The organism is Streptomyces saintjeani, assembly GCF_055409605.1.
In genome coordinates, this window is record NZ_CP189624.1 from 7,886,986 (window position 1) to 8,002,328 (window position 115,343).

Consider the following 115,343-nt stretch of genomic DNA (forward strand, 5'->3'; position numbering starts at 1 on the left):
CGGGAGCCAGTCGACGCGGTAGACCTCGCCGGTCACAGGGCCCGCTCCACGGGCTTGGCGCCCTCCTCGACCAGACGCGCGAGGATACGGCGCGCGGCGAGGCCGCCGGTGTCGATGTTGATGCTCAGCTCCTGGTACCCGTCGCGCTCCGAACCCAGCGTGCGCTGAAGGAGGTTGAGGGCGTCGACGTCCTGCATGACGACCGTGTGGTTGTTGCCGCGCAGGAACTCGGTGACCTCCTCGTCGTCCGTCGCCCAGTCCCGCGACACCATCCAGAAGTCGTACACCTTCCCGTCGCCGGACGGGGTGATCGCGTACGTGATCTCCGTGTGGAAACCGTGCGGATCGCTGCCGTCCGCCTCGGGCGCCACCCCGACCGGGGCGATGCGGCTGTGCAGCAGGTACAGGCACGGCGCGTGGTACTCGATGTCCTGCCAGCGCGTGATGCGGCCCTCGATGCCGGTCGAACGGGCGTAGAACGGGGGGCACTCGGCGTCGTCCATGTGCCGGCTGACCCGGACGATCCCGGCGCCCTCGTCGACCTCGGTGGTGATCGGCGTCTCGGCGACCTCGGGGGTGCCGATGTAGCCGCCGTGCAGATACGTCTCGTGCGAGAGGTCGAGGAGGTTGTCCACCAGCAGGCCGTGGTCGGCGTCTATCGGCTCCATGCCGCGTACGGTCGTCCAGCCCGGGGCGTCGAGGTGGCGGGCGCGTGGGATCGCCGCCGGGTCGGCGAGCGCCGGGTCCCCGATCCAGACCCAGACCAGGGAGTCCTGTTCGACCACCGGGTACGCGGCGACGCGCGCGGTGCGCGGGACGCGTTTCTGGCCCGGCACGTACACGCACGTACCCGTCGTGTCGTACGTGAAGCCGTGGTAGCCGCACACGATCCGGTCGCCGTCGAGGCCGCTCGCCGAGAGCGGGTAACGCCGGTGCACACAGCGGTCGTGCAGCGCGACCGGGGTGCCGTCGGCCTCCGTGCGGTACACGACGATCGGCTCGCCCAGGACGGTGCGGCCGAGCAGCTCGCGGCCCACCTCGTGGCTGTAGGCCATGACGTACCACTGGTTCCTGGCGAAGGCGGTGATGTGCGGCATGGTTGCGGCTCCCGTCGTTGGGTGATGGCGACATCGTCCGGAAGGGCGTCACCGCGCCGCAACACCTCTTCCGCCTCACGGAAGCAGATCGGTAAAAGGCATGTTCAGGGTATGTAGTCCCTCGTGGGGCCGAGTCGGGATGGGCTCGGGCCAACACGCGGCACTGTATGTGCATCGCTGGGCTGCGTGTCCGCTTCAGGGTTGTCGGCTTACGAGGTTGATCGTCATCGGGGCTCTCGTGGTGATTAAGTTTCCGCAATTCGTTGGTGCGGCGGCAGAAGTTGCGGCACCGCTGATCAGGCGTGCGCGTCGCCGTGGAATGAGGCCGTGGGGTCGAATCCGGGTCGAATTCGCCGCTCTTTGGGCCCTGTAGCGCATAAGTGCAGGCCAAAGGGGTGGTGGACTTACGTAAAGCGACTGTTTGAACCTGCCGGGCCAGGAGTGGCCCGGCTCGGGCCGTGGCCGTTTGTGATGGAGTGTCAGGTGGCTCGCGACCTGTACGGCCAGTTGTGATGTCACTCTTGGTTACGGCCCGGACTCGACGTCTCACCCGATCGTGAGACCCCTCAGTCAGCATCGCCGAATCGGGCTCGGCTGCGATGACTTCGGCACCCAGCGCGACCAACAACCGTATTCGGAATCACTGTCACCCTTGGGCCGAGAACCTCAGTGGCGCCCCTCCTGCCGCGGCAGGAGGGGGCCGAGTGGGCCGAGGTCGAGGTTCAGGTCTTCGGGGCTCAAGTCGTATCGCGTGCGCAGTTCGGTCATGCGGTCGTCGAGGATCATGAGCGTCATGCCGATGCGCTCTTCCTGCTCCTCGGTCAGATTGTTCCTTTCGACTCGGCGGATGGCCTGCCGTTCCATGAGCTGGCGCAGCAACTCCACGACGGTGAGCACCAGTCGGACGAGGTCGCGTTCGACCGTGTCCTTGTCCAGTTCGAGGCGTCGGGGCGGGGACGGTTCGGAGTCCGGTGCCGGCGTCGCCCGAGCGCCGAGTGGTAGCGGGCGTTCCGTGTCGAGAGGTGGGGGCGATGTACGCGAAGCGGGTGGCCGGCCGAGTCCGGGTTCGTCGTGTGGTGTCACGTCAGGATTCCTTCCGTGGCTCCCTCGACCGAGGTGAGCAGGGCGCGCAGGGAGATGCGGACCAGCTCCACGTCGGCGATACAGAGACTGAGGTCTCCCGTGATGACGACACCGCCGGCCAGGAGCCGGTCGAGGAGATCGACCAGAGCGACCTCTGCATGGGGCGGGCCTCCGGCCGTCACGGCGTCGTCTGCGGGATCGCGGGCTCCGCCCTTTCGGCCTGTTCCTGCGGGGGAGAGGCGAAAGAGTACGGGGCCCACGGCCCGGTGATCTCGAGTCGGACGCCGGCAGTCCCGGCCGCGAGTGTCTCCACGCGGTCCTGGAAGCTCCGCGTGTGCTTTCGCGGGACGAGGTAGGCCGCGTTGACGATGTTCTCCCCCGGGTTCGCGGACAGTGCGGCCGACTGGGGACGATGGTGCCGTATGTCAGTGGCCAGGTTCGTTTCCGCGAGCGTACGGTCCACTCGTGCGCCGAGGTCGGCGGCGGCCTGACGGGCCACGTCATGGCCGTCTCGGCTCGTGCGGCGCGCGCGCAGGTAGTCACGCCCGGAGCGTGGCCGGTCCCCTGGGGACGCGGGCGTGATCGACGGATGGGCATAGATCTTGACGCCCCACTCGTCGTGGCCCTCCAGTCGGTTCAAGGTTGTGCGGAAGTGGCCGTCGTCGGCGTGCAGGCGTCGCAGCAGGCTGGCGTCGTCGAGGTAAACCGTGGCCAGCCGGAGGGGTAGTACGGCCGTTCGGGAAGCCAGTGCGGCGATCACCTGGTGATGGTCGCGGGCCAGGCGTTCCAGGTCGGTGATGTCGTCGAGTCGCTGTGCGACGGCCTCTTCGGTGAAGGCGTCGGCCGGTACGTCGCTGACGACTGCGACTGTGCCGGCGCCGCGCAGTATCCGTACGGGCAGCCCATCGACGCCGCGTAGTTCTCGGGCGGCCCGCTCGGCCGCCTCGTTCTGCAGCAGTACGGCGTACGCGTAGACCGCCTCGGTGAGGCCTGCCGGGCGCGGGGCTTCGGGCTCAGAGAGCATCGGGTTCCTTCAACCGGGCGTTGAGCGACTGGAGTTCGGCGAGAAGTCGGGCGTTCTCCGCGGCGAGTTCCTCCGCGCGGGCGAGGTCGGGTGACGGGGCGGGACGTACGGCACGAGAGGACAGCGTCGGGTCGTGCTCCCACCAGTCGATGCCCATCTCGCGCGCGGTGTCGACCGAGACGATGAGCAACCGCAGTTTGATGGTGAGGAGTTCGATGTCGAGCAGGTTGATCTTGATGTCTCCTGCGATCACGACCCCTTTGTCGAGGACGCGCTCCAGGATGTCGGCCAGATTGCCTGCGCCGCCCGGCTGGGGCGACGGAGCACCTGTTCGCCGCACGAGGGCGTCGGTCACGGGGAGCCTTCCTGTAGTGCCGAACCTTCGAAGTCGGCCAGATCCGCGCCGTTGCCGGAGACGATCTCTTCCAGACGGTCCAGGAGTTCGTCCTCCCGAAGGCCGAACTCCTCCTCGGTGATGCGGCCGGCCAGCAGATCAGCCTCCAGCTCGGCCAGTTCACTGTGGATGGGAGCCGGGTCGGCATACTGCCGCTCCGCCTCCTGCACCACCTGTTCCAGCACCCAGGCGACCCCGTGCAGCGGAGCCAGTGGCAGGCCGAGCAGGCTGCCCAGCAGACCCATACGGCGCTCTCCTTCCAGTCGGGAGGTGGCGGGGCGAAGTGCGGTGCGCGGTCGCGCGGTCAGACGAAGCTGTAGGGCGGAAGAGGGCCGGTCACCCGGAGTTCCAACCCGTGCCCGAGGCTCTCGGCAACCTGGCCCACGGACGCGGCGAACGCATCCGCCTGCCCGCGTTCGATCAACAGGCTCAGGTTCAGGAAGACCTCGCCCGTCGGATCACCCGCGGCGACGCGGTGGGCCAGCGGCTCCAGCCGGCGGGCGATGTCCCGGGCGTGCTGCTCCTGTAGCGCCTCGACCCCGGCGGCGACGACCGTGCCGAGGGACACCTGGTCGTCGTGCGTCCCAGCGCCGTCCCGGGTGAGGGCGCTCAGGCGTCGGGCTTCGGCACTGTCGCGCAGGACATCCCGCAGGGCGGTGTCCTCGTCCTGTAGGGCCTTGACGTTGAACTCGACGCGGTCCTCGACCGCTCGGAGCCGATCGGTGAACAACGACTCCTGATCCGCCAGCGCGCGGCGCACCGCGCCGTCGTCGGGAGCGAGTGTGCCGAAGCGCAGGGGCACCACGGCACCTGCGGCACCGAGCATCAGCAGCACATTCTGATGGGCGATCAGATCACGTCGTTTGGCGCGCAGTTGTGGCGGCGCCTCGCTGACGACGGCGGCCACCCGGGCGGTGCGTACCGCCCGCAAGGGCGCGGGCGACGCCCCGATTCCGGTGGCACCGTCGACCGGCAGCGGGTGGTCGGCGTCCGTGATCGCATAAAGGTAGAGCGGCATCCGTCAGGCCTTCCCGTCCTGCTGTCCCTTCGCCTTGCCACCCGGGGTCTTGTCGGGTGCGACGGTGGTGTCCTCCTCGGGGCGAGCCGCGGTCGAAGCCGGGGCGTCGACCACCTGCTGCACGGTGGCATCGGCGCTGTGCACCGCGGGATCCGCCACCGGGACCGCGGCACCGGCCGCCGGGGCGGCAGTACTCACCGCGGTCGCCGCTGTCGGGGCGACGGCTCCCACCACGGCGCCGGCCGTCTGGCCCGCAGCGCCGACCACTCCGCCGACGGTCGGCGCCACGCTGTGGACCAGCCCCCCGACGGTCGGCGCGACGCCTTGAACCAGTCCCCCGACGGTCGGGGTGATGGCGCCGACGACGCCACCGACGGTCTGCCCGACCGTCCCGACCGCCTGTCCGAGGTTCCCGCCAACCGGGACCGCGGCACCGGTACCGGGCTGCCAGGCGGCGACGGGCTGCCCCTGCATGACGACAGTGCCGGCAGCGGGAACTGCCGCGACGCCCGGCGAGACAGCCGCCGGTGCTCCGGATGCCACGGCAGTGGGCAGGGCCGGAGTGAACAGCGCGGGCGCCGGAGTCACCACGGGAGTACCGCGGTTCTCCAGATCGAGGCGATTGGTCGCCGCGGCGAAGCGCAGGTAGGTGTCGACGCTGGCGATGACAATGCGGATGTCGACGCGCAGGATCTCGATGCCGATCACCGACACTCGGATGAAGACATCGATCACGAGTCCGCGGTCAAGGATCAGGTCGAGGATGTCGTAAAGGCCCCCGTCGGTCTTCTGGGCGCGGGGTGCGGCGGTCTGGGCGAGCACGGTCATCGGAGAGGTCCCCTCTGAGGTGTGGGGCGAAGGCGTGCGGGGCGGTTGTCGGCGATGGGCTGTCGCGCGATCGACGTACGGCAACTGGACGGAGGGCCCGGACCGGTGCAACCGGGTCAGGGAGCGGGGGCGTCGCAGACGTGGCCGCTGCAACAGCAGGCGGAGCATTCATGCACAGGGGTCTGCGTCATGCGGAGGGAAGCGATGCACCGGCAACTCGGTCGCTGCGCGGGCTACCACGCACGCCCTCACTGTCGGTCGACCTGGCCTCGGGTGTAGCGGCGGCTGCGGGCATAGCCGAGAAGAAGGCCGTTGGCGTCCAGCCTCACCCGGTAGACGGCAAGGATGCTGGTGGAATCGGGGATGCGCTCCAGTTCTACAACCTCGATGTCGACTTGCCAGCCTGTTCCGTCGCGGGTGATGGCCGTGACCGACTCCGGTGTGCGGCCCAGAAGTTCGGCAAGCTGGGCGCGTGCGTTACGCATCGCGCTCACGGCGTCACCGGCCACAGGGGCCCCAGTGGCGGGTGGCGCCGAACCCGGCCCGGGGTCGGATAAGTCGCTCGTGCTCATAGTTCGTCCGGTCCGTCCAGCTGGAAGGTACGTCCGACAGGTCACGACGCGTCGGCATGCCTTTCGCGCGCCCTCCGAGCGCGACGGCCGGTATCCGCCGACTCGCCAAATGTCATGCACATGATCTGAACATATTTCGATCACGTGGTGCCCATAAGTTCTACATACTAATTACATGAATTTTCGCGGCCACGTCCACCCCACGCGACAACTGCACTCACCAGGAGCCCAGCGAAAGACGATCCGGCCACGTCCACGCGGCAGCGGGCAACAGCGTGCCGGCGAAGGGCATCTCTACGGCGATACCGAGGGGTGGCGGAAGCGGAGATCGTCACCGTCACGGGGTCGGTGCCCGATCGCCTGACCGTCACCGGGCCGCTGAGCCCCACGTGAAGCCGCCCGGGGCATGCCAGAGGTGGCCGCCCCGGGTGGCCGCGCCGGACGCGGGGTGTCGGCCGGGGTGCCCCGATGTCCGTCGCTGAAGCGGTGGACCGCATCGCGCACCGCGACCCGATTGCATTCCAGCGGGTCGGCAACCTGCGACACGATCAGGCCACTGCTCGGCAACCTATCCGCGACAGCGCGCTCCCGCACCGTCCCCTGGCCTCGCTTCACTGGGTGTTCGCGGTGCCGGAGGCGGTAGCGGAGACGGCGGAGGGCCTGGTGCGGTCCTGGCGTACGCCCACCGGCGAGTACGGCGCGGAGTGGGACCAGGCCCGCGAGGTGCGCACCGCGATCAACGCATTTCGGCAGTCGGTCCGCTAGATGTTGTCCCGTAACCGGTGGGGCTGTCGGGGCGTTGTCCGATCATGGGCGGGGTGATCTCAGCGGATGATCCGAAGTGGATCGAGCCGTTTGTCGGGAAGCCGCGGTGGCGTGGTCCGCATCCCCGACCTGCTGCGAGGGCGTCGCGTATCCCTGTGGTCCTTCGGGCACCGCCTTGGTCCACTCCTCGGCCAACCCGTTCCCGACAGTTGGGGCAGGAGTGGACTGATCCTGGGGCTCGTCGACCGCGGGACGGTGGCCCTCGCTCTGGTCGGCGGCCTGTTCCGCGGCGAACTGCTCGGGCGTGAGCTCGGCGGCCGGCGGCGGGGGAATGGACGCCGACTTCTTGGCCGTGCCGCCGAGGACACGGCCCTTGGGGCGGGCCGGGGGCTTCGGCTTCTCGTTCTTCTCGGTCATGCGGCGTTCAGCTCCTTCATCAGGCTGCCGTACTCGCTCAGCTCGGTGGGGATCTCGCCGAAGGCATCCATGTAGTGCACCCAGGCGTGGATGACGGTGTCGGCGAGTGGGAACGCCTCGTCGCGGCCCGGGCCGATGCCCTCGCCCTCGGCGGGCTGGAGCAGCTTGTCCTTGACGGTGTGGGGGAGGCTGGTGCGGTCGTCGGCCTTTACGAGGACGACGTGGGCGGTGACGTCGCGGGTGTTGCGGGCGGCGGCGCGCTCGGCCTCGTCGAAGGTGGCGATGAGCTTGCGGCGCTCGATTTTGGTGGGGGCGACCGGCACGATCAGCCGGTTCGCCTCGGTAACAGCCTCGTGGAACAGCTTCGCGGAGCCGCCGCCGGCGTCGACCACGATGGCGCCGAACTCGGCACGCTTGTCACGGATGTACTCGGCGATGTCGTCGAACGGGCACCGCTCGATCACCAGGTTCTCGGGAATCTCGAAGCCTTCGGCTTCGGCGACCTTGAACCAGTCGTAGGCGGACTGGCTGGTCGCGTCCGCGTCCAGGAGCGGCGTCGGCATCCGAGGACGATGGCGTAGCAGAGGGCGATGAACCAGGCGGAGGTGGTCTTGCCGGTGCTGCCCTTGAGTATGCCGACAACAATCACGAAGGCGTCGCAGACATGGGCCGTGGTTGTGGCCAGAGTCTTGTGACGGGTCAGTTCATTCACGTGAGTTCGATCTCCAGAAACTGGAAGGTGAGTTGTCTCGTGCGGGTTGGTGAGGCGGTGAACGGGAGGTTGGCCGTTGCAGGGGAGGTGCGCGTGCCGCGGACCTGAGTCCGCGATGGCGTCTACGCGGGACTCGACTGCCACCGCGGGCAGCACAGGCGAAGGCCCGGTCTGGGCCGGCAGGAGGAACCTCAAGTGCCGGGTCGGGGGTACTGAGTGGTCCGGAAGTGAGACGGTGAAGCAGGAGCACCGTGACCAGAGGCGATGCCTTGGCTGAGGTACCAGGTAGAGCCTTCGCTGCTGTGGCCGACCCGCAGCCGGCGCAGCCAGCCCTGCGGCTTGAGGGTCTTCTCGTAGACGGCCCGCAGGGTCGTGCGGGAGATGCCTGCTTCTTCGGCAGTCTGCCGTTCGCTGGCGTGATGCAGGAGGCCGCCCGCGATCTCGGCGAAGTGTCAGATGCGCCCGCAGGACCCGCAGGGTGGTGCGTCCCCGCTCTCCGCGCCAGGGTGTGGTCTCGATGCGGTCCCGCAGCGCGGCGAGCACCTCGTACGCGTCATGGCGGGACTCCAGCACTCTCGAACTGCCCACCGCATCCGCAGCGCTGGCCCACACGCGGCGGATGTAGTCCAGGCACGCGACTGCCCGGCACGCAGTGCGATGTTGCGGGCGTACCTGCCGTCCTCGTGCTCGGGGTGCAGTAGGAGCTGCGTCAGATGGTCGACGGTGCCGCCGATACGGGCCACATGACAGGCGATGGCCGCGGTGATCCGGTGCCCGTGCTCGGCCGCGCCCTGGTGACCCGTACGCAGGACCAGGCTTCGGCCGTCGGAGGCGAGCCTGCTGTAACTCCCGGTGGCGTAGCGGCCGGTGAGGTCCCCGAGGAGGACGAGATCGGCTGCCGCCGAAGGCAGGTGAGTGAGGCCCGATGGGTCGGACTGGTGAGAGTGCTGTTGCTGGAGGTTCGTCGGGTGGGTGCTGTGTGGCCCGGTGGGGTCGTCTCGTAAAGACGTGGACGCCACCCAGGCCCGCTAAAACCACGGGTGGTGTCCGGGACCGACCTCCAATCGGTGTCGGCCAAGGCATCCAGGGTTGCCGTCCTGGAGGCCCTTGCGTGCCTGGCCCCGAGCGGAGGCGGGCGTCCCCATCGCAGCTCGACCGGGAACGAGCCGGAGTCCCGCCGGAGTCGCCCACTCGTGATCCACGCCGTCCAACTCGGGTCCCTCGTCACAGCCTCATCGCCCCCACACAAACGCAGGTCAGAAAGGTGCGCTAGCTGTACCACTGGTTCCTGGCGAAGGCGGTGATGTGCGGCATGGGGTTCCCGTCTCTCGGTCCTGGCGCCATCGTCTTGAGGTGTGCCGGGGTGCCGCAACGGGGCTTCCGCCTCGCGGGAGGATCGCTGGTGCGGGGTGTGTGGGGGGGCGCGGAGAATTCCGGTTGGCCGAAAAGGGCGGACGCGGTCCGTCAATTCATGGGGAGAGGTAGGGGGTGAGGGTGCTTGTTCCGGGAGGTGTGAGCGGCTGGTGTGCGGTGAAGCGCTATTCGGGGGCTGGCCGAAAATACCGGCGGTGTGACACGTTCGGGTGAAGGTGTGCGAAGGGGTCGGGGGCCATACGGAGTACCTCGGATAGGCTTCTTTCGTCGCCACCGTGTGTGGTGTGAAACGAACTGGATGGGACAGGTGAGAAAGCCGGTCCGCATTCCCCGCCGTAGTCGCCGCCACATTCCACGATCGCCCACCCCGGAAAGGGAAACCGAGTCATGCCTCCCGTAGTTCCCCCGTTTCTGATCGGTCTCATCGCCGCGCCTTTGGCCAAGCGCATCGTCACGCCTTTGATGAAAGGGCTCGTGAAGACCTCGGTCGGGCTCGTCATGGAGGTGAAGCGCGCCGCCCACGAGGCGACCGAGGGGCTCCACGACCTCGCGGCCGAGGTGACCGCCGAGGTGATGGCCGCCCAGCTCGCGACGGGCGGGGCGCCGACCGCCGCCTCCGTGCCGACCGCCGCTGCGGCCCCGGTCGCGGCCGACACGGGCGCCGCGAAGACGGCTCCCCCCAAGGGGCGGCCCGCCGGCGGGGCCGGCAAGACGCACTGAGTAAACGCGCCCGGAATTCGTCACACGACAGCCGCCCAGCACGCGGTGTCGCAGAGAGCATGGGAACCAGCTGGACATGGCACTACTGGTGGGGGCGGCGGCCGTCGGACGGCCGATCCGGAGCGGCGTGAGAATGCGCTCGAACGTGCCGGGGCGGCAGCGGTGGAGTGTTCCGCAGGCGGTCGGCCGGCCGCGGTTGGCGGATTCCCTGGCGGATACGCTGCGGGGGGTCCGGGGAATCAAATCGGTGCGCGTGAATTCCGTGACCGGAAGCGTTCTCGTGCTGCATGGCCCGGGGCTCACGAATACGGATGTCGGGGAGCTGTTGCGGCGAGTTCTCGGACGGTTATCCGGGACTTCCGCGACGGAAATCGGTGCGCGTACGGAGAATGCGGCGCCCGAGCCCGTGCCGAAAGCCGTTGAGCCCGCGCCCGGCACCCTTCGCACCGCCCTCGCCGTCACCGGGGGCGTGGTGGGGGCTGCCGGGCTCGCGCTCGGGGGCGGGAAGCTGTTGCGCAGGCCGCTTGTCGCGTTGGGGGCGGTTGCCGGGGCGACGGTGGTCGTGGTGCGGCGGGCCATGGTTCGGGCGGGGGTGGTGGACGGGGGCGCCGTCGTCGGAGGTGCTGAGGCGGGGGCGGTCGGGGGTGCTGCGGCAGAGGGCGCAGGTGTGGTCGGGGGTGCTGGAGTCCTCGGCGGTGCTGGGGTTCTTGGCGGTGCTGGGGGTCGGCGTTCCTCTCTCCGTGCCCTTCTCGATCTCGTCGGCCCTCACCGGTCCCGGCTCGGGCTCGCCACCGGGCTCTCCGCCGTCTGTCAACTCGCCGAGGTCGCCTGCGGGTTGTTCCTCGGGTGGGTCGCGCTGGTCCTCATCAAGGGGTCCTGCCCGCCGCTCCTCGCCCTCGGAATCACCGGCGCCACCGCCCAGTTGTGGTTCCTCGCCGGCGCCGCCGCCCTCGCCTGCGCCGCCGTCGCCGTCCTTTCGTACGCCGCGAACACCCAGTGGCGCGGGCTCGGCCAAGACATCCAGCAGGACTGGCGCGACTCCACCTACGCCCACGTACAGCGCCTGGAACTGGGCCAGTTGGAGGGCGAGCGCACCACCCGGATCGCCGGGGTCCTCACCGACGAGGTCGCCCAGCTCGGCGGGTTCTTCGCGACCTGCGCCAACGACGTCGTCCAACTCGGCACGAGTTTCCTCGTGCTGGTGCCCGCGTTCCTCGTCTTCGCCCCGCAGATCGCGTGGATCGCGTTCCTGCCGATGCCCGTCGTCGCCTGGCTGTCGTTCCGTCACCAGGACCGCGTGGCCGACGACTACGCCGTCTCCAGCGAGCACCGGGCCGAACTGCACAGCCAGTTGGTCAACAGCCTCCAGGCGAGCGCCACCGTCAAGAGCTTCTGCACCGAGGAGTACGAGGCCGCCCGCCTCGACGCGCTCGGCGAGAAGTACCGGCTCGGCAACCGCCGTACCGACCGGCACACCGTCCGCCACGGCGAGACGATCCGCGCCACCACCACCGCGTCCATGGTCGGCATGCTCCTCCTCGGCGGCCGGTCCGTCCTCGAAGGCGACCTGCCCTTCGAGGTGTTCAGCCCTCTCATCGGCCTGCCCCAGCAGGTCCTGTTCCGCCTCACCCGGCTCGGCACGATCGTCGACCAGTACCAGCGCACCCTCACCGCCTACGACCGCGTCCAGCACCTGCGCGCCCTGCCGACCGAACCCGTCGGCAAGGAAGAGGAGTTGGACCGTACGACCGTCCAAGGGGCCATCTCCCTCAAGGACGTCACCTTCGCCTACCCCGGACGCCCGCCCGTCCTGGAGAACTTCTCCCTCGACATCGCACCCGGCGGCGTCACCGGCATCGTCGGCGCCACCGGCTCCGGCAAGACCACCGTCGCCCGGCTCCTCATGCGCTTCCAGGACGCGTCCGGGGGCCAAGTCCTGCTGGACGGGCGGGACATCCGCGACCTCGACCGCCACGACCTGCGCCGCGCCGTCGGGTTCGTCGCTCAGGACCCCTTCCTCTTCGACGGCACCGTCGCCGACAACATCCGCTACGGCAGCTTCGACGCGAGCGACGAGGACGTCGAGCGCGCCGCCCGCGCCGCCGAGGCCCACCCCTTCGTCGACGCCCTCCCCGACCGCTACGACACCCGCATCGGCGAGCGCGGCGCCGCCCTCTCCGGCGGGCAGCGCCAGCGCATCGCCCTCGCCCGCGCGATCCTCAAGGACTCGCCGGTCGTCATCCTCGACGAGGCGACGTCCGCGGTCGACAACGAGACCGAGGCGGCGATCCAGCGGGCGCTGCGGTCGTTCGCGCAGGGGCGGACGCTGATCGTCATCGCGCATCGGCTGTCCACGATCCGGGGGGCCGACCGGATCCATGTCCTCGACAAGGGCGGGGTGGTGGCGGAGGAGGGGACGCATGCGGAGCTGCTCGGTCGGGGTGGGTTGTATGCGTCGCTGTGGAGCTTGCAGTCGGGGGAACGGGCCGCGTAGGCAGGGGGGTGGGGGCGCCCGGGTGCAAGTCCGGGGTGGGGGAGTGGGGGGTGGGGTGGTGGGTGCCGGTGGTCTCGGTGGGTGCCGGTGAACTCCGCCGGATGCCCGGGGTGTTGCCGGCGGGGTCTCAGGCGGCTCGGTAGGCGCTCTCGGTGAGAGCCGGGTGGGGTCGGGTGGGGTCGGCCGGGTCAGGACTTCGGCTCCGGCTGCCCTGGCCTCCTGCCCTCTGGCCACTTGCCCCTTGACCTCGGATTCCCGACCTTGCTGTGGTTCCGAACCTGGCTGTGGTTCCGAACCCGGCTGTGGTTCCGGACCTGACCCCGACCCCGGTCTGTCTTCCACGCTTCGACTCCGCGCCGGTCCCGCCTCCGGTCCCGCCCCGCCCCGCCCCGGGTCTCTCCCTGTCTCGTCCCGCCCTGCTTCCGGTCCGTCCCTGCCCCAGGCTCCGGCAGTAACCGGAGCAACCGGTTTCACCCCACGTTTCTCCCCGCGCAGCCCTCTCTGATCTCCCCGCCCGGTCCCCCTTTCTCCCGCACCACCCCGGAGGTACTCCCATGTCTGCCCGCGACGGCGCCGCTCTTCCCGCGACCGCGGCCCAGCGCGAGATCTGGCTCGCCGAACAGCGCACGCCCGGCGTACTCCCGGTGTACCGCATCGGCGAATACCTGGAGATCGACGGCCCCGTCGACCCGGACCTGTTCGCGACGGCGCTGCGGCAGGCCGTGGCCGAGTACGACGGCCTGCGCGCCGTGTTCGGCGACGGCCCCGAAGGGCCCCGCCAGACCCTTCGGCAGACCCAGGGCCCGGACCTCGCCCGCCTCGACATCAACTCCCTTGAGGACGCCGTGCGGTGGATGCACGCGGACCGGCTGCGCCCCCTCGACCCGGCCCGCGACCCCCTCCACTCGCACGCCCTGATCCGCCTCGCCGACGACCACTGGCTCTGGTACCACGCCTACCACCACCTGGTCACCGACGGCGTCGGCCTCGTCCTCATGGCCGAGCGCGCAGCCACCGTCTACTCGGCCCTGGCCTGCGGCGACACGGCGGACCCGGCGCCGTTCCCGACCCTGCGCGAGGCCGTCGACGCGGACGCCGAGTACCGCGCCTCCGCCCGCTTCACGGCGGACCGCGCGCACTGGGCCGACCACCTCGCCGGCCTCCCCGACCCGGCGCACCTCGGCAGCCCGACGACCGACCCCACGGTCCGCCCCCGCGTCGTCCCGCTCCCCCTGGACGCCCTGGACGGAAACCCGCTGCAAGCGGTTGCACAACGCACCGGCGCCCGCGCCTCCCGCACGCTGATCGCGGCCACGGCCCTCCACGTGCACCGCCTCACCGGCGCCCGTGACCTCCTGGTCGGCCTCCCCGTCACCGGCCGTTCCCGTTCGAACCGTGTCCTCGCCGCCTTCCCGGGCCTCGTCTCCAACGTCGTCCCCCTGCGCCTCACGGTCCACCCCGGCATGACCTGGCAGGCACTCCTCGACGACGTGGACCGCGAGGTGTGGTCGGCGCTGCGGCACCAGCGCTACCGGGGCGAGGACATCCACCGCGACCTCGGCCTGACCGGAGCGCCGGGTTCGGCGTGGCCGGTGGTGGTCAACTACCGCCCCTTCACCCGGTCGTTGGACTTCGCCGGGCACCCGGCGACCGTCCGTGACCTCTCCGAGGGCGGGGCGACGGACCTCGCGGTGTGGGCGGTGGACCGGCAGGACGGGCGGGGACCGCAGGTCTCGTTGCAGACCGGCGCCGACAGGTGGGAGGAGACGGAACACGCCGCCCAGGCGGGGGCGCTGGCGGGGCTGCTGGGGAGTCTGGCGGGGACGGACGGGGAGCAACTCCTCGGGCGGGTGCCGTTCTTGAGGAAGAGCGTGCCTTCTCCGAAGGCTCCGGCTCCGCAAACCCCTGACCTGGCCGCTCTCTTCGAACGCCAAGCCGCCCGCACCCCGGACGCCGTCGCCGTCGTAGCCCCCGAAACCACCCTCACCTACGCCGAGTTGGACGCCCGCGCCAACCGCATCGCCCGCCTCCTTCTCACCCATGGCGCCGCCCCCGAACGCCTCGTCGCCCTGGCCCTGCCCCGCTCGGCGGACCTGGTCGCCGCGATCCTCGCGAGCCTCAAGACCGGCGCGGGATACGTCCCCCTGGACCCCGACCACCCCACGGCCCGCCTCGCCGAACTCCTCGACGACACACGCCCCGTGATGGTCCTCACCGACGCCGCGACCCGCGACCGTCTGCCCGCCGGAACGCCGACTGCCTTACTGAACACGGCGCTTGACGAGCTGTCACCAACGGCCCCCCGGCGCACGATCGACGCTCTCCACCCCGCGTACGTCATCCACACCTCGGGCTCCACCGGCCGCCCCAAGGGCGTACTCGCCACACGCGGCGCCCTGTCGAACCTGATCCACCACCAACGCACCACCCTGTACCCCGAGATCTCTGAGAACACCGAGAACTCTGAGGGTGCCCCCCTCCGTGTCCCCCTCACCACCTCGGTGACCTTCGACGCCTCCTGGGACCAGCTCGGCTGCCTCTTCGCCGGCCACACCCTGCACGTCCTGGACCGCGCCACCTGGGCCGACCCCACCGCCTTCGTCACCCACCTGCGCACCCACCGCCTCGGCCTGGTCAACGCCACCCCCACCTACCTGCGCGCCCTCCTCGACCACGGCCTCCTCGACCCGGCCCACCACCGCCCGTCCCTCGTCATCGCGGGCGGCGAGACCCTCCCGCCGGGCCTGTGGGACGAGTTGAGGAGTGTGGACGGCGTCCGCTGCCTCAACTTCTACGGCCCCACCGAGTGCACGGTCGACGCGCTCGCCGCCCCGATCGAGGCCCCCCGCCCCACCCTCGGCCTCCCCCTCCCCGGCCTGCGCGCCCACGTCCTGGACGCCGCCCTGCACCCCCTCCCCGACGGTCTCCCCGGCGAGCTGTACCTCTCCGGCGAAGCCCTCGCGCGCGGCTACCTCAACCAACCGGCGACAACGGCGGCCCACTTCGTGGCCGACCCCTTCGGCGCCCCCGGCACCCGTATGTACCGCACGGGCGACCTCGTACGCCGCTCCTCGGACGGCACCCTCACCTACCTCGGCCGCACCGACGTCCAGCTGAAGATCCGTGGCTTCCGTATCGAACCCGGCGAGATCGAAGTCAGGTTGACGGACCGTCAGGACATCGCGGAGGCCACCGTCGTCACCCGCGACGGCAGACTCGTCGCGTACGTCGTCCCCGCGCCCACCGCCGCCGCCGACCCGCAGGCCCTCCGCGACCACCTGCGCGCCTGTCTCCCCGACCACATGGTCCCGGCCGCGATCGTCGCCCTGGCCGCCCTCCCGCTGACCGCGAACGGCAAACTCGACCGCGCCGCCCTGCCCGCCCCCGGCACGGTGGCCACCTCAACCGGCCGCACCCCGCGCACAGCCCGCGAAGAACTCCTGTGCACGCTGGTCGCCGACGTCCTCGGCGTCCCCCAAGTCGCCCCGGACGACGACTTCTTCACCCTCGGCGGCCACTCCCTCCTCGCGATGCGCCTGCTGGCCCGCATCCGCTCCGCCTTCGACGTCGACCTGCGGCTCACCGACCTCTTCGACGCCCCCACCCCGGCCGGCCTCGCCCGCTCGGTCGACTCCGGCGAGCACCGCACCCGCCCCGCCCTCACCCCGTACGAGCGCCCCGGCGCGGTCCCGCTCTCCTCCGCCCAGCGCCGCCTCTGGTTCCTCCAGCGGATGGAGGGCACCGGCTCGACCTACCACATCCCCCTCGCCCTCACCCTGACCGGCGACCTCGACCGAACGGCCCTGGAGCAGGCCCTTGTCGACGTCGTCACCCGGCACGAGAGCCTGCGGACCGTCTTCCCCGACGAACGCGGCGTCCCCTGCCAACGGGTCCTCGACAACCCCGAGATCCCGCTGACGGTATCGACCGCCGACGCGGCCGACCTGCCGGCCCGCATGCTCGCGTCCGCCCGCCGCACCTTCGACCTCGCCACCGAACTCCCCTTCCGCGCCGAGTTGTTCGAGACGACGGCCACCGACCACACCCTCCTCCTGATCCTGCACCACATCGTCGGCGACGGCTGGTCCGTCGGCGCCCTCGCCCAGGACGTCACCCGCGCCTACGCCGCCCGCCGCGAAGGCCAGGCCCCCGACTGGCCCCAACTGCCGGTCCAGTACGCCGACTACACCCTCTGGCAGCGCGACCTGCTGGGCGAGGCGACCGACCCGGACAGCCTCTCCGCACACCAACTCGCCTACTGGACCGGCCAACTGGCCGGAATCCCCGAACAGCTCCAACTCCCCTTCGACCGCCCCCGCCCCGCCGCCACGACGTACCGGGGCGAACAGCTCCCGCTGACCATCGCCCCCGAACTGCACGACGAACTGCGCGAGTTGGCCCGACGCCACGGAACGACCCTCTTCATGGTCCTCCAGGCATCCCTCGCCGCCCTCCTCGCCAAGCTCGGCGCCGGACACGACATCCCCATCGGCACCCCCGTCGCCGGCCGCACCGACGAGGCCACCGACGACATGATCGGCTTCTTCGTCAACACCCTCGTCCTGCGCACCGACCTGACCGGCGACCCCACCTTCGCCGAACTCCTGGGCCGCGTAAGGAAGTCGGCGCTGGCCGCCTACGCCCACCAGGACCTCCCCTTCGAGCACCTCGTCGAGGAGCTCAACCCCACCCGCACCCTCGCCCACCACCCCCTCTTCCAGACCATGCTGGCCCTCCAGAACGCCCCCCTCGGCGCGTTCGACCTCCCCGGCCTGCACGCCACCGCCGACCTGGTCCCCACCCGCACCGCGAAGTGCGACCTCACCTTCAACCTCACCGAACACCCCGACGGCCCCCTCACCGGCACCGTCGAGTACAGCACCGACCTCTTCGATCCCGACACCGTCCGCGGCATCACCGAGCGCTGGGCACGGGTCCTGCGCACGGTCGTCGCCGACGCCGGAGTCCGCCTGAGCGAGGTCGACGTCCTGTCGGCCACGGAACGCGCCGCGCTGCTCCCCGCACCGGTGGCCCGTGACGTGACCCCGGCCGGCGACATCGTGTCCGTCTTCGAGACCCAAGCGCGCGACCACGCCGACGCGGTGGCCGTCGTCGCGGGTACGGACCGCCTGACGTACGGCGAACTCAACGCCCGTGCCAACCGTTTGGCCCACTGGCTCCTCGAACAGGGCGTCGGTGCCGAGGACTTCGTCGCCATCGCCCTGCCCCGTTCGGCGGACCTCGTCGTCGCGATCGTCGGCGTCCTGAAAGCCGGTGCCGCGTATCTTCCCGTGGACCCCGAATACCCGTCCCAGCGACGTGAGTTCATGGTCGAGGACGCTCAACCGGTCCTGGTGCTGGACGACTTGGGTGTGGTGGGGGAGGGGTACTCCGACACCGACCCGGGCGTACGGATCTCGCCGGATCATCCGGCGTACGTGATCTACACGTCGGGCTCGACCGGCCGTCCCAAGGGCGTGGTCGTTCCGCACGGCAATGTGGTGCGGTTGTTCCGTTCCACGGACCAGTGGTTCGGGTTCGGTCCGGATGACGTGTGGACGCTGTTCCACTCGTACGCGTTCGACTTCTCCGTCTGGGAGTTGTGGGGTGCGCTGCTGCACGGTGGCCGGTTGGTGGTCGTGGACTACCACGTGTCCCGCAACCCCGAGGCGTTCGCGGCGCTGCTGGCCGAGGAGGGCGTGACGGTCCTCAACCAGACCCCGTCGGCCTTCTACCAGCTCCCTTCCGACGCCTCCGGCCTGTCCCTGCGGTATGTGATCTTCGGCGGCGAGGCCCTGGAACCTGCCCGCCTGGCGGACTGGTACGCCCATCACGCGGACGACGCGCCGGTTCTCGTGAACATGTACGGCATCACCGAGACGACCGTGCACGTCACGTACGAAGCCCTCGACGCCGCGTCCGTCGGGCAGTCGTCCAGCGTCATCGGCACGGCCATTCCCGACCTGCGCGGCTACGTCCTGGACGAGCGCCTCAACCCCGTACCGCCGGGCGTGGCAGGGGAGTTGTACGTCGCCGGGGCCGGGCTCGCGCGCGGCTACCTGCGGCGGCCGGGGCTGTCGGCGGAGCGTTTCGTCGCCGACCCGTACGGCTTGCCGGGGACCCGGATGTACCGCTCCGGGGACGTCGTGCGCTGGAACGCGCGCGGCACCCTGGAGTTCTTCGGACGCGCCGACGACCAGGTCAAAGTCCGGGGATTCCGGATCGAGTTGGGCGAGATCGAGGCGGCCCTCGCCGCACACCCCGAGGTCGCGCAGGTCGCCGTACTGGCCCGGCAGGACCGCGCCGACGACACGCGGCTCGTCGCGTACGTCGTCCCCGCGCCCGGCACGGTCGCGCACTCGGCGACGCTGCGCCAGCACCTGCGGGAGCGGCTGCCGGAGTACATGGTGCCGAGCGCGTTCGTCGCGCTGGACGCCCTGCCGCTGACCGCCAACGGCAAGCTGGACCGGCGTGCGCTGCCCGAGCCGCAGGTCGGGGCCGTCGGCTCCGGGCGGGCGCCGCGCACCCCGCAGGAGCAGATCCTGTGCGAGCTGTTCGCGGAGATCCTCGGCGTCCCCGAGGCCGGCGTGGACGACAACTTCTTCGATCTGGGCGGCCATTCACTCCTCGCGACCCGCCTCGTCGCCCGGGTCCGCGTCACCCTCGGCGTCGAACTCGAACTGCGTGCCCTGTTCGAGGCCGCGACCCCCGCAGGGCTCGCCGCGAGCCTCGCCGCCGCCGGACAGGCCCGCCTCGCCCTGGACGCCTCGCCGTCCCGCCCGGAACTGATCCCGCTGTCGTTCGCCCAGCGACGCCTGTGGTTCCTGCACCAGTTGGAGGGCGAGAGCGCCAACTACAACATCCCGCTGGCCTGGAGGCTCCAAGGCCCCCTGGACCGGGCGGCGTTGGAGGCCGCGCTCGCCGACGTCGTGGTGCGCCACGAGAGCCTGCGGACCGTCTACCCGCAGCTCGACGGCGTCCCGTACCAGCGGATCCTGGACCCGGAGGAGGCGCGACTCCCGCTGCGGAGCGGGAACCTCACCGAGGACACGCTGGGCACCGTCCTCGCCGGGGCCCTCCGGTACGCCTTCGACCTGGCCGTCGAACTTCCCCTGTACGCCCAGCTGTTCGAGGCCGCCGAGGAAGAGCACGTCCTGCTGCTGGTGATCCACCACATCGCGGGCGACGGCTGGTCCCTCGGTCCGCTCGCCCAGAACCTCGCCGACGCGTACGCGGCCCGCTGCCGGGGCGAGGAACCGGTATGGGCCCAACTCCCCGTCCAGTACGCCGACTACACGCTCTGGCAGCACCAACTCCTCGGTGATGCGCGGGACTCGGAGAGTCTCTTCGCGCGCCAGGCCGCCTACTGGACGCAGACCCTCGCCGGGCTCCCCGAACAGATCCAGCTCCCCACCGACCGGCCCCGCCCGGCCGTCGCCTCCCACCAGGGCGGGTTCGTCCGGGTCCGCCTCGACGCCGAACTCCACCACGAGCTGCGCGAGTTGGCCCGCACGCACGGCACCAGCCTCTTCATGGTCCTGCACGCCGGACTCGCCGGGCTCCTCGACAAGCTCGGCGCGGGCGAGGACCTCCCCGTCGGCACCCTCATCGCCGGCCGCACCGACCAGGCGCTCGACGACCTGATCGGCTACTTCGTCAACACCCTCGTCCTGCGCGGCGACACCTCGGGCAACCCCACCTTCGCCGACCTCCTCGCCCGCGTCCGCGACGTCTCCCTCGCCGCCTACGCCCACCAGGACCTGCCGTTCGAGTACCTCGTCGAGGCCCTCAACCCGGCCCGTTCCCTCTCCCATCACCCGCTGTTCCAGGTGATGCTGGTCCTCCAGAACGCGCCCCGGGCCGACTTCGCCCCGCCGGGACTCACCACCAGCACCGTCCAACTCACCACCACCACCTCCAAGTTGGACCTCATCTTCTCCATGTCCGAACGCCACACGGACGACGGGGAACCCGAAGGCATCGACGGCTTCGTGGAGTTCGCGGGCGACCTCTACGACACCGGCACCGTCCAGGGCATGGTGGACCGCTGGATCCGGGTCCTCCGGGCCGGCGTCACCGACGCCCGGGTCCGGCTGAGCGAGGTCGACGTCCTGTCGGCCACGGAACGCGCCGCGCTGCTCCCCGCACCGGTGGCCCGTGACGTGACCCCGGCCGGCGACATCGTGTCCGTCTTCGAGGCACAGGCACGGGAGCGCGCCGACGCGGTGGCCGTCGTCGCGGGTGCGGACCGCCTGACGTACGGCGAACTCAACGCCCGTGCCAACCGTTTGGCCCACTGGCTCCTCGAACGGGGCGTGGGGGCCGAGGACTTCGTCGCCCTTGCCCTGCCCCGCTCCACCGACCTCGTCGTAGCCGTCCTCGGTGTCCTCAAGTCCGGTGCCGCGTATATGCCGCTGGACCCCGACTACCCCGCCGCACGGCGGGAGTTCATGGTCGAGGACGCTCGACCGGCGCTGGTGCTGGACGACTTGGGCATGGTGGGGGAGGGCTACCCCGACACCGACCCCGGCGTACGGATCTCGCCGGACCATCCGGCGTACGTCATCTACACGTCGGGCTCGACCGGCCGTCCCAAGGGCGTGGTCGTTCCGCACGGCAATGTGGTGCGGTTGTTCCGTTCCACGGACCAGTGGTTCGGGTTCGGTCCGGACGATGTGTGGACGCTGTTCCACTCGTACGCGTTCGACTTCTCCGTCTGGGAGTTGTGGGGTGCGCTGCTGCACGGTGGCCGGTTGGTGGTCGTGGACTACCACGTGTCCCGCAACCCCGAGGCGTTCGCGGCGCTGCTGGCCGAGGAGGGCGTGACGGTCCTCAACCAGACCCCGTCGGCCTTCTACCAGCTCCCTTCCGACGCCTCCGGCCTGTCCCTGCGGTATGTGATCTTCGGCGGCGAGGCCCTGGAACCCGCCCGCCTGGCGGACTGGTACACCCACCACGCGGACGACGCGCCGGTTCTCGTGAACATGTACGGCATCACCGAGACGACCGTGCACGTCACGTACGAAGCCCTCGACGCCGCCTCTCTCGCGCAGCCGTCCAGCGTCATCGGTACCGCGATCCCGGACCTGCGGACTTACGTCCTGGACCGGCATCTGAGGCTCGTCCCGCCCGGTGTGGCGGGGGAGTTGTACGTCGCCGGGGCCGGGCTCGCCCGGGGGTATCTGAACCGGCCGGGGCTGAGCGCGGAACGTTTCGTCGCCGACCCGTTCGGCGGGTCCGGCACGCGGATGTACCGCACCGGCGACCTGGTCCGGCGGCGGGTGGACGGGGTGCTGGAGTACGCGGGGCGCGCCGACGACCAGGTCAAAGTCCGCGGATTCCGGATCGAGTTGGGCGAGATCGAGGCGGCCCTCGCCGCACACCCCGAGGTCGCGCAGGTCGCCGTACTGGCCCGGCAGGACCGCGCCGACGACACGCGGCTCGTCGCGTACGTGGTGGGGAGCACGGCACCGGACGACCTCCGCGCCCACCTGCGCGGACGCCTCCCCGAGCACATGGTCCCGGCCGCGTTCGTCGCCCTGGACGCCCTGCCGCTGACCGTGAACGGCAAGCTGGACCGCGCCGCCCTGCCCGCGCCCGACCTCACGCCGACCGAGTCGGGCCGCGCGCCGCGCACCCCGCGTGAACAGATCCTGTGCGACCTGTTCGCGGAGGTGCTCGGCGTCGCCCAAGTCGGCCTGGACGACGACTTCTTCGACCTCGGCGGCCACTCGCTGCTGGCCACCCGGCTCGTCGCCCGGGTCCGCGCCGCGCTCGGCGTGGAACTCGAACTGCGGGCGCTCTTCGAGTCCCCGTCCGTCGCCGGGGTCGCCGCGAGCCTCGGTACGGCGGGCGAGGCCCGCCCGGCGCTCGTCCCGGCCGCCAGGCCCGAACGCCTGCCCCTGTCGTCGGCCCAGCGCCGGCTCTGGTTCCTGCACCGACTGGACGGCGGCAGTGCGGCCTACCACATCCCGCTGGCCTGGCGCCTGACCGGCCCGCTCGATCGCACCGCCCTCGAAGCGGCCCTCGCGGACCTGACGGACCGTCATGAGAGCCTGCGCACAGTCTTTCCGGACATCGACGGCGTTCCGTACCAGCACGTCCTGCCCGAGCACCGCCCCCACCTCCCGGTCACCGAAGGCGTGAACCTCGCCGCCTCCCTGGCCCGCCCCTTCGACCTGGCGACCCAACCGCCCCTGCGCGCCGACCTGTTCACCGACGGACCCGGCGTCCACGTCCTCCTTGTCACCGTCCACCACATCGCGGGCGACGGCTGGTCCCTCGGCCCGGTCAACCGTGATCTCGCGGCGGCGTACACGGCACGCTGCGCGGGCCAGGCCCCCGACTGGGCCGAACTCCCCGTGCAGTACGGCGACTACACGCTCTGGCAGGAGCGACTCCTCGGCGACGCCGGGGACTCGGAGAGCCTCTTCGCGCGCCAGGCCGCCTACTGGACGGACACCCTCGCCGGGCTCCCCGACCAGATCCACCTCCCCACCGACCGGCCCCGACCGGCCACGCCCACCTTCCAAGGGGGCCAGATCCGCGTCGAGTTGGACGCCGACCTGCACGCCGGGCTCCTCGACCTCGGCCGCCGTCAGGGCGCGAGCCTGTTCATGGTGCTCCAGGCCGGGCTCGCCGCGCTGCTGAACAAGCTCGGCGCGGGCGACGACATCCCCGTGGGCAGCCTCATCGCGGGCCGCACCGACCAGGCGCTCGACGACCTCGTGGGCTTCTTCGTGAACACCCTGGTCCTGCGCACCGACACGTCCGGCGACCCGACGTTCACCCAACTCCTGGGCCGGGTGAGGGAGTCGGCCCTCGCCGCCTACGACCACCAGGAGCTGCCGTTCGAGCACCTGGTCGAGGCCCTCAACCCGACGCGCTCACTGGCCCGGCAGCCCCTGTTCCAGGTGCTGCTGGCGCTCCAGAACGTACCCGGCGGGACCTTCGAACTCCCCGGCGTACAGGCCGAGATCGTGCCGGTGCACGCGCCCACGGCCATGTTCGACCTGTCGTTCCACCTGCTGGAGCGGGACGGCACGGGCGTCCACGGATACGTGGAGTTCGCGGCCGACCTGTTCGACACGGACACCGTGGAACGGCTCCTCGCGCGCTGGGTCCGGGTACTGCGAGCGGCTGTCGCCGAACCGGAGTCGAGCCTCAGCCGGTTCGACGTCCTGCTCGACGACGAACGTACGCCCGCACCGGAACTCGCCGTGGGGCAGAGCGAGTTCATCCCCCTGCCCGCGCTCTTCACCCGCCGCGCCGTCGAACTCCCCGACGCCCCCGCCGTCGTCTTCGAGGACACCACCCTCACCTACGCCGACCTCGAAGCCCGCACCAACCGCCTCGCCCACTCCCTGACCTCACGCGGGATCGGCCCCGAGGACATCGTCGCGATCTCCCTGCCGCGAGGCGTCGAAGCGGTCGTCGCGACCCTCGCCGTACTGAAGGCGGGCGCCGCCTACCTCCCCGTCGACCCCGAATACCCCGCCGCCCGCCGCGAGTTCATGCTCGCCGACGCCCGCCCGGCCCTCGTCCTCGACGACCCGGCCACCGTCGACCCCGGCCCCGGCCACCCCGACACCGCCCCCGAGGCGGCGTATGCCGCACAGCACCCGGCATACGTGATCTACACCTCCGGGTCGACCGGCCGCCCCAAGGCGATCGTCATGCCCGCCGAGGCACTCGCGAACCTCCTGCGCTGGCACCACACCACCCTCGGCGGCCAACCCGGCACGCGCGTCGCGCAGTTCACCGCCGCAGGCTTCGACGTCGCCGTCCAGGAGACCCTGTCCGCGCTGCTGTACGGCAAGACGCTGGTCGTGCCCACGGACGATGAACGGCGCAGCGCCGAACGGTTCGTGGGCTGGCTGGAGCGGCACCGGGTCGAGGAGCTGTACGCCCCGACCCTGATGCTGGAGGCGGTCGCGCAGGCCGCCGAGGAACAGGGCCGGGACCTCCCGGACCTGCGGCTGATCGTTCAGGCCGGCGAGGCCATGCGGGTCGGCGGGCTGCACGCCTTCCGGGGCCGGCGGCTCCACAACCACTACGGCCCGGCGGAAACGCACGTAGTAACCGCTTACGCACTGCCCGCCGGACACGACACCCACCCCGTGCCCATCGGCCGCCCGATCGACCAGGTCCGGGCGCACGTCCTGGACGCGGCCCTGCGCCCCGTCCCGCCCGGCGTCCCCGGCGAGCTGTACCTGTCCGGCACCTGCCTGGCGCGCGGCTACCTCGACCGCCCGGCCCTGACAGCGGATCGCTTCGTCGCCGACCCCTACGGCCCGCCCGGCGCCCGCATGTACCGCACCGGCGACCTCGCGCGCCGCCGCACCGACGGCGAGCTGGAGTTCCTGGGCCGCGCCGACCAGCAGGTCAAGGTACGGGGCTTCCGCATCGAACCCGGCGAGGTCGAGGCCGCGCTCACCGCGTACCCCGGCGTGTCCCGGGCGGCGGTGCTCGTGCGTGACGACCGCCTCGTGGCCTACGTCGTCCCGGCGGCCGTACCCGCGGCCCCCCTCCTCGCCCATCTCCGCGACAGGCTCCCGGACTTCATGGTCCCCTCGGCCGTACTCGCCCTGGACGCCCTGCCGTTGACCCCCAACGGCAAGCTCGACCGCGCCGCCCTGCCCGCACCCGCCCCCGAGACGACGGGCCGCGCCCCGCGCAGCGCACGCGAACAGCTGCTGTGCGACCTCTTCGGCGAGGTGCTAGGCGTCGCCCAAGCCGGCCCGGACGACGACTTCTTCGCGCTCGGCGGCCACTCCCTGCTCGCCACCCGCCTGATCTCCCGCATCCGCGCCACCCTCGGCGTCGAACCCGAACTCCGCGCCCTCTTCGAGGCACCCACCCCGGCCGCCCTCTCAGCCCGCCTCGGCGACGCGGACACGGCGCGCCCCGCGCTCACCCGCCAACTCCGCCCCGGCGTACTGCCGTTGTCGTTCGCCCAGCGCCGCCTGTGGTTCCTGCATCGGATGGAGGGCCCGAGCGCCACCTACGCCATGCCGCTCGCCCTGCGTCTGACCGGCCCCCTCGACCGCGAGGCACTCCGCCTCGCCCTCGATGATGTGACGGACCGTCATGAAAGTCTGCGGACGGTCTTCCCGGATGTGGACGGCGTACCCCACCAGCACATCCTGACGGACGCCCACCCCGCCCTGACCGTCATCGACACCGACGAGGCCGGCCTCCCCGAGGCGCTGGCCCGCGCCGCGAGCCACGGATTCGACCTGGCCACCGAAATCCCCCTGCGCGCCGAGCTGTTCACCCTCGCGCCCGAGCAACACGTCCTGCTCCTCCTCCTGCACCACATCGCGGGCGATGGCTGGTCCCTGCGACCGCTCTCCCGCGACCTGGCGACGGCGTACGCGGCCCGCACCCGGGGCGAGGCGCCGGACTGGGCCCAACTCCCCGTCCAGTACGCCGACTACACCCTCTGGCAGCGCGACCTTCTCGGCGAGGAGTCCGACGCCACGAGCGCCTTCGCCGGACAGACCGCCTACTGGCGCGAGGCGCTGGCGAGCCTCCCCGAACAGCTCCACCTCCCCACCGACCGCCCCCGCCCGGCGGGCACTACCCACCGAGGCGGCCTCCTCGCGGCGACCGTGGACGCCGAACTCCACTGCGCCCTCCACGAGTTGGCCCGCCGCAACGGCGCGAGCCTGTTCATGGTGCTCCAGGCCGGTCTCGCCGCCCTGTTCACACGGCTCGGCGCGGGTACGGACATCGCGGTCGGGAGCCCGGTGGCGGGCCGTACGGATCAGGCGCTGGACGACCTGGTGGGCTTCTTCGTCAACACCCTCGTCCTGCGCACCGACACGTCCGGCGACCCCACCTTCACCGAACTCCTCGGCCGCGTCCGGGAGACCGCGCTGTCGGCCTACGACCACCAGGACGTGCCGTTCGAGCACCTGGTGGAGACCCTCAACCCGGTCCGCTCCCTCGCCCACCATCCCTTGTTCCAGGTCCTGTTGGCCCTCCAGAACACCTCCGAGGGCGACTTCGCGCTCCCCGGTCTGCACACCGCCCCGGTCCCCGTCGGCACCGGCACCGCCCGCCTCGACCTCGCGATCGCGGTCACCGAACACCGCCGCCCCGACGGCACCCCCGACGGCCTCGAAGCGGTCCTGGAGTACAGCGCCGACCTCTTCGACGAGGACTCCGTACGCACCCTGTTCGACCGCTGGCGACGGCTGTTGACCGCTGCCGCCACCGACCCCGGCCGCCGCATCGGCACGCTCGACGTCCTCGGCACGCGGGAACGCCGCACCCTCCTGCACGACCGCAACACCACCCGCGAGGTACCGCAAGCCGTCCTCCCGGACCTGTTCCGGCGACAGGTGAGCCGCCGCCCCGACGCCCCCGCAGTCGTCAGCGGCGCAACAACGGTGACGTACGCCGAACTCGACGCCCGCGCCAACCGGTTCGCGCACCACCTCATCGAACAGGGCGTCGGCCCCGAGGACTTGGTGGCGTTGAAGCTGCCCCGGTCCGTCGAGCTGATCGTCGCCGTCCTCGGCGTCCTCAAGGCGGGCGCGGCCTACGTCCCCGTCGACCCGGAGTACCCGCAGGCGCGGATCGCGCACATGCTGGAGGACGCGCGGCCGGTGCTCGTCGTCGAGTCCCCGCAGGCCGTTGCGGCAACCGATTACCCCGACACGACACCGCAGGTCCGCAGCCTGCCCCAGCACCCGGCGTACGTCATCTACACCTCGGGCTCGACCGGCCGCCCCAAGGGCGTCGTCGTCACCCACGCCGGCATCCCGAGCCTCGTCGCCACCCAGGTCGAACGCCTCGCCCTCGACGACGACAGCCGCGTCCTCCAGTTCACCTCCACCGGATTCGACGCCTCCTTCTGGGACCTGTGCGCCGCACTCCTCACGGGTGCCGCCCTGGTCCTCGCCCCCGCCGACGCCCCCTTGCCCGCGCTGACGGACCTCGACGTGACCCATGTGACGGTTCCGCCGTCCGTACTGGTCGCGCTGGAAGGGGAGTTGACCGCTACGACACTCGTGGTCGCGGGGGAGGCGTGCTCGCCGGAGCTCGTCCAGCGCTGGGCTCCGGGCCGCCGGATGATCAACGCGTACGGTCCGACCGAGACGACGGTCTGCGCCACGGCGAGCACTCCACTCACCCCGACGGGTCAACTCCCGCCCATCGGCGGCCCGATCACCGGCGCCCGCGTGTACGTCCTCGACGCCGGCCTCCAGCCCGTGGCGCCCGGCGTTGCCGGTGAACTCTATGTCGCGGGCGCTGGGTTGGCGCGTGGCTACCTCAACCGGCCGGGCCTGACGGCGGATCGGTTCGTCGCCGACCCGTACGGCCCGCCCGGCGCCCGTATGTACCGCACGGGTGACCTCGTCCGCTGGACGCGTGACGGCGAGCTGGAGTTCGCCGGACGCGCCGACGACCAGGTCAAGGTGCGCGGCTTCCGTATCGAACCGGCGGAGATCGAGGCCCAGTTGGCCGATCACCCCGAGGTCGCGCACACGGTCGTGGCGGTACGGCGGGAGCGGCTCGTCGGTTACGTCGTCCCCGCGCCGGGTGCCGAGCCCGCCCCCGCCGCGCTGCGGGCGTACCTGAAGGAGCGGCTGCCGGACCACATGGTGCCCAGCGCGTTCGTCGTGCTGGACGCGCTGCCGCTGACACCGAACGGCAAGCTGGACCGAGTCGCCCTGCCCACCCCGGAGTTCACCTCAACCGGTCGCGAAGCCCGCACGCCCCGCGAGCAGTTGCTCGCCGGACTCTTCGCCGAAGTGCTCGGCGTCGCCCAAGTCGGCGCGGACGACGGCTTCTTCGACCTCGGCGGCCACTCTCTGCTCGCCACCCGCCTCGCCTCCCGGGTCCGCGCCACCCTCGGCGTGGAACTCCCGCTGCGCACCCTGTTCGAGACGCCGACCGTCGCCGGGCTCGCCGCCGCACTGGACTCCGCAGGGCAGGCCCGGCCCGTCCTGACCAGCCAAGTCCGCCCGGACGTCCTGCCGTTGTCGTTCGCCCAGCGCCGCCTGTGGTTCCTCCACCAGATGGAGGGCAGCGAGGCCACCTACAACATCCCCCTCGCCCTGCGCCTCACCGGACAGCTCGACGAACGCGCCCTCGAAGCGGCCCTCGCCGACGTCGCGGACCGCCACGAGACCCTCCGCACAGTGTTCCCCGAAGGCCCGGACGGCACCCCGACCCAGCATGTCCTGGACGCCGCCCACCCTCGCCTCAGGGTCACCCGCACCGACGAAGCCCGCCTGCCGGAACTCCTCTCCCGCGCGGCCCGCTCCACCTTCGACCTGACCGCCGAACTCCCCCTGAAGGCCGAGCTGTTCGCACTCGACAGCCACGAACACGTCCTGCTCCTCGTCATGCACCACATCGCCGGCGACGGCTGGTCCACCGGCCCCCTCTCCCGCGATCTCGCCGAGGCGTACGCCGCCCGCCGCGCCGGCCGCAAACCGGACTGGCAGCCCCTGCCCGCGCAGTACGCCGACTACACCCTGTGGCAACGCGCCCTCCTCGGCGACGAGTCCGACCCGGCGAGCACCTTCGGCGGACAACTCGGCTACTGGAAACACCAGTTGGCCGACCTCCCCGACCAACTCCGCCTCCCCGCCGACCGACCGCGCCCGGCGGTCGCCGGATACGACGGCGCCCACCTCCTCGTCGACCTCGACCCGGAACTCCACCAGGGCCTGCGCGACCTCGCCGGGCGACAGGGCGCGAGCCTGTTCATGGTGCTCCAGGCCGGTCTCGCCGCGCTGTTCACGCGGCTGGGAGCGGGTACGGACATCGCGGTGGGCAGTCCGGTGGCGGGCCGTACGGACCAGGCGCTGGACGATCTGGTCGGGTTCTTCGTCAACACCCTTGTCCTGCGCACCGACACGTCCGGCGACCCCTCGTTCGAGGAGCTGGTCCGGCGGGTCCGGGAGACGTCCCTGTCGGCGTACGCCCACCAGGACCTGCCGTTCGAGAACCTTGTCGAGGAACTCAACCCGGTGCGCTCCCTCTCCCATCACCCGCTGTTCCAGGTGATGTTCGCCCTCCAGAACGCCCCGATGGGCACCTTCGACCTGCCCGGTCTGCGCGTCACCCCGCTGACCGTGCCGACCGGCACCGCCAAGTTCGACCTCGGCTTCAACCTCTACGAGCGCCCCGAGGGCGGCATCTCCGGAGCCGTCGAGTACGCCACCGACCTCTACGACCCCGACACGGTCACCGGCCTCGTCGACCGCTGGACCCGCCTGCTGCGAGCGGGAGTCGAGGAACCCACCCGGCCCATCGGCCGCGCCGACATCCTCACCGCCGACGAACGCCGCCGCCTGCTGGAGCCCGCCGCCGACAGCGGCATCCCCGCCGAGTCCCTCCCGACCGCCTTCGCCCGCCAGGTACGGACGACGCCCGACGCCGTCGCGCTGGTCGCGGGGGAGCGGGAGCTGTCCTACGCCGAACTCGACGCCCACGCCAACCGGTTCGCGCACCACCTGATCCAACAGGGCGTCGGCCCCGAGGACCTGGTGGCGCTGAAGCTGCCCCGGTCCGTCGAACTCGTCGTCGGCATCCTCGGTGTCCTGAAGGCGGGCGCGGCCTACCTGCCCGTCGACCCGGCGTACCCGGAGTCCCGGATCGCGTTCATGCTGGACGACGCGCGGCCGGCGGTCGTCGTCGACTCCCCGGAAGCCGTTGCTGCAACCGATTACCCCGACACGACACCCCCGACCCACGTCCTCCCGCAGCACCCGGCGTACGTCATCTACACCTCGGGCTCGACCGGCCGCCCCAAGGGCGTCGTCGTCAGCCACTCCGGGCTCGCCCACCTGGTCGCGGGCCAGGTCGAGCGGTTCGCCATCGATGCGGACAGCCGGGTCCTCCAGTTCGCCTCGCCCAGCTTCGACGCGTCCGTGTCCGAGCTGTACACGGCCCTGCTGACCGGTGCGACCCTCGTCCTGCCGCCACCCGGCAACCCGCTCCCGGCACTCACCGAACTCGACGTGACCCATGTGACGGTTCCGCCGTCCGTACTGGTCGCGCTGGAAGGGGAGTTGACGGCCACGACGCTGGTCGTGGCGGGGGAGGCGTGCTCGCCGGAACTCGTCCAGCGCTGGGCTCCGGGCCGCCGGATGATCAACGCGTACGGCCCGACCGAGACGACGGTCTGCGCCACGATGAGCGACCCGCTCACCCCGACCGGCCAACTCCCGCCCATCGGACGCCCGATCACCGGCGCCCGTGTGTACGTCCTCGACGCCGGCCTCCAGCCGGTCCCGCCCGGAGTGCCCGGCGAACTCTACGTGTCCGGCGCCGGGTTGGCGCGGGGCTACCTCAACCGGGCGGGCCTGACGGCGGATCGGTTCGTCGCCGACCCGTACGGCCCTCCCGGCGCCCGCATGTACCGCACCGGTGACCTCGTCCGCTGGACGCGTGACGGCGAGCTGGAGTTCGCCGGGCGCGCCGACGACCAGGTCAAGGTGCGCGGCTTCCGTATCGAACCCGCCGAGGTGGAAGCCCAGTTGACCGACCACCCGGCCGTCGCGCACAGCGTCGTGACGGTACGGGACGACCGCCTGATCGCTTACGTCGTCCCGGCCACCGCACGCCGTGACCACGAACTGGACATCGTGGAGACCTGGCGGGAGACCTACGACGCCCTCCCCGTGACCGCCGCGCAGACCGCGTTCGGCGAGAACTTCACCGGCTGGAACAGCAGTTACGACGGCCGGCCCATCCCGGAGGCGGAGATGCGGGAGTGGCGGGACGCCACCGTCGACCGCATCCGCGCGCTCAAGCCCCGCCGCATCCTGGAGGTCGGCGCCGGAACCGGCTTGCTGCTGGCGAAGCTCGCGCCCGACTGCGAGACGTACTGGGCGACCGACTTCTCGGCGACCGCGATCGGCGTCCTCGCCGAACACGTCGGGCAGCGGCCGGAGTTGACCGGCAGGGTGGTCCTGCGCACCCAGCCCGCGCACGACGTGACCGGGCTGCCCGAGGGCGAGTTCGACACGATCGTCATCAACTCGGTGATCCAGTACTTCCCGAGCGGCGAGTATCTCCGGGACGTCGTGGGCAAGTTGACGGGCCTCCTCGCCCCCGGCGGCGCCCTGTTCCTCGGAGACGTCCGTAACCTGCGGCTGCTGCGTCCGTTCCTCGCCGCCGTCCACGGCATGGACCCGGACGCGGTCGACCAAGCGGTACGGCGTGAGGAGGAACTCCTCGTCGACCCAGACTGGTTCACCACGCTGGGCCGGAACCTGGACGTCTCCATCGAGATCCGCCGGGGCCGCCACCACAACGAACTGACCCGCCACCGCTACGACGTCACCCTCCGCGCGGCGGCCGGGACCACAGCACAGTCCCTCACCCAACTCGCCTGGGGTCAGGACGTGTTCACCCTGGACCAGGCCCTCGCGGCGGCCGACGCGACCCCCACCCTGCGGATCACGGGCGTCCCCAACACCCGCCTCGCCACCGAGGCCGGCCACGACCCGCAAGGCGTTCCGGACCCCGAGGACTGGTACACCTGCGGTCGCCCCGCCCACGTCACCTGGTCCCCGGACGGCCCCGACCTCCTCGACGTCACCTTCGTCACCGAAAGCCACCCCACTCCCCACGGCCACCCCGCCTCCCACAGTCAACCCACCCCCCAGGGCCACCCCACCCTGTACCGCCCCGCAGCCGACAAGGGCTCCCCCCTCACCAACACTCCCCGCGCCACCGGCAACCTCCCCGCCACCCTCCGCGCCCACGCCCGCGATCGGCTCCCCGAGCACCTCGTCCCGTCGGTCTTCGTCGTCCTCGACGACCTCCCCCGCACAGCCAGCGGAAAGCTCGACCGCGCCGCCCTGCCCGCCCCCGAGGCGGACCGCACGACCACCGGCCGCGCCCCCCGCACACCCCAAGAGGAGCTGCTGGCCGACCTGTTCGGTGAGATCCTGAACACCGGACGCGTGGGCGTCGACGACAACTTCTTCGACCTCGGCGGCCATTCACTCCTCGCCACCCGCCTCGCCTCCCGCGTCCGCGCCACCCTCGGCGTCGAACTCGACGTCCGGGCCCTGTTCGAGGCGCCCACCCCGGCCGCCCTCGCTGCCCGCCTCGACCAGGCCGGCACCGCGAGGCCCGCGCTGACCAAGGCCGAACGGCCCGAACAGGTACCGCTGTCGTTCGCCCAGCGCCGCCTGTGGTTCCTGCACCGCATGGAGGGCCCGAGCGCCACCTACAACATGCCGCTCGCCCTCCGCCTGACCGGCCGCCTCGACCGAACGGCCCTGGAGTCGGCCCTCTCCGACGTGACGGGCCGTCACGAAAGCCTGCGGACCGTCTTCCCGGACACCGGCGGCGTGCCTCACCAGCACGTCCTGGCCGACGCCCACCCCGCACTGTCCGTCCTCGACGCCGACGAGGAGCGACTCCCCGGACTCCTCGCCGGGGCCGCGGCGCACGGCTTCGACCTCGCCGGTGAACTGCCCCTGCGCGCGCACCTGTTCAGGCTCGGCGCCGAGACGCACGTCCTGCTGGTCGTCGTCCACCACATCGCGGGCGACGGCTGGTCCATGGGCCCGCTCTCCCGCGACCTGGCGAGCGCGTACGCCGCTCGCTGCCGGGGCGAGGCACCGGAATGGGCCGAACTCCCTGTCCAGTACGCCGACTACACGCTCTGGGAACAGGAGCTGCTCGGCGAGGCCGCCGACACGGACAGCCGCCTCGCCGGACAACTCGCCTACTGGAAGCAGGCGTTGGCAGGCATCCCGGACCAGACCCCGCTGCCCACCGACCGCCCCCGCCCCGCCACCGCGTCCCAGCGTGGCGCCCAGCTCGCGCTTCACCTGGATGCCGGACTCCACGGCAGGCTGCGGGAGTTGTGCGCCCACCACGGCGCCAGCATGTTCATGGTGCTGCAAGCGGGCCTCGCCGCACTTCTCACCCGGCTCGGCGCCGGCGAGGACGTGCCGGTCGGCAGCCCGGTCGCCGGGCGCACCGACGAGGCCCTCGACGACCTGGTCGGGTTCTTCGTCAACACCCTGGTCCTGCGCACCGACACGTCCGGCGATCCGACGTTCGCCGACCTCCTCGGCCGGGTCCGGGAGACCGCCCTGTCCGCCTACGCCCACCAGGACGTGCCGTTCGAGCACCTTGTGGAGGTCGTCAACCCGGCCCGCTCCCTCGCCCACCACCCGCTGTTCCAGGTGATGCTGGCCCTCCAGAACGCCCCCACGGGCGAGTTCACGCTTCCCGGACTCACCCTCGGCTACGAGTCCGTCCCGACCGGGACCGCCCGCTGCGACCTCACGTTCAGCCTCGCCGAGCGGTACACCGAGGACGGACGGCCGGACGGGCTGGTCGGCGCGGTCGAGTACGCGACCGACCTGTTCGACCCCGAGACGGTCGGCGCACTCGTCGGCCGATGGGTGCGATTCCTCGAAAGCGCCGCCCAGCACCCAGAAATGACGATCAGTCAGGTCGATGTCCTGGGCGACGAGGAACACCGGTACCTCCTCGCCGTCGCCACCGGCGCCGAACTCGCCCCGGTCCGCCCCCTCACCGACCTGTTCGCCGAGCAGGTGCGGGCCATCCCCGACGCCGTCGCCGTCGAACAGGACGGCACGACCTGGTCGTACCGGCAGCTCGACGAGCGGGCCAACCGGCTCGCGCACGCCCTCGCCGGGCAGGGAGTCGGCCCGGAGACGGCCGTCGCCGTCCTCATGGAACGGTCGGCCGAACTCGTCGTCGCGCTCCTCGGAATCCTCAAGTCGGGCGGCACATATGTGCCGGTGGACCCCGGCTTCCCGCCCGCGCGCGTCGACCTCGTCGTCCGGGAGACCGGCGCGGCACTCGTCCTCACGGAGGACGTCCTCACCGCGCTGATCCAGGCCGAGACACGGACCGAGGCACCGGAGGCGACGTGCCGGGCGGATCAGGCGGCGTACGTGATGTACACCTCCGGATCGACCGGACGGCCCAAGGGAGTTGTCGTCACGCACGGCGACGTCGCCGGGCTCGCGCAGGCGCCCTGCTTCGCCGGGGGCGCGCACCGGAGGGTGCTGTTGCACGCGCCGGTCGCGTTCGACGCCTCGACGTACGAACTGTGGGTGCCGCTGCTGAACGGCGGCACGGTCGTCGTCGCTCCCCAAGGGCGTTTGGACATCCGGGAGTTGGCGCGGGCCATCGGCGACGGCCGGGTGACCGGGCTGTGGCTCACCGCCGGGCTGTTCCGGCTGCTCGCCGAGGAGGAGCCGGGGGCGCTGGCCGGCGTGCGGGAGGCGTGGACCGGCGGCGACGTCGTGTCCGCCGCCGCGGTCGCCCGGGTCATGGCCGCCTGCCCCGGCCTGCGGGTCGTCGACGGGTACGGCCCCACCGAGACGACCACCTTCGCCGCCCACCACGTCATGGACACGGAACCCGACCAGACCCGCCCGGTCCCGCTCGGCCGTCCCCTGGCCGGGATGCGGACGTACGTCCTCGACGGCCGTCTGCGCCCGACGCCCCCCGGCGTCGTCGGCGACCTGTACCTCTCCGGTACGGGGGTGGCCCGGGGCTACCTCGGCCGGCCCGCCCGCACCGCCGAACGCTTCCTCCCCGACCCCTACGGCCCTCCCGGCGCCCGCATGTACCGCACCGGCGACCTCGCCCGGTGGACACGCGGCGGCGAGCTGGAGTTCGCCGGACGCGCCGACGACCAGGTCAAGGTGCGCGGCTTCCGCGTGGAGCCCGGCGAGGTCGAGGCCGCCCTCGCGGCCTGCCCCGGGGTGGCCCAGGCGGCGGTCGTCGTGCGGGAGGACCGGGAGGGGGACAAGCGGCTGGTGGCGTACGTAGTACCTGAGAGGGACGGGGTGTACGACGCTCCGCCGGCGGCTGAGGGCGGTGCGGGGCGTGGGGTAGTACCACTGGCCCCCGAGGCGGATGTCCCCGTGACCCCCGCCGCGCCCGCCCCCCTCGCCTCCACCCTCACCCCCCACCTCCGCCGCCACCTCCCCCCGTACCTCATCCCCTCGGCGTACATCCCCCTCCCCGCCCTCCCTCTCACCCCCAACGGCAAGCTCGACCACGCCGCCCTCCCCGCCCCGGACCACACCCCGGACACCACCCCCCACCGAGGCCCCCGCACCCCGCAGGAACAGGTCCTCTGCGACCTCTTCGCGGAAGCGCTCGGCGTCGAGCGGATCGGCATCGAGGACAGCTTCTTCGACCTCGGCGGCCACTCGCTGCTCGCGGCCCGCCTGGTCGCGAGGGTCAGGGACACCCTGGGCGTCGAGATCGGCCTGCGGACCCTGTTCCAGGCCCCGACCGTCGCCGAACTCTCCGGCAGGCTGGCGCTTCAGGACGCGGACGGCTCGCTGGACGTCGTCCTGCCGCTCAGGCCCGCCGGCACCGGCACGCCGCTGTTCTGCGTGCACCCCGGCGGCGGCGTGAGCTGGTGCTACAGCGGGCTCCTCAGCCACGTCGACCCCGAGCACCCCGTGTACGCCATCCAGGCGCGCAGCCTCGCCCGGGACGAACCGAGGCCGGGCAGCTACGAGGAGATGGCAGCCGACTACGTGGAGCAGATCCGCAAGATCCAGCCGGAGGGCCCGTACCTCCTCCTCGGCTGGTCGGCCGGCGGACTCATCGCGCACGCGGTCGCCACGGAACTCCAACGCCTGGGCCGGCGCACGGCGTTGCTCGCGATCCTCGACGCGTACCCGGTCGTCGACCTGACCTTCGACGAGGCGCCGGTCCCGGCCGAACGGGACGTCCTGGTCGGCATGTTGGACTGCGACCCCGACGAACTCCCGCCCGGGGAGCTGACGTACGACGAGGTGATGGCCGTCCTCAGGCAGCGCGGCAGCGCGCTCGCCGGCCTGGAGCGCCGCCACCTCGAAGCCGTCGTCGCCGTGATGATCAACAACGCGAGCCTGGCCCTCACCTTCGAACCGGCCGTGTTCCAGGGCGAGATGCTCCTGTTCAACTCCACGATCGACCGCGAGCAGGACTCGCCGGGCGCCGACGTGTGGCGGCCGTACGTGGACGGCCCGATCACGTCGTACGACATCACCGCGCGCCACGACCGCATGACCCGGCCGGGCGCACTCGCCCAACTCGGCCCCGTGCTCGCCGCACGGATCGCCGAACTCGCTGACTCCACCGACACAGAGGAGATCTGACGCCATGTCGACCAACCCCTTCGAGGACGACGACGCCCGCTACCTGGTGCTCACCAACGACGAGGGCCAGCACTCGCTGTGGCCGGCGTTCGCCGAGGTGCCGGACGGCTGGACCGTCGCGCACCCCGAGGACACCCGCCAGGCGTGCCTGGAGTACGTCGAGCGGAACTGGACCGACATGCGGCCCAAGAGCCTCGTGGAAGCCATGGACGCCTGAGATGACGGCGACCCCCACCGGCACCCTCGACTACCCGGCGGCGATGGCGAGCGACGCCTTCCGCCGGGACCCGTACCCCTCCTACGCCCGGATGCGGGACAGCGACCCCATCCACCGTACGGAGCAAGGGATCTGGTACGTCTTCCGGTACGACGACATCGAACAGGCCCTGGGCGACCTCAGGTTGTCCAACGACAAGGACCGGATGACCGGCGCGCTCGTCGCGCAGGACGGGCGGATGCGGCAGCTGAGCCGACTGGTCGCGCGGCTCGGACGCGTCATGAGCAACACCGACCCGCCGGACCACGCGCGGCTCAGGAAACTCGTCAACAAGGCGTTCACCGCACGACGGGTGGAGGAGCTGCGGCCCAGGATCCAGGGGGTCGTGGACCGGCTGATCGACGAGGCCGACAGCTCCACGTTCGACGCGCTCGCCGCCGTCGCCTCGCCCCTCCCGCACGCCGTGGTCTGCGAGCTGTTCGGCATCCCCGAGACGGACCGGGCACAGGTCAAGGAGTGGTTCCGGGGTCTGGGCCGGATCCACGAGGACATCGAGAAGGCCGAGAAGGTCGTCGACGCCTTCGAGACGTACCTGACCGGCCTCGCCCGCGAGCGCCGCGCCGACCCGGGCGACGACCTGATCAGCGCGCTGGTCACCGCACAGGCGCAGGACGACCGGCTCACCGACCACGAGGTCCTCTCCACCTGCTTCATGCTGATCACGGCGGGCGACGAGACCACAACCAACCTCATCGGCAACGGCCTCCTCGCCCTGCTGCGCCATCCCGACCAGCTCGAACACCTGCGCGCCGAACCGGAGTCGATCCGCCAGGCGGTGGAGGAGTTCGTCCGGTACGACACCCCGAGCCAGGCCATCGTGCGGGTGGTCGCCGAGCAACTCGACCTGGGCGGCCGTACCTTGCCCCCCGGTGACCTGGTCTACCTGCTGCTCGCCTCGGCGGGCCGCGACCCCGGACGGTACGACGACCCCGACCGCCTCGACCTGACCCGCACCCACCCCCGGCACCTCGGCTTCGGCCACGGACCGCACTTCTGCCTGGGCGCCCCGCTGGCCCGCCTGGAGACCGAGATCGCCGTCTCCACGCTCCTCGCCCGCTGCCCCGGCCTGCGCCTCGCGGCCGGCCCGGACGAGCTGGACTGGCGCCCCAACCCGCTGCAACGCCGCCTCACCGCGCTGCCCGTCACCCACAACGCAAGGAAGTGACCACCGAGGTGACCGAAACTCAGGAACTCACCCCCACCCGCGAGTTGAAGGTGAACCGCGAACAGGTCCTGCCCCGCACGCCGGACCGCGTCTTCCGCGCCGTCGCCACCACCGAGGGCAACGTCGGCTGGCTGTACCCCATGGACGTCGAACCCCGCCTCGGCGGCGCCGTCTCGCGCGGCTCCTCCACGGTCGTCGCCTGGGACCCGCCGCACGAATTCGCCTGCCGCACACCCGACTTGGACGGCTTCACCAACACCCTCAGCTACCGCGTCGAGCCGCACGCGGACGGCTCCCTGCTGCGGATGGGCATCCACTGGGTGCACACCGGCACCCCCGACGACGGCTGGGACACGCGCGCCGACGCGGCCGAGCGGCACGTCGACTTCTACCAGCACAGCCTCGCGGAGTACCTGCGGCACTTCGACGGGCGCCCCGCCACGTACGTGAAGGCCTCCCGGCCCGGACCGCCGCGGTTGCCGGACGCCTTCGACGCGGTACGGGAGAGGCTCGGCCTGTCCCCGGAAGCCGCGGCGGGAGACGTCGTCCGGGCCCTGCTGCCCGGCGGCCCGGTCGAGGTCCAAGTCGACTACCGCGACGCGGACTTCCTCGGCCTGCGCGGCCCCGACGGCCTGTACCGCTTCTACAACGGGGCCCGCTGGGGCTGGCCGTTGTGGGTCGGCCATCACCTGTTCACGCCGGTACCGGACACCGACGACGCCACGTGGGACACGTGGCTCACCGAAACGGCCCCCTGAAAGGAGCGCATCCGTGCAGACCCCGACCCCGACCCTCGTCTACTCCGCCGAACTCATCGAGCAGGACGGCGTCTTCACCCTCGTCGTCACCGACCGGACCCACGACACCGTGCAGTCCGTCCAGGTCCCGAAGCGGGCCGTCGACAAACTCCCCTACTTCCTCTCGCTGCTGACGTCACGTCAGTTCGGCATGTTCCGCTAGCAGTTAGGCACCACCCCATGCCCCACCTCGCCCCCACCCGGCACCTCGCCCCGCCCCCACAGCACACCGCCGACCGCTGGTTCCGCGTCCACCGCACCGCCCGCCCGCCCCGCCGGCGCCTGGTCTGCTTCCCGCACGCGGGCGGCACCGCCCAGTTCTTCCACGGCTGGAGCGCCCACCTCCCGGCCGACGTCGAGGTGCTCGCCGTCCGCTACCCCGGCCGCCAGGACCGGCTCATGGAGCCGTGCATCGCGGACATGACCGCGATGGCGGACGCCGTCACCGAGGCCCTGGCCGGCCAACTGGACCTCCCCGTCTCGCTGTTCGGCCACAGCATGGGCTCCGCGATCGCCTACGAGGTCGCCCTCAGGCTGGAGCGGCGCGGCGTACGCCCCGAGCGGCTGTACGCGTCCGGCCGGGCCGCCCCGCACCGCGCCCGCCCCGCCGGGGTGGACCCGGACGACGAGGCGGGACTGATCGCGACCGTGCGCGGACTCGGCGACTTCCAGGCCGAGGTGTACGACATCCCGGAGCTGCGCGAACTCCTCCTGCCCGCCCTGCGCGCCGACTACCGCCTGATCGAGACCTACCGCCCACCCCGCGCGATCCCCCTGCGCACCCCCGTGACCGCCTACACCGGCCTCGACGACACCCACTGCCCCCTCGCCGACGTCCACGCCTGGTCCGAACTCACCACCACCGACTACGACTTGCGCACCTTCCCCGGCGACCACTTCTTCCTCGTCCCCCACCAGGCGGAACTCGTCCAGGACATCGCCGTCCGCCTGCACTGAACTCCCCGCTCTGGAGCACCACGTGACCGACCTGACGGACACCCCGACCCGCCGCCCCTCGAACGAACCTCTTCTCCTCGACCCCGGCTTCCTCGCCGACCCGGCCGCCGGCTTCGGCGCGATCCGCGAGCAAGGCCCCGTCGTACGCGGCTGGTTGACCGAGACGCAGCCCGTGTGGCTCGTCACCCGCTACGACGACGTCCGCGACGGGCTGCGCGCCCACACACGCTTCGTGCACACCCCCGAAAAGGTCGACGGCCACACCGGCGAGGACCCGCGCCGCGTCCTCGTCGACATGCTCAACCTGCCCGAGGAGATGCGGAAGTACTTCCTCGTCTCCGCCCTCGACGCCGACCCGCCCGCCCACACGCGGCTGCGCGGGGCCGTCGCCCGCACCTTCACCGCCCGCCGTATGCAGGCACTGCGCCCGCGCATCGCCGAGATCACGCACGACCTGCTGACCGAGGCGCTCGCCAACTCGGCCGACGGGACACTGGAGTTGGTGGAGGGCCTCGCCTTCCCGTCCGCCGTCACCGCCGTCTGCGAACTCGTCGGCGTACCCGAGGCCGACCGGGCCGTCTTCCGGCGCTGGGGTGACGACATCCTCGCCATGGACCCCGAACGGCTCAGCGCGTCCTCGCCGGCGCTGATCGAGACGATCACCCGGCTGCTCGACGAACGCCGCCCGGCCCCCGGCGACGACCTCCTCAGCGGCCTCGCGTGCGGGCTGGACGAGGTCGAGGCCGTCGCCATGGTCATGAACGTCGTCATGGCCGGCTACGACAACACCGCCCAGCTCCTCATCAACAGCCTCGCCGCACTCCTCACCCACCCCGGTCAACTCCGGGTCCTGCGCGACGACTTGACGCTCATGCCGCGCGCGGTCGAGGAGTTCGTGCGCTGGTGCGGGCCCGACATCGTCGTCCGGATGCGGCTCGCCGCCGAGGACGTCGAGCTGCACGGGGTGCGGGTGCGGAAGGGGGACTGCGTGCAGTTCGTCCTCGTCTCCGCGAACCGTGATCCCCGGCGCTACCCGGACGGCGACCGGCTCGACGTCACCCGCGCCGGCGCCGAGGAACACCTCGGGTTCGGGCAGGGCATCCACTACTGCGTCGGCGCCGGGCTCTCCCGGGTGCACTGCGAGGTCGCGCTGGGGGTGCTGCTCGAACGGTTTCCCCAACTCCGGCTGGCGGGTGGGGCGGAGAGCCTGAAGCGGGACGTCATTCCGGGGACCGCGCCGAGGCTTCCGGAGCTGCGGGTGCTGGTCTGACGGGAGGCGATATCAACTGAGTTCGAAAAACGGCTCAGTTGTGCGAATTCCGGCACGCCTCGGGGATTGCTGAATTCCTCCCTGGTCCCCGTATTCCCGTCGCTAAAGTGGCCGTGCCGTCAACCGGTCGGAGCGAGGGGAGGTACGCGTGCGCGATACGCGGGAAAAGGGGAACGGCGGCCTCACGGTCATCGTTCTCACCGCGTCGGACGTCGAATTCGACGCGGTGGAACGGCTGTTGGCGGGGGACCCGGAGAGTGCCGCCCGCGACGACATCGGCACCGTGTACCGGCTCGGCTGGATCGACGGAACACCCTGGCGGGTCGCTCTCGCGGAGATCGGTACGGGGAACGGGGGAGCGGCGGTGGTCGCGACCCACGCGGTGAAAAGGTTCCGGCCCCGGCTGGTGATGTTCGTCGGCACCGCCGGGAGCCTGAAGGAGAGCGTGGCCGTCGGGGACGTGGTGGTCGCGACCAAGGTGTACGGGGTCCACGGCGCCAAAGTCACCGACGACGGCTTCCACGCCCGGCCCGAGTCCTGGCAACTCGCCCACGAGGTACGGCAGTCGGCGACCGCCGCGCACCGCCGCTGGCGCCGGGACCCCGCCGCACCGCCCGTCCACTTCAAGCCGGTCGCCGCCGGGGAGGTCGTCCACGAGGGGGAGAACTCCGCGTACTTCAGGCAGTTGCGCCGGTACTACGAGGACGCCGTGGCCGTCGAGATGGAGAGCGCGGGGGTGTCGCAGGCCGCGCACATGCATCGGGGGTGGCCTGCGGTGACCGTACGGGGGATCGGTGACCGGACGCGCGAGGGAACAGAGTCGGGGGCCCGGAACGCGGCGGCGTTCGCGGTGGCGGTGATCAGGGAGCTGGAGTGCGACGAGAACGAGATGGCCGTGCCCGAGGTGGTCGCGCGGCGGGCAGCGGCTCCGCGCGGGTGGCGGTCGGGGGCCTCCGTGCGCGTCGCACGCACGGAGTTCCTGCTGGAGGGCCATCAACTCGGCGAGCGGGACGGGGAGTTCTGGGGGAGGGCGCTGTGGCTCGGCCGGCCGGGGCGACATGTCTGGCTGCGGCGGGTCGACGGACCGGGGGACGGGCGGGAAGCACTGCGGTTGGAGAACGAGTTCCTCACGCGAAGGCTGTACGGGGCGTTCCCGGAACGCGGAGTCCATGAGGCGCTGGGTGGCACCGCCGTGTTGGCTCTGCCCTGGCCGGGCCGGTCGAGGGGGCCGGCGCCGACCGCTGCGGAGTCCTACGCCACGGAGCCGGTGCCCGGCAGCGCACAGGGACGGGTCTTCCTGGCCTGCGGCTACTTGGCCGAAACGCTCGGCGTCCTCCACAAGCAGGGTGTGACCCACCGCTGTCTGGCCCCGGAGACGGTCCTCCTGCGGACGGGGGGAAAGCCGCGCCTGCGTGACCTCGGCGCCGCCTTCCGCCACCCCCGCCCCGGCGAGGGCCACGCCGGCTACCGAGCCCCCGAGCAGGAGTACGCCACCTACCGCCCCGACCTCATCGGCCCGCCCACCGACGTGTACCAACTCGCCGCCCTCACCTACCGCCTGCTCACCGGCACACCCCCGACCCCACCCCGCGTCCTCCCCCTGCGGACCTACCTGCCGGACGCCCCCGCCCACCTGGACGACCTCCTCCGTGCCGCCCTCGCTCCCGACCCCGCCGCCCGCCCCACCGCCCCCGAACTCGCCGCCCACCTACGCCGATCCGAGAACCGCACCCCATGCTGACCCGCACCCTGGACCTCCCCACCCCCCTGGTCCTCGCCCCTTCCCGCTCCCTCGACGGCATCCTCGCCCGCCTCCGCCGCGACCATCCCCATCTCCCCGGCGCCATCGAGGAGCTGGAGGCCGACCTCGCCGCGAGGGACACCACCCCCGCCACCTTCCCCCCACCCGGCAGACGCCAACAGGCCCTCGCCCTGTACGGCAGGGGCTGGCTCGCCCTCCTCGTCCCCGCGCCGGACGCCCGCGGCTACCAGGTCCGCACGGTCACCCCCCTCCGCTTCGACGACCACCACCGCCTGGCCCGGGGCTGTCTCCTCCTGCGCCCCACCGCATGGACGGTCCGCGACACGCCCCCGGCCCACGCGGACACCCACTGGGACCACCTCACCGCCGAATGGGACCTCCTCCGCAAGGAGATCGCGACGAAGGGCCACACGGCCCCCGACGGACGCGAGGCCCGCCACCTCGACCTCCTCACGAAGGCCGTCGACACGGAACACGAGCTGCAACGTGAACGAGCGGCGGCGGCACGGCCGTTCACGTACCGGGACGTCCTCCCGACGGCCCACCGCGCGACGTACACGTTCGTCCTGCACGGCCGCCGCTTCCCCGCCGAGGACGAGGTACTCAGGATCGGCGGCGAACCCGCCCTGCGCGGCCAGGTGTTGTCGGTCGATCAGCGAGGCGCCCGCCTCACCCTGGCCCTGGACCGGCCGGTCGACTGGCAACACCTCCCGAAACAGGGCGAGTTGCAGCGCGTGGAGAACACCACGGTCCACGCCCGCCGCACCGACGCCCTCACCGCGCTGCGCGACGGCCACACCCGCAACCCCCACCTCCTCCCGATCCTCGCGGGCACCCGCGCACCCTGTCCGGGCCCGGACAGGGAACCGCGCAGAACCCTGCGGGGCCAGCGCAACCCCCGTACACAGCACGACACTTCGCCCTCCCGCGAAGACAGGCGCCCCGCGACAACCGCCCCCTCCTCCACCGCCCCCGCCCTCGATCAATGGCAGCAAGCCGCCCTTCACACCGCCCTCGCCACCCAAGACCTCACCGCGATCATCGGCCCACCCGGCACCGGCAAAACCACCGTCATCACCGAACTGGCCCGCGCATCAGCCAGATCCGGCAACCGCGTCCTCCTCACCGCCCACAGCAACACCGCCGTCGACAACGTCCTCACCCGCCTCCCCACCGACCTCGTCACCCTCAGGGTCGGCCCCGAGCACCGCGTCGACCCCGCCGCCCGCCACCTCCTCCTCGACCACCGCGCGACGGACCTCCGCCAGGGCATCCTGGACCGCGTCGGCGCCCGCCTCTCCGCGCACACCTCGGGCGGCCCCGGCGCCGACCACTGGCCGAAGGCGCTGTGCGAGGCCGTCGGCGCCCTGGAGACGGCGCTGGGGCGGGAGCGGGACGCGAGGGCGGCACTGGACGAGGCCCGCCGCAGCGTCGCGGGCCCGGCGCAACTGCGGCTGGACCGCGTCGCCGTACGCCTGAGCCGCACCCTGGACCGCAGGACCCGCACGGCGGACCGGCTCGCAAAGCTCACCGACCTCGCCGACCAGCGCCCCGGCTGGTGGCGCGGGCGCCAACTCGCCCGCGCCGAAAAGGCATTGACCGTCTACGACGAGGCGATCGAGCAGGCCGCGCGCGAGCGCCGCAGTGCCGAGGACGCGCTCGACGAGGCGACCCGCGACCACCCCGCCGTGCACGAGCAGCGCCAGAACGTGGAGCGGGCCGCGCGGGAGGTGACCCGGTGGCGCAAGGAGGCGGAGTACGCCGAGGCCCCGTGCCGCGCGCTGCTCGCACCCGTGGGCGACGCGCCGGAGGATCTGTACGAGTTCGCCCGCTGGACCCGCACCGCGCACCCCCTCCTCGCGGCCCGCCGCACGGTCCTCGCGCAGTGGCGGGACGACGTCCGCGCGGCGAACGGCCAACTGCACGCCGAACTCGTCCGGTACGCCCATGTCGTGGGCGCCACCAGCAGCGGCAGCGCCGGACCGGCGCTGCTGACCGGCGTCGAGTTCGACCTCGTCGTCGTGGACGAGGCCGGGCAGATCACCACGGCCGACGCGCTCGTCCCCCTGGTGCGCGCCCCGCGCGCGGTCCTGGTCGGCGACCACCGCCAGCTCCCGCCGTACGCGGACGACGAGACGGTCTCCCGGGTCCACGCCGAACACGGCCAGGGCGCCGCCGAGTTGACCGTACGCAGCATCCTCGAACTCCTTCAGGACCACCTCCCGGACACGGCCGTCGCCCACCTGCGCACCCAACGCCGCATGCCCCGCGAGATCGCCGACTTCTGCTCGAAGGCGTTCTACGACGGCCAGCTGCTCACACCGGAGGCACCGGACCCCGGCAACACCCGCAGGAACCCCGGACGCCCTGACCGCACAGGCGGCGCGGGCAACCCCGGCACCCCGGGCCGCCCCGCCGACCCCACCGGCACCCACCACCCGGACAACCTCCGCCGCCCCGACAGCACAGGCCGCCCTGCCGCTCCCCGCAACGCCGCCGGCCCCCGCCACCCCCTCACCACCCCCCTCGAAATCCCCGACTGGCCCACCCCCCGCCCCCTCTTCCGCACCCCCCTGGCCCTCATCGACACCTGCGACCTCCCCCCGGCGGACCGCGCCGAAAGCGGCGACCCCCGCTCCCGCGTCAACCGCGCCGAAGCCGGCCTCCTCGCCGCCCTGGCCCGCCGCTGCACGGCCGACGACGAGGAGTGGGCGGTCATCGTCCCCTACCGGGCCCAAGCCGCCCTGATCCGCAACCTGTTGAAGGACCTCCCGCCCGGCACGGGCGACATCGCGACCGTCGACTCCTTCCAGGGCGGCGAACGGGACGTGATCCTGTACGGCTTCACCCGCTCCAACCCGAGCGGAGCGGTCGGCTTCCTGGACGAACTCCGGCGCGCCAACGTCGCGTTCACCCGGGCCCGGCGCCGCCTGATCCTCGTGGGCGACTTCGACACCCTCACCCGGGCCACCGACGAGGGCTTCCGGGACCTGGCCCGCGCCCTGCGCGAACACACGGCGGACGTCGGCGAGCTGCTGCCGTCCCGCGACCTCGAAGCACGCCTCGGAGCCCGCACCGCATGATCCCCCGCCAGCGCAACAACCCCCTCGGCTTCCCGCCCGCCCGCGCCGTCGAGCACGCGGCGTTCCACCTGAGGGCCGCCCCCGAGACGGTCCACCACCTCCTGCTGCCGGTGTGGCGGGTGGAGGTCGAGGCGAAGGTGACGACCGCCGAGCCGTACCAGCTGATCGACCGCTACCTGATCCGGGCCGTAGCCGAAGCCGGGGTCACCACTCCCGAGGGACTCGCCTCGTTCCTCGCCCTGGACCCGGCACTGACCCGCCAGGCCCTCGCCTACCTCACAGCCGTCGGCCACCTCACCGACCACCAGGGCGAGTTGGCGCTCACCCCCCTCGGTGAACGCTCCCTGGAGGCGGGCGAGATGTACACGGTGAAGCTCGGCGACCGCCGCATCGTGTACTTCGACGCCTGGACCGGCACCCCCCTACCCGAGAGCTACGCCGAACGGGGCCCGGCAGGCCCGTCCCCCCTGGACACCTGGACCTCACCCCCCGCCCTCCTCGCCCCCGACCCCTTCCGCCCGGAGGCCGCCGAGGCCCTCGCGGAACCCGGCGTCGCCGACCCCAAGGCCCTGGCCTGGGACGTCGAGTACCTCCTCGCCCACGTCGTCCGCACCGCCGACGGCCGCCACCTGGTCTGCACCCGCCCCCACCGGGGCGAACCCGACCCGGTGCTGAGCCGCGCCCTGGACGGCGCACCCGGCTGCGTCAGCGCCCTCGCGGTGGCGGGCCGCGACGCGCGCCAGAGGTTCGAGGAGGAGGCGGGCCGCTGGCTGAGCCGCCGCAGCCTCGCCGACCACCGCCCCTACCGCGACCCCGGGGGCCCGCACCGCGTACGCCTCCACGAGGACACCTGGACCGACCACCCCGACCTCCCCTCGCTCGGCTCGGTCGTCGTCCTGCGCTCCGGCGGCTTCTTCCAGCTCTGGTGCGAGGACCCCCGGGCCCGCCGCCGCGAACTGCGCCGCCGCATGGACGCGTTCGCGGCGGCCCGCCCGCGCGACACCGAGACGCTGCGCCTACAGGAATTCCGGTTCGCCGCGCTCCTGGACGTCCAACCCGGTCAGAAATAGTCACCGGAAATCCAAAAAAGAACACGGTCAACCGCTGATCGATTTCGCATCGAACTCCCCGCAACTAATTCGCCACGCTCTTATGGAAATCAGACACGTCGGCTGTCCGGCGGGAATAGCGTGAACGTCCACACGGAGGTGCCCCTGGGGAGAGGGGTGCCTCCTGAGGCGACGCGATGCGTACGCGATTCCAGACGCGATTTCAGGGGAGCACCGAGATTGACCATTTCACGGGTACTGTGCGCCGTCACGGCCGCCCTGGCCATACCCGCAGCAGCCGCACCCGCACAGGCCGCACCCGCCCCGGCAGCCGACCGCCCCGTCCACTACGTCGTAGCCGTCGACCAGTCCGCCAGCCTGGACCCCACCGACGTCGACCGGGAGCGTGAGGCGGTCGGCGCGATCGCCGTCAGCGAGCCGTCGAACCGCTCCACGCTGGAGGTCCTGGGCTTCGCGAGCGCCGAGAAGGAGGGCCAGACCGCCGTCGACAAGGTGTGCCCGGCCCGCGCCCTGGACGCGCTGGCGCGGGCCAAGACGGCCGACTGCGCCCGGCAGTTGCGCCGACGCGAGCAGAACGAGGGCGCGGGCACGGACTTCATCGAGGTGATCCGGCAGGCCGTCGCCGACCTGCGGACCGCGCCGGACACCGACCCGCGCGTCCTGTTCCTGATGACGGACGGCGTCCTGGAGGTGAAGGACAGCCTCAAGTACCGGAACCTGGACGCCGTCACGGCCCAGGAGGCGGCGGAGAAGGACCTCGCCGACGCGCTCGCCGGGGCCGCCGCCGCACGGGTGCAGATCTGGCCGCTCGGCTTCGGCAAGGCCGACGAGAACGCGCTCAAGGAGATGGCCGACGCCGGCTACCGGGCGGGCTGCGCGAACCTGAAGGACGCCCGCCCCCGCCCCCACATGGCCGACGGCCCGCAGCGCATCAGCGGCGCTCTCCAGGACGCCTTCGCGACAGCCCGCTGCTACTACCGCGACGAGGGCGGCTCGAAGCGCCCGCCGGGCGAACTCGCCGTACGGATCTCGCCGCTCGCGACCGAGGGCACGATCGTCGTCGAGAAGGGCGACCCGGCCGTCACCGTCACGTACTACGACCCGAGAGGCAGGCGCGTCGACCCGGACACGCGGGACGCGGACTCGACGTACGCGTTCACCGGCCAGGGCACCGCCACCGAGTCCCTGCGCATCACCCGCCCGCTGCCCGGGGGATGGCGGGTCGCGCTGGACGCGCCCGAGGGGCACCGGGACAAGGCGGCCAGCGTCAGCGTCCTGTGGCACGGCGCGGTGCGCTCCACGATCTCGCTCAGCGAGTACGCGCCCGCGCCCGGCGCGAAGGTCGAGATGCGGGTGCCGATCCTGACCCGCGAGGAGTCCGTCCCGGACCCGCGCGACCTGCGCGGCATCACGGTCACCGGCGCCCTCACCGGCAAGGGCATCGACAGGCCGGTGCCGTTCGCGCTGGCCGGGGACGGCCACGGCAGGTTCGCCGGCACCGTCACCGTCCCCCGCCAGGCGTCCGGTGCCCTCATGTTCACGTCCACCGTGTCCGCCGTCGGCCTCCAGCCCGACGTACGCAGTCAGCCCGCCGCGATCTTCACCGCCGGCCGGGCCCTGGAGGCGGCCCTCGCGCTCGGCGGCGCCGAGCTGCGCCCCGGGGACACGCACGAGGCGCAGCTCACCGTCACCAACACGGACACGAAACCCCACACCCTGACCCTCGCCTTCGCCGACACGAAGGCCACCGGACTCACCCTCACCCCACGCCACGTGACGGTCGGACCCGGCGCCGAGGCCCACCGCACGACGGTGAAGCTGACCGTCGGCGACCACCTCGGCTTCCGCGTCCGCACCGACCCCACCGCCCTCGGCGGCAAGATCGTCGTCACCGACGACACCGGCGTCGTCCTCGACGACCAGCTCCTCGACACGGTCTCGGTCAGCAAGAAGGCGAACCCGCTCAAGTGGATCGTCGCGGGCGCGGCACTGCTCCTGCTGCTCGCCGCCGCCTGGTTCGCCCTGCGCCTCTACACCAGCAGGCGGGCCGCACGCCCGCGCGGGACGCTCGTCCTGGAGGACCCCTGGGGCCGCGAGCTGGCGACCCACCCGGTGCTGGACGGCCGCGCGAGCTGGTACCGGTTCGACGTCGAGGACGACGGCGACAGCCCCCGCGTACGGCGCTCAGCGCAGGGCGAGTGGGCCATGCGCCGCACCCCCGAGGGCGGCGTCCAACTGCGGCGCGGCGCCGAGGAACCGGTGACCGTAGGGCCCGGCGAGGGCGTGGGCGCGGGCGCCGACCTGGTGCTGAAGGTCGTCGACGGCGCCCCCTCGCCGCCCCCGGACACCTGGTCGCCGTACGCCTCCGAGGTCGGCCACCCCGACCTGTGAACCGCCAGCGGGAAGGCACCCCATGAAGATCAACCAACCGATGCTCTACGTCGGCCTGGGCGGCACCGGCGGGCTCGTCGGCGCCGAACTGGAACGCCGGCTGCGCGCCGCCCTGTGCGGCCCGGACGGCACCGCGCTCGCCTCGCGCGGCATCAACCAGCGCTACCAGCTGCCCGAATGCCTCCAGTTCGTGTACGCCGACTACAGCGAGGCCGAACTCGCCCGGCTCCCGCACCTGAGCGTGGAACCCGCGCTCCAGGCGGCGTACGCGCGCACCGCCCGCGCCACCCACGATCTCCTTCCCGGCTACGACAGTTCGCCGAGCGTGACGCGCGAACTGCGCGCCGCGATCCCGCGCGAGACCCGCGACTGGCTGCCCCCACAGGCCACCGAGCCGAGGATCACCCCGCTGCGCAACGGCGCGGGCCAGCTCCCCACGGTCGGGCGCGCCGCCCTGTTCGGGACGCTCCTGCGGGACGATCTGACGCCGGTGATGGGCCCGTTGCAGCAGGCCATCGACATCATCGGGCGCTCCGGCGGCGAGTTGAGCCGCCTCGGCGGCGGACCGATCTCCGGGTGCGACGTGTTCGTGGCGTTCTCCGTCGCCGGCGGCACCGGCACCGGGATCTTCCTGGACTACCTGCACTTCATCGGGCAGGCGTTCAAGGAGAAGAACTTCAGCGGCGCCCGCATCTACCCGCTGGTCGTGATGCCGTCCGCGTTCCCCCTCGCCAAGGGCGGCGGCCGGGACGCCGAACTCAACGCGGCACGCGCGGTGGTGGACCTGTTCCGGCTGGTCGACGAGCAGAACGTGCCTGTCGCGGACGACGTGATCGGCGACGTCGACCACGCCTCCGGGACCGCGATCCGCTACCCGCACGACCGCGTCGTACGCCTGGACGCCGGGGTCATGCCGACGGCGTTCCTCTTCAGCCGCACCGCCGGGATCCGCCCGGACGACCTGCGCCGGTCGATGGTGTCGCTCATCATGTCGCTGATCGGCGCCGAGCTGGGCGACGCGCCGGGGCGGGACGACGAGCACCAGACGTTCGCGTCCAGCTTCATCAACTCCGATGCCAAACGGCGTATCCGCGCCAAGTCGGGCATCGGTCACCGGGGCGTCTCCACGAGCCTCGTCGCCTCGATGACCGTCCCCCTGGAGCCCCTCGCCGACCTCGTCTCGGCGCGTCTGCTCGCGCACGGCGTGTCCCGGCTCGCGGACGCCTCCGCGCAGCACAGCCACGAGTACGCCGGGACGGTGCGCCGCATGTTCGCGGACGCCGGCCTGGAGGAGCTGTGGAACCGCGACCCCCTCCCGCCGCCCGAGGCCCGCCCCGCGCAGCGCGGCGGCGCCGGCATCGAGGAGTCCCTGACGACCCGGCTGCGCGAGATGCAGGCGACGCTGGAGGATCTACGGCGCCGGGTGGCGCGCCGCGTGCCGGTGCTCGCGGAGCAGTTCTCGCCGCAGACGGCGCTGGAGCGCGCCCTGCGCACCATGGACCCCTTCCAGGTCGAACGCGTCGTCAAGGGCGTCCCCGGCGACCCCGACCCGGTCACCCGGCAAGGTGTCCTCGGGATGCTGGAGGGCCGGGGCCGCGAACCCGGCGGCGGCGAGCACCGGGCCCTTCTCCCGCCGCCCGTACCGAAGTTCAAGGACGGCCTCGCCGCCCGCCTCGCCCGCACCCGGCACGACGAGCTGAGGGCGCGGACCGAGGCCGAGCAGAACACCTGGTACGCGGCGCGCACCAAGGCCATCTGGCACGAGGCGTGGCGGGCGGAGGAGCAGCGCTGGCGCCCCAAGGCCGCCGCCCTCACCGCCGAGATCGCCGCCCTCGTCGAGGCGTTCCACAAACACCGCGAGGAGGAGCCGCGCGCCTACAAGGCGCAGGTCCTGGAGCTGTACGACGACCGCACCGGCGTCTCCTACCTGCTGCCGCCGCAGAACAACCTCACCGATTTCTACGACGACCTGCGTGAACGCCTCACGAAACGCGAGAACTTGAGGGACAGCGACGACGAGGCGGCGCTCGTGCACGCGCTCGTCGACGCCGACGCGTGGCAGGCCGCGCGCACGACCGCCCGCCGCAACCCGGACGCGGCCGTCGCGCCCGTCAAGGCGGCGATCGAGCAGCGGATCAAGCAACTCTTCGCGCAGAGCGGCACGTTGCACGACGAGAAGCCGCTACTGCCCTCCATGGCCATGCTGCTGGAGGCGGCGGCCGGGGCCGGGGCCGCCGCCGAGTCCGTCGGGAAGGCCGCGCTCGACCAGTTCCGGTTCAAGATCGCCGGGCTGATCCCGCACGGCTTCGTCCCCGAGGGCGGCGGACCGCTCAAGGTCCTTGTCGTCTACCCGCGTTCCTCGGCGAAGGACACCGTCGAGGACTACCTCCGCAAGCACCTCTCGCTGCCGCGCGGGAGCACCGAGTTCAACGGTGTGGACACCGACTCGATCACCGTCGTCCTGTTCCGCCGCGAGATGAGCCTCACCGAAGTCCCCGAGGTCCGCAAGGTGCTGAAGCGCTGGGCGAAGGCACGTGAGACGGAGGTCGCGGCCGACTACCTCGACTGGCGCCAGCGCCTCGGACGCGGCGGGGAGTGGCTCGCGGCGACCGCCGAGGACCGCCGCGAGATCCTGCACCGGCTGCTGTGCGCGCTGTGGAAGGGGCAGGTCGAGGTCGTCGAGGGCACCGACCACGAGCCCGTGAAGGTCCTGGTCCGCCTGCACAGCAGCCTCCCCGACGACGTCACCACCGACGTCCCCGGCATCGAACTGCGCCTCGGCGACCGGGCCCGGCACGGCGTCTCCGGCTGGGCGAGGCTCCTGCACGCCTACGAACAGATCGCCCTCCTCACCGAGGACGCCGTCGTCGAGACGTACTGCCAGGCCCTCATGGAACGCAGCGCGAACAACCTCGGCGAGGAGCCCCACCCGCTGTACGCGTACGTCGTCGAGGAACTGGCGCCCCGTCAGATCGCCCTGATTCGCGACCGGTTGGCGCGCTCCGTGCACACCCCGGGCGAATGGGCCGACTCCCTCCTGGAGTTCTGGACCGACCTGCTGCCCGCCGCCCTCGACATCCCGTTCGCCGACAAGAACGCCGTCGCGCCGACCCTGCGCTCGCTGCGGCACGCGCTGCGCGAGATCGACGTCATCGAGGTGACGGACCGTCAGGAGCCGCGCGTCCGGGGCGCGTTCCCCTGGGACGACCGCCCCGACGCCGGGGAACCCCCGCGCGAACGGCCCCTGCCGCCCTTCGCCGGTGCCGCCGCCGGGTCCGACGGCTGGCCCGGCGAGGAACCCGACGCCCCGGCCCCCGCGTGGGCCGAGGCCCGCGAACAGGAGCCGGTCAGGCGCCCCGGCGCGGGCGAGGCCGGCGACCCGTGGAAGGACGTCGAATGACGAGCCCGGTCATCGTCCTCGACCTCAGGCAGGGCGCGAGCGGCCTCACGAACGCGGCCGGGCTGCGGTCCGCCGTCGCCGAACGGCTGCGCGAGGCGGGCCGGCCCGAACCCGCCGACGGCCACTACCGGTTCCTCGTCGTCGACACGCCCGCCGGGCTCGGGCTGCGGCACAGCGTGTACGAGCGCGTCATCGCCTACGGCAAGCGGACCTCCGTACTCGCCCTGGCCGTCGGGGAGCTGACACCGCCGCCGGAGCCGCCCGCGCCCACCGCCGATGCGTGGGACCCGCTCGCGGGGCCGTGGGACCCCGGGCCGGGCGACGGGTGGGGCGCTTCCCCGGGCTCCTCCACGGCACCGGCGTACGCGCCCGCCGACCCCTGGAACCCCGGCGCCCCCGACCCCGCCCGCCCCACTCACCACGGCCCCCGCCTCACCCGCCCCGCCGCCCTCCGGGGCGAGGGCTGCGGCCTCCTGTGGGCCGGCGACCTCCGCGCGGCCCGCACGGCGGGCGACCCCGACGTCACCCCCGACGACCCCCGCGCCCTCTCCGTCCTCGTCGACGTCCTGTGCGGCCTCTTCGACGACGTCCTCGACCGGCTCGCCGCCCTCACCGACTCCGCCGCCGTCCCCGCCGTCCGCTTCCTGGAGCACGACCTGTCCCCGGCGGCCCGCGACCGGGCCTGGACGGACGCCCTGCTGCGCCTCGCGGGCGACACCGAACAGCCGCTGCCGGAAGGGGTGCTGGACCTGGGCGACCTGCTCTCCGGAACCGGCGCGGACGTCCGCGCCACCCCGGGAGGCCGCCTAGACCGCTCCCGGAGACGCTGCGCCGACACCCTCGCCGCGCTCGCCCGCGCCCGCCGCACCGGCGCCGCCCCCGACGCACTGGCCGACGCGGTGGAGGCCCTGGAACGCCACCGCGCCCTGATCGCCGAGGTGTTGAGGTTCGAGGACCCGCCGACGGCGGACGTGACGGTCGCGCCGAGCGCGCTCACGCGGGAGGACCTCGCCCGGACCCTGCGCGTCGCGACCGAGCAACTCCTCGACCGGGGAACCCCGTTGCGCGCGGTGGCCGCGCAACTCGTCGCCCTCGGCGAGGAGATCGTCCCCGCCGCGAACACGGAAGCCGTCTCGGACATGGACCGCCGCTGCCCGCCCGACCGCATCTCCGGGATCACCCCGCACCAGCCGTACCCCGTCCGCCCCAGCCTCCCACTCGCCCTCCTCGCGGGCGCCGCGTCCGGGCTCGTACCGCTGGGCGCGCCGGTCGTGCTGGCCGCGGTCTGGGCGGGCCTGCGCAACCTCAGGGCCGGGCTCCTCGCGACCGCCGCCTTCGTCCCCGGCGTCGCGGCCGGCGTCCTCGTGGGCCGCGCGCTCGACCTGCCCGCCTGGACCCCCGTACCCGCCCTGGCCTGCGGACTCCTCGCCGCCCTCCTGCTGGCCCGGCTCGGCCGGCGGGCCGCCGCCGACGCCTGGTGGCGGACCTCCGGCGCCGACGGCACCGGCCGCATCCTCACCGACCTCGACGCCCTCCTCGCCCAGGGCGCCGCCCGCCGCTGGTGGGCCGCCGGGCACCGCCGCGACCTCGCCGACCTGGCCCGCGCCGCCGCCGGGGTCCTGCGCGCCGCCGCCGACACCGCCCAGGAGTGCGCGGGCGTCCCCCGGCCCCGGCAAGGGGCGTACGACAGCCTGGGGGAGGGCCTCAGGCTCGTCCCGCCGGAGCTGCTCGACCCGCCGACGGCCACCGGTGCCGACGTACCCCGCTGGCTGGGCCGCGAGGCCGGCGAGGGCGGGCCGGCGCTGGTCGCGACCCTGCGCGACGACCTCGACGCGGCCGTGCGCACCACCCTCAGCTGGAGCGCGTCCCGGACGCGCGGTGACGTACGCGCTCTGTTCGACGCGGCCCGGCGGCACCTCGACCGGCACGGCGTCGTCGCCCCCTCCCCGCACCGGCCCGACCGCGAACGCCCCGACACCGAGGCGCTGTTGGGGGTCGCCGCCCGCGACCCCGATGAAGATACGGACCTCGTCGAGCTGGTCACGCCGCAGCAGTCCGCGCTGCTCAGCAAGGACCCCGGCCAGGCCCGCCGCATCCGGTTCGCCCCGTACACCGCGCGCCGCCCCGCCTGGGCCGCCGACCAGCCCGTCCTCTTCCCCGGCCGCTACAGCGGCACCCTGCGCCTCACCCCCCTGCGCCACGGCGTCATCCACACCGTCCGCCGCACCGCCGACCCCGCCGACACCGAGGACACCTGGTGAACGACACACCCAAGGGCCGCCTGTCCTTCCTCACCCCGCAGGGCGTCCGCCGCACCGAGCCCGTGACCGTCGGCGAACCCCGCCGCCGCACCGTCCCGCCGCCGCTCACCGCCCGCGACGCACGCCTCGCCGACCGCCCCGTCGTCCGGCTCACCGCCGCCGACCCCGAGACCGGACCCGCCCGCCTCGAAGCCGAGGCCCGCGCCGCGCTCACCGTGCAGCGCGCCTTCGGCACCACCCCCTACCGCAGCCTGTTCCCGGCGCTCGTCGGCCACGACATGGACGCCGACGAGCCGTTCCTCCTCTACGAGACCCCGCGCGGCGAACCCGCCGCCCGCCTCTCCTACGGCATCTCCACCACCGAACAGCGCACCGTGGAACGGGACCTGGTGCTCGCCGTACGGCTCCTGGAGAGCGTCGGACTCGTCCACACGGGGCTCGTCCCGGCGGCCGTGCGCTGGGACGGCAAACACGTCCAGCTCTGGGACCTCGCCTCCGCCGCCCCGCTCGGCGCACCCCGGCTGCCCGCCGGGACCCCGCCGTACGCATCTCCCGAGCAGCGCCGGGGAGTCGGCCGCGGCGACGCCCGCGACGCCCTGTGGAGCGCCGCGCAGATCGTCTACCAGCTCGCCGCCGGGCACCCCGGCGACCCGGACGGGCCGCCCGCCGACCTCGCCTCCTACCGCTCCCTCGAACTCGGCGACGCCTTCGCCCCGTCGGCCGACGCCCGCCCCGAACCCGCCCTGGTCCTGGCCCGGTTGATGCCGGGCCCCGACCCGGCCGCGCTCGCCGAGGCCCGCCCCGACCCCCTCGAACCCCACCGGCAGGAGTACGACCGCGCGATGGAACGCAAACGCAGGGCCGCCGGCGTCGTCCCCGACCGGCCCCCCGTCCCCGCCGAGCCCGGGCCCGCCCGGCGCCGCACCTGGTTCGGCGGGAGGGCCTACTGAGATGACCGCCCACGAACGCGTCCTGTGCCCCTACTGCCTCGACCACGTCCAGTACGACGAGTCCCGGCTGCACCGCCGCACCGAGACCTTCAGCTACGAACGCCTCGACCCCGCCGACCTCGTCAGCCCCCTGCGCCGCGCCGACGTCCTGCGCTCCGCGTTCCAGGCGTGCGCCGGCGCCGAGGGCGGCGAACCCCACTTCGTGCCCGTCCCCTACCTCACCAACGGCCGCCCCTTCACCGTCGCCATGATCGGCGCCTCCGGCAGCGGCAAGAGCCACCTCCTCACCCAGATGGTCGCCGAGGTCATCGGCGGCGGCCTCGACCCCTACGGCGTGCGCTGGCAGTCCGTGAACCCCGCCGACCACGCCGCGTTCGTCCGCGAACGCGTCGTACGGCTGCGCCAGGGACGGCAGTTGGAGGCCACCGGGCAGACCTCGTTCGCCGAGTTCGTCGAAGCGCTCCTGCTCACCGGCGCCGACCGGCAGGTACGGCCCGTCGCCTTCTTCGACCTCGGCGGCGAGGACCTCATGCGCACCGACAGCCTGCTGCGCTTCCTCCTCGGCGTCGACGCCCTCGTCTTCGTCGTCGACCCGCTGCTCGCGCTCAAGCTGCCCCACCTCGACGAGCCCCGCAAGGACGCCGGGCTCGAACTCACCGGCAGCGACCCGGCGTTCGAGACCGTCCTCGACCGGCTCCCGCTGCGCGACGGCTACCTCGACATCCCCTGCGCGCTCGTCGTCGGCAAGGCCGACCTGCTGCGCTTCGAACCCCCGGTGGACCGCTGGCTCGGCCAGGACTCCTCGTACGACCCCCGGCTGCTGCGCGAGGAGAGCCGAGACGCGTACGCCTTCCTGCGCCGGCACGCCGACCCCGGCTGGCTGCGGCCCTTCGACAGCGCCCTGCGCTGCACCCTGCACTTCGCGTCCGCGACCGGGGGCAGCGCGCGCGACAGCCACTTCCCCCAAGGGGTGCGCTCCCGGCGGGTGCTGGGGCCGCTGGTGTCCATCCTCGCGATGTGCGGGATGTTCACGAAGGAGACGGCCGCGGGGGGTGTCGCCGGTGGCGGACTCCGCTGACGCCGACCTCCTGCTGTTCCGCTGGGAGGGCAACCGCGACCGGTACGGCACCGGGATCGCCGCCGGCGCGCACTCCTGCGGGGAGGCGCGGGCCGAGGAACTGCGGCTGCTGCTGGCGCCGTTGCTGCGGGTGGAGGGCGCGCAGAGCCGCCGCTCCAACGTCGTACGGTGCTTCGACCCGGCCACCGGCGACGCCGTCGTCGTCCACCGCCGGCCCGCACTCGACGCGCGCGGCCGGGAGTCGACCGTCTCCCGCGCGCTCGTCGGCGACCCCGCGCTCCTCACCGCCCGCGACTCCGTCACCCTCGCCGACCAGCACTGGGAGTGGCTCGGCGTGCCCGACGACGCGTCCGGGAAACTGGAGCGGGTGCCCGCCTCCGCCGTGCGCGGGCAGTTCGCGGAGGCGTTTCCCCGCTACCTGAACAACGTCGCCTACATCCGTACGCCGCTCGAAGTCGCCGTCGCCCAGCTCATCCGGACCCCGGGGCACCGGCTCACCTTCCTGCGCCGCGAGGTGCAGAGCCTGGAGAAGGCCAGTTATGCGCCGCTGCTCATCTGGGGGGTGTGCGCGATGCTGGGGGAGTGGCTCGGGGACACGTCGTTGACGTACGCCAGCTTCGACACCCAGGCCGACGCGCGGCTGCGGCTCGTCTGCGTGCCGGAGTGGCCCCGGTCGGCGGTGGGGGGAGTCGGCGTGGAACGGATCTCCTTCGCGCAGGCGCCCCGGGACGAGGCCCGGCAGGTCGCCGCGCGGCTCGTGGAGCTGTTCCTCGCCGAGCCGGAGAGGCCGGAGGCGCTCGCGGCGGTGCTGCGGGGATGTCCGGGGCCCGGGGACATGGGGGCGGGGGAGCGGCTGGACCGGCTGATCGGGGGGTTGGTGGTGGGCGGGGGAGAGGTGCGGGCGGTTCCGGGGGTGGAGAGGGGGCCCGAGGCGGTGCCCGGGCGGGAGTCCGAGGTGGCGTCCGGGCGGGGGCCCGGGACGGTGTCCGAGGCGGTGCCCGAGGTGCCGGCCGAGCCGGAACCCGTACCCGTAGTACCCGTAGTACCCGTAGTACCCGTAGTACCCGTAGTACCCGCGCCGGAGCCGGCACCCGTATCCCCGCTGGTCATCCCCGTACCTTCCGTAGTACCCGTCCCCCCCGTGGTCCGCGCGGCTCCCATGGACCCTCCGCACCCCCCACCCCCCGACCCGCTGCCCCCCGTCGCCGCCTACGTCCCCGTCGACCCCCTGCCCGTAGTACCCCCCCTCCCCAAGTCCTACGACCACCCCGCCCCGCAGCTCCCCGCCCCCGAGCCCCCGCCCCGTGCCGACCGTCACCTCCCCCACCGCACCCGCCGCCTCGGCCGTCTCGTCAAGTACTCCTCCCCGGAGTGGTGGCGGCAGCGTCCCACCCGGGAGGCACCCGGGCCCCTCCTCACCCGGCTGACGGGACTGGACCGCCTGTCCGACGGCACCCTCTGCGGGGAACTCGCCCGCCCCGACCTGTCCCCCCGGGCCGCGCAGGAGATCCTGCGGGCGCTGGAGCGCCGGACCAGGTGGCGTACGTTCGCTGAGGCCGTCACCCTCGCCGGGACCGTCTTCGGCCACGGCATGTTCCTGCGGAGCGAGTGGCGGGCGGCGCTCGCCGAGGAGGACCCCCGGCACGGGGGAGTCGCGGGCGCCGTACGGATGTTCCGCTGGGCGGTGCTGCCGTACCTGGGCCGGCCGGAGCTGGAGGCGAGGGTGGCCGGGATGCTGGCACCGCTGGCACACCGACAGCCGCCGGAGGTACGGGAGTTCTGGCGCCGGGCGCTGTTCGAGCAGGACCCCGCGCCGGAGCTGCCGGCCGTGCTGTGGCGGGAGCTGGCGAGGACCCGGCCGTGGGAGGAGCACCGGTCCGGACCGGTACCGGATGAGCTGAGCCCTGTCATCGAGTTCGACCACCCGGCCCCGGCGGACCACGTACCTCCTCAGTCGTACCCGGTGACTACCCCCGCCCCTCCCGTCCCTCCCCCCACCCGCGCCACCCACCGCACCCCCTCACCCCCCGACGACACCGCGAAGGTCGTCACGATCGCCCTCGCCCTGCTCGCCCTCTTCGTCCTGCTCATCCTCCTGTTGGGCCGGTAAGCCTCTTACCCCCCTCCGACCTCACCGCCCCCACCCGTACCCGTCGCCTTCACGCCACCGCCACCCACCCCACCCCGCTCGTTCGGACCCCCTCGCGACACTCCTGGCGCACGCATTCCGACACGAACCGGCCGGCAGACGTCCGCCCAGGTCGAGAGGGACCCCCATGTCAGAGGTCAACCGGCGCCGCTTTCTCCAACTCGCGGGTGCCACCACGGCGTTCACCGCGCTGTCCGGGAGCATCGAGCGGGCGGCGGCGCTGCCCGCGAACCATCGGACGGGGTCGATCGAGGACGTCGAGCACATCGTCGTCCTGATGCAGGAGAACCGCTCCTTCGACCACTACTTCGGCCGGATGAGCGGCGTACGCGGCTTCGGCGACCCGCGCCCGGTCGTCACCCGCCAGGACGGCAGGCCGGTCTGGTACCAGTCGGACGGCAAGAAGGACGTCCTGCCCTTCCGCCCCGACCACGACGACCTGGGCCTCGCCTTCGTCCAGGACCTCCCGCACGGCTGGAACGACGGCCACGCCGCGTTCGACGGCGGCAAGTACGACAAGTGGGTCCCTTCGAAGGGCTCCACGACGATGGCGTACCTGGAACGCGGCGACATCCCCTTCCACTACGCGCTCGCCGACTCCTTCACCATCTGCGACTCGTACCACTGCTCGTTCATCGGTTCCACCGACCCCAACCGGTACTACCTGTGGACGGGGCACACCGGCAACGACGGCAAGGGCGGCGGCCCGGTCCTCGGCAACGACGAGGCGGGGTACTCCTGGACGACGTACCCGGAGCGGCTGGAGAAGGCGGGCGTCTCCTGGAAGATCTACCAGGACGCCGGTGACGGTCTCGACAAGGCGGGCGGCTGGGGCTGGATCCAGGACGCCTACCGGGGCAACTACGGTGACAACTCGCTCCTGTACTTCACCCAGTACCAGAACGCGAAGCCCGGCGACGCCCTCTACGACAAGGCCCGCACCGGCACCGACGCCAAGAACGGCGAGGACTACTTCGCGCGCCTCAAGGCCGACGTCAAGGCGGACAAGCTCCCGCAGATCTCCTGGATCGTCGCCCCCGAGGCGTTCACCGAGCACCCCAACTGGCCCGCGAACTACGGCGCCTGGTACGTCTCGCAGGTCCTCGACGCGCTCACCTCGAACCCCGAGGTGTGGTCGAAGACGGCCCTGTTCATCACGTACGACGAGAACGACGGCTTCTTCGACCACGTCGTACCCCCCTTCGCGGAGGAGGGCCGCTCGACGGTCGAGGTCGGCACCGACGTCTTCAAGGGCGACGCCGCAGGGCACGTCCCCGGCCCCTACGGGCTCGGCCAGCGCGTCCCGATGATCGTCGTCTCGCCCTGGAGCAAGGGCGGTTACGTCTGCTCCGAGACCCTCGACCACACCTCGGTCATCCGGTTCATGGAGCGCCGCTTCGGCGTCCACGAGCCCAACATCTCGCCCTGGCGGCGCGCGGTCTGCGGCGACCTGACGGCCGCGTTCGACTTCTCCCGCAAGGACGTCCGCCCGGTCACGCTGCCGCCGACGGCCGGGTACGCGCCCGCCGACCGTAACCGGCACCCCGACTACGTCCCGACCCCGCCGGCCCACCCCGCCCTGCCCCGGCAGGAGCGCGGCCACCGGCCCACCCGGCCCCTCAGGTACGCGCCCAGCGTCGACGCGAAGACCGGCTCCGGGGCGCTGACCCTGACGTTCGCCTCCGGGGCGCATGCCGGGGGAGCGTTCCTCGTCACCACGCCCGGCGTAACTCCCCGGAGCTACACGACCGGCGCGGGCAAGAAGATCTCCGACACCTTCACGGGCGCCTCCTACGACCTCACGGTCCACGGGCCCGCCGGCTTCCTGCGCACCTTCAAGGGCGAGACCGCGCACACCGGCCCCGAGGTCGTCGCCCGCCACGTCGGCGACCACGTGGAGCTGACCTTCACCAACAAGTCCAAGGACACGGTCGAACTCCGCGTCACCGACGCGTACCGCTCCCGTACCACCACGGTGAAGCTCCGCCCGAAGGCCGTCATCAAGCGCACGGTCGAGACCGGCAAGGGCCACCGCTGGTACGACCTGACGGTCACCTCGCACGCGTCCTCCACGTTCCTGCGCCGGTTCGCGGGGCACGTGGAGAACGGCCGGCCGGGGGTCAGCGACCCGGCGATCATCACCGAGTAGTCGTACCCGGGTAGTACTGCGGGACCACTCACCCGAGGGGGGCGGTCCCGTAGTACCGGATCACACGGGCGGGGCGGGGCTACAACGCCGTCAGCTGGCCCGGCCCCGTCGTCGGGCGCGGCAGCATCGCCGGTTCCTGCGACGCCGACTCCGGCCGCAGCGCGAGGACCGCGGCGACGGGGTGCTCGTCGTGCGGGACGCCGTCGGGTTCGGGGAGCGCGATGTGGTCGGGTACGACGATGTCGCCGGGTACGCCGTCGTCGTGCGCGACCTCGCCGGTGCGCTCGACATCCTCGTACCGATCGGAATCCTGTACGCCGCTCCCGGCGCCCTCCGTCTGCGGCGTCGCCCGGGACAGCAGCACCACGCCTCTGCCCGCCAGCCCCGCCCCCGCGGCGGCGACGAGGATGCCCCCGGCGCCTCCCTGGAGGCTCTCGCCCAGCAGGGTCAGGCCGATGACCGCGGCGGCGACCGGGTTGGAGAGCGTGACCATGGAGAGGGGCGCGCCGAGGCCGTCCTGGTAGGCGGTCTGGGAGAGGAGCAGGCCCGCCGTCGCGAACGCGGCGACCAGCAGGGCGATCCCCAGGACCTGGTACAGCGGCAGCGACCCCGTGTCGGTGAGCGCCACCGTCACTGTCTGGGTGAGCGCCGAGGCGACCCCGGAGGCGATGCCGGACGCGGTCGCGTGCCGGAGGCCGGGCTTCGCGCCGGGCTTCGCCAGGAACGCGATGACCGCGACCGTGGCGCTCGCGACGGCGATGGACTGTGAACCGTCGAGCGTCCTCTCCGGCGCGGGCCCCGACGCCACGACGAGGATCGCCGCGAGCCCGGCGAGGGTGTACGACGTCCCCCGCCACTCGGCCCGGCTGACCTTGCGCCCGGCGATCCGCGCACCGAGCGGCACAGCGGCGACGAGCGTGAGCGCCCCCAGCGGCTGCACGACGGTCAGCGGACCGTAGTTCAGCGCGACGACGTGCAGCAGCGCACCGCCCCCGTTGAGCAGCACGGACCCCCACCAGGCACCCCGCCGGACCATCCGCATGATCCCGGCCCCGGACGACCGGGACGCGAGCCGCTCCTGGGCGACGGCGGCGGCGGCGTACGCGACCGCGGAGAACAGTGACAGGACGACCGCGACGAGGGTGGCGTTCATCGGCCCGCTCCCACGAGTTCCTTGACGGGCTCGGCCGTCGTCTCCGGTACGGGTGGTACTTCAGGGGTACGGGTCCTGGGCGGCTGGACGAAGGCCAGCGCGACCGCGAGCAGCGCGCCCGCGACGATCGCGTCGAGCCAGTAGTGGTTGGCCGTCCCGACGATCACCAGCAGTGTCAGAGCGGGGTGCGCCAGCCACAGCCAGCGCCACCGGGACCGCGTGGCGACGATCATCCCGATCGCCAGCATCAGCGCCCATCCGAAGTGCAGCGACGGCATCGCGGCGAACTGGTTGGAGAGGTGGTCCGTCTGCGGCGGCCCGTACACGGAGGGCCCGTAGATCCGCGCGGTGTCGATCAGCCCCGTACCGGACAGCATCCGGGGCGGCGCCAGCGGAAAGAGGAGGTGGCCGACGAGCGCGGCCCCGGTGACGGCGGCCAGCACCCGCCGCGCCCACACGTAGTGCGCGGGACGGCGGAGGTACAGCCAGACCAGGAAGGCGAGCGTCGCGGGGAAGTGGACGGTCGCGTAGTACACGTTCGCGGCCTTCGCGAGGCCGTCCCCGTGCAGCAGGAGGCCCTGCACGTCGACCTCGGAGGGGAGGCGGGCCCAGCGTTCGAAGTCCCACACGTGATGCGCGTTGCGGAACGCTTCCCCGGTATGGCCGGCCGCCAGCTGACGGCCGAACTTGTAGACGAGGAAGAGCCCTGCGACCAGCAGCAGCTCGCGGACTATCGGAGGCCGGGCCGCTGTGGACCCCGCTCCCTCTCCAGGCTCGGTGCGGGCATTCATCCCCATGCCTTTTCGTTCACGGTGGTGCGCTGCGACGGTGGCCGCAGTGTCGATACGAAAGCGTATCGATACGACAGTGTACCGATACGATCGAGTACCGGTACACTGGAGTATCGATTGACGTATGCCACATCGATCCGATCACCGGACCGGGAATGAAACGGAGAAGAACGATGACGTCGCAGGCCGCGGAGGTGCCGGAGACGGCTGCGTCGCGCCGCTCCAAGCTCACGCCCGAACGCGAGCAGGAGTTCTTCGACGCCGTCCTCGAACAGCTCCGGGCGTGCGGGTACGACGCCGTCACGATGGACGGCGTCGCCACGAGCACGCGGTGCAGCAAGTCCACGCTGTACCGGCAGTGGAAGACGAAACCCCAGTTCGTCGCCGCCGCCCTGCGCTCCTGCCGGGAGGTCCGCTTCGCCGGTATCGACACGGGCTCCCTCGCGGGCGACCTCCGCGCGGCGGCCCTCGTGGGCACGGACTCGGCGGGCAAGGACACGGCGCTCATGCAGGCGCTGGGCCACGCGGCCATCCAGGACCCCGAACTCCGCCAGGCCCTCCGGGAGACGCTGATCGAACCCGAGGTCGAGGCGGTCCGCCAGATACTCCGCCGGGGCGTGGAGCGCGGCGAGATCCCGGCCGACCACCCGGCGCTGGAGTTCGTGCCGGTCCAGCTGTACGGAGTGCTGCGCGTCCGCCCGGTCCTGGAGGGCAAGGAAGCGGACCCGGACTATCTGCTCCGCTTCGTGGAAGCCGCCGTCCTGCCCGCCCTCGGCATCCCTTAGACCCAGGTCGGACGTCCACGGGATGACTGGACGCCGACCTGCCGCGCCGCACCGTGGGGACGGGGGCGGCGCACCACCCGGCCGGGTGGGACCCCTCTTGAGCGGAGAGGGGTCCCACCCGGCCGACATTTTCCGGGGCCGTCGGAATTTTCCGGGGCCGGAATGTCCCGAGGGCCGTCAGATGTCGTGCCCGCTGCCTCCGCCGGAGGCCGGCTTGACGCCCGTGGTGATCTGGTCGATCACCGCGAGTTTCTGGTCCGCGTCGACGCCGAAGCGCAGGACGACGAAACGGGTGGGGTCGGCCGGGGACGGGAACGCCACGGACTCCACGATCCCGTCCGCGCCCTTGCTGGTCACCGCCTTCCAGCGGACCTGGTAACCCTTCTGCCCGGCGACGGTCACCGCCTTGGACGCGAGGACCTCGTGGGAGGTGATCGCGCCGTACGTGGTCCCGCCGTACGACTGCTCGGCGTTCGCGGAGATGTCGGCCTTGGCGACCTCCTCGGCGGTGGACCCGGTGCTCCTCAGCGCGTCCGCGGGGGCGGAGTAGACGCCGCCCTTCGTGCAGCTCTTGGACGTGTCGCCGGGGCAGGGGTAGGTGGCGTCGGAGTTCACCTGCGCACCGACGCCCATCTGCTGCCCGGTCCAGCCGTCGGGGATGGGGATGCTGATGCCGTTGACGGTGTCGGTGACGGCCCCGCTCTTGATCTCGGGCGCCTCGGACTGCCCGGGAGCGGGACCCCCGCCACCAGAACCCCCCGAGCCGCCGGACCCGCCGGACCCTCCGCCGTTCCCCCCGAAGGGCCCGCCCTGCCCGCCGCCAGGCCCCTGCGCGGTCCCGGGCCCGTTGCTCCCCCCACTGTCCTTGGTCAGCGCGTACACCCCGACCCCGATGCTCGCGAGCACGGCGACAGCGGCGGCGACGGCTATCCCGATCCGCACACCGGTCCGGGACCCGCCCCCGGGCGCGGCGGGATACTCGGGCTGTCCCGGATAGGGGGCCTGCCCGGGGTACACGGGGTACCCCTGAGGCGCGGTGGGATACCCGGAGGCGAGCACGTCCCCCTGACCGCCCCCGTAATACCCGGGAGCTCCGGTACTAGTACCGGAGAGCTCCACCCCCGAGAACTCGGCGGGCCCCACGGCCCCCACAGCCCCTGGGGACTCCGCGCTCTTCTCGAACCCCACACCCGGCGCGGAGTCTTCGCGCTCCTCGTCGGTCGCACCCCCTTCCCCGGAATGCTCCGAACCGCCCGTCGACGGCCCCGGGGAAGCGGAGTCGTCCGGCTCCACCGCCGCCGCATCCACCCCCGCCCCCACGACCCGGGTCCGTTCGGTCCACGCCCCACCGTCCCACCACCGCTCGGAGGAAGGACCGTCACTCGTCTGCCCCGGGTCGGGGTACCACCCGGGTGGTATCGCCTGCGTCATGCCCCCACCGTATGAGGCATCGGTGAAAGCCGTATGAGAGGAAGCCCCCGGGCACCGGGGAAATCCACCCGGCATGGCGCGATCTCGCCGCCCGACGCCCCGTCAACCCGGCTCCCCGCACACCGGAGTTGACCCGCGCCCCCATCCGGCGCAGGCCGCGAGGCCCCCGTACCCCACCCCGATGTCACCCACCCGGGGAACGCCTCCCCGGACCGGCCCCTAAGACCCCTCCCGTGCGGCTAGGCTCAAGGTTTGTACGTCGTTCGGGCGACTCGGGGAGGTAACGGGATGACGGAGGCAGGGCCACAGCCGGCCACCTCGGCCTCCCTGTGGGAGCGCGACGCGGAAGTCGTCACCATCGCCCGGGCGGTGGCCGACCTGCGCGACGACACGCCTTCCCGGGGCCGTCTTCTGGTCTTCCGGGGCGAAGCGGGCCTCGGCAAGACCGCGCTGCTGACCGAGACCCGCCGCCAGGCGGAGGCCGCGGGCTGCACGGTCTGGTCCGCGCGGGCCGGCGAGACCCTCCGCTCGGTCCCCTTCCACGTCGTACGCCAGCTCCTGCAACCGGCGCTCCTGTCCCTCATGGAGGAGGAGGCCCGCGCGTACCTGGGCGACTGGTACGACATCGCGGGCCCGTCCCTGGGCCTGACCCGACCGGGCCTGACCCCGAGCGACCCGCAGGGCGTGTTCGACGGCCTGGTGGAACTCGTACGGCGCCTGGCGATCCGCGACTACCCCCTGGTCCTGCTGATCGACGACGCGCACTGGGCGGACCAGGAGAGCCTGCGCTGGCTGGCCGCGTTCGCGGAACGCCTGGCCGACCTGTCGGTCCTGGTCGTCGTGGCGCACCGCCCCGGCGAGGCGGACGAGGCGGGAACGGCGTACCTGAGGGCGGTGGACGACCTCGCGGGCGACGCCGTACGCGGCCTGACGGTCCTCTCCCCGCCCGCCGTCGCGGAGCTGACCCGCGCGACGCTCGGCGACCGGGCGGACGACCCGTTCTGCCGCGAGGTGTGGGCGGTGACCGGCGGAAACCCGTACTACACGGTCGAGCTGCTCGCGAAGGTCCACGACCGGGACCTGGAACCGACGGAATCGGCCGCCGAGGAACTCCGCGCCATCAACAAGGCGGCCCACGACGGCGGTTTCCTCGCCCACCTCGAAGGGCTCGGCATCGAGGCGACCCGCTTCGCGTGGGCGGCGGCCATCCTCGGCACCGGCATCTTCGTCGACCACGCGGCCGGCATGGCGGGCCTCGGCCGCGACAAGGCCGACCAGTGCGTCGAGGTGCTGCGCACCGCCCGTATCCTCACCGCGCCGGGCCCGGCCGACGACGGCGACCTCGTCTTCGTGCACCCCCTGATAGCGACCGCCGTCTACAGCAACATCCCCGAGTACCTGCGCGGCGCGATGCACGGCGTCGCCGCGAAGGTCGTCCTGGACGCGGGCCGGGGCATCGCCGCCGCCTCCCGCCACCTCCTCGAAGTGCACCCGGAGGGCGACGCCGACCTCGTCGAACAGCTCCGCGAGGCCGCCCGCGCCCACCTCTCCGTCGGCGCCCCCGACGCGGCCCGCCGCTGCCTGGAACGCGCGCTGGAGGAACCCCCGGCCGCCAGGGTCCACGCCCAGGTCCTGTACGAACTCGGCTGCGCGACCCTCCTCACGTCCCCGTCCCAGACGGTCGCCCACCTCAGCCGCGCCCTCGAACTCCCCGGCCTGGAAGGGGAGTCGCGCGTCGACGCCGTATGCCGGCTCTCCCAGGCCCAGATGCACAACAACGAGCTGGACGCGGCCGTCCGCACGGTCCGTACGGAAGCCGCCCGGCACGAACCGGGGCCCGCGCGGATGCGGCTGACGGCCGTCCAGTTCATGTGGGAGCGCCTCGTCCTCGGCGAGGCGTCCGCCCCCGGCAGCTCCGAACGGCTCGCCGAACTCGCCGCGACCTGCACGGGCCGCGACAACGGCGAACGCGCGCTGCTCATCCTGCGCGGCTTCGACGCGACGTGCCGGGGCGAGAACGCGGAGGAGATCGCCGAACTCTGCGACCGCGCCCTGGAGAACGGCGGCCTCGCGCCCGGCATCGACTGGACCGGCACCGAGTGGGGCATCGAACTGCCGATGATGCTCGCGTCCGCGTACGCCTACACGGACCGCCTCGACCGCGCCGACACCCTCTTCAACGGGGCCCTGCGCGCGTACACCTCCGCCGGCTGGAGCGGGGGCCATCTCTCGCTGGCCCACGCCTACCTGGGCCTGGGGCTGCGTCGCCGGGGCCGCTTGCGGGAGGCGGAGGAGTCCCTGCGCGAGGCGCTGCGCCTCGCGGAACGCGTGGGCCGGGGACTCCCGCTGTACTGGTCGGCGATCTGCAACCTGGTCGATGTCCTGCTGACGCGGGGCCACACCGAGGAGGCGTGGCGGGTGGCGCAGCAGTACGACTTCGTCGCGCCCTACCCCTCGACGATCGTCCTCCCCGACCCGCGCTCGGTCCGTGGCCGCCTGCTCCTGGCGGTGGGCCGCACCACGGAGGGCATCAACGAACTGGAGGAGGCGGAGAAGGCGGCAGCGGCTCGGGGTCACCTGAACCCGGTGATGGTCCCCTGGGCGGTAGACCTGGCCCGAGCCCTGTCGACGCAGGACCCCGCCCGAGCCTCCCGCCTGGCGGCCGACGCCCGCACCCGAGCGGAACGCCTGGGCACGGACACGGCGATCGGAGAAGCACTGCGCTGCGCGGCGGCACTGGAAACGGGCCAGCGGGCGGTCCGCTTGGCAACGCAGGCGGTCACCTACCTGGAATCGTCCCCGTGCCAGTACGAACACGCGGCGGCACGGATCGAGTACGGCGAACTGTCCCGCTCGACGTCGGAACTGAAGAGGGGCCTGGAGCTGGCCCGCTCGTGCGGGGCGGACGGCTTGGTACGCCAGGCGGAGGGGGCGTTGGCGGCTCTGGAGTAGGGGTGCCTTCGCAGGGGGCGGGGCTGTATTGATGCGCGGCTACAGCCGCGTGGGCGCGGGACCAGCCACAACGGCGCCGCACCAGCCCCTCACGAGTCCACCCGCACAGCTCGCCACCACCCACTCACCCCGCCTCTTCCTCCGCCAAAACCCTCTGCGCCACGGCGAACGCCGAATTCGCCGCAGGCACCCCGCAGTAAACAGCCGTCTGCAACAACACCGCCCCGATCTCCTCCGGCGTCAGCCCGTTACGCCGAGCAGCCCGCACATGCATCCCCAGCTCGTCGTAATGCCCGTGTGCGACAAGTGCCGTCAGCGTCACAAGACTCCGCTCCCGCCGGGACAACGTCGGATCAGTCCATATCTCCCCCCACGCATACCGGGAGATGAAGTCCTGAAACCGCGCGGTAAACGGCGACTGCCGCTCCTGCGCCCGATCAACGTGCGCATCCCCGAGTACCTCCCGCCGCACAGCCATCCCCAACGCGGCCCCACCCCCAAGATGCGCACGCAACGCACTCAACACGGCGTCGGGACACTGCACAGGAGCAAGATGCGCGGCCCCGGGAATCTCCACCAGCGTCGACCCGGGAACCCCGTCGGCGATTTCCCGAGCGTGGGAGGGAGGCGTAGCCGGATCCTCCCGCCCGGCGATCACCAGGGTCCGTGCCTGGATCTCCCCGAGCCGCTCCCGTACGTCGAAGGAGGCAAGGGCATCACAACAGGCGGCATACGCACCGGAATCGACGACGGCAAGGTCCCGCAACAACGCGGGCACCCGAAACTCCCCGGCGAACCACCGCCCGGCGGTGCTGTCGAGAAGCCACTCCGTGCCCTCTTTCCGTACGCGCGAGGCCCGCTCCTCCCAAGGAGCGGCCCCACCGAAATGCGCGGAGGAACACATCACGGCCAACGAGGAAACCCGCTCGGGATACTCCAGAGCCAACTGCATCCCCACAGCCCCACCAATGGACACCCCGGCATAAGCAAACCGCTCGATCCCCAGGGAATCCGCCAACCGCACAACAAGCGCGGCAAGTTCACTCATGCTCGCCCCGGCGGAGACCAACTCCGCCGCAGACCCCCCGTGCCCGGGCAGATCCCACCGCACGACCCGATGCGTCACGGACAACTCAGGCGCGACCTGGTCCCACAAGGCGTACGAGGTCCCCACCGAAGGCCCCAGCAACAGCGGCGGAGCCGAAGGCGCCCCCTCGGCACGATGGTTGAGCAGCTTCTCGGTCAACGTCGCTCCAACGCACGATCGGTGAGAACACCGGCAAGCCCGGTATAACGAACAGGATCGGCAAGGTCCGAAAGATCAAGCCCCTTCAACTCGGCCTCGTCCGAGAGGAGTTCCACGAGAGACCGCCCCTCCGTATAGGTCCGCCGGGCAAGGGAGGACAACAGCTCCTTGGCCCGCCCCCGCCCAAGAACAACGGCCAGTTCGGCGGCAAGCCGCTCGGACACGATCAGCCCATGCGTGAGCCCGAGATGCGAACGCATCACCTCGCCCAACACCCGCAACCCCTCGACGAGTTGCACGGCATCCCGCGCGGCCCCGCCGACGAGCCGCAGCAGATCCCTGAGCGGCTCCCACTCGGCATGCCAGGCCCCCGCAGGCCGCTCGTCCTCGGCGACGAGCGCCCCGTACAACGTCGCGGCAAGCTGCGGCGCACGCCGAGCCGCGGCCGAAATCAGCGTGGACCGCACCGGGTTGGCCTTGTGCGGCATGGCGGAGGACCCACCCCCGCTGCCCTCGGCGACCTCCCCGACCTCGGTGCGCGCGAGCGTCAGCACATCGACGGCGACCTTCCCGAGCGCCCCCGAGGTGAACGCCAGCGCCCCGGCGAGATCCGCGACCGGCGTCCGCAGCACATGCCAGGGCAACTCCGGCTCCCGCAGCCCGACTTCGACGGCGAAGGCCCCCGGCAGGGAGTCCACATCACCGGCGCCGTACACGGTGAACGCGGCCAGCGTCCCCGCCGCACCCCCCAGTTGCGCGGGCAGCGAGTGCCGTACGGAGGTCAGCCGGTCCCGCGCGTCCAGCACCAGGGACCGCCAGCCGGCGGCCTTGAGCCCGAAGGTCGTCGGCACGGCGTGCTGGGTGAGCGTGCGGCCCGGCATCACGGTGTCGCGGTGGGCGGCGGCGAGGCCGGCCAGCGCGTGCGCGGTGCGGTCGAGGTCGGCGAGGACCAGGTCGAGGGTGCGGGCGGCGACCAGCATCGCGGCGGTGTCCAGGATGTCCTGGCTGGTGGCACCCCGGTGCACGTACGGCCCGTACTCCGCGCCGACCGCCGCCGTGAGGTCGGCGACCAGCGGGATCACCGGATTCCCGCCCGCGCGGGCGCGCTCGGCGAGGGCGCGCACGTCGAAACGCGCCGGGTCGGCCGCCTCGGTGACGGCGACGGCGGCCTCGGCGGGCGCCAGGCCCAGCGCCGCCTGCGCGCGGGTCAGCGCGGCCTCCGCGTCCAGGAGGGCCCGCAGGTACGCGGCGTCGCTCGTCGCGGCTGCGGCCGGGGAGCCGGTCCAGCCGGGGGCGAGCAGGCCGGCGTCACCCACCTGCTCACCCGCCTCGTCGCCCACCTCGTCGTTCACCGGAACTCCAGGAAGACCGTCTCGCCCTCGCCCTGGAGCCGTACGTCGAACCGGTACGACCCCGGCCGCCCGTCCTCGGCGGCGACCAGCGTGCCGCGCCGCTCCGGCTCCAGCCGGGTCAGCAGCGGGTCGACGGCGTGCGCGGCCTCGTCGCCCGGCAGGTAGATCCGCGTGTACAGGTGCACCAGCAGCCCGCGCGCGAACACGCACACACTGACGTACGGCGCACTCGCCCCGCGCGCCGCCGGGCGCAGCGTCCGCGCCGACCAGTGCCCGTTGCTGTCGGTCTGGACCCGGCCCCACCCGGTGAACTCCACGCCGTTGCGCCCCAGGAACCCGCCGGTCGCCGGGTCCCTGCGCATCGACCCGTCCACGTGCGGGATCTTGCCCTCGGGGTCGGCACCCCACAGTTCGAGCAGCGCGTCCGGCAGGGGGTTGCCCTCACCGTCGTACACGTACCCCTGGAGTGTGATCGTCCCCGGATGCCCCAGCGGCGCGATCTCCCCACCGCCGGGGAACGGCAGCGCGTGCCCGTAGAACGGCCCCACGGTGTGCGAGGGCGTCGGCAGTACCGCCCCGCTCGTGTCGATCCTCATCAGCGCCCCTCCTCCATCCACGTCGCCCGCGGCCCGTCCAGCACGATGTCCCACCGGTACCCCATCGAGAACTCCGGCACCGACAGCCCGTGGTCGTACGTCGCGACGAGCCGCTGCCGCGCGGCGTCGTCCGTCACGGACTGGATGATCGGGTCGTACGGAAACAGCGGATCGGCGGGAAAGTACATCTGCGTGACCAGCCGCTGGGTGAACGCGCTCCCGAAAAGGGAGAAGTGAATGTGAGCGGGCCGCCAGGCATTCACATGCTGCCGCCAGGGGTAGGGCCCGGGCTGAATGGTGGTGAACTGATAGAACCCGTCCTGATCGGTCAGGGTTCGCCCGACCCCGGTGAAGTTCGGGTCCAGCGGAGCGTCATGCTGCTCCCGCTGATGCGCATACCGCCCGGCGGAGTTGGCCTGCCAAATCTCGACAAGCTGCCCCCGCAAGGGCTTTCCACCTCGATCGACAACCCGCCCGGACACGGTGATCCGCTCCCCGACGGGCTCTCCGTTGTGCTGCCGGGTCAGATCATTGTCGATCTCGGTGATGTCCCGCTCCCCGAAGGCGGGGGAGGAGAGTTCGACGAGTTCGGGATCTTTGCTGGTGTCGATGGAGACGAGGGGGTGCTTCGGATGGCGCAGGACGGATGAACGATAGGGAGCGTAGTCACGCCGGGGATGATGCTCGACGGGAGCCCCATTGCCGATCCGCTTCTCATAAGCGGCGTGCTCGGCGGCTATTTCGAGGTCAATGTCATGCTGGGTGAGAGTCATAAGAGGGGAACCTTTAGCTACCTAGGGGCGCGGGGCTGTATCTGATATGCGGCTCCGCCGCGTGGGCGCGACAAGCCACATACGGCCCGCACCAGCCATCGAACAGAACCAGGCAGGACCTACCGCTCAAACACAACCGCGAGCCCCTGCCCAACACCGATGCACAACGTGGCAACCCCAACCCCCCTGCCCTTCCGGGCCAGTTGATGAGCCACGGTCCCCGCCAACCGAGCCCCGGACGCCCCCAACGGATGCCCAATGGCAATAGCTCCACCCTGCGGATTGAGAATCGCCGGATCAAACTCGGGCCACTCAGCCACACACCCCAACACCTGCGCGGCGAACGCCTCGTTCAACTCCAGCACATCCAGATCCCCGAACCCCTTACCAGCCTTCCCCAGCGCCCGATGGACGGCCTCGACAGGAGCCAACCCGAAATACTGAGGCGCGATCCCGGCAACCCCCACAGAGGAAACCCTGGCGAGAGGCTCACGCCCGGTCCGGCGAAGCCCTTCCTCATCCACCAGCAACACCGCAGCCGCACCATCATTCAACGGCGAAGCATTCCCGGCGGTGACACTCCCACCCTCGGTCCTGAACGACGGCTTCAACTTGGCCATGGCCCCCAGCGAAGCGTCCTCCCGCACACACTCATCCGCCCCGAAGACAACGTCGTCGCCCTTCCGCTGAGGAATGGAAACGGAAGCCAACTCGACGTCGAACAGCCCTTGTTCCCGAGCAGCCGCAGCCTTCCGATGCGACCCCAACGCGAACTCGTCCTGCTGCTCACGCGTGATCTTGTGCTTGTCGGCAATCAACTCGGCGGACTCCCCCAGCGGAATGGTCCACTCGGGCGCCATCTTGGGGTTGACCATCCGCCACCCCAGCGTGGTCGAGTACAACTCGGCGTTGCCCGCAGGGAACGGCCGATCACTCTTGGGCAACACGTAGGGTGCCCGAGTCATCGACTCCACCCCACCGGCGACAACGACAGACGCGTCCCCGACAGCAATGGCCCGAGCCCCCTGAACCACCGCCTCCAGCCCGGACGCACAGAGCCGATTGACGGTCACCCCGGGCACACTCACCGGCAACCCCGCGAGCAACGCGGCCATCCGCCCGACGTTGCGGTTCTCCTCGCCCGCCCCGTTCGCGTTCCCGAAGTACACGTCCTCCACGAGCGCGGGATCCAACTCAGGCGTACGCCCGAGGAGTTCGCGGATCACATGAGCCCCGAGATCGTCGGGCCGGACACTCGCGAGCCCCCCGTTGTAGCGCCCGAAGGGCGTACGCACCGCGTCGACGATGTAGACGTCCTTCATTCCAGACCCTCCGTCACGATCACCTTGGCCTCGGTCCTGGCCACGATCTCCTCCACGCGCACACCGGGAGCCGTCTCGACGAGCACGAGCCCTTCCTCGGTGACGTCGAGCACTCCCAGGTCGGTGATGACCCGGTTCACGCATCCCTTGCCGGTGAGCGGCAGCGCACACTCCGAGAGGATCTTCGGCGATCCGTCCTTGGCCGTGTGCGTCATGACGACGATGACGGTCCGCGCCCCGTGCACGAGGTCCATCGCCCCGCCGATTCCGGTGATGAGCTTCCCGGGAACGGCCCAGTTGGCGAGGTCACCGCCGGCGGAGACCTGCATCGCCCCCAGTACGGCGACGTCGATGTGCCCGCCCCGGATCATCCCGAAGGACAGCGCGGAGTCGAAGAAGGAGGCCCCCGGCAGCACGGTGACGGTCTCCTTCCCGGCGTTGATCAGGTCCGGGTCGACGGCGTCCTCGTACGGATACGGCCCGGTCCCGAGGATGCCGTTCTCGCTCTCCAGGATCACCTCGACCCCGGCGGGAAGGTAGTTCGGGATGAGCGTCGGCAGCCCGATGCCGAGATTGACGTACTGCCCGTCGCGCAGCTCGCGCGCCGCCCGCGCGGCCATCTCCTCGCGTGTCCAGGTCATCAGCTGCTCACCGTCCGCTGCTCGATCTTCTTGTCGGCGGCCTGCGAAGGGGTCAGCGCGATCACGCGCTGGACGAAGATCCCCGGCAGATGCACGGCGTCGGGGTCGATCTTGCCGGGCTCCACCAGCTCCTCCACCTCGGCGATCGTGATCCGCCCGGCCATCGCCGCGAGGGGGTTGAAGTTCCGCGCCGACTTGTTGAAGACGAGGTTCCCGTGCCGGTCCCCCTTCGCCGCCCGCACCAGCGCGAAGTCGGTCCGGATGCCGCGCTCCAGGACGTACTCCACCCCGTCGAACTCCCGCACCTCCTTCGGCGGCGAGGCCACGGCGACGCCGCCCGCACCGTCGTACCGCCACGGCAGCCCGCCGTCCGCGACCTGCGTGCCCACCCCGGCCGGGGTGAAGAAGGCCGGGATCCCCGCGCCTCCCGCGCGCAGGCGCTCCGCCAGCGTGCCCTGGGGGATCAGCTCGACCTCCAGCTCGCCGGCGAGGTACTGGCGCGCGAACTCCTTGTTGGCCCCGATGTACGACCCGGTGACCCGCGCGATCCGCCCGGCCGCGAGCAGCACCGCAAGGCCGGACTCCATCGCACCGCAGTTGTTGGAGACCACCGACAGCCCGCCCGACCCGCGTGCGAACAGCGCGTCGATCAGCACGGTCGGCACACCGCTCAGTCCGAACCCGCCCACCGCGAGCGACGCGCCGTCGGGTACATCGGCCACCGCCTCCCGGGCCGTGGCGACCACCTTGTCCATCCGTCGAGCCCCATCTCTCCCATTGCTCAGCACACTGAGCATTTCAGCGAGGATGTCCTCACGCTCCCACCGTGACGGCCGACCGTCAAGACTCTTGCATTGAAGCAGGTGGAACGTGTGCGGAGAGTAAAGACATCGAGTGGGCCGTGCGGGTATCGTTCAGTGCACCAACGAATTCGACGAGGGGAGCGTCCATGGGCGCGGTGGACCTCACCACTCATCCCGGGCACCTGGCCCGGCGGCTCCAGCAGGCCCACTACCTGCTGTGGAACACGATGGTCTCGGAGGAGACCACCTCCCCGCAGTTCGCCGTCCTGAACACGCTCGTCGCCGAGCCCGGCCTCGACCAGCGGACGGTGGGGGAGCGGGTGGGCCTCGACCGGTCGACGATCGCCGAGGTGATCAGCCGGCTGGGCAGGCGCGGACTCATCGACAAGGTCCGCGACCCGCAGGACGGCCGCCGCTCCCTGCTGCGGCCGACCGAGGAGGGCGTACGCGTCCACCGCAAGCTGACCGTCCGTACGGCGCGCATGAACCAGGTCTTCCTCGCGCCCCTGTCGGTCACCGAACAGGCCCTGTTCTTCGCGCTCGTCCAGCGGCTCGCCGACGCGGCGGAGAACCTGCGCCACCCCGGCGAACCGGCGTACGCGCGCGAGACCGCACCCGACCCTCAAACCGCCTGACCCTCAGGACGCCCGCGCGAACACCACCCACACCTGCCCGCGCGCGAAGTTCACGCTCTTCCCGTCCCGCAGGGTGAACCGCGTCCCGTCCGCCGCCCTCGGCCGTTTCCAGACGACGTCGTACGACCGCCCGCCGCGCAGCACGGTCGCCCGCCCGGAGCCGACGGTCTGCGGGTACGGCGTGTGGTTGCCCAGGACGTCGTGGAAGCGGCTCCTGCGGACCTTCACGTACTGCACGACGACCGTCGCCGGGGCCACCCGCCGGGCCGTCGCCCCGTCCATCCGCACCAGCCAGCGCGCCCGGTCCGCCGACCAGGTGAACGTGAACCGGGCCGCCGGATAGCGCACCGTACGGGAGTTCACGGCCCGCCCTCCGGTGGGCGCGGGTCCGAAGCGGAACCCGGTCGCCTCCAGCGCGGCGGCCCCCGGCGCTGAGCGCACCAGCCGGTCGGGGCGCAGATAGAGGTTGTGGGGCGCCGGTTTCGCGCGGCCCCGGTAGTACGCGCCGGACACCTCACCGGGCTCGACCGCCCTGAGCGGCGCCTTGTCGATCAGCGGGTGCAGCTTGCGCTGGGCGCCCGAGAACGCGAGCACCGGCCGGTCGAACTGGCGCAGCAGCTCCAGGTCCGACTGGCGCGCGCTGCGGACCGGTCCGACGGCCTGGGGGAGCTTCGTCGCGTACACCGCCATCAGGCGGCTCATGCCGCCCTCGACCGGCTCGACGTACACGACGTCCGCCGCGTCGAGGCCGGTGTGGGGGCGGGCGGCGCGCGCGTTGTCGATCTTCACGGCGAGGACGGGGCCCGGGCGCGTACGGGGCTTCAGGGAGCCGTTCACCGCGTCGTCGCCCGCGCGCGGGGCGGTCGTACAGCCCGCCACCAGGGCCGTCGTGAGGGTCGCGGTGAGCAGGAGTGCGGCCGTGCGGGCCGTACGTGCCGCGTGTTTCGGGTTCGGTCGTGCGATGTTCACGGGTGCCACCAGTCCGTATCCCTAAGAGGTGCGCCGAAGAGGTCGCTGGTGGCCATACCCGATCAAAAGCGATCAGGCTCGATCTGTTGCGCCGTTCAGGTGGCGGGCGCCCCCAGGATCTCCCCGAGGTCGTACCGGACCGGCTCCTCCAACTGCGCGTACGTACAGCTCTCCGGCGTCCTGTCCGGGCGCCAGCGGCGGAAGCGGGCCGTGTGGCGGAAGCGGACGCCGTTCTCCATGTGGTCGTACGCCACCTCCGCGACCCGCTCGGGCCGTACCGGCACCCAGGAGAGGTCCTTCTTCCCCGACCAGCGGCTCGGTGCCCCCGGCAGCCTGGCCGCCTCGTGCGCCGCCGCGTCCCCCCAGGCCGCCCACGGATGCTCCGAGGCGTCCGCCATCCGCAGCGGCTCCAGCTCCTCGACCAGCTCCGCGCGCCGGGCCATCGTGAACGACGCCGACACGCCCACATGCTGGAGGGTGCCCTCACCGTCGTACAGGCCCAGCAGCAGCGAACCCACCACCGGGCCGCTCTTGTGGAAGCGGTACCCGGCGACGACCGCGTCCGCCGTGCGCTCGTGCTTGACCTTGAACATCGCGCGCTCGTCCTGGAGGTACGGCAGCGCGAGGGGCTTCGCGATCACGCCGTCCAGACCGGCACCCTCGTACTGCTCGAACCAGCGCGCGGCCACCGCCGTGTCGGTCGTCGCCGGGGCCAGATGGACGGGCGCGGTCACGCCGTCCAGCGCACGCTCCAGGAGGGCGCGGCGGTCGCTGAGGGGGACGTCCAGGAGGGCCGTGCCGGCGAGCGCGAGCAGGTCGAAGGCGATGAACGACGCCGGGGTGCGCTCGGCGAGCGTGCGGACCCGGGAGGCCGCCGGGTGGATGCGCTCGGTCAGCGCGTCGAAGTCCAGCCGCCCGTCCCGCGCGATCACGATCTCCCCGTCCAGCACGCACCGCTCGGGCAACCGCTCCTTCAGTGCCGCCACCAGCTCGGGGAAATACCTGGTCAACGGCTTCGTCGTCCGGCTGCCCAGCTCGACGGCGGCCCCGTCGCGGAACACGATCGCGCGGAAACCGTCCCACTTCGCCTCGTACTGCATGCCCGGCGGGATCTTCGCCACCGACTTGGCGAGCATGGGCTTCACGGGAGGCATCACCGGCAGATCCATGGGGGAATTCTGCTCCCGCGCGGCCGAAAATGCCTGATATGCGAGGTTCGCCTACCGTGGCCCCATGGGCGATGCGGTCGAGCTGGAAGCGGGCGGACGGACGGTACGGCTGTCCAGTCCCGACAAGATGTTCTTCCCGGAGCGCGGATTCACGAAGCTGGACCTCGCCCGGTACTACCAGGCGGTCGCCCCCGGCATCCTGCGCGCCCTGCGCGAGCGCCCCACCACCCTGGAGCGCTACCCCGACGGCGTGACCGGCGAGAACTTCTTCCAGAAGCGCGCCCCCAAGAACATGCCCGACTGGATCCCCACCGCCCACATCGCCTTCCCCAGCGGACGCGGCGCCGACGAGATGTGCCCCACCGAGGAGGCCGCCGTCCTGTGGGCCGCGCAGTACGGCACCCTCACCTTCCACCCCTGGCCCGTCCGCCGCGCCGACGTCGACCACCCCGACGAACTCCGCATCGACCTCGACCCCCAGCCCGGCACCGACTACGACGACGCGGTCCGCGCCGCCCACGAACTGCGCGCCGTACTCGACGAGTTCGGCGGGCTGCGGGGCTGGCCGAAGACCTCCGGCGGGCGCGGGCTGCACGTGTTCGTCCCCATCGAGCCCCGGTGGACGTTCACCGAGGTGCGGCGCGCGGCGATCGCGGTCGGGCGGGAGATGGAACGCCGGATGCCGGACCGCGTGACCATCAAGTGGTGGAAGGAGGAACGCGGCGAGCGGATCTTCCTCGACTACAACCAGACCGCCCGCGACCGCACGATCGCCTCCGCCTACTCCGTACGTCCCCACCCGCACGCCCCCGTCTCCGCCCCCCTGCGCTGGGACGAGCTGGACGACGCGCACCCCCGGGACTTCGACCTCGCGACCATGCCCGCGCGCTTCGCCGAACTCGGCGACGTGCACGCGGACATGGACGACCACGCGTACTCGCTGGACGCGCTGCTGGAGCTGGCGCGCCGGGACGAGCACGAGCACGGGCTCGGCGATCTGCCGTACCCGCCCGAGTACCCCAAGATGCCGGGGGAACCCAAGCGGGTACAGCCGAGCCGAGCCCGCGACGAGTAACAGTGTTTGGTCACAGGGGAGTTGAGGCCGGTGGGCTACAACTCCTTGATCCTGACGTCCCGGTACGACACGACGTCCGTCACGCTGTGGACCTGGAGCCCGATGTACCCGGCCGCGTACCGCCGCCCGTCGGTCCCCGGATCGTCCGCGCGCGGCGGCTCGAAGACCTGCCCGCCGATGTTGTCGAACTCGTTGATCAGCACGCCGTTACGGAAGACCGAGTAGTGCTGGTCGACCACCCGGATCTCGTAGTCGTTCCAGGTCCCCTTCTGCGTGACCTGCGCCCCGGCGAGCCCGACCCGGTCGAAGCCGTAGATCGAGCCGGACTTGTACATGTCGCCGGTGGGTGAGTCGAACGCCTGGATCTCGTGCCCGTACTTGATGGCCGCCCACTCCGGACGCGGCTCCTCGGGGTGGGCGTGGACCCACGGGAACCGCACGAACACACCGGAGTTGGCGTTCCCGGTGCCCGGCGCGTCGTCACGCCACTGGAGGCGCAGCGAGAAGTCGCCGTACGTGCGCTGCGGGAACCACAGCATGCCGAGACCCGCGCGCGTGGTGCCGCTGGTGATCGAGCCGTCCGCGTTCAGCGCGAACGAACCGCCGCCCACCTGCTGCCACTTGGCGAACGAGCCGGCCGTCCCGTCCATGATCGTGCGGTAGCCCTCGGTCTGGCCGGGCGTGCCGATCCCGGACTCCCGGGCGGCCAGGTCGATCGCGTCGTACTCGCGCTCGTCGACCGCGCCGTCCCTGAACAGCCCGTCCAGGACGGTCTTCACGTGCTTGAGGAACAGCGCGTGGGACGTCCACTCCTTCTCGTCCTCGATCAACTCGTTGATCCTGCACCGGCTGTTCGTGAGCCGGTTGGGTACGCCGGAGTCGACCGTCCCGACGATCACCGTCAACCGCTCGTCGAACTCGGGGCAGTTGGGCGCCGGGACCTGGCTCCCCACGACCGTGAAGGTGACGTTCCGCGCCGCCGACGTGTTCCCGGCCCGGTCCGTCGCCCGGTAGGCGAGCGTGTGCGTGCCCGCCCGGTCGACGACCACGGGCGCCCCGTACGCCAGATAGGGCCCGGCGTCGATCGAGTACTCGATCCGGTCGACCCCCGAACCGCCCGCGTCCGTCGCGCTCACGGTGACGCGCGCCGAACCGACGTACGCGCCGTCGGAGTTGCGCGTCCCGGCGACGGTCACACCGGTCACCGGCGAGACGGTGTCGGGCGCGGGTGCCGTAACCACCGTGAACTGCGCGGACTTTGACGCCGAGACGTTCCCCGCCTTGTCGGTGGCCCGGTAGCGGACCGTGTGCGTGCCGAGCTGGTGGACCATCACGGGCGCGGTGTACGGCTGCCAACTCCCTTCGTTCACCGCGTATTCGATGGTGTTGACGCCCGAACCGGTGTCGGACGCGGTGACGGTGACGGTCGCCATGTCGATGTACGTGCCGTCGGGCCGCTGTTCACCGCTGACCGTCGCCGAGGTCTCCGGCGCGGTCGTGTCGTCGCTCTGCGGCGCGACGACCGTGAACCGGACGCTCTTCTCGGCCGACACGTTCCCGGCCTTGTCGAACGCCCGGTAGCGACCGCTGTACCGGCCCACCTGGTCGACGACGACCGGCGCGGTGTACGGCCGCCAGACGTCCTCGTCGCCGATCGCGTACTCGATCCGGTCGACGCCCGAACCCTCGTCGGTCGCGGTGACGGCGATGCTCGCCGAACCGACGTACTCGCCCTGGGCGTTCTGCGTACCGGACACGACGGCGTTGGCCTCGGGGGGCGTTGTGTCCTCGCCGGTGCCCTCGGTGACGACGAGGATGCCCTGCATCTGGCCGTGGCCCGGGATCGTGCAGTGGTAGAAGTAGCGGCCCGGGGTGAGGGTCACCTCGGCGGTGTGCCGGCCGCCCCCGTCGTCGAACGGGTTGGCCAGGATGTTGAGTTGGACGTCGCTGTTGAACTCGGGGTCGCTCGTCACGAACGTCAGCGTGTGCGGCATCCCCGTCGTGTTGCCGGTCGCCGCACTGTTCTCGAAGACGATCGTCGCCCTGCCGGCCACGGCGGTCTTCGGCGCCGAGGTGTACTTCGTGATGTCGTCACCGGCCGTCCAGGTCAACACCTGGTCCTGCGGGGCCTGTTGGCGCGCGCTGCTGGGCAGGGCCTGGACCCCCAGCACCATCAGTACGGCCGCCAGCAGGGCCGTCCAGAGGCGTTGGCGTTGCCGTTGTTGTTGTTTCACCGTCACCACCCCCGCGCCAGTTGTCCGGCGGCCGGGGTCGGCCCGCCGCCCGTGTAAGTGACCTTCCACAGCGCCGACTTGGCGTCGGAGGTGAAGAAACCCCGCCCGTAGTCGAGGACGTACAGCGCGCCGTCGGGACCGAACTTCCAGTCCATGAGGTTCTTGATGCGGTCGTTGCCGACCGGCACGATCTTCTTGAGCGACTCGGAGTGCACGGGGAGTCCGCCGTCCCCCTGGTTCGCCGGGTCCATCACGACCGCGTTGCGCGGCTGGTCGGCGTCGTAGAAGTCGCCGACGAACCACTTGCCGTCCCAGTACGAGGGCCACTTGGCGGCGCTCGTGCTCGCCGCGTCGTACCGGTAGACCGGGCCGTTCATCGCGGCTTGGCCGCCGCCCTTCAGCCACGGCAGCAGGTAGGTGGCCTGCGACTGCTGGTAGGAGGGGATGCCGTTCGCGTCGCGCGGGTAGTCCGGTGCGCCGCCCTGCGGCGAGTACCAGATGTTGTTGCCGGTGACCGGCGGCAGGTTGACCAGTCCGTCGTTGTTCGGCGACTCGTTCTTCGGGTGGTCGCAGTCGTACCAGCCGAGCGGCTTCGACGGGTCCGGCAGATTGCGGTCCCGGTAGGGCTGCTTGTTGCCCATGCAGTACGGCCAACCCCGGTTGCCGGCACGGGTGATGACGGCGAACGTGTCGTACTTCGCCGGACCCCACGTCGTCGAGGGGGCGCCCGCGTCGGGGCCCACCCACCCGGCGTACAGGATGTCCGTCTGCTTGTCGACGAAGATGCGCGCCGGGTTGCGGACGCCCATCACGTAGATCTCGCCGCGCGTCTTGCCGCCGCCCTCGGCGGTCTCCTTGCCGGTGAACAGGTTGCCCGCCGGGAGCGTGTACGTGCCGTCGGACTCCGGGTGGATGCGCAGGATCTTGCCGTTGAGGTTGTTCGTGTTCCCGGCGGTGCGGCGCGCGTCCGCGAAGGAGACGCCCTTGTAGTTCGGCGCCGGGTTGTTGCCCGAGTAACCCTCGCTGAACTGGCTGGAGTTGTTGTCACCGGTCGCGATGTACAGGTTGCCCTTCGAGTCCCAGGACATCCCGCCGCCCGAATGACAGCAACTGTGCACCTGCACCGGCCACTTGAGGAGCACCTTCTCGCTGCCCAGGTCCAGCTTGTTCGTCGCCAGGTCCAACGTGAAGCGCGAGACGCGGCGTTCGGCGATCCGCGTGTCCCGGTTCAGCCGGGAGTGCGGCGTGTAGTGCAGGTACACCCAGCCGTTGTCCTCGAAGCGCGGGTCCAACTCGATGCCGAGCAGGCCCTCTTCGACCTTGACCAGCTCGTCGCCGCCGCCCTTGTTGCCGAAGACGGTCAACGCCCCCGCCAGAGTCACCTTCTTGGTCCTCGGGTCGTAGACGTGGATCTCGCCCTTGCCCTTGCCGATGTCCGGGTTGTTCCAGTCGGTGATCACCGGCTGGGAGGAGTCGGCGCCGCCCCGGCCGATGTACAGCACCCGTCCGTCGGGCGCGGTCACCAGTCCGTGCGGCTCGCCGATCTGGTCGTTCTGGCCCGGCTGGTTCGGCTGAGTCAGGCGCTCCGCACGGTAGTTGGCGTTGATGGTGGCCTTGCAGTCGGCCTGGACGAGCCGCGTCGTCCACAGCAGCGCGCCGCGCAGATGCGCCCGGAACTCGGTCTCGTCGTACGACGACACCGTCCCGCCCATCCCGGTGTAGAAGGACCGGCCGCCGTCGTAGTCACGGCACCAACTCACCGGATGATCAGCGCCGTTGGCACCCGTACCGGGCTGGTACGACCGCTCGCGGACCCGCGCGACCGTGTGGACCTCGCCGGACGGGTTCTTCGCCCAGTCGAACCACTGGTCCGCCCGCTTCCACTGCACCGGCACGTCCTTCGTCGCCGGATGCTGCCGGTCGCCCACCTCGACCACCGCGCGCTGTACGGCCGTCGGGCTCGACGCGGCCGGGCGGGCGCCGATCAGGCCGGTGAACCAGTCCGAGTACGGCTCGGCACGCGCCGCGTCATGGACGCCGAGGAACCCGCCGCCCGCCTCCATGTACGCCTCAAGACCGGCCTCCTGGTCCGGATCGAGGACGTCACCGCCCCCGGTCAGGAACGCGACCGCGTTGTAACTCCCCAGCGCCGTACCGTCGGTGAAGATCCGCGCGTCGTCCGTCGCGTCCACCGCGAACCGCTGGTTCGCCGGGCCCGTCAGGCCGATCCGCTCGATCGCCGCGATCCCCGCGTTCACGGCCGGCGACTCGTCACCGGCCGCCGCCGAACCGTAGAAGACCAGCACCCTCACATCCGCACCGCCCGGCGGCGACTTGATCGATATCGTTGTCGGGGGTGGCAGCGCCTGCGCGGCGGTCGGCGCGGTCAACAGCCCCGCGACGACCACCCCGGTGGCCAGCCAGATCCGTCTTCTCGTGCTCGATCCTCGTAAGTGCACGGGCACCTCCTCGGTCACGGCTCCTCGGTCACGGCGGACAGCGCCAAGGAAGCTAGACGGCTTTGTGCCGTTCGCCAACACCTAAAACCGGAATACCTCGAACTTTGTCCTGAGTGTGGAGAAACAGCCTCAGGGCCGGTACCGTCTCACAGGTTCATCACAGGCACCTCTGCGGACAAACCTTCTCAGGACGGGGAGTTGGGGCATGGACGGACGCGGCTTCGACCGACGGACCCTGCTCGGAGGCGCTGCCGCAGCCGCCTCGCTGAGCCTCGCGCCGACCCCCCGCAGCGCCGCCGCCGCGCCCCCCGGCGGCACGGTCCGCCACCTCACGATGTACGCCGAGAAACTCCCCGACGGACAGCTCGGCTACGGCTTCGAGAAGGGCAAAGCCTCCGTCCCCGGTCCGCTCATCGAGCTGTACGAGGGCGACACCGTGCACATCGCCTTCGAGAACACCCTCGACGTACCCGTCAGCCTCCATGTCCACGGCCTCGACTACGAGATCACCAGCGACGGCACGAAGATGAACCACAGCGACGTCGCCCCCGGCGCGACCCGCACGTACACCTGGCGCACGCACCTCCCCGGGCGCCGCGCGGACGGCACCTGGCGGGCCGGGAGCGCCGGGTACTGGCACTACCACGATCACGTCGTCGGCACGGAACACGGCACCGGCGGCATCCGCAAAGGCCTCTACGGACCGGTCATCGTCCGCCGCAAGGGCGACGTCCTCCCCGACGCGACCCACACCATCGTCTTCAACGACATGCTCATCAACAACCGGCCCGCGCACTCCGGGCCCGACTTCGAGGCCACGGTGGGGGATCGGGTCGAGTTCGTCATGATCACGCACGGGGAGTACTACCACACGTTCCACATGCACGGTCATCGCTGGGCGGACAACCGTACGGGCCTGCTGACCGGGCCCGACGATCCGACTCGCGTGATCGACAACAAGATTGTGGGGCCCGCCGACTCGTTCGGGTTCCAGGTGATCGCCGGGGAAGGGGTGGGGGCGGGGGCGTGGATGTATCACTGCCACGTCCAGAGTCACTCGGACATGGGGATGGTGGGGCTGTTCCTGGTGAAGAAGGCGGACGGGACCATTCCGGGGTACGAGGACGGGCATGGGGAGGGGCACGAGCACTGAGGGGGCGGCGGGGGTGTACGGGGTGAGGCGGCCGGAGGTTGCTCCGTGGCCGTTGGCGGTTCCGCTCAACTGACCGGCGCCAGGGGGCTGTTGGGTCCAGGCGTGTGTGCGGTGACTATTCTGGACCGCAGACCGGCCCTGGAGGAGACGACGTGACCGACACCGCCCCGCGTCCCACTCTGGAGGCCGTGGCCGCGCGGGCCGGGGTGTCGCGGGCGACCGTCTCCCGTGTGGTGAACGGCGGCGACGGGGTGCGTGAACCCCTCGTCGAACGGGTCCGGCGGGCGGTGGAGGAACTCGGGTACGTCCCGAACCAGGCGGCCCGCAGCCTGGTGACCCGACGCCACGACGCGATCGCCGTCGTCATCGCCGAACCGGAGGCCCGGGTCTTCGCGGACCCCTTCTTCGGCCGCCAACTCCGGGGCATCAGCAAGGAGCTGACGGCCCACGACAACCAACTCGTCCTCCTGCTGACGGAGGGGCGGGACGATCATGCGCGAGTGGCCCGGTATCTGGCGGGCGGGCATGTGGATGGTGCGCTGGTGTTCTCCCTGCACCTTGACGATCCGCTGCCGGCGTTGATCCAGGGAGCGGGGGTGCCGATGGTGATCGGGGGGAGGCCGGGGTGGGGTGGGGAGTGGGGCGAGGTGGCTGGGGTGAGCGAAGGTGTCGGGGCGGCGTGGTCGGGTGGGGTGTTGGAGGAGGGGCGGTCGGGTGGGGTGTCCGGGGCGGTGCGGCTGGGCGACGGGGTGGGGGTGGTGCGGCCGGGTGGGGTGCCTGAGGCGGGGCGGCCGGGTGAAGGCGTCGGGGCGGGGCGGTTGGGTGACGGGGTTGGGGTGGCGCGGTTGGGTGGAGTGTCCGGTGTGGGGCGGCTGGGCGACGGATCTGAGGCGGGGCGGCCGGGTGACGAGTCGGAGGTGGCGCGGTCGGGCGGCGAGTCTGGGGCGGGGCGGCTGGGTGGGGTGTCCGAGGTGGTGCGGCCGGGCGAAGGCATTGGGGAGGTGCGGCCGGGTGACGGGGCCGAGGTGGGGCGGTCGGGTGCGGTGTCCGAGGTGGCGCGGGCAGGCTTCGGTGTCGGGGTGGGGCGGCCGGGTAAGGGGATCGATGTGGTGCGAGGGGGCTCGGGTGCTGGGGTGGGGCGAGTCGACGAGGTGGCCGGGGGAGCGCGGTCGGGTGAGATGGCTGAGGGGCGTGGAGAGCTTCGGGAAGCGGCTGCGGGGAAGTGGCGTACCGCGTGGAGTGGTGGGGCGCGTCGAGGTGGCCGTGCTGCGGGGGGCGGGGAGTGGGCGGGCGGTGCGGGGGCGCAGCGAGGCGCCGGGTATCCGGTGGGTGGCGGTCTCGCCGGTGAGCGGGACGCGTACGCCGGAGCGGTCGGCGGTGAGCGTGAGGTAGGGCGGCGTTTCGGTGGCGGCATCCTCTACGTCGACAGCGACAACCGGGGTGGCGCCCAGGCCGCCGTACGTCATCTCGTCGGCCTCGGCCGTACCCGTGTCGCGCACATCACCGGTCCCCTCGACCAGACCTCGGCGGTCGACCGGCTCGACGGGTACCTCGATGTCATGGGCGACACCGACCCGGCACTCCTCGCCGAGGGCGACTTCACGTCGGCCGGCGGGGAACACGCGATGCGGGAACTCCTCGCCCGACGCCCCGACCTGGACGCCGTCTTCGCCGCGAACGACCTCACGGCGTCGGGTGCGCTGCGCGTCCTGCGGGAACAGGGACGCCGGGTGCCCGAGGACGTCGCGGTGATCGGCTTCGACGACATGCTGCCGATCTCCGAACAGACCGACCCTCCCCTCACGACTGTCCGCCAGGACATCGAGGAGATGGGCCGCCTGATGGCCCGCCTCCTCCTGTACCGCCTCGCCCGCACCCCGTCGACGACCGAGGTCCCCCTGAGAAGCGTGGTCCTCCCGACAAGGCTGATCCACAGGTCATCGGCCTGACCCCGGCTCCCGAACCCCGCACGGGACCACGGCACTTGAGCCCGAACGACACGGCGACAGCGACGCCGACCCCGGGCCCTCGACGTACCCGCCCCGCAGCCCCGCAGCCCCGCAGCCCCGCAGCCCCGCGTTCACTCCACCGGCGTCGCGCTCTTGATCACCGCGAAGCGTGCCCCGTACGGGTCCGCCAGCTTCGCGAAGCGCCCCACCCCCTCCATGTCCACGGCCGGCAGACGCACGCTCCCGCCCCGTTCCACCGCCGTCGCGACCGCCGCGTCCGTGTCGGGGACCTCGAAGTACGGGAGCCAGTAGGCGCTGTCCTCGTCGGGAGCGTCGGAGAGAGGGACGAAGCCGGCGAACATCGCGTCGTCTCCCTTACCCCGCGGGTTGACGCAGGTGTACGTACCGCCGGGGAACGGCATCGCGGAGGTCTCCAGGCCGAGCGTGGAGTGGTAGAACGCGGCGGCAGCGGCGATGTCGGCGGTGTAGAGCTCGGCCCAGCACAGGGACCCCGGTTCGCTGACGAGATCGAGCCCCGGCAGGGCGGCCGGCTGCCAGAGCCCGAACGGCACGTCCGCCTCGTCCGCGAGGACCGCCATCGTGCCCTGCCCCAGCATCTCCATCGGCTGGACCAGCACCTTGCCGTGCGCCTTCTCGGCGGCCAGCGCGGTCGCGCGCGCGTCCAGCGTCTGGAAGTACAGCGTCCAGGACGGCGGCCCCTGCTCCTCGGTGGTCCGCATCCCGGCCGCCACGGTCTTCCCGTCGAGCTGGAAGAACCCGTACCCGCCCGCCTCCGGCCCCGCCGACACGAACCGCCACCCGAACAGCGCGCCGTAGAACGCGCTCGCCCCCTCGATGTCGGCCGTCCCGAGATCGATCCAGTTCGGTGCGCCCTCGACGAATCGTGTGGTCAGCATCGCCAGCCTCCTCGCTAGGAACCCCTGCCCTGCCGAGTCTTGCACCGCCCACTGACAATCGCCCCCGAACCCCCCGCCCGCCCCCCGCACCGGCCCGTTGATCGGCCGTTGATCAAACGTTTTCCCGCATCCGGCACGATCCCGGCATGTCCACCGACACGAAGCCCGTACCCGACCTCTCCTGGCAGCAGGAAGCCCTGTGCGCACAGACCGGGTCGGAGTTCTTCTTCCCGGAACCGGGCAGCTCGGTCCGCGAGGCGAAACAGATCTGCGGCCTGTGCCCGATCCGCCCCGCCTGCCTCGACCACGCCCTCACCCACGACGAGCAGTTCGGCGTCTGGGGCGGCCTGTCGGAGAAGGAACGCCACCACCTCAGACGCCACTGACGCGGAAGAGCGGCCCGGAAACCCCGGACCGCCCCTGTCTCACCGGCCTGTCTCACCGGCCCAGCTCACCGCAGGTTCACGCGCTCGCGCGCGCCGCCATCCGCGCCTTGCGCGCCGCCAGCTTCTCGTCGAACTTCGTCGCCTCCGCGTTGAGCCCGCCCATGAACATGCCGAGCTCCTCCTGCGCCTGGCGTCCGTCGGGGCCGAGCCCGTCGATCTCCATGACCTTGAGGAAGCGCAGGACGGGCGCGAGCACGTCGTCGTGGTGGATGCGCATGTTGTAGACCTCGCCGATGGCCATCTGCGCGGCGGCCCGCTCGAAGCCGGGGATGCCGTGCCCGGGCATCCGGAAGTTGACGACGACGTCGCGGACGGCCTGCATGGTCAGGTCGGGAGCGAGCTCGAACGCGGCCTTCAGGAGGTTGCGGTAGAAGATCATGTGCAGGTTCTCGTCCGCGGCGATGCGCGCGAGCATGCGGTCGCAGACCGGGTCACCGGACTGGTGCCCGGTGTTGCGGTGCGAGATGCGGGTGGCGAGCTCCTGGAAGGACACGTAGGCCACGGAGTGCAGCATGGAGTGGCTGTTGTCCGACTCGAAGCCCTCGCTCATGTGGGACATCCGGAACTGCTCCAGCTTGTCCGGGTCCACCGCGCGCGAGGCGAGCAGGTAGTCGCGCATGACGATGCCGTGGCGCCCCTCCTCGGCCGTCCAGCGGTGCACCCACGTGCCCCAGGCGCCGTCCCGGCCGAAGAGGCTCGCGATCTCGTGGTGGTAGCTCGGCAGGTTGTCCTCGGTCAGCAGGTTGACGACCAGCGCGATCCGCCCGATCTCGGTGACCTTCGACTGCTCCTTGCCCCACGCCTCGCCGTCCTCGAAGAAGCCGGGGAAGTTGCGCGCGTCGCTCCACGGGACGTACTCGTGCGGCATCCAGTCCTTGGTGACCTGCATGTGCCGGTTGAGTTCCTTCTCGACCACTTCCTCCAGCGCGTACAGCAGCCGCGCATCGGTCCAGCCGGCGGAACTGCCCAGGTGGGGAGAAGTGATCGTCACAAGAACTCCAGGGACGTGAAAGCGGAGCGGAACACTCCGGCGAGCGGCGCCGGAAGGAACCTACGGGATCGTAGGCTACGAAACCGTAGGTTACGAGACCGTAGGTTAAGTACGTTGTAAAAGGGTGCTGATCAGCAGGGGCGCGGCCGATCTTCCGAACGTTCCGACGGCCTCGGAACCCCCCAGGTCCCGGGGCCGTCGGAGTGACGTCGTCAGCCGGTCAGTCGTACAGCCCGCGCAACCTTACCGAGAGGCATGTCACACAGCCCTCCAGCTTCTCGAACTCGCTGATGTCGACCGTGACGACCTCGTGCCCGAGGTCGGTGAGCAGTTCGGCCGTCTTCGGCGCGCTCGCCGCCATCAGCAGCTTGTGCCCGCCGAGCAGCACCGCGTGCGCGCCGGACTCCTCCGGCACGGACAGGAAGCGCGGGAACAGGGCGGGCCGGTCGACCTGCGGGATGTGGCCCATCACGGTCCCGTCGGGCAGTGCGGTGACCGCCGACTTCAGATGGAGTACACGGCTGACCGGAACGGCCACCACGCGCGCGCCGAGCGGTTCGAACGCGGCCCGCAACTGCTGGATGCCCGCCGCGTTCGTGCGCCCGCCGCGCCCGACGTACACCGTGTCGCCGACCTTGAGGACGTCGCCGCCCTCCAGGGTGCCCGGCTCCCAGATCCAGTTCACCGAGCAGCCCAGCCGCGCCACCGCCTCCTCCACACCGGCCGTCTCGTCCCGCCGGGAACGCGCGCCCGGGCGGGTGATCAGCGCGACGTTGCGGAACATGACGACGGTGTCCTCGACGAACACCGCGTCCGGGCAGTCGTCGGCGGGCTCCACCTCGGTGGTCTCCCAGCCGTGCGCGGACAGCGCCTCGACGTACCCCTCCCACTGTTCCAGGGCGAGGCCGGGGTCGATCTTCTCGCGCTCGATGTGCGTGACCAGCCCTTCCGGGAGGCGCGGGCCGGGGCGGCGGATGAGGGCCTTCTTGCTGGGCACGTCCAGGTCTCCGAATCGGCGGTTTCCCGGCGCCCCGGAACGGGGCACCGGTCCGCCATCATGCAACCCCGCGCGCATGGGGCAAAAGCCCTCCCGTGCGGCTGTGGCTCAGCCGAGATACCGGTGAGTCACCCCGCGTCGCCCTCGCGCAACTCACCGTCGAGCTCCAGCCAGCGCGTCACCCCGATCGACCGGAGGAACGGCAGATCGTGACTGGCCACGATCAGCGCGCCCTCGTACGACTCCAGAGCCGTCGTCAGCTGGCGCACGCTCGCGAGGTCGAGGTTGTTCGTCGGCTCGTCCAGCAGCAGGAGCTGCGGAGCGGGCTCCGCGAGCATCAGCGCCGCCAGCGCCGCGCGGAACCGCTCCCCGCCCGACAGCGTCCCGGCCCTCTGGTCCGCTCTGCCGCCCCGGAACAGGAACCGGGCCAGCCGGGCCCGGATCCGGTTGTTCGTCGCCTCAGGCGCGAACCTGGCCACGTTCTCGACCACCGTCAGCTCGTCGTCCAGCACATCGAGCCGCTGCGGCAGGAACCGCACGGGGACATGGACGGCGGCCTCGCCCGCGACCGGCGCCAGCTCCCCGGCCACCGTCCGCAGCAGCGTCGTCTTGCCCGCCCCGTTGCGCCCCACCAGCGCGACCCGCTCCGGGCCGCGCAGATCGAGGTTCCCCACGCGCGCGCCGTACACGGTCTCCAGGTCCAGCAGCGTCAGCACGCCCCGGCCCGGCGGTACGGCCGTGTACGGCAGGTCGACGCGGATCTCGTCGTCCTCCCGGACCGCCTCCGCCGCCTCGTCGAGCCGTTCCTTCGCCTCCGCGAGGCGCTCCTGGTGCAGGATCCGGTGCTTGCCCGCCGACTCCTGCGCGGACCGCTTGCGCAGCCCCATGACGATCTTCGGCTCGCGCTTGTTGTCCTGCATCTTCTGCCCGAACTTCTTGCGCTTGGCCAACTTGACCTGCGCGTCGCTCAGTTCGCGCTTCTGCCGGCGCACGTCCGCCTCGGCGACGCGCACCATGCGTTCGGCCGCGTCCTGCTCGACGGCCAGCGCCGCCTCGTACGCGCTGAAGTTGCCGCCGTACCAGGTCACCTCGCCCGCGCGCAGGTCGGCGATCTGGTCGACCAGGTCCAGGAGCTCACGGTCGTGACTGACGACGACCAGGACACCCGACCACGCGGAGACGGCGGCGTACAGGCGTGCACGCGCGCGGAGGTCGAGGTTGTTCGTCGGCTCGTCCAGCAGGAGGACGTCCGGGCGGCGCAGCAGCAGGGCCGCCAGCCGCAGCAGGACGGACTCGCCGCCGGACACCTCGCCGATCGTGCGGTCCAGGCCGATGTGGCCCAGGCCCAGCTCGCCCAGCGTCGCCAGGGCGCGCTCCTCGACGTCCCAGTCGTCGCCGAGGACCTCGAAGTGCTCCTCCGAGGCGTCACCGCCCTCGATGGCGTGCAGGGCGGATCGCCGCGCGGCGATCCCGAGGGCCTCGTCGACCTTCAGGGCCGTGCCCAGGGTGACGTTCTGCGGGAGGTAGCCGACCTCGCCGGCGATCCGTACGGCGCCGTCCGCCGGGGTCAGCTCCCCGGCGATCAGCTTCAACAGGGTTGACTTGCCGGACCCGTTGACCCCGACGAGCCCGGTCCTGCCGGGGCCGAAGGCGAGGTCCAGGTCCTCGAAGACGGGGGTGCCGTCGGGCCAGGCGAAGGAGAGGGCGGAAGCGGTGATGGAATGACTCAAGAAAGCCTCGCGGTGTGCGCATGCGGTCAGGGGCAGACGCGTGTCGAGACACCGGAGGTCGGCTCGGGATGCCGTAGGGCCGCGGGGACGGCTCGTACGCCGAGGTCGGACGCAACGCACACAGCTCGCGAAGGCGGTGGCTGTGCGACGCGATGTCTCGGGACCTCAGACGAGCAACGTCCTTCTCCAATCGGCGGCAACAGAAGCGGGATCAACCGTAGGGAGGGCGCTGTGAGGGTGTCAAAGGATTAATCAGTACGCGTCGCGCATCAGCTCCGCGAGGTCGTGGTCCAGGTCCAGCTGGAGGTGCTCCAGGCCGACCGGGACCAGCTCGCTCGTCGCCCGCAGGAAACGGCGTACGTCCGCCGAGTGCACGTGCACGATCGCCGTACCCTCCGGGGCGTGGAACTCCAGCACCGTCCGGTCGAAGCCGTACGGCCGCACCCGTACGTCCCCGTCGCCCTCCGCCTCCGTCAGGCCCGCCGCGAGCAGCTCCCTCGCGAACGTCCAGCACACCTCCACGCCCTCCAGCGTCGCGGGCGCCGGGAACGCCATCCGTACCGCGAACGGATCGGTCCGGTCGTACTGCAGCGTGGCGGGGATGCTCTGCATCCGAGGCGCGGCGGCGACCAGACGGGCCTCCACGGGCTGCTCGATGACGGTGGACATCGCCTTGCTCCCTTGTGACTGCTGGACGAACTTCCTGCCGGACGACACTCGACACTTGAAGAGACGCCGGAACCCCCGGATCCGTGCACCTGAATTCCACGTGACATCGGTCACCGTACGAGGGGGACCAAGGGGGCTTGTGGGGACATCGGGGGTGATGGTGGCGGAGGGGACGGAGGGTGGGGGGTACCCGGGAGTGGCGGAAGCACGCGGGAGAGGGCCACTGGACGGAGCCGGAGGCGTCCGCTAGCTTCGCCCGGCATGAGGCGCTCGGGGATCATGCGACGTGTGGCGGGCAGAGGACGCAAGAGTGCTGCCCTCGGGATGGTCTGCGGGGTGATGCTGGCCGTGTCGGGCGCTGTCCCCGCGCAGGCCGGTACGGCGCCGTCCGGCGGCCCGCAGTGGGCGCTCAAGGACACCGGGACGCCCTCCGTACGGTTCCGGGGGCTCGCGGCGGTCAGCAGGGACACGGCGTGGCTCGCGGGGACGCAGGGGACCGTCCTGCGGACCACGGACGGCGGGGCGAGCTGGCGGAACGTGTCGCCGCCCGGCGCGCAGGACCTCCAGTTCCGGGACGTCGAGGCGTTCGACGCGCGCCGCGCGGTGGTGCTGGCGATCGGGGAGGGCGAGGCGTCGCGGATCTACCGCACGGACGACGGCGGGGCGACCTGGACGGAGTCCTTCCGCAACACCGACGCGCGCGCGTTCTACGACTGCCTGGCCTTCTTCGACCGCCGCCACGGTCTCGCGATGAGCGACCCCGTGGACGGGAGATTCCGCATCCTGTCGACCGCCGACGGCGGACGCACCTGGACCGTCCTCCCGGACACCGGCATGCCGGCCGCCCTCGACGGCGAGGCGGGCTTCGCGGCGAGCGGACAGTGCCTCGTCACCTCCGGCCCGCGCGACGTCTGGCTGGCGACCGGAGGCGCCGCGCACGCACGCGTACTGCACTCCGCGGACCGGGGCCGCACCTGGACCGCCGCCGACACCCCGATACCCGCCGCCGACCCGGCTCGGGGCGTCTTCGCCGTGACGTTCCGCGACCCCCGCCACGGCATAGCGGTGGGCGGCGACTACCGCGCCGACCAGCTCTCCCCGCGAGCGGCGGCCGTCACCACCGACGGAGGCCGCACCTGGCGGCCCGCCCCCACACCCCCGCCGTCCTACCGCTCCGGCGCCACCTGGCTCCCCCACAGCCGCACCACGGCCCTGGCCGTAGGCCCCACAGGCACCGACATCACCACCGACGCGGGCCGCACCTGGCACGCCCTGGCCCCCGGCTCCTTCGATACGGTCACCTGCACGCCGGACCACACCTGCTGGGCGGCGGGCGAACAGGGCAGGGCGGCCCGCCTGGAACGGTGACCTCGCGGCGGGGGTTCAGCCGGCGTAGACCCTGCCCTGCTTCACCACGTAGTGCACGGGGTCCGAGCAGCCGAGGGACGGGGTGAGCAGCAGGCTCACGGTCAGCGGCGCGGGCTCGGTGCTCGCGGCCGAGAACTGGCAGACCGCGCCCTTGCCGGTGAGCGGGTACCAGAACCAGCCGTCGACGTCGCCCACGGTGACGCGGTCCGACTCCTTCCAGGCGCCGCCCGCCTGCGTGTAGACCTGCAACCGCACGGAGGCGGCGTACTCGTCCTCCGTCGAACGCAGCGCGGTCAGGGTGATTTTGTAGTCGGAGCCGAGGGTGGACGAGGCGATCTCCCGCGTCTGCGGCGGTATGGCGCCGGCCGCGTTCGAGGCGCCCGCGCCGGCGGCGCCGAGGCCGGCCGCCATCAGCAGGGTGAGGGCCACGGCCGTGCCGCGGCGGGTACGAGTGCGTGTCGAGTTCATGCGTTCCCCCGTGGAACGAGTTGGTCCGGAACGTCTGAATGTTCCGTTGTCAGTGAAGACGCGTCAGATGGTTCGAAGGTTGCACAGCGATTCCCGTGTGGCCGGCCCACGAAGGCCACGGGAAGCTCCCGCCCCGTACCCTCGACCCACCATGACGACCGTACAGATCCCCGCCGGCTGGCCCACCACCGAAGCGGAAGCCCGAGCCGTCCAGGACGCCCTCCGCGCGCGCGTGGTGCTCGACGAACCCGGCCCGCCCCCGGGGAGGGGGCACGTCACCGGTGTGGACGTCGCCTACGACGACGAGCGGGACGTCGTCGCGGCGGCGGCCGTCGTGCTGGACGCGGGGAGCCTGGAGGTCGTCGCGCAGGTCACGGCGGTGGGGCGGATCTCGTTCCCGTACGTCCCCGGACTGCTGGCGTTCCGGGAACTGCCCACCGTCATGGCGGCTCTCGACGCACTGCCCTGCGCTCCGGGGCTGGTCGTGTGCGACGGGTACGGCCTCGCGCACCCGCGCAGGTTCGGCCTGGCGAGCCACCTGGGCGTTCTCACCGGCCTGCGCACGATCGGCGTCGCGAAGAACCCGTTCACGTTCACGTACGACGAACCGGAGCCCGCGCGCGGGGCGTCGGCGCCCCTCAGGGCGGGCGACGAGGAGGTCGGCCGGGCGCTGCGCACACGCGCGGGCGTGAAGCCGGTGTTCGTCTCCGTGGGCCACCGCACCACCCTGGACGCCGCCTGCGCCCACACCCTCGCGCTCACCCCCGAGTTCCGCCTCCCGGAGACGACACGCCGGGCGGACGCCCTGTGCCGCAAGGCGCTCCAGGAGGCCACGGGCGCCTCGGCACGGCGGATCTGACACCCAGACCGATCTGAGTACCTGTACGGATGTGACGCCCCGTACGCCCCGGCAGGCTGGCACCCATGACGAGCCACCGCGCGCCCAAGCCCCTCACCGACCCCGACCGCCCCGTAGAGCGCGCGGTCAACGCCGCCCTCATCCTCGCCGTACTGGCGGGGTTCGGCTGGATCGTGGGCATGATCTACACCCTCGTGGAGTGGCAGATCTGACCTGGCCGGAACGCGCCCTCACACCCGGGCCGCCACCCGGAACCGGATGCCCGCCTTCTGGAGCCGCCCGATCAGCGCGTCCCCCATGGCCACGGCCGTCGTCACCTGCCCCGCCACCGGCGGAAGGTCGTCCACCGCCAGCGCCATGGCGCTCTCCGCGAACATCTTCGCCGTCTCCCCGTACCCGGGGTCCCCGCCGGACACCTCGGTGAACACCCGCCTCCCCCCGCCCTCGCCGACGAACCGCACGGAGAACCAGCTCCGCGCCCGCTTCTCCGCGCTGGGCCCCTCCCCGGGCTCCAGGCGCGCGGACAGCCACCGGCGCGCGGGCGGCACCTGCGCGGCGGCGACGAGCGCACCGACCCCGGCGACACCCCCGAGGGCGACCGGCAGCCGGCGGACGGCGGCGTAGTGCCGGTAGCGGAAGTCGGGCCCGTACCGGGGCAGCGCCCGCGCGGAGCGGACGACGACCTGAGGATCGAGGGTGGGCAGCGGCAGCGCCCACGCGCCCACCTCGGAGGCGAACCGGGGCGCGGCGGCGGGCGCGGTGGCCCGGCGCCCGACGAGCCGGGGCTCGTACCGCGCGCGGTCGCGGGCGGCGGCGAACACCTGGCGCCCGCGCGCGAACTGGTTCAGCGCGGAGGCGAGCGTCCCGCCGGAGATCATCGCGTCGGCGCTCACGAACCCGTCGACGCTGAGCGGCACCCCCTCGGGCAGCTGACGCACCGTGAAGTACGCGCCCAGGTCGTGCGGCACGGAGTCGAACCCGCACGCGTGCACGATCCGCGCCCCGGTCTCCCGCGCGCGGGCGTCGTGCCGCACATAGGTCAGGTCGACGAACTCCGGCTCCCCGGACAGGTCGAGACAGTCGGTGCCGTTGTCCGCGCACGCGGCGACGAGGCCGTCGCCGTAGGTCACGTACGGCCCGACGGTCGTGGCGACCACGCGCGCCTGCCCGGCGAGCGCCCGCAGGGACGCCGGGTCGGCGACGTCCGCGCGCAGCACCCCGACGCCCTCGCCACCGGGCAGCCGCTCCCGCAGCCGCTCCAGCTTGGCCTCGCTGCGCCCGGCGATGGCCCACCGCAGCCCGTCGGGGGCGTGCGCGGCGAGGTACTCCGCGGTGAGCGTGCCGACGAAGCCGGTGGCCCCGAACAGCACGACGTCGTAGGGACGGTCCGATTTCTTCGGCCTGCTCATGACACCCCTCGGGTCGTTGTCAGTGGCCGAGGCTAGCGTGGAGGGTGCGGCATCTGATCACGCACCCGGGCGGCCCAGTTTCCAAGCGCTTGCTCTTGTGTTCGACCGGAACGCGTTCCTAGCATCGGCGGTGACGACAGCGAGGGGGCTGGATGACGACGGCAGGGCACGGACCGCTCGCCGGAGTGCGCGTGGTCGAGCTGGCCGGCATCGGCCCCGGCCCGTTCGCGGCGATGCTCCTGGCCGACCTCGGCGCCGACGTCGTCCGGGTGGACCGCCCCGGCCGCCCGGTCCTGGCGATCGACCCGGCGTACGACGTCACCAACCGGAACAAGCGCTCGGTGGTCGTCGACCTCAAGTCCCCGCAGGGCGCCGAGCGGGTGCTCGACCTGGCCGCCCGCGCGGACGTCCTGATCGAGGGCCTGCGCCCCGAAGTCGCCGAGCGCCTCGGCGTGGGCCCGCGGGAGTGCCACGCCCGCAACCCCGCGCTGGTGTACGGCCGGATGACCGGCTGGGGCCAGGAGGGCCCCCTCGCGCACCGCGCGGGCCACGACATCGCGTACATCGCCGTCACCGGCGCCCTCGGCATCACCGGCACCCCCGACCGGCCCCCGCCCGCCCCGGCGAACCTCCTCGGGGACTACGCGGGCGGCTCGCTCTACCTCGTCGTCGGCGTCCTCGCCGCGCTGCACCACGCGCGCGCGACGGGCACCGGCCAGGTCGTGGACGCCGCGATCGTCGACGGCGCCGCGCACCTGACGTCGATGCTCCACGGCATGCTCGCCGCCGGCGGCTGGCAGGACCGGCGCGCGGCCAACCTCCTGGACGGCGGCTGCCCGTACTACGGCACGTACGAGACGGCCGACGGCGGCCACATGGCGGTCGGCGCGCTGGAGCCGCAGTTCTACGGCGAGTTCACCGCCCTCCTCGGTCTCGACGGCTTCGCGGACGCCCGCAAGGACCCGGCCCGCTGGCCCGCCCTGCGCGAGGCGGTCGCCGCCCGCTTCAAGACCCGTACGCGGGACGAGTGGACGGCCCGCTTCGAGGGCTCCGACGCGTGCGTGGCACCCGTGCTGTCGCTGCGCGAGGCCCCGCACCACCCGCACCTCGCCGCGCGCGGCACCTTCACCGACCACGGCGGCATCACCCAGCCCGCACCCGCGCCCCGCTTCTCCGCGACCCCGACCACGATCCGCACGCCGCCCCCGCAGCCGGGCGCGGACACGGCGGACGTGGCCCGGGACTGGGGGATACCCGGCCTCACCACCGACTGACCGGCACCACCGGACCCACCCCGGGCCGGCTCACCCGAAGAGCCCACCCGGGCCCACCCCGAAACCCCGCCCCACCCGAAAAGCTCGGCTCACGACCCCCGAAAGGCCCACCCTTGAGCACCGAAGCGTACGTGTACGACGCGATCCGCACCCCCCGCGGTCGCGGCAAGGCCACCGGCGCGCTGCACGGCACGAAACCGATCGACCTGGTCACCGGCCTCCTGCACGCCCTCCAGGAGCGCCTGCCGAGCCTCGACCCGGCGGCGATCGACGACATCGTGCTCGGCGTCGTCGGCCCGCACGGCGACCAGGGCTCCGACATCGCGCGGATCGCGGCGATCGCGGCGGGCCTGCCGGACACGGTCGCCGGGGTGCAGGAGAACCGCTTCTGCGCCTCGGGCCTGGAGGCCGTCAACTCGGCGGCGGCGAAGGTCCGTTCCGGCTGGGAGGACCTCGTGCTCGCGGGCGGCGTCGAGTCGATGTCGCGCGTGCCGATGGGCTCCGACGGCGGCGCCTGGTTCAACGACCCGATGACGAACCTGGCCGTCGACTTCGTGCCGCAGGGCATCGGCGCCGACCTCATCGCCACCATCGAGGGCTTCACCCGGCGCGACGTCGACGAGTACGCGGCCCTCTCGCAGGAGCGCGCGGCGACCGCCTGGAAGGAGGGCCGCTTCACGCGCGCGGTGGTCCCGGTGACCGACCGCGCGGGCCTGACGGTCCTCGACCGCGACGAGCACCCGCGCCCCGGCACCACCGCCGACTCCCTCGCCGCCCTGAAGCCGTCCTTCGCGGACATCGGCGAACTCGGCGGCTTCGACGCGGTCGCCCTCCAGAAGTACCACTGGGTCGAGAAGATCGACCACGTCCACCACGCGGGCAACTCCTCCGGCATCGTCGACGGCGCCGCCCTCGTCGCGATCGGCTCGAAGGAGGTCGGTGAGCGCCACGGCCTCACCCCGCGCGCGCGGATCGTCTCCGCCGCCGTCTCCGGCTCCGAGCCGACCATCATGCTCACCGGCCCCGCGCCCGCCACCCGCAAGGCGCTCGCCAAGGCCGGGCTGAGCATCGGCGACATCGACCTCGTCGAGATCAACGAGGCGTTCGCGGCCGTCGTGCTGCGCTTCGCCAGGGACCTGGACATCCCCCTGGACAAGATCAACGTCAACGGCGGCGCCATCGCGCTCGGCCACCCGCTGGGCGCGACCGGCGCGATGATCCTCGGCACGCTCGTCGACGAACTGGAACGCCAGGACAAGCGCTACGGCCTCGCCACCCTGTGCGTGGGCGGCGGCATGGGCATCGCCACCATCGTCGAGCGACTCTGACCCCCTCCCGACGGATCACCGAGAAGGCACCCTCCATGAACTCCACCACCATCCGCTGGGAACAGGACCGCGAAGGCGTCGTCACCCTCGTCCTCGACGACCCGGACCAGTCCGCGAACACCATGAACGCCGCCTTCCGCACCTCCCTCGCGGCGGTCACCGACCGCCTGGAGGCCGAGAAGGACACCGTCAAGGGCGTCATCGTCACCTCCGCCAAGAAGACGTTCTTCGCGGGCGGCGACCTGCGCGACCTGATCCGCGTCACCCCGGACACCGCGCAGGAGCTGTTCGACGGCGGCCTGGAGATCAAGCGCAACCTGCGCCGCATCGAGACCCTCGGCAAGCCGGTCGTCGCCGCGATCAACGGCGCGGCCCTGGGCGGCGGCTACGAACTCGCCCTCGCCTGCCACCACCGCGTCGCCCTCGACACGCCCGGCACCAAGATCGGCTGCCCCGAGGTCACCCTCGGCCTGCTCCCCGGGGGCGGCGGCGTCGTCCGCTCCGTACGCCTCCTGGGGATCGCCGACGCCCTCCTGAAGGTTCTCCTCCAGGGCACCCAGTACAACGCCCCCAGGGCCCTCCAGAACGGCCTGATCGACGACGTGGCCGGCACGCGCGAGGAACTCCTCGCGAAGGCCCGCGCGTTCATCGACGCCAACCCCGCCTCCCAGCAGCCCTGGGACCGGCCCGGCTACCGCATCCCCGGCGGCACCCCGGCCAACCCGAAGTTCGCCGCCAACCTGCCCGCCTTCCCGGCGACCCTGCGCAAGCAGACGGCGAACGCCCCCTACCCGGCGCCGCGCCGCATCCTCGCCGCCGCCGTCGAGGGCGCGCAGGTCGACTTCGGGACCGCGCAGGTCATCGAGGCCCGCTACTTCGTCGAACTGGCCGCCGGGCAGATCTCGAAGAACATGATCCAGGCGTTCTTCTTCGACCTCCAGGCCGTCAACTCCGGCGCCAGCCGCCCGCAGGGCGTCGAACCCCGGCCGGTCCGCAGAGCGGCCGTCCTCGGCGCCGGGATGATGGGCGCGGGCATCGCCTACGCGTGCGCGCGTGCGGGCATCGACGTCGTCCTCAAGGACGTCACCGCCGAGGCCGCCCGCAAGGGCAAGGGCTACTCCGAGAAACTGTGCGCCAAGGCCGTCGCCAAGGGCCGTACGACCCAGGAGAAGGCCGACGCGCTGCTCGCCCGCATCACCCCCACCGCCGACCCCGCCGACCTCGCGGGCTGCGACGCGGTCATCGAGGCCGTGTTCGAGGACGCCTCCCTCAAGCACAAGGTGTTCCAGGAGATCCAGCACGTCGTCGCCCCCGACGCGCTGCTGTGCTCCAACACCTCCACGCTCCCCATCACCGCCCTCGCCGAAGGCGTCGTACGGCAGCAGGACTTCATCGGCCTGCACTTCTTCTCGCCCGTCGACAAGATGCCCCTCGTCGAGATCATCAAGGGCGAGCGGACGAACGAGGAGACCCTCGCGCGCGCCTTCGACCTGGTCCGGCAGATCCGCAAGACGCCGATCGTCGTGGGCGACTCGCGCGGGTTCTTCACCTCACGGGTGATCGGCCACTTCATCAACGAGGGCGTCGCCATGGTCGGCGAGGGCATCGAGCCCGCCTCCGTCGAACAGGCCGCCGCGCAGGCGGGTTACCCCGCCAAGGTGCTCTCCCTGGTCGACGAGCTGACGCTCACCCTGCCCCGCAAGATCCGCAAGGAGTCCCGGCAGGCCGTCGAGGAGGCGGGCGGCACCTGGACCGCGCACCCCGCCGAGGCCGTGATCGACCGCATGGTCGACGACTTCGGCCGTCCCGGGCGCGCGGGCGGGGCGGGCTTCTACGACTACGACGACAGCGGCCGGCGTACGGCCCTGTGGCCGGGCCTGCGCGAGCACTTCACGCGCGCGGGCGCCGAGATCCCCTTCCGCGACATGCAGGAACGCATGCTGTTCGCCGAGGCCCTCGACACGGTCCGCCTCCTGGAGGAGGGCGTCCTCACATCGGTCGCCGACGCCAACATCGGCTCCCTCTTCGGCATCGGCTTCCCCGGCTGGACCGGCGGCGTCCTCCAGTACATCAACGGCTACGAGGGAGGCCTCCCCGGCTTCACCGCCCGCGCCCGCGAACTGACCGCCCGCTACGGCACCCGCTTCACCCCGCCGGCACTGCTCGTCGAGAAGGCGGAGAAGGGCGAGACGTTCACGGACGCGTGACACCGCCAAGTAGCTGTCCGACCTGACGAAAGAGCAGGTCAGCCCGATTGTCAGTGGCGTCGCCTACCGTGGTCGCATGTCGGAGATCACGTACACGAGGGGCGACGCCACAACACCGTCGGTGAAGGGCCGCAACGACATCGACGTCCTCGTCCTCGGCGGAGCCGGGGTCGACACCGTCATCCCCGTGCCCGAGCTGCCCCTCCCGTACGTCGACAGCCACATGGTCGACGGCATCCACGCGCGGGCCGGGCAGACCGGGGACTTCGTGGCGCTGGGGCTCACCGCGCTCGGGCTCGTGGTGCACCACCTCGACTTCCTCGGCGACGATCCGGAAGGCGCGCTGGTGCGGGACTTCCACCGGGAGCACGGCATCGCGCTGACCGCCCTGCCGCAGGCCGCCGGGACCAAACGGGCCACGAACCTGGTGTCGCCGGACGGGCGAAGGCTCTCGCTGTACGACACGAGCCGCACCCGCTTCGAGGACCGGTTCCCCGAGGACACCCTGCGGGCACTCGCCGCCCGCAGCAGGCACGTACACGTCTCGCTCACCCAGCCCTGCGCCGACGCCCTCCCGGTCCTGCGCGAGACCGGCGTCCCCCTCTCGACGGACCTGCACGACTGGGACGGCGAGAACCCGTACCACGAACCGTTCGCCCTCGCCGCGGACATCGTGTTCCTCTCGGCGGCGGCCCTCACGGACGTGGAAGCGACGATGCGCCGCATCGCGAGGGACGGCCGCGCCAGGACGGTCGTGGTGACGGCCGGCGCGAAGGGCGCCTACCTCCTCGAACAGGGCGACCTGATCCGCGTACCCGCGTCCCTCCCACCCGCCCCGGTCGTCGACTCCAACGGCGCGGGCGACGCCTTCGCCGCGGGCTTCCTGTACGGCACCCTGACCGGCGCGCCCCTGCAGGAGAGCGCGGAATACGGCGCCCGCGCGGGAGCGTACGCGTGCACCGTCCCCGCCACCCGCGCCGCCGCCCTGACGAGGGCCGACCTGTGACGCCAGAACTTCACAAACACCCTCTACTGCGCAGGAGTTCACAGAGGTACCGTCCCGCCCATGCCTCTACGCAAGCGCTTCACGACCTGGAGACCCCTCGCGGCCACCACCCTCACCGTCCTGGCGGCCTCCCTCCTCACCCCCACTACGGCGCAGGCGGGTTCACGGGAGAGCCTGCCGGTCTACTCGTACGACAAGGCGATACGCCAGTCCGTATGGGTCGACACGGGCCTGGACGGCGACGGCGACGGCAAGAAGGACCGGGTCGCCGTCGACATCGTCCGCCCCCGGGAACCCGCCCAGCAGGGCCGTAAGGTGCCGGTGATCATGGACGCCAGCCCTTACTACTCCTGCTGCGGCCGGGGCAACGAGAGCCAGTTGAAGACGTACGACGCGAGCGGCAACGTCGTCCAGATGCCGCTCTTCTACGACAACTACTTCGTCCCGCGCGGCTACGCGTTCGTCGGCGTCGACCTCGCCGGCACCAACCGCTCCGACGGCTGCGTGGACATCGGCGGCCCCTCGGACATCGGCTCCGCGAAGGCGGTCGTGGACTGGCTGAACGGCCGGGCGACCGCGTACACGACCCGCACCGGCACGACGACCGCGAAGGCCGACTGGACCAACGGCCGCACCGGCATGATCGGCAAGAGCTGGGACGGCACGATAGCCAACGGCGTCGCCGCGACCGGCGTCAAGGGACTCAGGACGGTCGTCCCGATCAGCGCGATCTCCTCCTGGTACGACTACTACTTCCAGCAGGGCGCCCCGCTGTACGACGGCGGCCCCGACGACCTCTCCGACTACGTCGACAGCCCGGACGCCCGCGCCAAGTGCGCCGCCGTGCAGCAGCGGCTCAAGAACGGCGCGCCCCGCACCGGCGACTGGACCCCCCTGTGGACCGGCCGGGACTACGTCAAGGACGCGGGCAAGGTGAAGGCCAGCGTCTTCGCCGTGCACGGCATGCAGGACCTCAACGTCCGCACGAACCACCTCGGCCAGTGGTGGAACGCCCTCGCGAAGCACGGCGTCAAGCGCAAGATCTGGCTCTCCCAGACGGGTCACGTCGACCCCTTCGACTTCCGGCGCGGCGCCTGGGTCGACACGCTGCACCGCTGGTTCGACCACGAACTCCTCGGCTACGACAACGGCATCGACCGCGAACCGATGGCCGACGTCGAGCGCCACCCCGACCAGTGGGAGACGTCCCGCGCCTGGCCCCCGTCCGGCACGCGGGCGACGACCCTGCGCCCCGCGACCGGCACGCAGCCCGGCGTAGGGACCCTCGGCCTGCGCAAGGGCACCGGCACTGCGACGTTCACCGACAACCCCGCGCTGGACGAGACCGACTGGTCCGCGAAGATCGACACCGCGACACCGGAGAAGGCCGGGTTCACGACCGGGCCCCTCACGCGTGACCTGCGCCTCGCCGGTTCCCCGACGGTCACCGTCACCGCGACGCCCACGACACCGACGGCCCACCTCTCCGCCGTCCTCGTCGACCTCGGCCCCGACACGATCCGCGACTACGCGGCGGCGGGCGAGGGCATCACGACCCTCACGGACCGCACCTGCTGGGGCGCGAGCACGGCCGGCGACAGCGCCTGCTTCAAGCGGACGGCGGCGAAGACGACGTCCGTCGACTACACGGTCGTCAGCCGCGGCTGGGCCGACCTCGGTACGTACGCCGACCCGGGCCACGGCGTCCCGCTCACCCCGGGCAAGCGCTACACCCTCACGATCGCCCTGGCCGCGACCGACCACGTCGTCCCGGCGGGCCACCGCCTCGCCCTGATCGTCGCGGGCACGGACAAGAACCTCATCGAACCCCCCGCCGACAAGCCGACGCTGACCCTGGACCTGTCCCGCACGTCGGCGAACGTCCCCCTCGTGGGCGGCGCCCCGGCCTTCGCCCGCGCGACGGCAGGGACGGTCACGACCCCGCCGAGGACGGCGGCCCCGCTGGAGGGCGTCGGCCCGAACGCACAGGCACGGCGCGTGCCGTAAGCACGCAGCGCACCGGGGACGCCGCCGCGTACGGCACAGTCCAGACGTACGGCGTCCCCGCAGCGTCCGGCGCCGCCACCGCGTACGGCGCCCCGCCGACAACCGGCGCCGCAGGGCTCACCTGCGGCGCCGCACCCTTGCCACGCCCCCTTCCTGCGGCGCCGCACCTCCCTTCCCGTCCCGCCATCCCCTCACCCACCCCCCTCCACCAGCCCCGCCGCCTCCCGCGCACACCCCCAAGCCACCGTCACCCCCGCACCCCCGTGCCCGTAGTGATGCACCACGATCCGACCGTCGCCCAGCACCCCCCGCTCCAACCGCACCACCCCCCGCGCGGGCCGCAACCCCACCCGGTGCCCCAGCACCCGCGCCCCCGCGATCTCCGGCCGCAGCCGCGCGCAGCGCCGGACGATCGCCTCCGCCACGGCGGGATCGGGTACGAGGGACCAGGCGCCCTCCTCGGCCGTACCACCCAGCAGCAGCCGACCGGGCTGGGGGAAGAAGTACGTGAGGGAACCGTCCACGCCGTCGGACACGGCCCAGCTGTCGATGCCGGGGTTCTCGACGATCACCAACTGCCCCCGGACCGGGTGTACGTCGGGATCGCCGGCCAGCTCCCGCGCCCCGAGCCCGGCACAGTTGACGACCACGGGCGCGTCGGCGTCGGCGAGACCGGTCACGGCACGCACCTCGACCCGGCCACCGGCCTCCTCGAACCGCCTCCGCAGCCACGGCAGATACACGGCCATGTCGACCAACGGCAACCGGGCCCACAACCCGGCCCTCGCCGCGTACTCACCCGGCGTGCAGGCCCGCAACCCCAGCGCCGCCCCCTCCAGCCACCCCACCTCGTCGAGGGACGTCCCCCCGAGCACCCCCTCCGCCATCCGCACCCCGGCCGCCCCGCCCTGCCGAGCCAACTCCCGGTACACGTCGAGCGACTCCAGCGCCCAGGCGCGCGCGGTGAGCCGGGGCTCGATGTGGTACGGCCACCACAGCGCACCGGCGACGGCCGAGGTCGTCGCCTCACCCACCTCGCGGGCCCAGACCCGCACCTGCCACCCCCGCTCGGCCAGCACCACTCCGGTCGTCAGCCCGACGACCCCGGCCCCGATGATCACGACGTCACGGTTCATCCCCGGAACATCCCCGGAGAACCCCCGCTCCATCCCCTCCTGAAACCCGGAAGCCCCCACCCCAGCTAGGATCTACCCTCTGTGACCGCCACCCTCGTCGCCAAGAACCTCGCCGCCGGCCACGGCGACCGCTCCCTCTTCTCCGGACTCGACCTCGTCGTGGCCCCCGGGGACGTGATCGGCCTGGTCGGGGCCAACGGCGCGGGCAAGTCCACGCTGCTGAGACTGCTCGCGGGACTGCTCGCCCCGGAGGAGGGCGACCTCAAGCTCTCCCCGCCGACCGCGACCGTCGGCCACCTCCCGCAGGAACCCGAACGGCGCCCCGGCGAGACGATCCGCGAGTTCCTGGCCCGCAGGACCGGCGTCGCCGAGGCACAGCGCCTGATGGACGAGTCCGCGCAGGGCCTGGCCGACGGAGTCCCCGGCGCGGACGACGCCTACTCCGTGCACCTGGAGCGCTGGCTCGACCTCGGCGGCGCCGACCTCGACGAACGCGCGGAGGAAACCGCCGCGACCCTCGGCCTCACCGTGGGCCTGGACCAGCCGATGACGTCCCTGTCCGGCGGCCAGGCCGCCCGCGCGGGCCTCGCCTCGCTCCTCCTGTCCCGCTACGACGTCTTCCTCCTCGACGAACCCACCAACGACCTCGACCTCGACGGCCTGGAACGCCTGGAACGGTTCGTGAAGGGCCTGCGCGCCGGCACGGTCGTCGTCAGCCACGACCGCGAGTTCCTCACCCGCACGGTCACCAAGGTCCTCGAACTCGACCTGGCCCAGGGCCAGATCAACCTCTACGGCGGCGGCTACGAGGCGTACCTCGAAGAACGCGCCACCGCCCGCCGTCACGCCCGCGACGACTTCGAGGAGTACGCCGACAAACGGTCCGCGCTCCAGGACCGCGCCCAGATGCAGCGCTCCTGGATGGACAAGGGCGTCAAGAACGCGCGGCGCAAGGCGAACAACGACAACGACAAGATCGGCCGCAAGTTCCGCAGCGAGGCCAGCGAGAAGCAGGCGGCGAAGGCGCGCCAGACGCAGCGCATGATCGAACGCCTCGACGTCGTCGAAGAACCCCGCAAGGAATGGGAGTTGCGGATGGAGATCGCCTCCGCACCCCGCTCGGGCGCGGTGGTCGCCTCCCTACGGGACGCGGAGATCCGCCTCGGCGACTTCGGCTTCGGCCCGGTCACCCTCCAGATCGACTGGGCGGACCGGGTAGCGGTGACCGGCGCGAACGGGGCAGGAAAATCAACCCTGCTGGCAGCGCTCCTGGGCCGCCTCCCGCTGGACTCCGGTACGGCGACGCTGGGTTCGGGCGTCCTGGTCGGCGAGGTGGACCAGGCCCGCAAACTCTTCTACGGCCCCGAGTCGCTGCTGGACGCGTTCTGCGCGGCGGTCCCGGACACGGAACCGGCGGAAGTCCGCACCCTCCTGGCCAAGTTCGGCCTCAAGGCGGACCACGTCCTGCGTCCGGCGGCCACCCTGTCCCCGGGAGAGCGCACGAGGGCGGGCCTGGCCCTGCTCCAGGGCAGGGGCGTGAACCTCCTGGTGCTGGACGAGCCGACGAACCACTTGGACCTACCGGCGATCGAACAGCTGGAATCGGCGCTGGAGGAGTACGAGGGAACGCTGCTCCTGGTCACCCACGACCGCAGAATGCTGGACGCGGTACAGGTGACGCGCCGCCTGGAGGTAGCGGCAGGAAAGGTGACGGAGCGTTAAAACCCCTTTAAGGGCAACGCCCCAAAGGGGTGCGGGGAACTGCGCGACCGGCCACAATGGACCCGCAGTTCCCCACAGACCTTTAGCGCTTCCTTTTCTTGGGATCCACCAGTCCAGCTTTCCGCAGGGCATCAGCCATCGCACTATTGGACGGCGCCGGAGCCGACCGCTGCCCGCCGCCACCCCCACGCCCTTGCTGCCGCTGCTGAGGCGGACGCCGAGAACCAGAAGCCGCCCCCGAATTCGCCGCCTCGTCCTCAAGCCGCAGAGTCAACGAAATCCTCTTCCGGGGAATATCGACGTCAAGCACCTTCACCTTGACGATGTCCCCCGGCTTCACCACTTCCCGAGGGTCCTTGACGAAATTCCGCGACATCGCGGAAACATGCACGAGCCCGTCCTGATGCACACCGACATCGACGAACGCCCCGAACGCGGCGACGTTGGTGACAACACCCTCCAGCACCATCCCGGAGGACAGGTCGGCGATCTTCTCGACCCCGTCCTTGAACGTCGCCGTCTTGAAGGCGGGCCGAGGATCCCGACCGGGCTTCTCCAACTCCTTGAGAATGTCGGAAACGGTAGGAAGCCCGAACGTCTCATCGACGAAGTCACTTGCCCGAAGTGACCGCAGGGTAGCCGTATTACCGACGAGCGAGGCGACTTCCTGCCCGGACGTCTTCACCATCCGCCGGACGACGGGGTACGCCTCGGGGTGCACGCTGGACGAGTCGAGCGGATCGTCCCCGCCCCGGATCCGCAGGAACCCGGCACACTGCTCGTACGCCTTGGGCCCGAGCCGGGCGACCTTCTTCAGCTCGGTACGGGACCGGAACGGCCCGTTGGCATCGCGGTGGGCGACGATGTTCTCCGCGAGCGTGGAGGTCACCCCGGACACGCGGGCCAGCAGCGGCGCGGACGCCGTGTTGACGTCGACCCCGACGCCGTTCACACAGTCCTCGACGACCGCGTCGAGGGACCGCGACAGCTTCACCTCGGAGAGGTCGTGCTGGTACTGCCCGACCCCGATGGACTTGGGGTCGATCTTCACGAGCTCGGCGAGGGGGTCCTGGAGCCGCCGCGCGATGGAGACGGCGCCGCGCAGCGACACGTCCATGTCGGGCAGCTCCTGCGAGGCGAACGCGGACGCCGAGTACACGGAGGCACCGGCCTCGGAGACCATGACCTTCGTCAGCTTCAGCTCGGGGTGCTTGGTGATGAGTTCACCGGCGAGCTTGTCGGTCTCGCGGGACGCGGTCCCGTTGCCGATGGCGACCAGCTCGACCGCGTGCTCCTTCGCGAGGCGCGCGAGCTTGGCGATCGCCTCGTCCCACTTGTTCGCCGGGACGTGCGGGTAGATGACGTCGGTGGCGACGACCTTGCCGGTCGCGTCGACGACGGCGACCTTCACGCCCGTACGGAAACCGGGGTCGAGGCCGAGCGTCGCGCGCGTGCCGGCGGGGGCGGCGAGCAGGAGGTCGCGGAGGTTGGCGGCGAACACGTTGACCGCCTCGTCCTCGGCGGCCGTCCGCAGGCGCAGGCGGATGTCGATGCCGAGGTGGACGAGGATGCGGGTGCGCCAGGCCCAGCGCACCGTGTCGAGGAGCCACTTGTCCCCGGGACGGCCACGCTCGGCGATCCCGAACCGCGAGGCGATGATCGGCTCGTACGACGAAACGGAACCCGCACCCGAACCAGCACCCGCAGTGTCCGCCGACGGCTCCTCCGGCTCCAGCACGAGATCGAGGACATCCTCCTTCTCCCCCCGCAGCATCGCCAGAATCCGGTGCGAGGGCAGCGCGGTGAACGGCTCCGCGAAGTCGAAGTAGTCGGCGAACTTCGCGCCCGCCTCCTCCTTCCCGGCCCGCACCTTCGCGGCCAGCCGCCCGCGCGTCCACATCCGCTCCCGGACCTCGCCGATCAGGTCGGCGTCCTCCGAGAACCGCTCGGTGAGGATCGCGCGCGCCCCGTCCAGCGCGGCCTGCGGATCGGCGACGCCCTTGTCCGCGTCCACGAAGGCGGTCGCGGCGGCCAGCGGGTCGACGGACGGGTCCCCGAGCAGGCCCTCGGCGAGCGGTTCGAGCCCGGCCTCGCGCGCGATCTGGGCCTTCGTACGCCGCTTCGGCTTGAACGGCAGGTAGATGTCCTCCAGCCGCGCCTTCGTCTCGGCGCCCTGGATGCGCGCCTCCAGCTCGCCCGTCAGCTTGCCCTGCTCGCGGACCGACTCCAGGACCGCCGTACGCCGTTCCTCCAGCTCGCGCAGGTAGCGCAGGCGCTCTTCGAGCGTGCGCAGCTGCGCGTCGTCGAGCATCTCCGTCGCTTCCTTGCGGTAGCGGGCGATGAACGGCACCGTGGAGCCGCCGTCGAGCAGCTCCACGGCCGCCCTGACCTGCCGCTCCCGTACGCCGAGTTCCCCGGCGATCCTGCCTTCGATGGACCCTGCTTCGGTCACGACCCGTACCGCCTTCTCCAACGTCAGCTTGCGCCGCAATTGTGGCAGGTGCCACTGACACCGGGTGACCTGGTGCACGAACTCGTCCCGGCCGACCGTGGCCGAAAAGGTGGGAAGCGCGTCATTGCAGCCGCCCGGACACCCACGAAGAATCGGACGCATGGAAGAGCGCACCGTCCTCGTCGTCCTCTTCGACGGCGTCCAGAGCCTCGACGTGAGCGGCCCGGCGGAGGTCTTCGCGGGCACGCACGTGTTCGCCCCCGGCAGCTACCGGATCGTCACGGCCTCCCTGGACGGCGCCCCCGTACGCACCACCAGCGGCCTGACCCTCGTCCCGGACACGGCCCTGTCCGACGCGCCCGTCCCCGACACCCTGCTGGTGCCCGGCGGCCCGGGGACGCGGGGCGAGGCCCCGGAACTCGTCGCCTGGCTGCGGGGCAACGCCTCGCGCGCGCGGCGCCTGGTGTCGGTGTGCACCGGCGCGATCCGGCTCGCGCAGGCGGGGTTCCTCGACGGGCGGCGGGCGACGACGCACTGGGCGTACTGCGCGAAACTCGCCCAGGACCACCCGGAGGTAGACGTCGACCCCGAGCCCATCTACGTCCGTGACGGCGCCGTCTCCACCTCGGCGGGCGTGACCGCGGGCATCGACCTCGCGCTCGCCCTCGTCGAGGAGGACCTCGGCCGCGACGTCGCCCTCGCGGTGGCCCGCAACCTCGTCGTCTTCCTGCGTCGCCCGGGCAACCAGGCCCAGTTCAGCGCCCAGCTCACTGCCCAGATGGCCCGGCGTGAACCCCTGCGGGAGGTCCAGCGCTGGATCTCCGAGCACCCGGCGGCCGACCTGGACGTCGATTCGCTGGCCGCTCGCGCGGCTCTGTCTCCCCGCCACTTCGCGAGAGCCTTCCGCGCCGAGACCGGCACCACCCCGGGCCGCTACGTGGACCGCGTCCGCCTCGAACACGCCCGCCGCCTCCTGGAGGACACCACGGCCGGCATCGAACAGATCTCCCGCACGAGCGGCTACGGCACCCCCGAAGCCATGCGCCGGGCCTTCGTCAAGGCCCTCGGCACACCCCCGGCGGAATACCGCCGCCGCTTCCGCCCGAGCACGACCTGAATCACCCGCCCACCACCGGAAGGCCCCACCCATGCAGATCGCCATCCTCCTGTTCGACGGATTCACCGCCCTCGACGCGGTAGGCCCCTACGAACCCCTGGAGGGCGTCCCCGACGCCGAGATCGTCTTCGTCGCCGAGAAGGCCGGCCCCGTCCGCACGCACACCGGACACCTCGCCCTCACCGCCGACCGCACGCTCGACGAGGTCACCCGCCCCGACATCGTCGTGGTCCCCGGCGGCCCCGGCCAGACCCGGCAGATGGACAACGAACGCCTCCTGGACTGGCTGCGCGAGGCCGACGAGGCCAGCACCTGGACGACGTCCGTGTGCACCGGCTCGCTGCTCCTGGGCGCCGCGGGCCTGCTCGAAGGCCGCCGCGCGACCTCGCACTGGCTGGGCCTGGACACGCTGCGCACCTTCGGCGCCGAACCGACCGGCGAGCGGGTCGTGTTCGACGGCAAGTACGTCACCGCGGCGGGCGTCTCCTCCGGCATCGACATGGGGCTCGCGCTGCTCGGCCGGATCGCCGGTGACACCGTCGCGCAGACGGTCCAGCTCGTCATCGAGTACGACCCGCAGCCGCCCTACGACGCCGGTTCACCGCAGAAGGCTCCCGCGGAGATCGTCGAGTCCCTGCGCGCCCGCAGCCGTTTCGTCCTCAACGGGACCAGCTGAACCTCGGCGCCCTGCGCTCCAGGAACGCGGCGACCCCCTCGGCGCCGTCGCCGCTGCCGCGTTCCGCCTCGGCCCAGTACGCGTCCCGGTCCGTGCGCCCGTCCGCGAACTCCTTCGCCGCCGCCTGCGTCAACCGCGAGCGGGAGACCAGGACCCGCGTGAACTCCCCGACCCGCTTGTCGAGTTCACCGGCAGGCACCACCTCGTCGACGAACCCCGTGCGCAGCGCGCGCTCCGTACCGATCAACTCCCCGGAGAACAGCAGCCACTTCGCGGTCGCCGGCCCCACCAGGGACACCAGCCGCCGCGTGGTGGACGCCGGATAGACCAGCCCCAGCTTCGCGGGCGTCACCCCGAACAGCGCCCCCTCCTCCGCGAACCGCAGATCGCAGGCCGCCGCCAACTGCGCCCCGCCGCCCACGCAGTGCCCGCGTACGGCGGCCAGGGTGGGCCGGGGGAACGCGGCCAGCGCCTCCTCCGCGAGGACCGGCAGCTCCCGTGCCTCGGCGGTCGACCCGCGCAGGCTGGAGATGTCGGCGCCCGCGCAGAACGTGCCGCCCTCCCCGGTGAGCACCAGCGCGCCCACGCGCGGGTCGTCCGCGAGGGACGCGAGCAGCGGCGGCAGGGCGCGCCACATGTCCGGGGTCATGGCGTTGCGCCGCGCGGGGTGGCCGATGACGACGGTGGCGACCGAATCGGCCACCCGGTGGGACAGACGGGGCTCCATGTCAGGGGATGCTAACCGCCGCCCGGAGGAACGTTCCTGGCAACCGCCTGATCAACGAAACGGTCGTATCCGTAAACCGTCACCCCCAGGGGCCTGCGATTCGATCAATATCGATCTATTTACGGCCAGTCAACAAGAGCGGACGGCGCCGTTGCCAACACTCGACGTGTGGTGACAACCGAGTACAGCGGCATCGAGGACAGAGGCGGCGACCGGACGATGGACGATCACGGGTGCGGGCCCGACCCACGCCCAGAGGGCGGCGACAGCACGACCGGGGCGGCGCCGGAGCCGCTGCCGTACGAGGGGGTGTGGCGGTTCACCGCGCCCGCCGTGGATGCCTCCGTCCCGCAGGCGCGGCGCGCCGTACGGGACCTGCTGCACCGGCAGGGCGTGCCGGTCGCGGACGACATCGTCGACGGGCTCCTGCTGATCGTGTCGGAGCTGGTGACCAACGCCGTCAAGCACGCGGCGCTGCTGTCGCCGACGCTCGCGCTGGAGGTGGCGGTCGGCGCGGAGTGGGTGCGGGTGTCCGTCGAGGACAACCACCCGTACCGTCCGACCGCCCTGGAGAACCCTCACAGCGAGACCGGCGGCCGGGGGCTGCTGCTGGTGCGGGAGTTCACCCGGGAGGCGGGCGGCGTGTGCGACGTGGAACACACGACGACGGGCGGCAAGGTCATCTGGGCGGCGCTCCCGCTGAAACCTTTGCGCAGGGGCTGACCAGGGAGCCCGGGAGGCGGCTGACCGCCTCCCACCGGTCCGTCCCTACCAGCCCGCCGCATCGCCCGTCAGTTCGCGGACCGCCGGGCGCGCGGCGTCCAGGACGGTCATGAACCAGGAGGAGAACGGGTCCTTCGCGTGCCGCTCGGCGAGTTCCGCGGCCGTCACGAAGGCCGTGTCGCCGACCTCCTCCGGCTCCGGCCGCACCGGCGACTGCACGAGGCCGACGAAGAGGTGGTTGAACTCCTGCTCCACCAGGCCCGATTCGGGGTCGGGGTGGTTGTAGCGGACGGTGCCCGCCTCGGCCATCAGCGAGGGGGAGACGCCCAGTTCCTCGTGCGTCCGCCGGGCCGCCGCCGCGAACGGGGCCTCACCGGGGTACGGGTGGCCGCAGCAGGTGTTCGACCACACGCCGGGGGAGTGGTACTTGCCGAGCGCGCGCTGCTGGAGCAGGAGACGGCCCTGTTCGTCGAAGAGGAACACCGAGAACGCGCGGTGCAGCTGCCCCGGCGGCTGGTGCGCGGTCAGCTTCTCGGCCGTGCCGATCGTGACGCCGTTCTCGTCGACCAGTTCCAGCAGGATCGGGTCCGTGGTGCCGCTCGGTGCACTGTGCGTCGTGGTGGCAGGTGTGATCGGCATACCCATCCTTAGCATCGGTCCTCGCGCCCCCAGTCTGCCGTACACGTCCGGCGCTCCCGGCGCGAAGCGGTGCCGGGAACGGGGCCCGATGGGTGATCTTGCCCGCCCCGGCAGCCCCGGAACCGTCCCCTGCGGGGCGCGGGCCGACAACCAACCCGGACGAGTGGTACGTCGCAAGCACGGCCGAAAATCGGATGGTCCGACCGCATCCGCCGTGGCCCCCCGGCTCCTCACCTCCTCAGTTCCTCAGTGACAGAGCCGCGCCTCGTGCTGCGCGTGCCCGCTCGGCTCCAGCTGGAACGTGCAGTGCTCGACGTCGAAGTGGTGCCCCAGGCAGCCCTGGAGATCGTGCAACAGCTTCTCGTGGCCGATCGCGTCCAGGACGTCGGAGCGGACGACGATGTGCGCGGACAGCACCGGCAGGCCCGAGGTGATCGTCCAGGCGTGCAGGTCGTGGACGTCCTCGACGCCGTCCAGGGCGAGGATGTGGTCGCGCACCTCGGTCATGTCGACGTCCTTGGGCGCGGACTCCAGCAGCACGTCCAGCGTCTCGCGCAGCAGCTTGACCGTCCTCGGGACGATCATCAGGCCGATCACCAGCGAGGCGACCGGGTCGGCGGTCTGCCAGCCCGTCGTCAGGATCACCGTGGCCGAGATCAGCACCGCGACGGAGCCGAGCGTGTCGGCGGCGACCTCCAGGAACGCGCCGCGCACGTTCAGGCTCTCCTTCTGGCCGCGCATCAGGAGCGTGAGCGAGATCATGTTCGCGACCAGGCCGATCGCGCCGAACACGGCCATGAGGCCGCCCTCGGTCGGCGCGGGCGTGAAGAACCGCTGCACCGCCTCGTACAGCACGTACCCGCCGACCCCGAGCAGCAGCAGGCAGTTCGCGAGCGCCGCGAGGATCTCCGCGCGGGCGAGCCCGAACGTCCGGTGCGAACTCGCCGGCCGCTCCGCGAACCGGATCGCCAGCAGCGCCATCCCGAGCCCCACGGCGTCGGTGGCCATATGGGCCGCGTCCGCGACCAGCGCCAGCGAGTCCGCGGCGACCCCGCCGACGATCTGCACCACCATCACGCTCAGCGTGATCCCGAGCGCGATCCGCAGCCGTCCCTTGTACGCGGCGGCGGCCGTCCCGCTCGGCGGCGCATGACCGTGCCCATGCCCGTGATCGTGTCCAGCACCCACGACAACACCCTCCCGGCGCTAGTTCCGGATCACAGTGAACTACGGGTGGGGGGTATCCGGCAACGCGGCACTGAACACCGTTGTCATGTGCTCTGACCTGCGTAAATGAACCGCAGGTCAGAGTCGGGGCGAGGGTTTCGCGGGTACGTGGACACAAGGGCCCGTGACGAAGGGACCACCGCTCGTCACCGCCCTGTCGGCACGGTTTGGCCGGAACCCCCTTGATCACCGATGATGATCTCGCCCGAGCCCGGTGTGGACGGTCTTGAGCACGGTTGAACGGGCAGTGAACGTAAGCCTTCGGGTATCCGATAGCCTCTGCCGTCATATCGCCCGCCCGGAGTCGGGGGCAGGGCGCGGAACATTCGTCGTACATGGCCGGGACGCGCCGGCTCTCAGGGAGTGAGTTCG

At 72.0% G+C, this 115,343-nt stretch carries 75 protein-coding genes and 4 pseudogenes (1 of these 79 running past the window's edge); 41 read left to right on the plus strand and 38 right to left on the minus strand.

What is annotated here, in order from left to right; all coding sequences use genetic code 11:
• The 10 genes and pseudogenes from ACQCO7_RS35640 to ACQCO7_RS35685 form a co-directional block, all read right to left on the minus strand.
• Nucleotides 1-36 carry the 5' portion of a hypothetical protein gene (locus ACQCO7_RS35640; RefSeq protein WP_464075676.1) on the minus strand. 123 nt of this gene lie to the left of the window's left edge, so the window shows 36 of its 159 coding nt (coding positions 1-36); it begins with the start codon at nucleotides 34-36; its stop codon lies beyond the left edge, outside the window.
• On the minus strand, nucleotides 33-1,097 hold the full coding sequence (locus ACQCO7_RS35645; RefSeq protein WP_464075677.1) for a Rieske 2Fe-2S domain-containing protein: 1,065 nt from the start codon (nucleotides 1,095-1,097) through the stop codon (nucleotides 33-35). The genes ACQCO7_RS35640 and ACQCO7_RS35645 overlap by 4 nt, the downstream gene beginning before the upstream one ends.
• Before the next feature lie 666 nt (nucleotides 1,098-1,763).
• Nucleotides 1,764-2,033 (minus strand): gas vesicle protein K, encoded by a 270-nt coding sequence (locus ACQCO7_RS35650; RefSeq protein WP_143644880.1) that lies wholly within the window; start codon nucleotides 2,031-2,033, stop codon nucleotides 1,764-1,766.
• 143 nt (nucleotides 2,034-2,176) lie between these two features.
• A complete protein-coding gene (locus ACQCO7_RS35655; RefSeq protein WP_143644875.1) occupies nucleotides 2,177-2,362 on the minus strand; it encodes a gas vesicle protein in 186 nt (61 codons plus the stop codon).
• On the minus strand, nucleotides 2,359-3,204 hold the full coding sequence (locus ACQCO7_RS35660) for a GvpL/GvpF family gas vesicle protein (protein WP_464075678.1): 846 nt from the start codon (nucleotides 3,202-3,204) through the stop codon (nucleotides 2,359-2,361). The genes ACQCO7_RS35655 and ACQCO7_RS35660 overlap by 4 nt, the downstream gene beginning before the upstream one ends.
• Nucleotides 3,194-3,559, minus strand: a complete 366-nt coding sequence (locus ACQCO7_RS35665) for a gas vesicle protein (RefSeq protein WP_143644873.1) — start codon at nucleotides 3,557-3,559, stop codon at nucleotides 3,194-3,196. The genes ACQCO7_RS35660 and ACQCO7_RS35665 overlap by 11 nt, the downstream gene beginning before the upstream one ends.
• Nucleotides 3,556-3,843, minus strand: coding sequence for a gas vesicle protein GvpG (locus ACQCO7_RS35670; protein WP_464075679.1), 288 nt, complete (start codon nucleotides 3,841-3,843; stop codon nucleotides 3,556-3,558). The genes ACQCO7_RS35665 and ACQCO7_RS35670 overlap by 4 nt, the downstream gene beginning before the upstream one ends.
• Nucleotides 3,844-3,902: 59 nt before the next feature.
• Nucleotides 3,903-4,616 carry a GvpL/GvpF family gas vesicle protein gene (locus tag ACQCO7_RS35675; protein ID WP_464075680.1) on the minus strand — a complete coding sequence of 238 codons (714 nt, stop codon included), beginning with the start codon at nucleotides 4,614-4,616 and terminating at the stop codon, nucleotides 3,903-3,905.
• 602 nt (nucleotides 4,617-5,218) lie between these two features.
• A pseudogene (gene gvpJ, locus ACQCO7_RS35680) lies at nucleotides 5,219-5,444 on the minus strand (gas vesicle protein GvpJ); the annotation flags it as partial.
• Nucleotides 5,445-5,692: 248 nt separating this feature from the next.
• Entirely contained in the window at nucleotides 5,693-5,938 is a 246-nt protein-coding gene (locus ACQCO7_RS35685; protein WP_464075681.1) for a gas vesicle protein GvpO, read from the minus strand.
• A 546-nt stretch (nucleotides 5,939-6,484) separates the two neighbouring features.
• Here ACQCO7_RS35685 and ACQCO7_RS35690 point away from each other — a divergent pair.
• Nucleotides 6,485-6,781 carry a hypothetical protein gene (locus ACQCO7_RS35690; protein WP_464075682.1) on the plus strand — a complete coding sequence of 99 codons (297 nt, stop codon included), beginning with the start codon at nucleotides 6,485-6,487 and terminating at the stop codon, nucleotides 6,779-6,781.
• A 42-nt stretch (nucleotides 6,782-6,823) separates the two neighbouring features.
• Here the strand turns inward: ACQCO7_RS35690 and ACQCO7_RS35695 are convergent, their stop codons facing one another.
• Together ACQCO7_RS35695 and ACQCO7_RS35700 are read right to left on the minus strand one after the other, a co-directional pair.
• Nucleotides 6,824-7,198 (minus strand): hypothetical protein, encoded by a 375-nt coding sequence (locus ACQCO7_RS35695; protein WP_464075683.1) that lies wholly within the window; start codon nucleotides 7,196-7,198, stop codon nucleotides 6,824-6,826.
• Nucleotides 7,195-7,761 carry a P-loop NTPase family protein gene (locus ACQCO7_RS35700; RefSeq protein WP_464075684.1) on the minus strand — a complete coding sequence of 189 codons (567 nt, stop codon included), beginning with the start codon at nucleotides 7,759-7,761 and terminating at the stop codon, nucleotides 7,195-7,197. Before ACQCO7_RS35700 ends, ACQCO7_RS35695 begins: the two co-directional genes overlap by 4 nt.
• A 1,910-nt stretch (nucleotides 7,762-9,671) precedes the next feature.
• Here ACQCO7_RS35700 and ACQCO7_RS35705 point away from each other — a divergent pair.
• The 20 genes and pseudogenes from ACQCO7_RS35705 (at nucleotide 9,672) to ACQCO7_RS35800 (ending at nucleotide 61,388) form a co-directional block, all read left to right on the plus strand.
• Entirely contained in the window at nucleotides 9,672-10,004 is a 333-nt protein-coding gene (locus ACQCO7_RS35705) for a DUF5132 domain-containing protein (protein ID WP_464075685.1), read from the plus strand.
• 133 nt (nucleotides 10,005-10,137) lie between these two features.
• A pseudogene (locus ACQCO7_RS35710) lies at nucleotides 10,138-10,278 on the plus strand (hypothetical protein); the annotation flags it as partial.
• A 132-nt stretch (nucleotides 10,279-10,410) separates the two neighbouring features.
• Nucleotides 10,411-12,498, plus strand: a complete 2,088-nt coding sequence (locus ACQCO7_RS35715) for an ABC transporter ATP-binding protein (protein WP_464077370.1) — start codon at nucleotides 10,411-10,413, stop codon at nucleotides 12,496-12,498.
• 554 nt (nucleotides 12,499-13,052) lie between these two features.
• Nucleotides 13,053-36,629, plus strand: a complete 23,577-nt coding sequence (locus tag ACQCO7_RS35720) for a non-ribosomal peptide synthase/polyketide synthase (protein WP_464075686.1) — start codon at nucleotides 13,053-13,055, stop codon at nucleotides 36,627-36,629.
• 4 nt (nucleotides 36,630-36,633) lie between these two features.
• Nucleotides 36,634-36,846, plus strand: a complete 213-nt coding sequence (locus ACQCO7_RS35725) for an MbtH family protein (RefSeq protein ID WP_464075687.1) — start codon at nucleotides 36,634-36,636, stop codon at nucleotides 36,844-36,846.
• Between the two features lies 1 nt (nucleotide 36,847).
• A complete protein-coding gene (locus ACQCO7_RS35730) occupies nucleotides 36,848-38,071 on the plus strand; it encodes a cytochrome P450 family protein (RefSeq protein ID WP_464075688.1) in 1,224 nt (407 codons plus the stop codon).
• An 8-nt stretch (nucleotides 38,072-38,079) separates the two neighbouring features.
• Nucleotides 38,080-38,829: an SRPBCC family protein gene (locus ACQCO7_RS35735; protein WP_464075689.1), complete on the plus strand. Its 750-nt coding sequence runs from the start codon at nucleotides 38,080-38,082 to the stop codon at nucleotides 38,827-38,829.
• A gap of 13 nt (nucleotides 38,830-38,842) precedes the next feature.
• On the plus strand, nucleotides 38,843-39,031 hold the full coding sequence (locus ACQCO7_RS35740) for a hypothetical protein (protein WP_464075690.1): 189 nt from the start codon (nucleotides 38,843-38,845) through the stop codon (nucleotides 39,029-39,031).
• A 17-nt stretch (nucleotides 39,032-39,048) separates the two neighbouring features.
• Nucleotides 39,049-39,825, plus strand: coding sequence for a thioesterase II family protein (locus ACQCO7_RS35745; RefSeq protein ID WP_464075691.1), 777 nt, complete (start codon nucleotides 39,049-39,051; stop codon nucleotides 39,823-39,825).
• Nucleotides 39,826-39,847: 22 nt separating this feature from the next.
• Nucleotides 39,848-41,095 carry a cytochrome P450 gene (locus ACQCO7_RS35750; protein WP_464075692.1) on the plus strand — a complete coding sequence of 416 codons (1,248 nt, stop codon included), beginning with the start codon at nucleotides 39,848-39,850 and terminating at the stop codon, nucleotides 41,093-41,095.
• Nucleotides 41,096-41,243: 148 nt separating this feature from the next.
• On the plus strand, nucleotides 41,244-42,836 hold the full coding sequence (locus tag ACQCO7_RS35755) for a phosphorylase family protein (RefSeq protein ID WP_464075693.1): 1,593 nt from the start codon (nucleotides 41,244-41,246) through the stop codon (nucleotides 42,834-42,836).
• The gene (locus ACQCO7_RS35760; RefSeq protein WP_464075694.1) at nucleotides 42,830-45,940 is read left to right on the plus strand and encodes an AAA domain-containing protein; all 3,111 of its coding nucleotides are present in this window, start codon (nucleotides 42,830-42,832) and stop codon (nucleotides 45,938-45,940) included. Before ACQCO7_RS35755 ends, ACQCO7_RS35760 begins: the two co-directional genes overlap by 7 nt.
• Nucleotides 45,937-47,010 carry a hypothetical protein gene (locus ACQCO7_RS35765; protein ID WP_464075695.1) on the plus strand — a complete coding sequence of 358 codons (1,074 nt, stop codon included), beginning with the start codon at nucleotides 45,937-45,939 and terminating at the stop codon, nucleotides 47,008-47,010. Before ACQCO7_RS35760 ends, ACQCO7_RS35765 begins: the two co-directional genes overlap by 4 nt.
• Nucleotides 47,011-47,229: 219 nt before the next feature.
• Entirely contained in the window at nucleotides 47,230-49,401 is a 2,172-nt protein-coding gene (locus tag ACQCO7_RS35770) for a vWA domain-containing protein (RefSeq protein WP_464075696.1), read from the plus strand.
• 22 nt (nucleotides 49,402-49,423) lie between these two features.
• Nucleotides 49,424-52,801 (plus strand): tubulin-like doman-containing protein, encoded by a 3,378-nt coding sequence (locus ACQCO7_RS35775; RefSeq protein WP_464075697.1) that lies wholly within the window; start codon nucleotides 49,424-49,426, stop codon nucleotides 52,799-52,801.
• Nucleotides 52,798-55,062: a hypothetical protein gene (locus ACQCO7_RS35780; RefSeq protein ID WP_464075698.1), complete on the plus strand. Its 2,265-nt coding sequence runs from the start codon at nucleotides 52,798-52,800 to the stop codon at nucleotides 55,060-55,062. Before ACQCO7_RS35775 ends, ACQCO7_RS35780 begins: the two co-directional genes overlap by 4 nt.
• On the plus strand, nucleotides 55,059-56,012 hold the full coding sequence (locus ACQCO7_RS35785) for a protein kinase family protein (RefSeq protein ID WP_464075699.1): 954 nt from the start codon (nucleotides 55,059-55,061) through the stop codon (nucleotides 56,010-56,012). Before ACQCO7_RS35780 ends, ACQCO7_RS35785 begins: the two co-directional genes overlap by 4 nt.
• 1 nt (nucleotide 56,013) lies before the next feature.
• Nucleotides 56,014-57,090 (plus strand): hypothetical protein, encoded by a 1,077-nt coding sequence (locus tag ACQCO7_RS35790; RefSeq protein ID WP_050375232.1) that lies wholly within the window; start codon nucleotides 56,014-56,016, stop codon nucleotides 57,088-57,090.
• Nucleotides 57,074-59,200, plus strand: coding sequence for a hypothetical protein (locus tag ACQCO7_RS35795; RefSeq protein ID WP_464075700.1), 2,127 nt, complete (start codon nucleotides 57,074-57,076; stop codon nucleotides 59,198-59,200). Before ACQCO7_RS35790 ends, ACQCO7_RS35795 begins: the two co-directional genes overlap by 17 nt.
• A gap of 166 nt (nucleotides 59,201-59,366) precedes the next feature.
• Nucleotides 59,367-61,388: a phosphocholine-specific phospholipase C gene (locus tag ACQCO7_RS35800; RefSeq protein WP_464075701.1), complete on the plus strand. Its 2,022-nt coding sequence runs from the start codon at nucleotides 59,367-59,369 to the stop codon at nucleotides 61,386-61,388.
• A 79-nt stretch (nucleotides 61,389-61,467) separates the two neighbouring features.
• On the opposite strand, the gene ACQCO7_RS35805 is transcribed toward ACQCO7_RS35800, so the two are convergent.
• Both ACQCO7_RS35805 and ACQCO7_RS35810 read right to left on the minus strand, forming a co-directional pair.
• A complete protein-coding gene (locus tag ACQCO7_RS35805; RefSeq protein WP_464075702.1) occupies nucleotides 61,468-62,541 on the minus strand; it encodes a DMT family transporter in 1,074 nt (357 codons plus the stop codon).
• Nucleotides 62,538-63,332, minus strand: coding sequence for a phosphatase PAP2 family protein (locus tag ACQCO7_RS35810; RefSeq protein ID WP_464075703.1), 795 nt, complete (start codon nucleotides 63,330-63,332; stop codon nucleotides 62,538-62,540). The genes ACQCO7_RS35805 and ACQCO7_RS35810 overlap by 4 nt, the downstream gene beginning before the upstream one ends.
• A 173-nt stretch (nucleotides 63,333-63,505) precedes the next feature.
• Here ACQCO7_RS35810 and ACQCO7_RS35815 point away from each other — a divergent pair, with 173 nt between their 5' ends.
• Nucleotides 63,506-64,117, plus strand: coding sequence for a TetR/AcrR family transcriptional regulator (locus tag ACQCO7_RS35815; RefSeq protein ID WP_464075704.1), 612 nt, complete (start codon nucleotides 63,506-63,508; stop codon nucleotides 64,115-64,117).
• Between the two features lie 177 nt (nucleotides 64,118-64,294).
• Here the strand turns inward: ACQCO7_RS35815 and ACQCO7_RS35820 are convergent, their stop codons facing one another.
• On the minus strand, nucleotides 64,295-65,548 hold the full coding sequence (locus ACQCO7_RS35820; protein WP_464075705.1) for a DUF2510 domain-containing protein: 1,254 nt from the start codon (nucleotides 65,546-65,548) through the stop codon (nucleotides 64,295-64,297).
• A gap of 288 nt (nucleotides 65,549-65,836) precedes the next feature.
• Between ACQCO7_RS35820 and ACQCO7_RS35825 the strand changes: the two genes are divergently transcribed.
• Complete coding sequence (locus tag ACQCO7_RS35825; RefSeq protein WP_464075706.1) at nucleotides 65,837-68,500, plus strand: ATP-binding protein; 2,664 nt, start codon at nucleotides 65,837-65,839, stop codon at nucleotides 68,498-68,500.
• Nucleotides 68,501-68,624: 124 nt separating this feature from the next.
• Here ACQCO7_RS35825 and pcaDC read toward each other — a convergent pair whose 3' ends face one another.
• The 7 genes from pcaDC to ACQCO7_RS35860 form a co-directional block, all read right to left on the minus strand.
• Entirely contained in the window at nucleotides 68,625-69,746 is a 1,122-nt protein-coding gene (gene pcaDC, locus ACQCO7_RS35830; RefSeq protein ID WP_464075707.1) for a bifunctional 3-oxoadipate enol-lactonase/4-carboxymuconolactone decarboxylase PcaDC, read from the minus strand.
• A complete protein-coding gene (gene pcaB, locus ACQCO7_RS35835; protein ID WP_464075708.1) occupies nucleotides 69,743-71,098 on the minus strand; it encodes a 3-carboxy-cis,cis-muconate cycloisomerase in 1,356 nt (451 codons plus the stop codon). Before pcaB ends, pcaDC begins: the two co-directional genes overlap by 4 nt.
• Nucleotides 71,095-71,697 (minus strand): protocatechuate 3,4-dioxygenase subunit alpha, encoded by a 603-nt coding sequence (pcaG, locus tag ACQCO7_RS35840; protein ID WP_464077371.1) that lies wholly within the window; start codon nucleotides 71,695-71,697, stop codon nucleotides 71,095-71,097. Before pcaG ends, pcaB begins: the two co-directional genes overlap by 4 nt.
• Nucleotides 71,694-72,467 (minus strand): protocatechuate 3,4-dioxygenase subunit beta, encoded by a 774-nt coding sequence (gene pcaH / locus ACQCO7_RS35845; protein ID WP_464075709.1) that lies wholly within the window; start codon nucleotides 72,465-72,467, stop codon nucleotides 71,694-71,696. Before pcaH ends, pcaG begins: the two co-directional genes overlap by 4 nt.
• Nucleotides 72,468-72,586: 119 nt before the next feature.
• Nucleotides 72,587-73,789 (minus strand): thiolase family protein, encoded by a 1,203-nt coding sequence (locus ACQCO7_RS35850; RefSeq protein WP_464075710.1) that lies wholly within the window; start codon nucleotides 73,787-73,789, stop codon nucleotides 72,587-72,589.
• Entirely contained in the window at nucleotides 73,786-74,430 is a 645-nt protein-coding gene (locus ACQCO7_RS35855; protein WP_464075711.1) for a CoA transferase subunit B, read from the minus strand. Before ACQCO7_RS35855 ends, ACQCO7_RS35850 begins: the two co-directional genes overlap by 4 nt.
• Entirely contained in the window at nucleotides 74,430-75,185 is a 756-nt protein-coding gene (locus ACQCO7_RS35860; RefSeq protein WP_464075712.1) for a CoA transferase subunit A, read from the minus strand. Before ACQCO7_RS35860 ends, ACQCO7_RS35855 begins: the two co-directional genes overlap by 1 nt.
• A gap of 194 nt (nucleotides 75,186-75,379) precedes the next feature.
• Between ACQCO7_RS35860 and ACQCO7_RS35865 the strand changes: the two genes are divergently transcribed.
• On the plus strand, nucleotides 75,380-75,868 hold the full coding sequence (locus ACQCO7_RS35865) for a MarR family winged helix-turn-helix transcriptional regulator (RefSeq protein WP_464075713.1): 489 nt from the start codon (nucleotides 75,380-75,382) through the stop codon (nucleotides 75,866-75,868).
• A 3-nt stretch (nucleotides 75,869-75,871) separates the two neighbouring features.
• On the opposite strand, the gene ACQCO7_RS35870 is transcribed toward ACQCO7_RS35865, so the two are convergent.
• Together ACQCO7_RS35870 and ACQCO7_RS35875 are read right to left on the minus strand one after the other, a co-directional pair.
• A complete protein-coding gene (locus ACQCO7_RS35870; RefSeq protein ID WP_464075714.1) occupies nucleotides 75,872-76,846 on the minus strand; it encodes a DUF3048 domain-containing protein in 975 nt (324 codons plus the stop codon).
• An 86-nt stretch (nucleotides 76,847-76,932) separates the two neighbouring features.
• Nucleotides 76,933-78,006 carry an ATP-dependent DNA ligase gene (locus ACQCO7_RS35875; RefSeq protein WP_464075715.1) on the minus strand — a complete coding sequence of 358 codons (1,074 nt, stop codon included), beginning with the start codon at nucleotides 78,004-78,006 and terminating at the stop codon, nucleotides 76,933-76,935.
• Nucleotides 78,007-78,070: 64 nt separating this feature from the next.
• Here ACQCO7_RS35875 and ligD point away from each other — a divergent pair, with 64 nt between their 5' ends.
• Nucleotides 78,071-79,081: a non-homologous end-joining DNA ligase gene (gene ligD, locus ACQCO7_RS35880; RefSeq protein WP_464075716.1), complete on the plus strand. Its 1,011-nt coding sequence runs from the start codon at nucleotides 78,071-78,073 to the stop codon at nucleotides 79,079-79,081.
• A 35-nt stretch (nucleotides 79,082-79,116) separates the two neighbouring features.
• Here the strand turns inward: ligD and ACQCO7_RS35885 are convergent, their stop codons facing one another.
• Both ACQCO7_RS35885 and ACQCO7_RS35890 read right to left on the minus strand, forming a co-directional pair.
• Entirely contained in the window at nucleotides 79,117-81,255 is a 2,139-nt protein-coding gene (locus ACQCO7_RS35885) for an OmpL47-type beta-barrel domain-containing protein (protein WP_464077372.1), read from the minus strand.
• Between the two features lie 62 nt (nucleotides 81,256-81,317).
• Complete coding sequence (locus tag ACQCO7_RS35890; protein WP_464075717.1) at nucleotides 81,318-83,774, minus strand: ThuA domain-containing protein; 2,457 nt, start codon at nucleotides 83,772-83,774, stop codon at nucleotides 81,318-81,320.
• A 205-nt stretch (nucleotides 83,775-83,979) separates the two neighbouring features.
• Between ACQCO7_RS35890 and ACQCO7_RS35895 the strand changes: the two genes are divergently transcribed.
• From ACQCO7_RS35895 to ACQCO7_RS35905, 3 genes and pseudogenes are all read left to right on the plus strand, one after another.
• Nucleotides 83,980-84,927 (plus strand): multicopper oxidase domain-containing protein, encoded by a 948-nt coding sequence (locus tag ACQCO7_RS35895; RefSeq protein WP_464075718.1) that lies wholly within the window; start codon nucleotides 83,980-83,982, stop codon nucleotides 84,925-84,927.
• A 152-nt stretch (nucleotides 84,928-85,079) separates the two neighbouring features.
• A pseudogene (locus ACQCO7_RS35900) lies at nucleotides 85,080-85,559 on the plus strand (LacI family DNA-binding transcriptional regulator); the annotation flags it as partial.
• Between the two features lie 780 nt (nucleotides 85,560-86,339).
• Nucleotides 86,340-86,876, plus strand: a pseudogene (locus tag ACQCO7_RS35905) (substrate-binding domain-containing protein); the annotation flags it as partial.
• Nucleotides 86,877-87,007: 131 nt separating this feature from the next.
• Here the strand turns inward: ACQCO7_RS35905 and ACQCO7_RS35910 are convergent.
• On the minus strand, nucleotides 87,008-87,793 hold the full coding sequence (locus ACQCO7_RS35910; RefSeq protein ID WP_464075719.1) for a VOC family protein: 786 nt from the start codon (nucleotides 87,791-87,793) through the stop codon (nucleotides 87,008-87,010).
• Between the two features lie 146 nt (nucleotides 87,794-87,939).
• On the opposite strand from ACQCO7_RS35910, the gene ACQCO7_RS35915 reads away from it, so the two are divergent.
• Nucleotides 87,940-88,179, plus strand: coding sequence for a WhiB family transcriptional regulator (locus ACQCO7_RS35915; RefSeq protein ID WP_010354453.1), 240 nt, complete (start codon nucleotides 87,940-87,942; stop codon nucleotides 88,177-88,179).
• Nucleotides 88,180-88,255: 76 nt separating this feature from the next.
• Here the strand turns inward: ACQCO7_RS35915 and ACQCO7_RS35920 are convergent, their stop codons facing one another.
• From ACQCO7_RS35920 to ssgD, 4 genes are all read right to left on the minus strand, one after another.
• Complete coding sequence (locus tag ACQCO7_RS35920) at nucleotides 88,256-89,230, minus strand: acyl-ACP desaturase (RefSeq protein WP_409116204.1); 975 nt, start codon at nucleotides 89,228-89,230, stop codon at nucleotides 88,256-88,258.
• 220 nt (nucleotides 89,231-89,450) lie between these two features.
• Nucleotides 89,451-90,227 (minus strand): dimethylargininase, encoded by a 777-nt coding sequence (gene ddaH / locus ACQCO7_RS35925; RefSeq protein WP_464075720.1) that lies wholly within the window; start codon nucleotides 90,225-90,227, stop codon nucleotides 89,451-89,453.
• A 128-nt stretch (nucleotides 90,228-90,355) separates the two neighbouring features.
• Nucleotides 90,356-91,957 carry an ABC-F family ATP-binding cassette domain-containing protein gene (locus ACQCO7_RS35930; protein ID WP_464075721.1) on the minus strand — a complete coding sequence of 534 codons (1,602 nt, stop codon included), beginning with the start codon at nucleotides 91,955-91,957 and terminating at the stop codon, nucleotides 90,356-90,358.
• A gap of 252 nt (nucleotides 91,958-92,209) precedes the next feature.
• On the minus strand, nucleotides 92,210-92,626 hold the full coding sequence (gene ssgD, locus ACQCO7_RS35935) for a spore wall synthesis regulator SsgD (protein ID WP_010354457.1): 417 nt from the start codon (nucleotides 92,624-92,626) through the stop codon (nucleotides 92,210-92,212).
• A gap of 279 nt (nucleotides 92,627-92,905) precedes the next feature.
• Here ssgD and ACQCO7_RS35940 point away from each other — a divergent pair, with 279 nt between their 5' ends.
• Nucleotides 92,906-93,994, plus strand: a complete 1,089-nt coding sequence (locus ACQCO7_RS35940) for a WD40/YVTN/BNR-like repeat-containing protein (protein WP_464075722.1) — start codon at nucleotides 92,906-92,908, stop codon at nucleotides 93,992-93,994.
• Between the two features lie 15 nt (nucleotides 93,995-94,009).
• Here the strand turns inward: ACQCO7_RS35940 and ACQCO7_RS35945 are convergent, their stop codons facing one another.
• A complete protein-coding gene (locus ACQCO7_RS35945) occupies nucleotides 94,010-94,462 on the minus strand; it encodes a hypothetical protein (RefSeq protein WP_464075723.1) in 453 nt (150 codons plus the stop codon).
• Between the two features lie 151 nt (nucleotides 94,463-94,613).
• On the opposite strand from ACQCO7_RS35945, the gene ACQCO7_RS35950 reads away from it, so the two are divergent.
• Both ACQCO7_RS35950 and mmpA read left to right on the plus strand, forming a co-directional pair.
• Nucleotides 94,614-95,321, plus strand: a complete 708-nt coding sequence (locus tag ACQCO7_RS35950) for an endonuclease V (RefSeq protein WP_464075724.1) — start codon at nucleotides 94,614-94,616, stop codon at nucleotides 95,319-95,321.
• A 65-nt stretch (nucleotides 95,322-95,386) separates the two neighbouring features.
• Nucleotides 95,387-95,533, plus strand: coding sequence for a morphogenic membrane protein MmpA (gene mmpA, locus ACQCO7_RS35955; protein ID WP_010356576.1), 147 nt, complete (start codon nucleotides 95,387-95,389; stop codon nucleotides 95,531-95,533).
• Nucleotides 95,534-95,551: 18 nt separating this feature from the next.
• Here the strand turns inward: mmpA and ACQCO7_RS35960 are convergent, their stop codons facing one another.
• Nucleotides 95,552-96,730: a saccharopine dehydrogenase family protein gene (locus ACQCO7_RS35960; protein ID WP_464075725.1), complete on the minus strand. Its 1,179-nt coding sequence runs from the start codon at nucleotides 96,728-96,730 to the stop codon at nucleotides 95,552-95,554.
• A 152-nt stretch (nucleotides 96,731-96,882) separates the two neighbouring features.
• Here ACQCO7_RS35960 and ACQCO7_RS35965 point away from each other — a divergent pair, with 152 nt between their 5' ends.
• From ACQCO7_RS35965 to ACQCO7_RS35985, 5 genes are all read left to right on the plus strand, one after another.
• A complete protein-coding gene (locus ACQCO7_RS35965; RefSeq protein WP_464075726.1) occupies nucleotides 96,883-98,004 on the plus strand; it encodes a CaiB/BaiF CoA transferase family protein in 1,122 nt (373 codons plus the stop codon).
• A 113-nt stretch (nucleotides 98,005-98,117) separates the two neighbouring features.
• Entirely contained in the window at nucleotides 98,118-99,332 is a 1,215-nt protein-coding gene (locus ACQCO7_RS35970) for an acetyl-CoA C-acetyltransferase (RefSeq protein WP_464075727.1), read from the plus strand.
• 35 nt (nucleotides 99,333-99,367) lie between these two features.
• Entirely contained in the window at nucleotides 99,368-101,539 is a 2,172-nt protein-coding gene (locus tag ACQCO7_RS35975; RefSeq protein ID WP_464075728.1) for a 3-hydroxyacyl-CoA dehydrogenase NAD-binding domain-containing protein, read from the plus strand.
• Nucleotides 101,540-101,615: 76 nt separating this feature from the next.
• The gene (locus tag ACQCO7_RS35980; protein ID WP_464075729.1) at nucleotides 101,616-102,545 is read left to right on the plus strand and encodes an adenosine kinase; all 930 of its coding nucleotides are present in this window, start codon (nucleotides 101,616-101,618) and stop codon (nucleotides 102,543-102,545) included.
• Nucleotides 102,546-102,605: 60 nt separating this feature from the next.
• Entirely contained in the window at nucleotides 102,606-104,552 is a 1,947-nt protein-coding gene (locus ACQCO7_RS35985) for a Xaa-Pro dipeptidyl-peptidase (RefSeq protein ID WP_464075730.1), read from the plus strand.
• Nucleotides 104,553-104,743: 191 nt separating this feature from the next.
• On the opposite strand, the gene ACQCO7_RS35990 is transcribed toward ACQCO7_RS35985, so the two are convergent.
• A complete protein-coding gene (locus ACQCO7_RS35990; RefSeq protein WP_464075731.1) occupies nucleotides 104,744-105,688 on the minus strand; it encodes an FAD-dependent oxidoreductase in 945 nt (314 codons plus the stop codon).
• A gap of 81 nt (nucleotides 105,689-105,769) precedes the next feature.
• Here ACQCO7_RS35990 and ACQCO7_RS35995 point away from each other — a divergent pair, with 81 nt between their 5' ends.
• Nucleotides 105,770-107,410, plus strand: coding sequence for an ABC-F family ATP-binding cassette domain-containing protein (locus tag ACQCO7_RS35995; RefSeq protein ID WP_464075732.1), 1,641 nt, complete (start codon nucleotides 105,770-105,772; stop codon nucleotides 107,408-107,410).
• An 82-nt stretch (nucleotides 107,411-107,492) separates the two neighbouring features.
• Here ACQCO7_RS35995 and ACQCO7_RS36000 read toward each other — a convergent pair whose 3' ends face one another.
• A complete protein-coding gene (locus ACQCO7_RS36000; RefSeq protein WP_464075733.1) occupies nucleotides 107,493-109,862 on the minus strand; it encodes a Tex family protein in 2,370 nt (789 codons plus the stop codon).
• 160 nt (nucleotides 109,863-110,022) lie between these two features.
• On the opposite strand from ACQCO7_RS36000, the gene ACQCO7_RS36005 reads away from it, so the two are divergent.
• Nucleotides 110,023-110,979: a GlxA family transcriptional regulator gene (locus ACQCO7_RS36005; protein WP_464075734.1), complete on the plus strand. Its 957-nt coding sequence runs from the start codon at nucleotides 110,023-110,025 to the stop codon at nucleotides 110,977-110,979.
• 31 nt (nucleotides 110,980-111,010) lie between these two features.
• Nucleotides 111,011-111,655: a DJ-1/PfpI family protein gene (locus ACQCO7_RS36010; RefSeq protein ID WP_464075735.1), complete on the plus strand. Its 645-nt coding sequence runs from the start codon at nucleotides 111,011-111,013 to the stop codon at nucleotides 111,653-111,655.
• Here the strand turns inward: ACQCO7_RS36010 and ACQCO7_RS36015 are convergent.
• Nucleotides 111,639-112,382: an enoyl-CoA hydratase/isomerase family protein gene (locus ACQCO7_RS36015; protein WP_464075736.1), complete on the minus strand. Its 744-nt coding sequence runs from the start codon at nucleotides 112,380-112,382 to the stop codon at nucleotides 111,639-111,641. The two genes, ACQCO7_RS36010 and ACQCO7_RS36015, sit on opposite strands and share 17 nt — an antisense overlap.
• A 219-nt stretch (nucleotides 112,383-112,601) precedes the next feature.
• On the opposite strand from ACQCO7_RS36015, the gene ACQCO7_RS36020 reads away from it, so the two are divergent.
• On the plus strand, nucleotides 112,602-113,105 hold the full coding sequence (locus tag ACQCO7_RS36020) for an ATP-binding protein (RefSeq protein WP_050375553.1): 504 nt from the start codon (nucleotides 112,602-112,604) through the stop codon (nucleotides 113,103-113,105).
• Nucleotides 113,106-113,150: 45 nt separating this feature from the next.
• Here ACQCO7_RS36020 and idi read toward each other — a convergent pair whose 3' ends face one another.
• Both idi and ACQCO7_RS36030 read right to left on the minus strand, forming a co-directional pair.
• On the minus strand, nucleotides 113,151-113,744 hold the full coding sequence (gene idi / locus ACQCO7_RS36025) for an isopentenyl-diphosphate Delta-isomerase (protein ID WP_464075737.1): 594 nt from the start codon (nucleotides 113,742-113,744) through the stop codon (nucleotides 113,151-113,153).
• Between the two features lie 246 nt (nucleotides 113,745-113,990).
• Nucleotides 113,991-114,932 (minus strand): cation diffusion facilitator family transporter, encoded by a 942-nt coding sequence (locus tag ACQCO7_RS36030; RefSeq protein ID WP_464075738.1) that lies wholly within the window; start codon nucleotides 114,930-114,932, stop codon nucleotides 113,991-113,993.
• Nucleotides 114,933-115,343: the final 411 nt, after the last annotated feature.

What these genes read in the sequence shown, in the direction of transcription:
- ACQCO7_RS35790 (WP_050375232.1), top strand. Translation starts at nt 56,014, where the DNA reads ATGACCGCCCACGAACGCGTCCTGTGCCCCTACTGCCTCGACCACGTC.
- ACQCO7_RS35820 (WP_464075705.1), bottom strand. Translation starts at nt 65,548, where the DNA reads ATGACGCAGGCGATACCACCCGGGTGGTACCCCGACCCGGGGCAGACG.
- ligD (WP_464075716.1), top strand. Translation starts at nt 78,071, where the DNA reads ATGGGCGATGCGGTCGAGCTGGAAGCGGGCGGACGGACGGTACGGCTG.
- ACQCO7_RS35990 (WP_464075731.1), bottom strand. Translation starts at nt 105,688, where the DNA reads ATGAACCGTGACGTCGTGATCATCGGGGCCGGGGTCGTCGGGCTGACG.
- ACQCO7_RS35965 (WP_464075726.1), top strand. Translation starts at nt 96,883, where the DNA reads ATGACGACGGCAGGGCACGGACCGCTCGCCGGAGTGCGCGTGGTCGAG.
- ACQCO7_RS35720 (WP_464075686.1), top strand. Translation starts at nt 13,053, where the DNA reads ATGTCTGCCCGCGACGGCGCCGCTCTTCCCGCGACCGCGGCCCAGCGC.
- ACQCO7_RS35825 (WP_464075706.1), top strand. Translation starts at nt 65,837, where the DNA reads ATGACGGAGGCAGGGCCACAGCCGGCCACCTCGGCCTCCCTGTGGGAG.
- ACQCO7_RS35885 (WP_464077372.1), bottom strand. Translation starts at nt 81,255, where the DNA reads ATGGTGCTGGGGGTCCAGGCCCTGCCCAGCAGCGCGCGCCAACAGGCC.
- ACQCO7_RS35865 (WP_464075713.1), top strand. Translation starts at nt 75,380, where the DNA reads ATGGGCGCGGTGGACCTCACCACTCATCCCGGGCACCTGGCCCGGCGG.
- ACQCO7_RS35960 (WP_464075725.1), bottom strand. Translation starts at nt 96,730, where the DNA reads ATGAGCAGGCCGAAGAAATCGGACCGTCCCTACGACGTCGTGCTGTTC.
- ACQCO7_RS35775 (WP_464075697.1), top strand. Translation starts at nt 49,424, where the DNA reads ATGAAGATCAACCAACCGATGCTCTACGTCGGCCTGGGCGGCACCGGC.
- ACQCO7_RS35980 (WP_464075729.1), top strand. Translation starts at nt 101,616, where the DNA reads ATGTCGGAGATCACGTACACGAGGGGCGACGCCACAACACCGTCGGTG.
- ACQCO7_RS35765 (WP_464075695.1), top strand. Translation starts at nt 45,937, where the DNA reads ATGATCCCCCGCCAGCGCAACAACCCCCTCGGCTTCCCGCCCGCCCGC.
- ACQCO7_RS35805 (WP_464075702.1), bottom strand. Translation starts at nt 62,541, where the DNA reads ATGAACGCCACCCTCGTCGCGGTCGTCCTGTCACTGTTCTCCGCGGTC.
- ACQCO7_RS35850 (WP_464075710.1), bottom strand. Translation starts at nt 73,789, where the DNA reads ATGAAGGACGTCTACATCGTCGACGCGGTGCGTACGCCCTTCGGGCGC.
- ACQCO7_RS35800 (WP_464075701.1), top strand. Translation starts at nt 59,367, where the DNA reads ATGTCAGAGGTCAACCGGCGCCGCTTTCTCCAACTCGCGGGTGCCACC.
- ACQCO7_RS35985 (WP_464075730.1), top strand. Translation starts at nt 102,606, where the DNA reads ATGCCTCTACGCAAGCGCTTCACGACCTGGAGACCCCTCGCGGCCACC.
- ACQCO7_RS35860 (WP_464075712.1), bottom strand. Translation starts at nt 75,185, where the DNA reads ATGGACAAGGTGGTCGCCACGGCCCGGGAGGCGGTGGCCGATGTACCC.
- ACQCO7_RS36010 (WP_464075735.1), top strand. Translation starts at nt 111,011, where the DNA reads ATGCAGATCGCCATCCTCCTGTTCGACGGATTCACCGCCCTCGACGCG.
- ACQCO7_RS35945 (WP_464075723.1), bottom strand. Translation starts at nt 94,462, where the DNA reads ATGAACTCGACACGCACTCGTACCCGCCGCGGCACGGCCGTGGCCCTC.
- ACQCO7_RS35855 (WP_464075711.1), bottom strand. Translation starts at nt 74,430, where the DNA reads ATGACCTGGACACGCGAGGAGATGGCCGCGCGGGCGGCGCGCGAGCTG.
- ACQCO7_RS36015 (WP_464075736.1), bottom strand. Translation starts at nt 112,382, where the DNA reads ATGGAGCCCCGTCTGTCCCACCGGGTGGCCGATTCGGTCGCCACCGTC.
- ACQCO7_RS35875 (WP_464075715.1), bottom strand. Translation starts at nt 78,006, where the DNA reads ATGGATCTGCCGGTGATGCCTCCCGTGAAGCCCATGCTCGCCAAGTCG.
- ACQCO7_RS35950 (WP_464075724.1), top strand. Translation starts at nt 94,614, where the DNA reads ATGACGACCGTACAGATCCCCGCCGGCTGGCCCACCACCGAAGCGGAA.
- mmpA (WP_010356576.1), top strand. Translation starts at nt 95,387, where the DNA reads ATGACGAGCCACCGCGCGCCCAAGCCCCTCACCGACCCCGACCGCCCC.
- ACQCO7_RS35815 (WP_464075704.1), top strand. Translation starts at nt 63,506, where the DNA reads ATGACGTCGCAGGCCGCGGAGGTGCCGGAGACGGCTGCGTCGCGCCGC.
- ACQCO7_RS35975 (WP_464075728.1), top strand. Translation starts at nt 99,368, where the DNA reads ATGAACTCCACCACCATCCGCTGGGAACAGGACCGCGAAGGCGTCGTC.
- ACQCO7_RS35730 (WP_464075688.1), top strand. Translation starts at nt 36,848, where the DNA reads ATGACGGCGACCCCCACCGGCACCCTCGACTACCCGGCGGCGATGGCG.
- ACQCO7_RS35690 (WP_464075682.1), top strand. Translation starts at nt 6,485, where the DNA reads ATGTCCGTCGCTGAAGCGGTGGACCGCATCGCGCACCGCGACCCGATT.
- ssgD (WP_010354457.1), bottom strand. Translation starts at nt 92,626, where the DNA reads ATGTCCACCGTCATCGAGCAGCCCGTGGAGGCCCGTCTGGTCGCCGCC.
- ACQCO7_RS35895 (WP_464075718.1), top strand. Translation starts at nt 83,980, where the DNA reads ATGGACGGACGCGGCTTCGACCGACGGACCCTGCTCGGAGGCGCTGCC.
- ACQCO7_RS35670 (WP_464075679.1), bottom strand. Translation starts at nt 3,843, where the DNA reads ATGGGTCTGCTGGGCAGCCTGCTCGGCCTGCCACTGGCTCCGCTGCAC.
- ACQCO7_RS35940 (WP_464075722.1), top strand. Translation starts at nt 92,906, where the DNA reads ATGCGACGTGTGGCGGGCAGAGGACGCAAGAGTGCTGCCCTCGGGATG.
- ACQCO7_RS36020 (WP_050375553.1), top strand. Translation starts at nt 112,602, where the DNA reads ATGGACGATCACGGGTGCGGGCCCGACCCACGCCCAGAGGGCGGCGAC.
- ACQCO7_RS35675 (WP_464075680.1), bottom strand. Translation starts at nt 4,616, where the DNA reads ATGCCGCTCTACCTTTATGCGATCACGGACGCCGACCACCCGCTGCCG.
- ACQCO7_RS35915 (WP_010354453.1), top strand. Translation starts at nt 87,940, where the DNA reads ATGTCCACCGACACGAAGCCCGTACCCGACCTCTCCTGGCAGCAGGAA.
- ACQCO7_RS35705 (WP_464075685.1), top strand. Translation starts at nt 9,672, where the DNA reads ATGCCTCCCGTAGTTCCCCCGTTTCTGATCGGTCTCATCGCCGCGCCT.
- pcaH (WP_464075709.1), bottom strand. Translation starts at nt 72,467, where the DNA reads ATGACTCTCACCCAGCATGACATTGACCTCGAAATAGCCGCCGAGCAC.
- ACQCO7_RS35780 (WP_464075698.1), top strand. Translation starts at nt 52,798, where the DNA reads ATGACGAGCCCGGTCATCGTCCTCGACCTCAGGCAGGGCGCGAGCGGC.
- ACQCO7_RS35910 (WP_464075719.1), bottom strand. Translation starts at nt 87,793, where the DNA reads ATGCTGACCACACGATTCGTCGAGGGCGCACCGAACTGGATCGATCTC.
- ACQCO7_RS35700 (WP_464075684.1), bottom strand. Translation starts at nt 7,761, where the DNA reads ATGCCGACGCCGCTCCTGGACGCGGACGCGACCAGCCAGTCCGCCTAC.
- ACQCO7_RS35810 (WP_464075703.1), bottom strand. Translation starts at nt 63,332, where the DNA reads ATGAATGCCCGCACCGAGCCTGGAGAGGGAGCGGGGTCCACAGCGGCC.
- ACQCO7_RS35725 (WP_464075687.1), top strand. Translation starts at nt 36,634, where the DNA reads ATGTCGACCAACCCCTTCGAGGACGACGACGCCCGCTACCTGGTGCTC.
- ACQCO7_RS35645 (WP_464075677.1), bottom strand. Translation starts at nt 1,097, where the DNA reads ATGCCGCACATCACCGCCTTCGCCAGGAACCAGTGGTACGTCATGGCC.
- ACQCO7_RS35660 (WP_464075678.1), bottom strand. Translation starts at nt 3,204, where the DNA reads ATGCTCTCTGAGCCCGAAGCCCCGCGCCCGGCAGGCCTCACCGAGGCG.
- ACQCO7_RS35695 (WP_464075683.1), bottom strand. Translation starts at nt 7,198, where the DNA reads ATGACCGAGAAGAACGAGAAGCCGAAGCCCCCGGCCCGCCCCAAGGGC.
- idi (WP_464075737.1), bottom strand. Translation starts at nt 113,744, where the DNA reads ATGCCGATCACACCTGCCACCACGACGCACAGTGCACCGAGCGGCACC.
- ACQCO7_RS35745 (WP_464075691.1), top strand. Translation starts at nt 39,049, where the DNA reads ATGCCCCACCTCGCCCCCACCCGGCACCTCGCCCCGCCCCCACAGCAC.
- ACQCO7_RS35760 (WP_464075694.1), top strand. Translation starts at nt 42,830, where the DNA reads ATGCTGACCCGCACCCTGGACCTCCCCACCCCCCTGGTCCTCGCCCCT.
- ACQCO7_RS36005 (WP_464075734.1), top strand. Translation starts at nt 110,023, where the DNA reads ATGGAAGAGCGCACCGTCCTCGTCGTCCTCTTCGACGGCGTCCAGAGC.